Origin of the sequence: Paraburkholderia piptadeniae, from assembly GCF_900007165.1 — a bacterium.
Classification (GTDB): Bacteria; Pseudomonadota; Gammaproteobacteria; order Burkholderiales; family Burkholderiaceae; genus Paraburkholderia; species Paraburkholderia piptadeniae.
In genome coordinates, this window is the sequence record NZ_CYGY02000068.1 from 57672 (window position 1) to 173014 (window position 115343).

Sequence of the window (115343 nt, forward strand, 5' to 3'; positions counted from 1 at the left end):
TCGCGACGGACCGGTTCGTCCTCGGTCACGTCGGCTGCGGCACATAGCGCCAGTCGATCGGTTTGCGTCACCATCGTAGATCCCCTCACGTTATTGCCTGCGCCTCATTCGGGCGCCGGCAGTATCAAACTCAAACTGACTCTGGTTATTCCGGCCTGGCTGCCAGACCATGTCCGCTCAACGCCGCTCCCGCATCGCCCGCGAGACGTCGGAAAGGCATCGTTCCCAGCAGAACAACCAGCGCGGCCGCACCGAGTGCAACGCGAATCTCGAACTGGCCAGCCGCATGCGCGCCTCCTGCGGTTGAAAACAGGCGCAGCAACAAGGCACTGAAGGCGACACCTGCCCCACTGGCAAGTGGCTGCACCATGCTCGCGAAACTGGTTGCGGCGCTCGCCAGAGGCGGAGGCACGTCTGCGTACACAACCGTATTGAGAGAGGCAAATTGCAGCGAGCGCACGACTCCTCCCACTAGCAACACGGCCGCCATCACGACCCAGGGCGTCGATGCCTCAAGCAATACGCACAGGAAAATCGAAATCGCACTCAGGCATCCGTTGACAAGAAGAACATGACGGAATCCAAACCGGCGCAGGATCGGTGGTGACATTGCCTTCATCAGGAAGGCACCCATTGCAGAAAAGAACATCAGGATGCCCGCATTGAAAGCGTTCATGCCGAAGCCGATCTGCAGCAGCAACGGCAGCAGGAAGCCCATCGCCGCCGCCGACATCCGGAACGAGGCCCCGCCGGCGATCGCCGTCGCGAAGGTTGAAACGCGCAACAGTGAAAGTTCAAGCAGCGGCTCACCGCACCGGCGCAAATGACGGACTGCGAGCACTCCCGATACCAGCGCAATCGAGAAGATCGTCATACACGTGAGTGTCGAGCCACCAACTGTTACCTTGTCCAGGCCGAGCACCAGACAACCCAGCGCGATGGCAACCAGCAACGCACCCCACCAGTCGAAGCTGCGCCGACTGTCACTGCGCACGTTGTCGATGAGGATGCTCACAAGCACCACGCCGATAAGGCCGACCGGAATGTTCACGTAAAAGATCCAGCGCCACGACAGGTAGTTCGCGAGAAATCCTCCGACGGGCGGACCCAGGACCTGTCCGATGACCCCCGGGACGGTCACGATTGACATCGCCCGCACGAACTCCTTCTTGTCGACGCTGCGCAGGACAATCAGACGTCCTACGGGTACCATCATCGCGCCCCCGATGCCCTGGAGCACACGCGCTGCGACGAACGCGTCGAGACGCGTTGCCGTCGCACACCATGCCGACGCCAGCATGAATACAACGATCGCCAGACGGAAGACGGAGCGGTTGCCATAGCGATCGGCTGCCCAGCCACTCATGGGAATGCACACTGCAACTGCAAGCATGTATGCGGTAATGCCAACACTCGCATTCACGGCGGATGCATGAAGTGATACCGCCATCGCTGGCAACGCCGTGGTAATGACGGTGCCGTCGAAGTTTTCCATGAAATACGCGCACGCCACGACGAGCGGCACAATCATGCGCGTCTTGGGTGAGGTAGGCATTGACCGAATCATGGTGGCTGGGAACCGGATCGCTAGGTAAGTCGCTTACTCGATGTTGATGCGCAGTTCGGGTAGACCGTCAACGTGCCCGACCAGCTCATCGCCCTTCACTACTGCGCCAACGCCGTCCGGCGTACCCGTGAAGATCAGGTCGCCTGCGGCCAGTTCGACATAGGCCGACAGGAAAGAAATCGTCTCGGCGATGTCCCAGATTAGGTCCGAGAGATCGCCCTTCTGACGCACGTTGCCATTGACCTTCAGCCAGATCGCACCGCTGTCGAAATGGCCGGATTTCTCAGCGGGAACGATCGCGGAGATGGGCGCGGATTCATCGAACCCTTTGGAGAGATCCCACGGCCGGCCCATCTTTTTGGCCTCACTCTGCAAATCGCGGCGTGTCATATCCAGCCCGACGGCGTAGCCGAACACGCAGTCGAGCGCCCGCTCGACCGGAATGTCGGTACCGCCCGACTTCAGTGCCACGACGAGTTCGATCTCGTGGTGGTACTCCGCCGTCTTCGACGGATATTTGACAGCCGTACCTGAAGGCACAACCGCATCGCCCGGCTTCATGAAGAAGAAGGGCGGCTCGCGGGTCGGATCGTGTCCCATTTCGCGCGCGTGAGCTGCATAGTTACGTCCCACGCAATAAATGCGACGTACGGGAAACGGATCGCCGCCCTGTACTTCTACGGTCGCGACCTCCGGAACTGCAATTGCATAGCTCATGTGTTACCTCCTTGATAGTTTCTTGACCTGCTGACGTTAACCCCGGCCCTGCCGCCGCAGCCCCGGATGCGCGACTTCCTCGCGCAGGTGACCCCAGATGCGATAGACGATCTCACCGAAATCCGGGTTGTGACGCAGCTCGAGTACGTTGCGGGGGCGTGCCAGCGGAACATCAATCACCGTCTTGATGCGGCCTGGTTGCGCCGTCATCAATATGATCAGATCGCCGAGCGTCACTGCCTCGTCCACACTGTGCGTGATGAACAGTACCGTCTTGCGATGCTGCTCCCAGATCCGCAGCAGTTCTTCCTGCAGGATGGTCTTGTTCTGCTCATCGAGCGCCGAGAACGGCTCGTCCATCAGCAGGACCTCGGCGTCATTGGCGAACGCACGCGCGATCGAGACACGCTGCCGCATGCCACCCGACAGCTCGTGCGGGTAATGGTGTGCAAAGCGGGTGAGCCCCGTGCAGTCAAGAAAATGGCCGACCACTTCCTTGATCTGTGCCTGCGGCGCACCGCGCATGCGCAGTCCATACGATGCGTTGTCCCATACGGTCATCCATGGGAAGACCGAGTCACCCTGAAACACGACGGAATTCAAAGGAAGATTCGACGTGCGAACGATCTCTGCATTACCACTGGTCGGCTGGTCCAGACCGGCCAGAATGCGAAGCAGCGTGGTCTTTCCGCATCCACTAGGGCCAACCACACAGCAGAACGTCCCGTCAGCGATTTCAGCGGTGATTCCATCCAGCACGGTCAATGCCCCGTGCTGTTTGGTCAGGCGATCCACGCGGATTTTCGCTGGCGCAGGCTGGACGTTGGCGCCCCCAGCCAATTGGGTAGTGGGGATTTCATTGGCGTTTATCATTTCGTGCTCTTCCAGGGAATGATGCGACGTTCCAGTTCATCGAAAACGATCGTGATCAGGAAGCCAATCAGCGCAATGACGAACAGGCCCACATACATCTGCTCGACGTCGAAGGTCTCCCACGCGCTCCAGATCATGTAGCCGAGTCCCTTTTTCGCGCCCATCATTTCCGCGATCGCGATCAGGATGAGCGAGAGGCCTGCGCCCAGTTTTGCGCCCGTCATGATGAAGGGCAGCGCACCCGGTAACGCGATCGTGCGGAAAGTGTTCCATCGTCCGGCACCGAAGTTCTTGCCGACGTCGAAATAGATGCTGTTGATCTCCCGTACGCCAGCCGTGGTGTTGATGGCAATCGGATAGAACGCGCCGATTGCGACCATGACGATTTTTGAAGGCTCACCAAGACCGAAGATCAACAGGATCAGCGGAAGGATGGCGCTTTTGGGAATCGGATAGGTAGCCGCGATCAGCGGTTCGATCGCCAGCCTGATCGGCCGGTACACGCCCATCAGGATGCCCAGCGCAAGACCAGGCAATCCGCCCGCCACGAAGCCCAGAAGCAGCCGATGCAGCGTAGCCCACGTGTTGTTCTCGAGCTCGCCCGACTTCATCATGGTCAGCATCGAACGGCCAATGCTGCTGGGTGCCGGAAAGAATCTGGCATCGACCAATCCTGCTCGCGCCGCAATCTCCCAGAGAATCAACAGGACAACCGGCGACGCGATGCCAAGCAGGCGCTCGCGCCAAAGGTGTGCCCCGCTTCCCGGCCGTCGCACTGTCCGCCGCAGTTTGATTCCAGCCGTCGTTTCGTCGATAACGCTCATTCCGTCTCCTCCATTGGCCATTACGGGGGGCTACACCGCGACGTGCGCTTCGCCGGGTCTCACCAACGTTGCGTCGGCTGCCTTTTCGCGGAAATTACCGTTCACCTCCAACAGGAACGATGCCGAACGCTGTTGCTGATGCGCCCGATCAATGCCCGGCAGCGGCTTGTCGCCGGTGAGCCCACGCGCTGCCTTGAGCAGACGTTGACGCGCCATCAGGATTGCGTTATCCGTCGAAACGAGGTTTTCCCTGGTGCGGTCCGCGATCGGCCCCATGCTCTCCTGCAGCGACGCGTCCTGGATGGCAAGGCCCTTGATGCCGCTGTAGTAGCGCCCGGACTTCTGCCCCGCCCGATCCATCAGATAGTCATTGTCCCGGTTTGCCACCGGGCGGAAGGTGCCCGGGATCAGTTCGCAATGCACCCCGCGGCCGCTTTCCATCGCCGAAAGCTCGTCGGCTGACAACGGACGTTGCGGATGGAACGTCATGGTCCATGCGATGCAGTTGTTGTCGTCGATCGGGACCCATGCATGCCCGTTCAACGCATGACCTCCACCATACGGCGGAATGAGCGTGTACCACGGCATGATCCATTGCGTGAGCCGCCAGTAGTTCACACCGGGTTCTGCGTCCCGGCGCGCGCCGATCACGAGCCCGCCAGGCGATTCAAGGATGTCGAACACCGTGTTGGTCGAACGGGCGTATTTCGCGCCTTGCGTGTTGCGGTGAAGGGGATCCGTATCCAGCTCCCCGCGATGCAGGAACGACACGTGGCTCGAATCGATCCCGCCTTCCATCGCCTGCAGGTAATTGCACTCCTGGAAGCGCTTCGAGAGGTATCGATGTGAGTCAGGCAGTTCCACCCATTCAAATGCCGGCAGTGGCGGCTGTTTGTCCGGCGGCCCCATGTACGTCCAGATGATCCCGCCCATTTCAACGCACGGATACGACGTGAGCTTGATCTTGTCGCAGTAGCCGGTGTTCGCTTCGGACGGAACTTCAACGCACTGGCCATTCACATCGTATTTCCAGCCGTGATACGGACAGCGAATCCCGTGCTCCTCATTTCGGCCGAACCACAACGAGACGCCCCGATGCGCACAGAATTCTCCGATCAGCCCGATCTTCCCGTCGGTATCCCGAAAGGCGAGCAACTTCTCGGAGAGCAGGCCGACGCGCACAGGTGGGCAGTCCGGCTCGGGCAGTTCTGTCGCGAGCAGCGCGGGAATCCAGTAGCGGCGAAACAGGTCGCCCATTTCGGTACCGGGGCCCGTGCGAGTCAGCGTTTCATTTTGCTGAGAGTTCATTTAGCTATCCCTCTATCAAGAATGCAGATCATGACGGCGCCGCGTGCTTCAGCTCTCCGCCAGTTCTTCGCCTTGCACCGGCGTGTCGATCGGTGCATCGAAAGCGAGGAGCTCGGTCAGGCTGCGCGTGTTCGTCAGCGTATCGAGGGAGAACAGCTGATCAGTCAGACGTTCAATGCGCTCCTCGCCGCCCCACGGCGCTGCGTTCTCGCGCAGTTTCGCTTCGAGGTCGGCATCGATGAACGGATTCTTGGGATGCCCAGGGAACGGTCGGGCCTCGCCCTTGATCACGTGACCATCGTTCAGCTCGATTTCGACTCGCGACAGATAGCCTGCCTCGGCACGCTTGAGTTTGCCGCCAGCGAGACTGCCCAGTTCCGGCGCCGGTTCGACGGTGACCTTGTCGCGCAGAAATGCCTGACGCGACGGCTGAAGAACGCGTTCCGGATCGAAGCTCTCCGTGCGGATGAAACCGTCCAGCACCGCGGCCGTCACGATGTAAGGCAGCGAATGATCGGCCGTCTCGCGCGAGATGGGCTGGAAGGGGTTTTCCCGGATCTTCACGAGGTGTTCGTACGCGCCTTCCTCGGCAAACAGGCGCAGCTGTTTGATTTGCGACAGATCCTTGATCTGGGCGCGGGCCGCGAGCGATGCCTGGATCGCGCTCTGCGCGACCGAGCCAACCGGCCAGCGCTTCATGTAGGTTTCTGCCACGCGGCTCAGCGGCTTTTCGGGATTGAGCAACTGAAGCAGTTCGGGAATGGTGTCTTCCTTCAGTGCCAGCTTGCCGATGAAGCCGTACTTGCCGACAAACGGCCGCACCGCGCCTTCTACGCCAACCGACGCGAGCAGACATGCCTGGAGTGCGTTACGCACCGCGTCACTGCCGTTGAAGCGCTTCCACATCGTCAGGTCACCGCGCGCATTCAGATCGCCCGACTCAATCTCATCACTGGCGAGGTGCGGGACCACCGTCATGGCGAGCGCTTCGCGGATCTGGGGGGCGTCGAGCTTCAACACCGTGGCGATTGCGGAGGCTGCACCGATCGACGTGAGATTGGTGTAGTCCCAGCCACCGGGGTAAGTCGAAAAACTGTCGAACATGGCGGCGACGATTTCGTAGCCGACTGCGATCGCCGAAAGCAGTTCCTTGCCGCTTGCGCCAGCCCATTCGGCGGCAGCGATGACCCCACCGATCATGTCGCTCGGGTGTCCGCTGTTGCGCTTGCCCACGAAAAAGTCGTTGTAGTCGTAGCTGCGCAGCAATACACCGTTCGTCAGTGCGGCCAGCTCGGGCGTTGTGCGCTGCAGCGTGCCCCAGATAACCGAACCGCCTTCCTTCATCGGGAAGCGGTACGCATGGCGCCTGGCCCGTTGGGCCGCCGGATGGCCGAGCGCACCCAGCGAGACCGCCAGTGAATCGACCAGCACGCTCTTTGCGGCATGGGAGGTACGAGCGTCCAGTGCTTTCGGCACGCGAGCTACATAGTTGGCGATCGAGTCGGCCACCACGTCACGATATTTGTCGTTTGCCATTTCCATTATGCGTATCCCCGCTCCTTGACGTTATCTGCGCTCGCACCCTGGCGAGCAGCAGCGACTTCCCGATCCATTGCGGACGGGATCAGATTCGAATCCTTGGCGAAAGTGACGAAGCCGAAGCCGCGCTCCGCATACTTGCGTGCAGACTTGCCCGATCCGCACTGGATGCCGGCGACCACGCCGTGCCGCTGACAGGCCTTCAGAATCTTTTCAACTGCCGCGACGTGTTCCGGCTCCTCCTTGTCGAGGTTGGGCGGCAGACCGAGACCGAGGGCGAGATCTGCCGGACCGACGTAGATGCCGTCGAGGCCGGGCGTGCTGGCGATCTCGTCGATCCGTTCGACGGCTTCGCGGGTTTCGACCATCACGAAGCACAGCACGCCGTCACCCACCACCGAAATATCGCGCGTGTCCATGACCATCGATGCGCGAACCGGGCCGAACGATCGAATGCCCTTTGGTGCATAGCGGCATGCCGCCACCGCGGCCGCTGCTTCTTCGCCGTTGTTCACCATCGGAACCACGACGCCCTGCGCTCCCGCGTCAAGGGCCTTTCCAATGATCCACGGCACGTTGGCGGGCACGCGCGTGACCGGAACCACGCCACGCCCCTCGATCGCACGCAGCATCGCGACCATGTCGGCGTACTCGACCAGACCATGCTGCTGGTCGATGCAGACATAGTCCACGCCCGGGACGCACATCAACTCCGCGCCGAAGGCACAGGGCAGCGCAGCCCATCCGCCAAACACAGGCTCTCCTCTTGCCCAGTGCTCCTTTAATACGCTTGCTGAACTCATCGTGTTTTCCCTCGCATCCAGAGAGTCGGTGAGCGGTTAAGATCAACCGCACGGGGGAAACTTTGGTCTTGAAAAAATGTTTCGTCTAATACCGATTCGATGCGCTACTTATCCGAATTGCCTATAAGAATGAGGCGTCCTGGCAGCGTTTTGTCGCCTGGTGCTGTCGCACCGGCAGCGATCACCGATAAATTTTGTCGGGTGTATGCTGCACGCCAGCAGTGTGGCCACCGTCAAAGCCCCTGCCGAGGAAGCAGGCCCATCGCACGGAGCTAACATGGAGTTGCGTCACTTTCGCTATTTCGTCGCAGTCGCTGAAGAGCTGAGCTTCACCAAAGCCGCCCGTCGCCTCCACATCAGCCAGCCCCCCCTGAGTCAGCACATCCAGGATCTCGAACGCGAACTCGGCGCTGTCCTGTTTGATCGCAACCGCGGTCATGTCTCCCTGACGGAAGCGGGTTCACTGTTCCTGGCTGAAGCCAGGATCGTGCTTGGCCAGGCCGCCCACGCAGTGGACGTGGCAAAGCGTGCGGGACGAGGTGAAGTCGGTGTATTGCGCGTTGGTTTTACGGCGACGGCACCGTTCACACGCCAGTTTTCCAGGGTGGTCCAGGCCTATCGGCGCCAACTGCCCCATGTGCGCCTTGCATTGAAGTTCTCGACGACGGAACCGATTCTTGAGGCGTTGCGAATGTCCGAGCTTGATATCGGACTGATCAGACCGCCCACAGGCGCTGTGCTGCCAGACAACATCACCAGGATTCCGGTGCTGCGCGACCGCTTGATGGTTGCGCTGCATGCGAGCCATCCTCTTGCGCAATCGGGTGGACCTGTAGCTATCCTGGATCTCGCAGATGAGCCTTTCGTACTTCGTCCGGACGGTGTGGGCGCGGGCTTTTATGAGCAGGTCTACACGCTTTGCAACGACGCAGGTTTCACCCCTCATGTCGAGCAGGAGGCCAACGAAGCGGCAACCATCCTGGGGCTCATTGCGGCGGGCCTGGGTGTCACGATTCTCCCCGCGTCGCTGCAAGCGATCGCCGTCAATGATGTCGTATGGCGCGAACTTGTCACGAGTGGCGACACGATCAGCGTCCTGTATCTCGTTTTCCGATCAGACGAAGGCAACACTTTCCAGCGTTCCTGCTTTGTCGAGCTTATGCAGGAGTTCAGCGAAACATGTCAGGACGCTGCCCGCAGGCAAACGATCGAAGCAAAGGTGTGAGGCGCGCCGTCCGCACGAGGTCTGCCCAAGGCAAAGCCTCTTCCGGCGATCTGACTCGTCGCATCCGTTTGCTGTTCGTCGCGCCGACGAAAAACATCAACGTTTCGACATCCGCGATTTTGTGAACGGCAGGCACGTCTGCCTGCTCCTCAAGGTCGCGGCCCCGGCTCAGTCCATAAAGCGACCGCCGGAGAGATTGAGTGTCTCTCCCGTCACGTAACCGGCATTCGTGGAAGCGAGAAAGAGCACAGCATGCGCCGCTTCCTCCGAGCGTCCAGGGCGGCCCACTGGAATACCCTTGATTGCTTCCGCGCCGTTTCGCATCGACGCGATCTGCACATCGAACAGCGCTGTGGCAAGCACGTTCACAGTGACGCCGGTGGGGGCGAGTTCGGCAGCCAGGCTGCGTGAAAATGTGACCAGGCCGCCCTTAGCTGCCGCGAAGGGCGCAACGTGTTTATGTACGCCCGTTTTTCCCGACATCGAGATAAAGGACATGATCCGACCGAACCCTCGCGGCACCATGCGGCGTGCGGCCTCCTGCGCACAGAGGATCGGCGCTATCAGTTCCTGCTCAACAACCCGGCGATAGTCCTTCGCCGTGAAGTCGAGCGCATTGCCCGAGGTGATGGGCGGCGCTACGTTCACCAGCACGTCGACCGGGCCATTCGTAGTCTCGCATTGATCGAAAAAACGGACGATAGAAGAGGTGTCGCTCGGGTCGATGTCGAATTCCACCGCACCCGCCAGTGCCGCTGCAGCGCGGTTGTGACTCGCGATGTTGCCGACCGCCACCCTTGCGCCCTGTTCCACGAATGCTTTGACTACGGCGGGTCCCGTCCCTGCATGAGCTCCGATAACCGCAACGGATGTTCCTTCGAATTCCATAATATTCCTTCCTGGTCTTGATGATGAGTCGAGGAAAAGATACCGTTGCGCAAGCCGGAGTTCGCAACGCCGACATGCATCGTACGTGTTTTCATTCGATCACTCAAATTTTCATAACGGTGTTATGATCCGTGAAATCACGGATCATCGCCGCATCGGTTGTGGTCAGAATCACGCTGAAAGGAACTGCGTCTGCCCCGCCAGTCCGGTCGAAGACTCGAAACGGCCGGGGCGCGTATGACGCGGACACTCTCAGCAGATCGCTGCGAAGAAACCTGCGCCCGTTCGGATTACATGGGCGCCTGAACGGAAGGCGATTCGACTGACCGCCCAGAAACGGAGCCTGACGCTTCACCAACCGTCTGATCGACAGCGAGAAATGAAGGTCTCGCATTGACACAGGCCTTCGCGGTAGTTGCGATTGATTTGCAAACCAACGTCAGGAAGAAGAGCACATCGAGTGAATCGGGTGCACTCCTCTGGGACCAGTATCAGCACCACTGCCACGGATCGTCGTGGCTGTGGCCAGTGAAGGCAACAAACAGGAACTCACGATGTCGTCTACCACATCCCCGTTGAAGGTCGTGTTCCTCGATCGCGCAACGATTCCGCCATCCATCGCGCTGAAGGAACTCCCGTTCGCGCATGACTTGCAGGTGTTCGACAGAACCTCATCTGACGAGGTCGGTGAAAGAATTCGCGACGCCGACGTGGTGATCACGAACAAGGTGAAGCTGACGCAAGCTGATCTGTCCTGGGCGAACCGCCTGAAGCTTGTCGCAATCGCGGCCACCGGCACAGACAACGTCGACCTGGGGGTCTGTGGCGACCGCGACATCGCTGTCTGCAATGTGCGCAACTACGCAACCCACACCGTTCCGGAGCACACTTTTGCCCTGATCTTCGCATTGCGCCGCAGCCTGGCCGCCTATCGCGATGCTGTGCGTGCCGGGCGGTGGGCGGAGTCAGGGCAGTTCTGTTTTTTTGACTTTCCGATCCGGGACCTCGCCGGCTCGACTATCGGGATTGTGGGTGACGGCGCACTCGGCACCGCGACGGCGGACATCGCGCGGGCACTGGGGCTGCGTGTTCTTTTTTCTGCCTACAAGGGCCGCACCGACATGGGTCCGCTGTATACGCCCTTCGAGCGCATTCTGCAGGAATCGGACATCATTACATTGCACTGCCCGCTGACGGACGCGACCCGCGATCTCATTTCGGATACCGAATTCGCACAGATGAAGCGCAAGCCGATCCTGGTGAATACTGCGCGTGGCGGTCTCGTCAACGAGCAGGCGCTGGTTCGGGCCTTGATATCGAACCAGATTTCAGGTGCGGGTTTCGACGTTCTCACGCAAGAGCCGCTTCGCAACGATCATCCGTTCAATTCGGTCCTGGACCACCCCGGGTTCATTCTCACGCCCCACGTTGCGTGGGCAAGCGAAGAGGCCATCCAGACCTTATCGGATCAGCTGATCGACAACATCGCCGCCTTCATGCAAGGCACACCGCGGAATCTGGTCACACGGACTTCATGATCGCTGCTCCGATGGTTTCATGATCGTTCAGCGAGCTGTTTTCCGGGGCGTTCGAGAGCGCTTCGGACCATGTGAGGCTGACATGGTTGACCGCACCCACGGTGCGGTTTTTTTTCGTGGAAAAGGGGCAATGGGGCAATGGCGGGAAGAGCGCGGCGGCGTCAACGCGATGTCGGACGAAACGGCTGCAGGGTATCGGCTTCGTCCACATCGGCATAACGACGTAAGTGCGCTCTTGCCACCTTGCGCTCGAAGCACAGCATCCGCCAAAGCACGCTGTCGGCGACGGCCGTTTCCTGCATCTTGCGTGGGTGACTCGCGAACACGGTCCAGACAGCTGATGGAAACATACATTAAAGGACTCAACCTATGCACGCCGGTTCCGCTTACGCCACCAGAGTGAAAATTGTCCTCACACCCGACTCGTTCAAAGGGTCGCTCAGTGCCAGGGAAGTCGCCCGCGCGATGACCTCTGGAATCCGCCGCGTGTTACCCGATGCAAACATCGTAGAGCTTCCGATTGCTGATGGGGGCGAAGGCACGATCGATGCGCTGGTCGGCACGGGAGGCCGTCAGTATCCGGTACCCGTTCGATCTGCCTCGGGCACGCCGGCGATGGCTCCTGTTGCAATCCTCGAAGACGGGACGGGCGTTCTCGAGGTGGCAGCGATCGTTGGCATCACCGATCCGGCCGGTATGAGTGTGCCCCTGAAAAACCGTACGACACGAGGCGTGGGTGACGGCATTCGGGCCCTGCTCGACAGGGGTGTCAAGCGAATCTACATCGGACTGGGTGGCAGCAGCACCTCGGATGGCGGAGCGGGAATGATCGAGGCGTTGGGAGCACGCTTGGTCGATGCCAACGGTCATCCCGTCGCCCCTGAACCCGGACAACTCGATCGCGTACACGACGTGGATCTTTCGGGACTCGATGTCCGGCTTGCGCAAACCGAAATCATCCTTCTGTGCGACGTTCGCAACCCACTCGCCGGTCGAAACGGTGCCGCAGCGATCTTCGGCGCACAGAAAGGGGGAAGCCCCGACCAGCTCCGTGAAATCGATGCGGCTGTCTCCCATTACGCGAAAGCGATGGAGCAGGCCTTCAATGCAAACGCGGCCACCCTTGAAGGCGCCGGCGCTGCTGGGGGACTGGGGTTTGCACTTTTGCTCCTCGGCGCTTCCGCAAGAAACGGCGCTACCGTCGTTCTGGGCGCGCAAGACTTTGATCGTGTCATCAGCAACGCAGACTGGCATATCACCGGAGAAGGACGCTCGGATCTTCAATCGATATGCGGCAAGGCACCGTTGATCGCGGCCCTGCGCGCAAGCAAAGCCGGCGTTCCCACAACGCTCATCTCCGGAAGCGTCGATCCCGATGCTATGCATGAACTTGCACACAGGTTCGCAGGCTGCTTTTCGGTTACACCAGGTCCTGTATCACTGGATGTCGCGATAAGGAACGCCGCAGATTTCGTTGCCCATGCGACCGAGCAGTTGACCCGGTTAAGGTTCGCTCAGACGCCCAGGTCGGCTACAGCGGACAGGCAGCCCTAAACTGCCCGATGTACGCGCAACGCTTCCGCCCATCCGGACAGTGGTTCGCGGTCCCTCGCCGACAGAAATGAAACTCCTCGATGGTACCGGGCGTCATGCAAGCCGCCGTCACCATTTCGCGCCGAAAGTCGCGCGAAGTTCCTCGATCTGGGCGTCGCCAAGCGGTTCGGGACGCGGTGTCGTCATCAGACAGAGGCGTGCGGTTTCCTCAAGTTCCTCAAGCGCCCACGCCGCCTGCGAAACGCTAGCACCCCATACCATCGGCCCGAGGCGTTCCAGTAGCACACCGCGGACCTCGTTTGCCAGGGCGCGAACCCGCTCCGCAACACGCTGGTCTCCAAGTTTGCAGTATGGAATGAGCGGTATGTAGCCTACTTTCATCACGTAATACGGCGTGATCGCTGGCAAGACGTGCTGCTCACGCCACACTCCCGAAAGCGTCAGGGCAACAAGATTCGTGGAATGTGTATGGACTACGCCATGGATCGACGGATTCCCTACGCGCGCACGACGCTGATCAGACAGCCCACGCGGCACATAAAAAGATCTACGACGCGGTGGCGGCTAGAGATCCAGATCGGGCCGAACGGGCGATGCTGGAACACCTTGGGCATGTCGAGGCGTTCTATTGGCAGGAAGCGACCGGGGACGACCCGGCGCAGCCGCTATAACGGACGCCTTTTAACCGGCGCAACATGAAGCGATGACCAAACGCTGCGACAACCAGACATAGAGGGGCCTCCCCAGACCCCCATCGCCTTGCTTGCTAGCCAGCCTTCTCGAGAACTGTCTGCGCAAACTCATCGGGCGACTCCGCGGCCGCGTCGGTCACCCGTTCATCCAGGTAGCGCGTACGCTGTCCGCTTCTGACGCCCCAGTAATAGAAGACAAGGGAGAGTGCGACGACGCAGGCGAGGTCTGCCCCGTCCGGGACAATTCCCAGACCTCCAAAGTCCCGTCCGCCAAGAAGCGAGAGTCCCGCCATTGCCGGCAGATACAGGAGCATCCACCAGGCAGACCTCATTTCGGACCGGAAGCTTGCCCATCCGCTCCTGGACTGGTAATAGAAGTAGATCGGCAAAGCCGCAATGACCAGAAGGATAATCTGTCCTGTCAGCGGCCAGCAGGCCCAGTAAAGGACCAGCGAGGCGCAGACAAACGCGAACGGTGCAACCAGTGACATGCCTGGAAGCCGCAGCGGCCTCGGCAGATCGACGGCATGCTTGCGAAGTGCCATCAGACTGACGGGCCCGGTCAGGAAAGAGATGACGGTGGCGACCGAGATCACCGCCGCAAGGGTACCCCAGCCCCGGAAGAAAAACATGAAGACGAACGATATGGCCAGGTTGAACCACATGGCGGCCCGGGGCACGCCATAGATCGGGTGCACCGTGCCAAAGATACCCGGCATGGTCCCGTTGCGCTGCATCGCGTAGATCATGCGAGCCGTCGTTGCCGTGTAGATGGTCCCGGTTCCCGACGGACTAACGAATGCATCCACGTATAGCAGGACTGCGAGCCAGTTCAGGTTCAGGGCGATGGCCAGCTCGGCGAATGGTGACGAGAAATTCAACCCGTGCCATCCCGACGCGATGCGGGAGGGGCTTACGGCACCGATAAACGCAACCTGAAGCAGAACATAGATGACCAGTGCAAGCAGAATTGAACCGATCAAGGCAAATGGAATACTCTTCGACGGGTTTCGCGCCTCACCTGCCAGGCTGACGGGGCTTTGAAATCCGTTGAAGCTGAACACGATACCGCTCGTTGCAACCGCTGTCAGAATTGACGACCATCCGTACGGGGCGAACTGCCCATTGGCGCCGAACGCGAAGTTATCCTGATGAAAGCCCGACCAGATCAGGCTCGCAATCGTCGCAGCGGGAACGAGGAACTTGAATATCGTGATGGCAGTGTTCGTCTTGACGAACAGTTTCACGCCCCAGTAGTTCAACACGAAATAAACCACGACGAGCAGTGCGCTGATCAACAGTCCACTCGTTGTGAGATCCTCTCCGACCATCAACGCGCGCGTCCAGGAATAGGGCCATGAGGCCATGTACTGAACAGATGCGATGGCCTCGATCGGAATGACCGACACAATCGAGATCCAGTTCGCCCATGCAGCAATAAAGCCTACAAGCGAGCCATGCGAATAGCGGGCATAACGAACCATACCGCCCGATTCGGGAAACGTCGTGCCGAGTTCCGCATAGGTAAGCGCAATCGCCAGGACGACGACGGCTCCGATCACCCACGCGAGAATTGCGGCGGGCCCGGCGATCTTCGACGCATGCCAGGCCCCGAATAACCAGCCCGATCCAATGATGGAGCCCAGGCCTGTAAACAGCAACGCAACGGGACCGATAGTTCGGTTAACGTGTTCCTTCATTTTGTCTCCTTGTATTGTGGCGCAGGGCGATGTCTCGTCCCTGCGGCACTTTTATCTGCGACGACAATGACTGCCCCGATCGTGCTTCCGGCCACGATGGGCGCACGTCACTCACACCGTCGCCCTGGCACTCCAGGCCAGTTGACGCTCGAGAACAGATTCGGCGGTTTCGCCGACAAGCTCCCGGTAGGTCGCGGGCGCAGTCGCACCCTCCGTGTTGATGACCAGCACTCGCGAAGTGTGGTCGAGCCCGACCTTGTGAGCGAGGTTCGGGTCCTCCAGCAGGACGTTGAGGCCGGCAAGACCTGCTGCCCCAGACTCGCCAGCAATGACTGGCACATCCGTCTCGCTCCCCGATGCCAGTACACGCATTGCCTGGACGGCGTCATCATCGGTGATCGTCATGAAGTCATCCGCACCGGGCTGCAGAAACTTCCACGCGAGTGGTGACGTCTCGCCGCAAGCCAACCCCGCCATCACCGAATCGACGGATCCCGTCGCACGCGAAGGGCGGCCAGCCAATGCGCTCTGATAGAGACAGTCAGCCTGTTGCGGCTCGACCACGATGAATCGTGGGCGGTTTATGCCATGGAACTCCCAGAAATAACTGAGCAGCCCGGCAGCGAGTCCGCCGACGCCGCCCTGCAGAAACACGTGCGTGAAAGCCGGCTTCTGCGGATGGCGATCGCTCTGCTCGACGATCTCCGCTGCAATCGTGCCGTACCCTTGCATGACATCGCGCGGGATTTCTTCGTATCCGTCATAAGACGTGTCAGAGACAACATGCCATCCGTTCACGGAGGCAAGCCTCGCGGCTTCAGCGACCGACTCATCGTAATTGCCAGTGATGCGTACGATTTCGGCACCGTACTGCGCAATCGCCTCTTCGCGTTCCACGCTGACATTCGCATGCAGTACGATCACACAACGGCACCCGAGGGTTTGCGCGGCCGCGGCCAGTCCTTTACCGTGATTGCCGTCTGTCGCGCTGACGACCGTAAAATGGGTCAACAGGTCGCGGTAACGTCCTTCAAACAGGCCGCGCGCATCCAGTCCATGATCGGGCCATAACCTCAGGATCAGACGGACGAGCGCGATCGGCGCGCCCAACGCCTTGAAGCTTCCGAGGACGGACCGTGCGGACTCGTCCTTGACGCTGAGCGTGCCAATGTTCAGTTGCTTCGCCAGTCCTGGCAGGTCGCGCAGCGGAGTCGCTTCAGTTGAAATCTTGTCCCAGCGGGTAAGCCAGGCGCGGCTTTCCTCAGCCTTCTCGATACTCAGGATGTGCTGCAAGTCAGGGGAATACGGAGCGCGCGTTGCGCGCGGGTTTGCTACCAACATAGCCGTTGCACTCCAGAAAGACGATATGAATTGGCGGGAAGTGGTGTGTTCACTTCGTTGAAAGACGGTTCAGCACCACATCCAGCAGGACATTGGCGCCGTCGATGAGCTGCCCTTCGTCAGTGTGTTCGCGCGGGTTGTGGCTGATACCGCCGCGGCTTGGTACAAATATCATCGCGGCGGGCGCCATTCGCGCAATCATCTGCGCGTCATGCCCCGCCCCGGACGTCATCCGGCGATGAGTGAAGCCCAGGCGCGCCGACGATGCTTCAATGGCATCCGCGAGGCCTGCATCGAACACAACGGGCTCGAACCGGACCAGGCGCTCAGTCGTGATCTTCACGCCTTCCTTTACCGCGACCTGCTCCAGAAATTCGGCGAGGCGGCGTTCGGCATCCTGGAGGCGCTGCTCGTCCGGATCGCGCAGATCGACGGTGAACACCGCCTTGCGCGGGATCACGTTGATGACGTTCGGTTCAATGCGGAACATGCCGATCGTGGCAAGCGTCGTCCCCGTCGCGACGGCCAGCTCTCGCAGGAAGGTCGAGACGGCAGCAGCCACCCAGCCGGCGTCGTGACGCAGACGGGTCGGTGTCGTACCGGCGTGATTGGCATTTCCCTGGACGGTAACCTGCTGCCAGGAAATCCCCTGGAGATTCTCAACCACACCGATGCGGACGTTTTCCGCTTCAAGAACCGGTCCCTGCTCGATGTGCAGCTCGAGATATTCGTGCGGGACGATCGAGCCTGGCTCCAGGTCACCTGCATAGCCAATACGCTCGAGTTCGTCGCCGAGACGGGTGCCATCAATCCCTACGGTGTTCAACGCCGCGTCCACCGCCAGGCCACCAGCGTAGACGAGCGAACCCATCATGTCGGGTTGATAGCGGATACCTTCTTCATTGGTAAATGCGCCAATCGTGATCGAACGCTGCGGTTTAACGTCAGCCCGACGGAACGCGCGAACAACCGCGAGACCGGCGAGCACACCATAACAACCATCGAGCGCACCGGCGTTCTTCACCGTATCAATGTGGGAACCCATCATGAGGGGTCGCTCGGTACCATCGTCCGACTCGGAACGGAGCGTGCCAAAAATATTGCCAATACGGTCAATCCTGACGTCAAGGTGCAGTTCGCGCATCCATTTGACGACCAGGTCACGCCCCGCCCGCTCGTCATCTGTGAGTGCAATGCGGGTGCGTCCGCCCACTTCGTGATCGGTGCCGAGTTCGCCAAGCTGTTGCAGTTGCTCAATCAGTAACTTGCCGTCGAGCGTCAGGGATGGAGGTACAAAAGTGTTCATTTGCTTCTCTTTGTCACAGAGGGATAGCGGTAAATTCAGACAGGGGAACTCATGAATGTCACCAGTGTTAACTGGCAGGCAGTTCGAGCCTGGCAATCTCAGCGAAATAGCGCGCGCCCGTTGCCAATATGTCGTCGTTAAAATCGTAAGCTGCGTTGTGAAGGGGAATGCCGCCCTCTTCCGCTGATTCGCCATTGCCGATGAAGATAAAGTTGCCGGGAACAGCTTGCAGAAATGCGCCGAAATCCTCCGAGATCATCATCGGCTGGACGTTGGCGTCGACGCTCGAGGGACCCGCGACATTGCTAGCGGCGCGCACTGCAACGGCAAGGAACTGCTCGGAGTTGACGGTTGGCGCAAATTCGTGCGTGTATTCGAAGGTGCACTCTGCACCGTGCGTCCGGCAAATTCCTTCGCTCACCTCCCGCATGCGCGTCTCCAGCATCGTCTGAACCTCGCGCGAGTAACTGCGGGTGTCGCCCCTGATGGTGACGTTCGACGGGATCACGTTTCTGATCCCATCGGTGATGAATTCCGTACACGAGATCACGGCCTGCAGGCTCGGATCGAGATTGCGCGAAACGATGGTCTGAAGGGCAAGAACAATCTGTGACGCGATCACGATCGGATCGACACCCATGTGCGGACGTGCAGCGTGCGTACCGCGCGCCTTGACGTGGATAACAAAGTTGTCTTCGCTGGCCATGATGCCGCCCGCGCGCGTTGCAAACGTGCCCGCGCGCATCCCCGGCATGTTGTGCGCACCAAAGATGGCATCGACGGGAAATCGCTCGAACAGCCCATCAGCCATCATCGCCTTCGCGCCGCGGCCATGCTCCTCGGCCGGCTGGAAGATAAAGCGTACTGTGCCGTCAAAGTCGCGGCGTTCGGCAAGAAGCCTGGCTGCGCCCAGGATCATCGACATATGGCCGTCGTGCCCGCATGCATGCATCTTTCCCGCAGTGCGCGAGATGTGCGTCCGGCCCGGCGCATTCTCCGCGATATTCAGTGCGTCCATATCGGCGCGCAGCCCGATCGCCCGCTTGCCGTCACCGACACTCAGACTGGCCACAAGGCCGGTTCCGCCGATACCCCGGTGCACCTCAAGGCCCAGAGCCTGAAGTACTGTTGCGATGTAGTCGGAGGTATGGATTTCCTCGAAGCCCGTCTCGGGGTTCTGATGCAGATATCGACGCCAGCTCTTCAACTGATCTTGCAGCGTGCTTTCCATGTGGGACGTCCTTGCGTATGAAGTACAGTGCGGAGCGCTGGCGCCAACGGCCCGGAATCCGCGCGCCGTCGGCTTCGGCCCGGTAGACCCGGTTACCTATGCCCAGAGGCAACGCAGCTCGGGATTGATGAAATCATATTGTTTGAGAAGGTAGAAATAGTCTCGAAAATCGGCGGGATTATGCAAAAATATCTCCGTTTCGAACTACTGATCGCAACATCATGACAATGAGCCTGGATGACTTCGACCTCAAGCTGCTGATGGAAGTCCAGCGTGATGCGCAGACTCCGCAGAACGAACTCGGCGCACGGGTCAATCTGTCCACCGCGGCGGTCAATCGAAGGCTGCGGCGGCTTTCCGATGAAGGGGTGATTCATCATTACAGCGCGGTCGTCGCGCCCGAAAAAGTGGGCTTCGCACTTACCATCATCGCGATGGTGGAGGTCGAGAGCGAGCAGATTGACCTGCTCGACTCGACGAAGCGCACCTTCGCCCAATGTCCGCAGATTCAGCAGTGCTACTACGTAGCGGGCGAATCAGACTTTGTGCTGATCCTGACGGTGCGCAACATGGACGAATACACAGCCCTCACGCGGCAGCTGTTTTTTTCCAACAACAACGTCAAGCGTTTCAAGACGCTGGTTAGCATGAGCCGCGTGAAGGTGGGCCTGGACGTGCCGGTAGGCCCGAACGACCCGGCGACGCTACCGGACCACTGACTTGTCAGCCCAGGTGCCCGGTTCAAACTGGCGAACCGTGATTGCTCCGTTGCGGATGTCGCCCTTCTCGTCGAACTGGATGGGACCGGTTACTCCATCTACCCTTGTCGCGCGAAGCCTCGGAAGATACGCCTTCGGATCAGTCGACCCGGCAGCCTGCATCGCGCTTGCCATCGCAATGACCGCGTCGTAGGCGTACGGGGCATAAAGCTGCACCGGCACGCCAAAGCGCTGCTGATAGCGTTTGAAAAATTCCGGCCCCTCCGGCATCTTCGCCGGCGGCACGCCTGCCAGCGTGCAGTAGACATCGTTACTCATCGAGGAACCGGCCAGCTTGATGAACTGCGGCGTACAGGCCTCGTCGCCCGCAACGAGCTTCACCTTCAGTCCGAGCTTTTGCGCCTGCTGAACGAACGTCGCCGCCTGGGTGTCTCCGCCAGTAAAAGCGATGCCTTCCGGCTGACGACTCTTGATGGTCGTGAGTATGGCCATCCAGTTCGTCGTTTTGTCAGTGCCATACTCCCGTGCGACGACACTGCCTCCCGTCGCCTTGACGGCCTTCTCGACCTCGTCAGCAAGTCCCTGGCCATAGGCTGTACGGTCGTCGACAATCGCGACTTTCCGCGCGCCGAGGTCGCGCACGAGGTAGCTACCGATAACGGAGCCCTGCCTGACATCGTTTGCGACCATACGGAAAACGTTCGTGAAGCCTTGCTGCGTGAGCTTCGGGTTGGTTGCAGACTCCGTGATCATGGGTACGCCAGCGTCCGAATAGATCTTCGATGCGGGAATGGATGTGCCCGAGTTGGCGTGCCCGACGACCCCCGATACGCCATCATCGATCAGCTTCTGAGCGACGGTCACGGCAGTTTTCGGGTCAGCTGCGTCGTCCTGTGAGTCGAGGACAAAGGTAACGCGCTGACCGCCGATCTGGATCTTGCGCTGGTTCAGGTCTTCGATCGCAAGCCGTACTCCGTTTTCATCGTCCTTGCCGATGTGCGACAGCTCGCCCGTTAGCGGTGAAACCTGCCCGATTTTGACTGTGAGGTCCGCCCGGGCCATGAGCGGTTGGATGGCAAGCGCCAGTAGCGCGAGCCATTGAACTGACCGAGATAGTTGCATGATCGTCCGCACGATAGAGTGACTGGTGTCCGAATCGACGGACCCGCCGATTCGCGAGGCATTGCACAACTGCATTGCCTTCGACAAGCGTAGTCGCGAGCGGCAATAGCCAATATCGTCAACGAGCCGTGTTCTGCAAATTTCGATCGAAAAAGAGAGGCTTTGCGATAATTAGTATCGGTGTGTCGGTTCTGGCAATGGCCCGGCCAAACAGCCGCGGCAATGTCCCGTGAAAGAAGGGGCGGGTACAGTCCGAGATTGGAGAAAAGATGCAGACATGCCTGGATGATCCTGCGAAGCATGCGCCCCGGCGCAGCAGGTGTCCGCGGACACGGATCCTTCAACCGACGTGAACGCGCCAGATCGACAGCGGTAAACCTGCCGCGGCCGGCCCGCAAATGGCCGCGAACGGTCTCCCGGCATGTCGCCGCTAACAGGTGGTCGGGAACCATGGTGAAGCACTTTGCCAGGCACCGAGCAAAGCGCCTGGCGTCTGCCCCGTTATGCCAGCGAGAGCGCGTCAGGATAGCCCGTTCGGCGACCAGCTACCCGTCAGGAGCGGCTCGCGTCAGACCTCGATCAACTGCCTGGCAGCCTCCGGAAGTGCTGCGATCACGGCTTCTGTCATTGCCTTTGTACCGGCCGTTCCGCCGTATTCCATTGGCCGGATCGCTCCCCTGGCGAGAACCATTTCGAGGGCAGTCTCGATCATGCGCGCCCGACGCGCCAGATCCGGTTGATCGTGCCGGTCTGCAAGCCAGTCGAGCATCATTGCGCCCGACAGGAACATGGCGCCAGGGTTGGCCTTGTCCAAACCGGCAATGTCGGGCGCCGTTCCATGTGCTGGCTGAAACAGGCCATGCTCGTCACCGACGTCTGCGGATGGCGCCATTCCCATTCCGCCGATGAGCCCTGCTGCAAGATCGGAGAGGATGTCGCCAAACATGTTTTCGGTTACCAGAACGTCCAGCGTCCACGGCTTGTTGACCATCGTCAATGCCATCGCATCGACATACGCATGATCGGAGCGGACACCGCTGTACTGCTTAGCGACACTATCGAAGACCTCGCGAAAGAACGCCATCGACGTGAAGACGTTTGCCTTGTCAACACAGGTGACGCGTGCTTCCTTTCCACGACGCTTCTGACGGACTTGAGCAAGCTCAAACGCAAACCGGCTTACGCGTTCGGTGCCCGGTCGACTGATCTTCATCGTATCGAACGCTTCACCCGCGTCAGTCACTTCCCCGCGGCCACGCGCATAGAACAGACCCTCCGTCTGTTCGCGCACCAACACGAAGTCGATCGCTCTCGCTTTCTCATTGGAGAGTACCTGGGGAAGTCCGGCGAACCACCGGATCGGTCGAACACCCGCGTACAGGTCCAGTTCCATCCGCAGGTCGAGCTGCGGAATGGGTTCCGTGCCATCGGGGTAACGGACGTCCGGCCATCCCATCGCGCCAAACAGCACTGCATGGGCATTACGCGCCGCGTCGAGCGTTCTTGCCGGCAAAGCCTCACCCCCTTTCGCATAGTGCTGTGCCCCAGCGTCGTAAGTGGTCAGCTTGAGGACGGGCCCCCTGTCCTGCTTCTGGGCCGCGTCGAGGAGCGCGACACAGGACTGGGTTACTTCGACGCCGATGCCATCGCCGGGCAGAACGGCAATCTCGAATACCGATGGGCTCACTTCAGACATGTCTCCGATCCTTCGTTGAATAGGGTGGGTTCAATACCGACTACAGTGAACTGAGTCCCGACCGCTGCAGCAGCCCCAGGAGCTCCTCTTTCGCCCGCTCACGGTGAGCGCGTTGTATGGCACCGGCTTTGCCGACGTCGCCCTTTAGCAACGCCGAAACCAGAGCCTGATGTTCCTTTGTGGAGTGGACGGGTTTAGGGCGAATGCGCAGGGTGACCATCCTCGCCCTGTGCGCCCGGTCCCAGAAATTGAGCACCACGGCGCGAAGCATCTCGTTGCCACAGAGTTCAAGCAGATGGGTGTGGAAGCGCTCGTCTGCGATGGCCCATGCGTCGAGATCGTCGCGCTTGAGGGCCTCGTCCATCGCCTGCGTGGCGAGCATGAGCGGCTGCAGCTGCTCGCGCGTCAGGCCACGTGCGGCGACCAGCTCTGCGGCGGTCGCTTCCAGTGAAGTGAGGATCTGGTAAATCTGCTGCATGTCGTCAGGCGAGACTGGAAGCACCCGCATTCCGTGACGGGGCATGACCTTTATCAGTCCGTCCTGCTGAAGCCTCATTAAGGCCTCCCGCACGGGGGTGCGGCTCATACCCAGTTCCTCCGAGACGTCGGCCTCGGTCGCCTGGAAACCGGCAGGCCAGACGTTGTCCAGGATCCTGCGTTTCATGACCACATACGCTGTAGCGCTCATCTTCCCTGCGAGCGCGTCTGTCTCGGCCAATCTGGACATTGTGTTCGTCGGCGCCATCTGGCTTTCCTCTTGCCCGTCTAGGTGAAAATCAGTACGAATATGATATCGCATGCAACAACGTATACGCTAACATATTTTTAAGATTGCTGACCCGGGTGGACCTGTAGCCCGACAAAACAGGAGACATGGCGGCATGGATACAAGCGTAGGCAAAGCCACGCTGGGACGCGTGACGACGGTCCTCGTACCGTTTCTGATGTTTTGCTACCTGGTATCGTTTATCGATCGCGTCAACGTAGGCTTCGCCGCCTTGCAGATGAATCGGGATATCGGCATCAGTCCTTCCGTCTTCGGACTTGGCTCAGGCCTTTTCTTCCTCAGCTATTTTTTATTTGAGGTACTGGCAGCGAAAGCTGCGGATGTGGGATTGGAATTCGCGACGGGATCGTAGATTTGCTGGTACACCATTGTCTCCGTTGCCCGGACGGGCTTATATGCTTGAGACGAATGTACGCAACCACAGCTGCTCACATGAAATACTTTCTTTGACTACGGGATATTGACCATTCCTATATCGGGGGAAAAGCGCATCCTGCTCCGTCCAGCTCCTGTGCTAAACACCGTCGTTGTATGTGACGTGCCTCGCTGAACGGGAAAGGGTTGTTGACGTTCTTTCAATTATCAAAACACGCGTCAACGTTGAAGATAGCAACGCACAGGCCGGTACTGCGGCGCCCCCCAGTGTCATCCTCGCCAGCGTATATAGAAGACTGACGCCCGGGAACGAAGTGCGCGACGCGTGTGGCGGCGCACTTCGCCGCCTGCCTGGCCCCCTGGATTATGCAGTGTCCCGATACGCATGCAGTCGGTGCGAACGGGACGAACGCAGAATGATTAAGACTATGGACCTGACCCGTTGTACGCCTAGCGAAGCCCTGGAATCGGATCGACCAAGGATTGTCCTTACTCCCGATTCGTTCAAAGGATCGCTAAGCGCACCAGACGTCGCGCGCTCGATGTCGATTGGCATCCGACGCGTACTTCCGGGCGCAGACATTGTTGAACTACCCATTGCAGACGGTGGAGAAGGAACCATCGACGCCTTGCTCAGTGCCGGCGGTATCGAACACCAGGTGACCGTACGTTCAGCCCGGGGAGTTAGCAAGTCAGCGCGCATCGCTGTCCTCCCGGACGGTACGGGCGTGGTAGAGATTGCGGAAATCGTCGGAATTACAGATGGCGATGGGATGGCCGTATCGCTTGGCGAGCGTACGACGCTCGGCGTCGGCGACGCGATCCTTGCCCTTCTGGACATGGGTGTCAACCGGATCCATGTCGGCCTGGGTGGCAGCAGCACCTCAGACGCTGGCGCGGGAATGCTTGTCGCGTTGGGCGTGAGCCTCACGGATTTCCAGGGGAACGTTGTTGAGCCTTTGCCGGACCGACTCGGCCGCGTCGCCCACGTCGACGTCTCAGGACTGGACTCCCGGCTGGACGGGACCGAGATCATCCTGCTTTGTGACGTCGACAATCCTCTGACCGGCCCCAACGGGGCAGCTGCAATCTTCGGCGCCCAGAAAGGCGGAACACCGGAACAGCTCGCCACGATTGACGATGCGATATCCCGCTACGCGAATCTGCTGGAACGGTCGATCGGTATCAGCGCCGCCCAGAAACACGGCGCCGGCGCTGCCGGTGGGCTCGGCTTCGCCCTTCTTCTGTTGGGCGCGTCCGCCAAAAACGGTGCGACTGTAGTCCTTGAAGCGCAGCAGTTCGGTGAAGCATTGTGCGGCGCCGACTGGCACCTCACCGGAGAGGGCCGGTCTGATCTTCAATCGCTGCGCGGCAAGGCACCCGCCATTGCGGCGATGCTAGCCTCCGATGCCGGCGTCCCCTCCACGTTGATCTCGGGCAGCATTGACCCCGATGCATTGCCGGCGCTAGCCCAGCGGTTTGCCGGATGCTTCTCGATTGCGCCCGGGCCGGTGTCCCTCGAGTTCGCTATCGAGAATGCCGCGGTCTTTATAGCGAACACAACGGAGCAGGCTACCCGCCTGCGGTTCACCGGATGTCGCCACATGTCACGGTCATGAGACGCGACTTTCCATCCGAGACACACGTCTTGACGATCCGTCAACCAACTCTCGTTCCGGCTACGTCAAACTAGCGGGATACTTTCCATACGCAGCTCCCGCAAGGACAGCAGCAAGGGACTCACATGTCAGATTCGTCATCCCCCATCAAGATTGTCTTCCTTGACCGCGCGACGATTCCTCCGTCCACCCGGTTGAAGGAGCTTCCCTTCCCTCACGAACTGCTGGTCTTTGAAAAGACCGCCGCAAACGAAGTCGCAGATAGAATTCGCTCTGCAGACATCGTCATCACCAACAAGGTGAAACTGAGCAAGGAGGATCTCGCAGGTGCAGCGAGTCTCAAGCTCATCGCGATTGCTGCGACCGGCACGGACAATGTCGACCTGGCCGTATGCGCCGAGCGGAAAATCGCTGTCTGTAACGTCCGCAACTACGCGACCCACACTGTCCCGGAGCACACATTCGCCCTGATCTTCGCATTGCGTCGCAGTCTCGCGGCTTACCGCGATGCCGTACGTGCCGGGCGGTGGGCCGAATCCGGCCAGTTCTGCTTTTTTGACTTTCCGATTCGTGACCTCGCCGGCTCGACCATCGGGATCGTGGGCGACGGCGCGCTCGGCACTGCTACAGCAAACATCGCGCGCGCGTTAGGCCTGCGTGTTCTCTTCTCGGCCTACAAGGGCCGCACCGACATGGGCCCCCTTTACACGCCCTTCGAGGAGGTTCTGCAGGAATCCGACATCATCACGCTGCATTGTCCGCTCACCGGCTCGACTCGCAACCTCATCGCCGATGCCGAGTTCGCGCTTATGAAACGCAAGCCGATCCTGGTGAACACCGCACGCGGCGGCCTCGTCGATGAGCAGGCGCTCGTCCGGGCCTTGAAATCGAACCAGATTTCAGGGGCGGGGTTCGACGTTGTCACCGAGGAGCCGCTGCGTCGCGACCACCCGTTCGCCACGATCCTGGATCATCCAGGCTTCATCCTCACACCACATGTTGCGTGGGCAAGTGAGGAGGCCATCCAGACGCTCGCGGACCAGCTGGTGGACAACGTCGCAGCATTCGTGCAGGGCACGCCGCGGAACATTGTCGCGCGCACCGCGTAGCCCCTGACTTTTTTCCTGGTCGTCGGACTGGACATTTTTTGCCAGGGTGTGTGAGAGCGCCTGGGCCCATGTGAGGCTGACATGGTTGACCGCACCGAAGGTGCGGTTTTTTTTACCGCCCTACCGCCCCACAGGCCACGCCGGCGCATCTTCCGTCGACTGTGGCAGTGCACACCGCGCCGCCCGAAGCCGCCGGACGTGCGCTGCCCCATCCTCCGAAGCAAGGCGGGTGCACCCTTTCCACGCCGGCAAGGGTGCTTGAAAAAACTGCGATTATCAGCGGCCGTGTTCTATCTCAAGATATGCATACAGGCTTTCCGCCAGCATAAAGAGGACATGGTCAATGATGCCCTATCCCGTCCCAGGAGACTTTCGTGTTCCCTATGACGACCTTCACGTTGTCGCGCGCAATCTCGTGCGACCCGAATGCGTACTTGCATTCGACGACGGCTCCCTGATCGCCGCCCACGGTAGCGGCGGATACTCACTGGTCAGTTCGACCGGGGACGTGACGCACTACGTCGAACGTACGGGTGGCGACAGGCGCTATGTGCCTAACGGCATCGCGCTTGCCCCCGATGGGCGGGTGCTCTTCGCCGACCTCGGAAGCAGGTACGGCGGTATTTTCTCGATCGACCGCCAGGGTGGGCTGGCCACCGTAGTCGATGCGATCGACGGCGTTGCCTTGCCGCCCAGCAATTTCGTGATGGTCGACGAGCATGACCTGCTGTGGCTCACGGTCAGCACGCGAAACGTACCGCGCAGCAGGTCGTGGAATCACAAGGTGCGAGATGGTTTCATTGCCGTCATAGGTCGCAACGATTCACGGATACTTGCGGATGACCTCGGCTACACCAACGAAATCGCATTCACGGCCGACAGGCGCTGGGTCTACGTGAATGAAACGTACGCCCAGCGTATCAGCCGTTTCCCTTTGAACGGAACAGCAGACCAGCCTCAACTGGGGCCACGCGAAACCGTTGCGCAACTGTATGGCGCAGATCTGCCCGATGGACTGGCTTTTGATTCTCACGGCGGGCTCTGGGTGACTTGCATCGCAAGCAACAAGGTGCTCCTCGTGCGCCCGGACGGCGACGTGCAAACAGTGGTAGACGACGGCGACCCCGTTCACATCGAGCGAATTACCAAAGGCGTTCGCGACGGAACGCTCGAACATGCGGACATGCAAACGCCCGGCAACTCACGGCTGGGCAACGTCTCGAGCATTGCTTTCGGCGGTCCGGACATGTGCACGGCCTATCTCGGCTGCCTTCTTGACGACTGCATTCGCAGTTTCCGCTCACCCGTACCGGGGTTACCACTTCCGCACCGGAACCGCCGCATCCGATAACACATTCCCGGTGCTACGTACGCCGCGAGAACCTTCCTAACGCATCACAGGAGACGATGATGCCCGACATTGAAGCCCGAACGATGCGCAAGGTTCTGCGCAGATTCGTTCCCCTACTCACCCTGTGTTTTGTCGTCGCATTCCTTGATCGTGTCAACGTCGGATTTGCGGCATTGACCATGAATCGGGATCTCGGCATCTCTGCTTCCACTTTCGGCCTGGCGGCGGGACTCTTCTTTGTCAGTTACTTTGTATTCGAAGTCCCGTCGAACATCCTTCTGGAACGCGTTGGAGCCCGCCGATGGATCGCGCGCATCATGTTCACCTGGGGACTCTGCTCGGCAGCAACGGCATTCGTTCAGGGTGCGTCATCGTTCTACACGGTCCGCATTCTCCTGGGCGCTGCTGAAGCTGGCTTTTTTCCGGGTATCGTGTTCTTCCTGACATTGTGGGTACCGGCATCCTATCGTGCGCGAGTCATCGGTGGTTTCATGGCTGCGATGCCAGTCGCAAGCGTGATCGGTTCGCCGCTGTCCGGGTATCTGATGTCGCTGGACGGACTGTTTGGCCTCGCCGGATGGCAGGTGATGTTCCTCATCGAAGCGGTGCCGTCTCTGGTACTGGCCGTCGCCGTCTGGAAAATCCTCTGCGATTCCCCTAGACACGCCGAATGGCTCAGCAACGACGAACGCAACTGGCTGACTTCCACGCTTGAGGCTGAGAGGGCTTCCCGCGCACCGGCCGTTCAGCATAGCGTCCTGGGGCTGTTCCGAAGCCCGCTGGTGCTCTTCACCGCACTCGCCTATTTCGGTGTCACCGGCTTCAACTACGGCATGAGCTTCTTCCTGCCGCAGATTGTGAAAGGCTTCGATCTGACGATCCGCCAGGTTGGCTACGTCAGCGCCCTGCCATTTCTGGCTGGCGCCATCGGAATGATCTTCTGCAGCAAGCACTCAGACAGGACGGGGGAGCGGCGTGCGCACCTGCTTGTTCCCCTCGTCCTTGCAGTCGTGGGTCTCGCCGGATCGACCCTTGTAACAGGGTCCGGCACGAAGCTTTTCCTGCTGTGCATAGCGAGCTTCGGCGTGTTTTCAGCATTGCCCGTCTTCTGGACCATTGCGCCACGCCTGCTTGGTCCGGCAACTGCAGCGGCCGGCATCGCACTGATTAATTCTCTCGGCAACCTGTCTGGCTTCGTCGACCCGTACGCTGTCGGGGTATTGAAGGATGCGACGGGGAGCTTCGACGCTGGCATGCAACTGATTGCCGCCTTCGGTGCTCTCGCGATTGTCATTCTCTTCTTCGTGACGAGAGGCAATCGGGTCTCCGGCGATCATCCTGGCCGTGAGAATGCGCAGGCCCAGAAAAACCTGATGCGCACACAGGCGCACTGATTTCAACCTTGATCCCCTAGGCTTCTACCCGTCCGTCGGACGGCTGCCGCGCCATTTTGCCGTCATAACACAGGCAGTACACGGAGACATCAATGAACACAGCACCCAACCCGGCACCCGCCGCCGCGAGCACCCCGAGAATCAGGAAACCCTGGTATCAGCATCTCTATGTGCAGGTACTCATCGCCGTTTGCATCGGCATTGCACTGGGGCACTTCTATCCTGCGGCCGCCACGGCGATGAAGCCTCTTGGCGACAATTTCCTGAAGCTGATCAAACTGATGGTGGCACCGCTCGTCTTTTGCACGGTCGTGCATGGCATTGCCAGCATGCGGGACATCAAGGCCGTCGGCCGGGTCGGCGTGAAGTCATTGATCTACTTTGAAGCGATGACAACACTGGCGCTGGTCATCGGACTGATCTTCGTCAACCTGCTCAAACCGGGTTCAGGAATGCACATCGATCCGCACTCGATCGATGCGTCGGCGATTGCGACATACACAAAGGCTGCGCATGACCAGACTGTAGTCGGCTACCTGTCACATATCATTCCGACAACGGTTTTCGGCGCCTTCGCCGAGGGCGACATTCTGCAGGTGCTCTTCATCTCGATCATTTTTGCGTTCGCGCTGCAGATGCTCGGCGAGCGCGGCAAGCCGCTCCTTGCGGTGATCGACGTCGGATCGCGCACGTTCTTCAACATGGTGAAGATCGTCATGTACGTCTCGCCCCTTGGTGCTTTCGGCGCGATTGCCTTTACGATTGGCCGGTACGGGGTCAGCTCACTCGGCTCTTACGCACAGCTTCTCGTCACGTACTACGTAACCGGCATCGTATTCGTCGTCGTCATCCTCGGCGCCGTATGCCGTCTCGCGGGATTCAGCCTCTTTTCCTTCCTGCGCTATATTCGTGATGAGCTGCTGCTTGTGCTGGGTACCTCATCTTCCGAGTCAGCACTGCCCCGTCTGATGGACAAACTTGAGAAGCTGGGCTGTGACAGGTCAGTGGTCGGTCTTGTCGTCCCGGCAGGCTACTCTTTCAATCTGGACGGCAGCTGCATCAACATGACCGTGCTCGCAATCTTCATCGCGCAGGCGACGGATACACCACTATCCATCTGGCAACAACTGACGCTTCTGCTCGTTCTCCTGCTCACCTCCAAGGGGGCGGCGAGTGTGAGCGGCGGGGCGTTCATCGTACTCGCGGCAACGTTGGGATCAGTGCCCGGTTTTCCCGTCGCGGGACTCGTGCTTGTTCTTGGTGTCTACCGCTTCATTTCGGAAGGCGGGGCAATCATTAACGTCATTGGAAACGGCATCGCCACCATCGTGGTATCGCGATGGGAACGCGTCCTGGACGACCGGACCTTCAGGCGTCAACTCGCCCAGGGGCCTGATCTCGATTGATTGCCACCCTGCTGACCTGACGGTGAGGCGTTGCCTCGTCACCGTCAGGGCGGGGTGGCTGCGCCGTCGAGGCACTCGGGTACGATTGACAGGCTAAGACCTGTCGGTCGACAACTCAACGTCAGAACTTGCTGTAGAGACCCGAGTTTCGTCATGAACTGATTTCTTCCGGCTGACGATAGGCAACTGGCCGAATCTCCAAGCGAGGTCGTCGCGGGAACAACATTCCCGTACGGATCGATGGTTGATCCCGACGCATGCTGATAGCCGGTATATACGTACACTCCCGTGCGTTTGCTCAGCTCATACCACCCTGCCACCGCGCCACTCACGTAATGCGGCCGTGATGCCTGGTCGGCGACTGGCTGACCGACCGTATACGTGAGGCTCGCCCCTAACTCCAGCGACGGGCGGACCCTATATGGGAATAAACCATCAAAGTGCAAACGACGATTTTCGATATGCTGACCGTGCACGCGCATGTGTGCCGGGCTATCGCATCAATCGCTGGAAGAGGTGTCGTGCCACACCGCCGGGTAAGTGTTGCGCCACAATGCGCCAGGATACCCGGGGCGTCGATATTGCGTTACGTTGCACCGGGGAACACCATGTACGAGGCTGCGGAAGAACATCGCCTCTTCGCCTCTTCTGCTACCGGCTGCGGAGCATTTGACGATTACCAGCGGACCGGCGTTGTTCGGTGCGAGCCGCGCGGCCCGTCGAACCGGTCAGGCGCATTACCTGCGGCAACCCGACCATGTACAGATCGAACATAAGCTCAGGCAACGAACGGGTACATCATCACGTTACCGCGAGCCATTGAGCTTAGGTAAGCATGCTTCATTCTTCTGATGGCGTCGCGGAGCCTGCGTCGCCATCAGACTGCGACAGGAAATCAAAGAGCCTGACGGCTTCAGGAGCAAGCGAGCTACCATCGTGGGCGCCGATCCAGAGGGTGCGGTTTGCCCACTCATCCGACAATGCAACTGCTCGCAAGCCGGCGTTCAATACCTCCTTCCTCAGTGCACGGCTTGGCAGCACACCGATTCCGAGCCCCGTCTCGATCATCCGACAAATCCCGTCGAAGCTGGATACCTGGATCCGCAGTCTCAGCAGACGCTCAGCCCCAAGTGCTGCGTCCCGCATCCGCGCAAGCAGTGAACTGCCAGCGTTGAGTCCGACGTAGTCCTCATCGAGTGTGTCCGCAAACGCTATGACGTCCCGCTGTGCAAACGGATGCTCCTTTGGCACCACCAGTACCAGCTTGTCGCGCCTGTACAGGCGTCGTTCGACTCCGGGCGCGGGTACGTTGTCGGCAAAAATGCCAAGCTCAGCCTTCCCCGTCACGACCGCATCGACAATGTCGCCGCTGAGACGCTCTTCAAGACTCACTTTCACCCCGCGATTGGCATCAAGGAACCGCGCCAGATCGGCAGGCAGAAACTGCACGATCGCGGAGGTATTCGCCCAGACGCGCACATGGCCACGGACTCCTATCGCATAATCGCTCATCTCGTTGGCCATGCTGTTTACGTGGGTCAGTACGCGCAGCGCATGCTCGTGCAGGCCGCGACCGGCCGCGGTCAGTTCAACGCCTCGTGCACGACGGATGAGCAACGTGCAATCGGTGACGCTCTCGAGGTCGGCTATCCGCTTGCTGACCGCCGACAGAGTGAGGCGGCCGTGTTCAGCCGCTTTGGTGAGACTACCGTGTTCGGCAACGAGCAGAAACACCCGCAGCGACTGCAGGTCGAAATGACTGGGATTGACCATGTGGACAACGTGTACAGGTGGGGACGAAACACCGCTAGCTTACACCCTGGGACAGCTCACGCGAGTCACGACGGGACACCGTCAGGGGCCAGGGGGCTGAAGCAAAAGGGCCGCGCTTGGCGCGGCCCTTGCGGCTGGTCGTTGAGCTCCGGTTAATGGCACACGGCACGCTGCTCCGGCCTTCCGTCCTCGCCGATGCTGGGCATGGCATGCAGGTCAAGCCTGCGTCCTGCCTTGAGCAGCTGGCTGGGCACGTCATGTCCGATGAGGCCTGGCAGTCGCGCCGATGCGTCAAGGATGCCCGCCAGGTTCACACCCGTGTCGTACCTGTCCAGCTCCAGCATGTGCACCAGTTCCTCCGTGCAGGCGTTGCCCGTCGCACCGGGTGCATACGGACAGCCGCCGAGGCCGCCGAGCGAAGCGTCAAAGCGGTCGATACCGACGTCCAGCGCGGCGAGCGTATTCGCAAGTGCCATCCCGCGGGTATTGTGGAAGTGCAGTGTGAGTTCGAGCTCGGGGAACGTTGCTCGTGCCTTGCGGCAAAGCGTCCGGACCTGGGATGGGAAGGCCATCCCGGTTGTATCGCATAGCGTGATGCCCCGCACACCCAGTTCGGCAAAACAGTGCATCCAGCGGATGACCTCCTCGACGGGGACGTCGCCTTCCATCGGGCAGCCCATAGCCGTCGAGAGTGATACATTGATTGCGACATCCGTCTTCTGCACCACCGAGACGACGTCCCTCAGTTGCGCAAAGGACTGATCGCGGGACATGCGCAGGTTGGTGAGGTTGTGACTCTCACTCACCGACATCACAAGATTCACCTCGTCGACCCCGCATGACAGCGCCCGCTCGGCGCCACGCACATTCGGGACGAGAACGGTGTATTCGACGCCCGGTTGCCGCCTGATCTGGTGCATCACCGCCTCGGCATCACGCAACGCGGGAATCGCCTTCGGGGAAGTGAACGAAGTCACTTCGATTTTCGCGTACCCACACAGGCTCAACTGGTCGACCAGCGCGATTTTCTGATCGGTATCGACAAACTGTGCCTCATTCTGGAAGCCGTCACGGGTGGCGACCTCCTGAATGTACAGGCGCTTCTTCGACGCGGACATGATACGTCTCCGTTAGATAATGCTTCGTGCACGCCAATCGGTGCGGGTCGCCTCATCGAGGCCGAGTTTCTCAAGGATCGCATCGGTATGCTGACCGAGCGTCGGGGCCGGGGTTCGTACGGTCCCGGGCGTATCGGTCAGCTTCGGCACGATACCCGGCAACTGGACCGGCGTGCCGTCGTCAAGCGCAGAATCGAGGATCATCTCCCGCGCCTTGTAATGAGGATCCTGTGCAATGTCAGCGATGTCGTAGATCTTGCCGGCCGGGATGCGGGCTTCATTCAGCGCGGCGAGCACATCGTCAAGATCGCGTTGCTGCGTCCACTCCCCGATCGCCGCGTCAATCTTCTCGACGTGTCTGACGCGACCGTCGTTCTGTGCGAGAGCCGGATCGTTGCCAAGATCCGGGCGCCCGATCAGTTCCATCAGTCGACGATAGATGCTGTCGCCATTGCCGGCGACGAGCGCGTACTTGCCATCGCGGCACCGGTAGGCGTTTGTCGGCGCGATACCGGGCAAGGAACTGCCCGCTGGCTGACGGACGGTGCCGAATACCGCGTACTCCGGCAACATGCTTTCCATCATGTTGAACACGGACTCGTACAGTGCAACGTCGACCACCTGACCGACGCCACCGTTCTGCTCCCGATGCCGCAAAGCCAGCAGCACGCCGATGACGCCGTGCAATGCCGAAAGCGAATCACCGATTGAAATGCCGACACGCACGGGAGTACGACCCGGCTCGCCGCTCAGGTGACGCAAGCCGCCCATCGCTTCAGCGACCACGCCGAAGCCCGGACGGTCACGATACGGACCGCTTTGCCCATACCCGGAGACCCGCAGCATGATCAGACCGGGATTGATCTCCCGCAGGACTTCCCAGCCAAGTCCCCAACCTTCCAGCGTTCCTGGACGGAAATTTTCAATGATGACGTCGCTCTGCGCCGCCAGTCGCCGCACGATTTCCTGGCCTTCGGGCGCGCGCAGATCAAGCGTGAGCGACTGCTTGTTACGCGACTGCGCAGCCCACCACACAGACGTGTCGTCGTGTAGCAGACGCCATTTCCGGAGCGGGTCGCCTTTTTCGGGCGGCTCGATCTTGACCACTTCCGCGCCGAACTCCGCCAGCATCTTCCCTGCAAAGGGCCCAGCGATCAGCTGGCCCAACTCCAGCACGCGTACGCCAGACAGCGGACTCGTCATTTTTGCCTCCAGGTTCATCGTCTGATATGGCGATCATCCTGAAGCATTTCTGCCGCGCTGATAATCGACGATTCCTCAAGCACCCTTTCTTAGGCGGAAACGCTGGCGCACCCTCGCGGGCGGCGCTCGCCCCGTACGGGACCTCTCCGGGGCAATACCGGGATCTGCGATCGCGTTCCGCGAGGCAAACGTTACGGATGGGAACGGCAACAAGCTGACGACCGTCCAGACTCCTGCATATCGCAGCGCGAGGTAAGACGCTCGCGCCATGACCTGCCTCGATGAGACTCAGGATGGCTTCAAAACTCGATGCCTGGATGCCGATGCGCAGAATCGTTCCTTCCGCAGTCGCGAGATCCGTCAGTAACCGTAAGATCGCACTGCCGTCGTTTGTCCCGACCAGTTCCTCGTCGACGATGTCGGTGAATACCACAGCGTCTCGCGATGCGAGATCGTGCCCTCGAGGGACGACCAGCACGAGTTCGTCGTTCCGGTAAGCGGCTTTTCGCAGCCCCCTGACCGACGATCCCCTGACCGCCCGACACGCGTCCACTTTCTGTTTGCACTGTCTCAAACTGGGCGTGCGCGGAACTGACACAAGCCAGGAGAACAGCAGCAATTTTCCAGTATTCGCCATTGGGTCTCACCGATCATGGAATGAATGGACTGCGGGCCGCGATCACCATGCGCCTGTCGCAAGCGAAGATCTGCTGGACGCTTCACGGCGAGTCCGGATCACCTCAGTGCCCGATGAGACGCAGGCCTTCGGGCACTGAAGCGTGTATCCCGGCCTCGCTCAAACAGCTCTATACAGGATTGATTTCGTTCTGGCTGCGACGGGTGGTTCTTGGACCGAACAGGCGTACAACGATCGCGACAAGAGTCAGTGCAACGGAGATGATGCCGAACATCGCGCCTGCGCCATGATCGTTGAGTATGGGCAGCAGAACGAACGGCAGTGAACCGCTCACGATGCGTGACAGCGCATAGGTGCTGCCGATCGCGGTCGACCGTACCCGTGCTGGGAAAATCTCTGCCTGATACACGTGATATGCGTTGCTGAAGACGTTTGACGCGCATGTCGTCAATACACCAAAGCAGACAATCAGCACGGTATTGTCCGAGTACGCAAAGCCGAGACCAAAAACGGCGATTGACAGGATTGCGCTGATGACGAGCGTCCGACGTTCGATCCAGTTGAGCAATGGAATCGACAGCAGTGAGCCAATCGGGTACCCGAGGAACGACAGTGCCATAAACAGCGTGCTATCCGTTACATCAAAGCCTCGACTCTTCACGACTATACTTGCCAGCGTTCCGAAGCCGTAATAGCCGAATGCCTGGAACAGGTGAAATACGACCAGCATGAAGTAGCGTTTTGCGTACGGAGCGCGGCGCAACAGTGCGATCCGCTCACTTAAACCGGGCGGGTGTTGATGGCTCTTCGCCTCTTCCCTGATTGCGGGCACGGATACGCCCGCACTTAGCGCGAATCTCTGCAACGCGGCATGCGCTTCCTCTGTTCGACCGCGGGCCAGGAGCCAGCGCGGGCTTTCCGGAAGACGGCGCTGGACGAACAGAACGAACACGCCGCCAAGGCAACCGATAGCGAGAATAACGCGCCAACCCGCGATGGTGCCGAAGTGCAGCGGGTTCAACCATACGGCGAGAAACCCGACGAGTGGGACGGCCACATACGAGGTGGTGTACGCCCACGCAGCAAGCCGTCCACGGCGTTCTTTCGGAAGGATCTCCGACAGGAAGGTGTCCGCAACAGGGTAAAGCGCACCGACGCCAACGCCTGTGAGGAAGCGGCAGATGACCAGCATGCCAGCGTTCACCGAGAACGCCGCGAGAAGCGAGAACGCGCTGTACCAGATGAGGTAGCTCGTGAAGGCCTTACGTCGACCGATGCGGTCCGCGAGACTGCCGAGGAAAAACGAACCGAAAAACATGCCGATGAATGCGGACGCGAGCAGGAGCTTGAAGTCGGCACTGTGCCGGCTCAAACCATATTCATTCTGCAGCGCAGTGCCAATTGAGCTGACCAGAAAGATCTCGTACATGTCGAAGAACAGCCCGATGCCAATGACCAGGACGACGAATCGATGCAGCGCACCGACGGGCATGTCGTCCATGAAGTCACTGAGCGTTGTTGCACGAGCCTGGACGGCCGGGGCCTCTCCTGCAGGCGAAAGGTGCGATGCCTGACTCATTGCGCGGGCGGGATCCTGCCCGCCCAGGCCGAACGGGTTACTGTTCATGGCGCGTCTCCATTGTTTTGAGCAGATCGCTGCAGCCCGGGTCTTGATGCCACGGTGCGAATAAAAAGCGATTCGTTCGCTGACAGGCCCCTTTACAGGAGCTCGGAAATCTCGATCAGATTCAGGTCGGGGTCGCGCACGTACACGGAACGGATCTTTTGTGTCGCACCCGTGCGCTCGACGGGACCTTCGATGATCGGCCAGTCGACGGAGCGTAGGTGCGCGATCACCTCGTCGAGCGACACTGCTGCGATAAAACACAGGTCGAGCGCGCCCGGCACTGGCACGTGTGCCTTGGGCTCAAATTCAGAGCCGCGCACGTGGAGGTTGATCTTCTGGTTTCCGAAACGGAACGCCAGCCTGCCAGCGCCGAACGTCTCCAGTCGCATTTGCATCACCTCCGTGTAGAAGTGTTTCGTCGCATCAGGGTCGACGCAGGTCAAAACCAGGTGGTCCAAATGATCGATCAGAGGCATAGCTCGCTCCTTGCAATGTAAAGATGTCGGATAGCCGGGGGCATCATCGAAGGTCTGTCCTAGTTGGACCGGGCTTGCGGCTTCGACGCATCAATCAACCATGCGATCCGTGTCCGAAAGTGGCAACGTGCTTATGTCGCACGATGAGCCGTAGCAGGCAGATCATCCCGTACGCGGATGCGCTAGCCGCAGCCTGTGCTCATCGACTGGATCCGATGCTGTGCCTCTCTCGCGCAACACGTATGGTGAGGAAATTCGGGAATGCAGCGCCAACGGGCTGCTGCCATCGGCAACCTTTTGCGCGAAGCGCAGGTCTCGCGCGGTCCCAGCGGATTGGCACTGGCAAACCTATCCCGAACCGGCGGCACAGATCAGCCAAGACGCGGCACGGACGGACGTGCCCGAAGCGTCCTTACGTCAGTGAAAGCACAAGCGATAAGTCCGTCCGCGTCCGGGCACACGGCTGTCGGTCGTCGCTTCATCGCCGCGCCTCCTTCCTCCGAGATGATGGCGGCTATGTTGCGGGATTTTCAGAAAGGCGATAATCGACAAATGTTCAAGCACGCTTTCCCGACAGGAAAGGCGTGAACATCGCTTCTTCGTTGTCAATCGATCGTCGCGGGTCTGTCTGAGGTGCCGGGTCGGTCTATGACTGAGAAAAGATCTGAATGCGCCCTTCGAATCGTGAAAGGCAGCGCCCGCTGCCCTTGCCCCGATTCAAACGTTATGGATGCGCAGACTGCTCAGACCTCTGACACGCCGTAAACTTCCCTGGCAACCTCGCGAGATACCTTGCCTTCGCGCACATCGCGCTTCACGAGCTCCGGATCCCGATCACGGGGATCGCCGTACCCGCCTCCGCCGCTAGGTGTGAACGCCACTGTCTGGCCGGAGCTGACAACGCCTCTTCCGTTAACGAACGGTTCGACGTCGGCACTGGTTTCTCTCGCTCCAAGCGAGCCTGGCAGGCCGCCGTCAAGCCCCCACGAGGGTTCGCGAAGACAATTACCCGCAATCGCCGCTTTGGCCTCATGCCCCATTACGCGGAGTTTGCGCCGATAGGACAACCCGCCGCGCCATTTGCCTGCACCGCCAGAGTCAGTCGCCAGTTCATATGAGACGATCTGGAGCGGGTACTCAGCTTCGACAACTTCGACAGGAATGTTGTGCGAGTTGGATACGGCGGTTTGCACGGCAGTCGCACCGTCCCGGGTCATATGTGCGCCTTCACCGCCCCCCATGGATTCGTTGTACACGTAGTACCGCCCCGAGCGCGGGTCGATACCGCTGAGCGTCAGAAGCCCACGGCCAGTACTGGCCGCCAGCGAGTATTCCGGCACGGCGGGCGCCAGGGCACTGAAGATCAGATCACACAGCCGCTCCGCCGTGTCCGTGCGACTGTAGACCGCGGCGGGCGCCGACGAACATACAATCGTTCCCGGATCCGCGAGCACGGTGATCGGTCGCTGGAACCCGGCATTGGCCGGTACGTCCGGATCGACCAGCACCTTGACAGCGTAGTAGACCGTTGCGAGCAGTCCCATATAGGTCAGGTTGATCGGCCCACGAACCTGTGAAGGATTGCCTCGGAAGTCCATGATGATGTCCTCATCCCGAACTTCGATGGATACCTTCAGTTCCAGAATCGAATCATAGCGTCCGCTGTCGAGCAGTCCGGCGTATGAATAGGTTCCATTCGCGATCTTGCGAATGCCGGCCCGGGTGCGCTTCTCCGTATGGTCGAGTATGGCAACACTCGCCTCGCGCACGACGGGATAGGTGTATTTCTCGCACAACTGCACAAAGCGGTTCATTCCCGCGATGTTCGCGGCCTTTTGCGCGCGGAAATCATTGACGCGCTCGCGAGGCACCTGGCAATTCAGCAGAATCAGGTCGAGCACTTCTTTCTGCAACTCACCTTTCGCATACAGTCGCACCGGCGGAATGCGTAGTCCTTCCTGGAAGATGTGAGCGTGGCCCCGTTCGACGAAATCGGCATGATGAGCAATGTTGGTGATCCACGCACGGATCTCGCCGTCGATGAAAACCGGTTCGATGAAAACGATGTCGTTCAGATGCGTGCCGCCACCTTCGTACGCGTCGTTCCCGATGAATACGTCGCCAGGCTGGATATCTTCCCTGCTGTATGTCTCAAGAAGCCGACGCGTGATACCCAGTAACGAGCCGAGGTGTGCGGGCTGATGGGCCGCCTGCGCGATAATAAGGCCGCCGGGATCCATGATCGCCGTCGATACATCTTTTCTTTCCTTGATACTCGTCGAGTAACCGGCTTTCACCAGTACACGCGACATCTCATCAACGATGGTAGCAAGGGCGCTGCCAATCACCGAAACGGTGATCGAATCGGTTGCACTGGCAATGGAACCGGGTTCGGAAATGTGATTGTCCATTTCGCTTATCCCTTGATAATCAGGTTCAGAAAGTTGTCCACGGTCGCGGTCTGACCAGGAAGAATGAGCGTCGTGCTGTCCATCTGTTCGATCACTGCCGGGCCACTCACCGCGTGCCCGGGCGCGAGCGCCGTCCTGTCGTAGATCGGACATTGGGTCCAGCCGCCCGCCTCCTCCATGTAAATGTCACGACGTGAAACTACCGCCTGTTCAACCGGCGTGGCAGCGTCCGGACAGGAGAGGAGAGGCGCTTTCTCCACCTCAGCAATGACTTCCACGCGGAACGTCGTGATCTGGATCTCTTCTTCCGGCGCGGTGTAGCCGTACATCTGCTGATGCAGTTGCTCAAAGCCGGACCTGAGGTCAGACACAAACTGCGAGGCACTCGTCAAGCGCAGACAGGCAACGTTGAGATCGTGCCCCTGGCCAGCGTATCGCATGTCGACGGAATATTTCGTTACGCGGCGGCCCGATTCCACTTCTTCCCCTTCGAACCAAGCGCGTGCTTTCGCGTCGAGCGCCTCGAACGCGGCATCAATCGATGCCGCAGACTGTTCGGACAAGGTGCAAAGTCTCGTCACGGAAAAACTCGTTTTGAGATCACTGAGCAGCAGGCCCAATGAGCAGAGCACCCCGGGAGTCTTGGGAACCAGCACCGTACCGATGCCTAGTTCGCGAGCCAGGCGGGTCGCGTGAACAGGACCGGCTCCGCCGAAAGCAACCAGCGTGAAATCTCGCGGATCGTATCCGCGCTCGACCGAAACCATGCGGACCGCCTTCACCATATTGGCAACCGCCATGCTGATGATGCCTTGCGCGCCGGTCATCACATCCACGTTCAGACTGGCGGCGAGCCGCTCGATTGCTGTGCGCGCTGCGGCCTGCGAGATTTTCATGCGCCCGGCGAGCAGATACTCGGGATTCAGTACCTGCAACAGGACGTTCGCATCCGTCACCGTTGGTGAAGTGTTTCCCTTCTCATAACAGGCGGGACCCGGAAATGCACCAGCGCTCGCCGGTCCGACTTCCAGCAGCCCCCCGCTGTCGACGCTGGCAAGCGAGCCGCCGCCCGCACCAACGGTCTCGATATCAAGCATCGGAACACGGATCGGGTGCCCATGCACCGACGTCTCCGTTGCAAAACGGGGTTTGGCGCCCTCGATCAGCGCGACGTCCGTGGACGTTCCTCCCATGTCGAACGTGATGATCCTGTCGAAGCCCGCCTGATGCGCCACGGCGCTCGCGCCCACCACGCCCGCGGCGGGCCCGGAGAGAATCGTCCGCACCGGCTCACGTTGCGCCTGATCGAACGAGATCACGCCGCCATTACTTTGCGTGAGATGTGGACGCACCTTCACACTGGTCTCACGAAGCTTTGGCGCGAGTCGGGTGAGATAGTCGCGGATGATAGGCCCAACATACGAATTCACCAGGACAGTCGACGTCCGCTCGAACTCACGATATTCCGGCGCAATTTCAGACGAGATGCTCACGAACGCTTCCGACACCTCCTCCATGAGAATCCGTTTGACCGCGCTTTCGTGATCAGGATTGCGATAGCTGTTGATCAGGCAAACCGCGATCGACGACACGCCTGCATCCTTGAGCCGACGGGCTGCCGCCCGGACACTGCCTTCGTCCAGTTCCGTCTGAACGAGACCTTCCCACGTGATGCGCTCCTTAACCTCATGCCGGTTATCACGCGTCGCGAGCACCTCCGGCCTCGATACGTTGAGGTTGTAGAGCGACGGACGGATCTGACGACCGATCTCGATAACGTCCCGAAAGCCTTCCGTCGTAATGAGGCCGGTCACAGCACCGCGCTTCTGGATGACGGCATTCGTCGCAACCGTGGTGCCGTGTCCGAAATACACAACCTGCGCATCAGCGCTATTAGCAAACCGTTCAAGGATCTGTTTGACGCCATCGATGATCCCGCGGGAGGGATCATCCGGCGTGCTGCTTACCTTCCAGATCGAGATTTCCCCGGTCGCCTCGTTATACATCGTCACATCGGTAAATGTGCCGCCGGAATCCACGCCAATACGTAGCGACTGCGTAGTACTTCCACCAACTGCGAGATTTGTCATCAGATGCTCCTACTGTCTTAAAGCGAAGGCAGATGCCTCCGGGTTTTGGCGCGGAGTTGCACGCAACCGGAATATTTCAGAAACGATGATGCATACCCAGGGCGACAGCAGCTTGCGTGTTGGTGCTCGAAGCGCCACCTGCGACGTTGAGGTAGGCGCCGCCCAGAAAGTTATGTCCCTGGATGTGTGTGTATGCGCCCTGCAAGTAGACATCGGTTCGCTTCGAGAACGCGTACGTCAGCGTCGCCGTTGCAGTATCGAATTTCGGTGACGAATCGCCCTGTGGAAACCCCGTTTCCTTTGCATCGGTATATGTGTACTGTGCTGCGATATTGAACGCTGGAGTAAGCTGATAGCGACCGTTAACTTCGATATTGTTGAACCGCACGTAATCCCCCAACTTGAAGTACGAGGGATTGGTAACTGACACACCGGCTGACGCATTCTCGAATTTGCTCTGAGTGAACACGAGACCGAGAATCGCATTGCCCACGCTGTAGTTCACGCCACCGCCGAAAGTTTGCTGTCGTGACGCCGCAATCGGGGCCTCACTGACAGCAACAGAAAGGTCGCTACTGCTCCCGCTGGAGTTGTTGAGCTGCAGGTAACCGGCCGCCGCATAGAATCCGTTGTATTGATAGGATATGGCGCCGCTATATGCCCGATTGTTGGCGAAGCCGCCTGCCTTGTTCGAAAACCCGTACAACGCCTCGGCGTTAAATCCGCTTCCCAGCTTCACCGCGTACTTCACGGAGTTACTCACCCGGAATAGGTTGTCCAGGTTGTCGTTGTCGTAAGGATGGGCCGCGATGGTTGCGCCTACTTCGGTTCCCGTGAGCGAAAGCGGGCCAACCAGATCAACTAACGGATCGTATTGACGCCCGAGCGTCACAGTTCCCAAACGCTCGCTAGCCAGCCCAACGAAGGCGCGTCGACCAAACAGGCGGCCTTGCTGTGACGAGGTGCCCGCATTCAACGCGTAACCACTTTCCAGTGCGAAAAGCGCTGACAGACCGCCGCCCAGATCCTCGACACCCTGCATCCCCCATCGACTGCCATTCGGACTACCTTGGGCGATACGGGCCCCTGATCCCGAACTGGTCTTCACATCGTTGGTATAGAGAATTCCTGTCACGATTTTTCCGTATAGCGTCACGCTGGTTTGAGCGGCAGCTTCGCGAGCAGCGCCGAGGAACGTCACGCCAAAAAGGATGACGCCTGCAAGATTCCTAAGGTTTGTCTCCATTTCGTTGTCCTAAATGTTGATTTGAAAGGATATTTCCGTTTTTCATGGGATAACTAGGCCACATTCATCATCGGCGGATCACATGGGGAGCCCAGGACGAAGTGATTCGCCTCCACTTCCACAAGTCGATCGCTCTCTGCAGCCTCCGGAACAGGGCGGGTACTCGTTGAATATCTGGCACGCTTCAGGGCGGGGTCCGGGCGGGGAATGGCGGCCAGCAGGGTCCGCGTGTACGGGTGAAGCGGATTGGCGAAGACATCTTCGGTCAGACCCATTTCGACGATCCGCCCCTGGCGCATGACGGCCACTCGCTGACACAGGTAGCGCACCATCGTCAGATCATGTGCGATGAAGGTATACGCGAATCCAAGCTGTTCCCGCAGATCCTCGAAAAGGTTGACAATCTGTGCCTGAACCGAGACATCGAGCGCCGTTATCGCCTCGTCAGCTACGACAAACGATGGCTCGAGTGCAATGGCCCGCGCGATACAGATACGTTGCCGCTGCCCTCCCGAGAACTCGTGCGGATACCGGCGCATGAGGACGGGGTCCAGACCAACCATCTTGAAGAGTCTGGCAACGCGTTCTTCCAGTTCGCGCCGGTTTTTTGTGACGCCATGGACAATGAACGGTTCGGCGACAAAGTCGCCCACACGCATTCTCGGGCTCAGGCTCGAGTACGGATCCTGGAATACGATCTGGACCTTGCGGCGAAACGCGCGGAGCTCCCGGTTGCGTAGCTCAAAGATGCTCCTGCCTTCGAAAACGATCTCCCCGCTCGTAGGCGTGTCCAGCAGGGAGATGAGTCTGCCGACGGTACTTTTTCCGGAGCCCGACTCTCCGACAAGCCCGAAAGTCTCGGCAACGCCAACCTCAAACGATACGTCGCACACGGCTCGCACAGCGTCACCAGGCTTGCGAAACAGAAGCCGTTTGTCGCCATATACCTTGTTGAGGTTGCTCACGCGCAGCAAAGGAGCCATCATCCCGCTTCTCCAATAAAAGAATGCTTACCGGCCAATGCCGTGCGCAGGTCGTACCATGCGGCGACCAGATGACCCGCTTCGGCTCCATCGGCCTGCGCAAGCGGTGGCATATCCCTGAAGCAGCGTGGCGTGGCAAATGGATTGCGTTTGCTGAACGGATCCCCCTCCTTTTCTACAAACAGGTTCGGCGGGGAACCTTCGATTGACCGCAGCCTGGAGCCTGGCTTGCGTGTTTCGTCCGGAATCGCACGAAGCAGTGACCACGTATAAGCGTTACGCGGATCGGCGAACAGTGCCGGGACTGGCCCACGTTCCAGAATCCGTCCGGCGTACATCACCTGCATGGTTTCGGCAAATTGCGCAACGACACCCATGTCGTGGGTCACCCAGATGATCGCCATTCCCAGACGGTCACAAAGGTCTGTCATCAGATCGAGAATCTGCGCCTGAACCGTAACGTCCAGTGCGGTTGTCGGTTCGTCCGCAATCAGCAGGGCTGGCTCGCACGCAATCGCAATGGCGATCATGGCGCGCTGGCGAAGCCCGCCCGAGAGTTCAAACGGGTACTGTTTGGCACGACGCTTCGGGTCGCTGATCCCGACTGATCCAAGCACGTCGGTCGCCAGCGACATGGCCTGCCTCATTGACAGGTCGCGATGCGCCGACAGACTCTCCGCGATCTGGCGTCCGATGGTCAACGTGGGGTTAAGTGACGTCATCGGATCCTGGAAGACGAATCCAATATCGCGTCCACGAATCTTCCGCAGCTCCTTTTCCTTCAAAGCCAGCAGATCGGTTCCCTTGAACAGGACTTCCCCGGCCGTGACCCTGAGCGACGAACCGGGAAGCAGTCCCAGCATCGACAGCAGATGAAGGCTCTTTCCGCTGCCGCTCTCCCCGACGATTCCGAGCTTTTCCTTGTGGCGAAGGCTGTACGACACCCCGTTCACAAGTGTTGCCTGACCGGCAGCGGAATCGGCGGTCACAGTGAGGTTGCTCACGCTCAGTAACGGATTCACTTTCGTGTCCTCCTGGGATCAAGAAGCTCCCGGAGGCCGTCCCCAAGGAGATTGGCGCCTAGCACGGTCAGGACGAGTGCAATGCCAGGCATCGTGATGATCCACCAGGCGCTGTCGATATAGACCCGACCGTCAGCAAGCATGCGTCCCCAGCTTGCAGCCGGCGGTTGCACGCCCAGACCAAGAAAGCTCAGTCCCGCTTCGAGCACGATCGTGCGCGCCAGTTCGAGCGTTCCGACGACGAGCGCCGAGGCAAGGACGTTAGGCAAAATGTGTCGGGTGATGATTCGCAGATGCCCTGCGCCGATGGCGTGCGCCGACAGGATGAATTCCTTTTTCCGGATCGAGAGGACGCTACTTCTGATGACTCGCGTGTACCTGACCCAGCTTGTCAGGGACAGGACAAGAATCAGGTTCGTGACGCTCGGTCCACTCACCGACACGATCAGCAGGGCGAGCAGCATGAGCGGGAAGGCGAGCTGAATGTCGACCAGCCGCATCAGGAGCTTGTCAATCCAGCCACCGAAATAGCCGGAAACGAGCCCCAGCGAAATGCCAACGATGCCGCCCAGTGCCACTGCACAACCAGCGATCATCAACGTCATGCGGCTACCTGCAACGATCCGGCTCACCAGATCCCGGCCCAGCTGGTCCGTGCCGAAAGGATGAAGACCAGGTCCGTGCCACGACACTGTCGGAGCAGCAATCCGCGAAGCAAGATCTATCCTGTTCGGATTGGGGAGCCCCCATACCTGGCCAAAGCATGCGACAAGGATCAGCAACAACATCAATGAGCAGCCGAAGGCAACGAGAGCGTGCGCCCTGAGTCTGCCCGTATCCCATCTCCACATATCTATCTCCCAACACGCGGATCAATGACGACGTAAAGGCAGTCGACCAGAATATTCACTGCAATGAAGGTTGCGGCAATGATCGCAACGCCTGCCTGCACGACGGGAAAGTCCTTTGCCTGGATCGACTGCACGATCAGCCGGCCTACGCCTGGCCAGCTGAAGACGCTTTCGGTGACGGCGGCGCCTCCCAGGAGCTCGCCAGTGAGAATGCCGGCCATCGTCAACACGGGCAAAACCGAGTTTTTTCCGACATGCCAGATCAGAATGCGTCCGGGCCGAAGGCCTTTGGCTCGCGCGGTACGGACGAAGTCCTCGGTCAGGGTCTCGAGCATTGACGACCGAAGCAATCGCGCAATACTCGCACTCGTAAAGCAGGCAAGCGTGATCGCGGGCAGTATGAAACTTTGCCAGTGGCCGTAACCCCCGACGGGCAGCCACTGCAGCTTGACAGACAGGATCATGATCAGCAGCACGCCCAGCCAGAACGCCGGTGTCGCCTGCCCGAGCAGCGCCAGCATCATCAGCAGGCCACCCGCGAATGAGCCTTGATTAACCGCGGCGACTGTTCCCGCCAACATCCCGCCGAACAGGCCGATGCCAAGTGCGAGGAATGCAAGCGATAGCGTCGCAGGCAGGCGGTCGAGCACGACACTCAGCGCCGGGCGGTCGAACTGGAACGAAGAACCGAAGTCGCCCCGAATCACTGCCCTCATGAAATCGACGTATTGGCTCAGGAGTGACCCATGCAGGCCAAGCTTTTCTCTGAGCTCGGCAAGCTGGGCTGCGGTTGCCCCTGGCGGAAGCATCAGTACGGCAGGATCGCCGAGAAGCCTCGATACGATAAACACGATGGTTACCACGCCCCATATCGCAATGAGACCTTCAAGACAGCGGACAATCACTTTGTGCATGTTCAATCCATCTTCTCCATGACGTTCGATATGCCTGTTCACTCGCCGCGCGCAGGCCAGACTAGCGGGGCTCCATGTCCATCGCGCGTACCCAGTCGTCTCCGCGAGGCGACCAGCGCACGTCTGGCGTTAGCGCATACGTCGTGGGCGTAAAGAACAGGAAGACGATCGGCGAGGCATCGCACATCGCGCGGCTTATCGTGCGGTACGCTGCGGCGCGTTTGCCGTCGTCAAGGGTAGATGTCGCGAGCCGCACTGCGCGGTCATATGCGACGTCGTCCCAGAAGGCCTGAGGGTTCTTCGACTGCCACAGATCGAACATGCTGCCTCCCTCGAGGGTCGGCCATGCCACGCCAGTGTAAGACGCCACCCCGAGATTCCGGCCAATCAGGTATTTGTTGATCCACACGCCAAAGTCCATTTCGTGCATCCGGACCTTCACGTTCACCTCTTCGAACTGCGCTGCCACCGCCTGCGCGATATCGGATGACTGCATATAGCGCCCCGTCGGCACTTCCATGTCGATCGTGAGACCATCGGGATAGCCGGCTTCGTTCAGCAACTGGCGCGCTTTCGCAGGGTCGTACGGCACCGGCTTCAGGTCCGGGTTAAACCCGAAGTAGGCGTCAGACAGTATCTGGCAATCTTCGAGCTGCCCTTTTCCGTCAAGCAGCGCATCGTTGATTGCCTTTTTGTCGACCGCATAGTTAAGGGCTTTCCACAGCTTCGGATTGCCTCGAAATGGTTCTTTCAGTGCATTGAGCCGGATGAACATGGCACGCGTACTTGGCACCGCGTCGGCATGCGCCCGTCCGCTGTGATTGATGCGGCCAATCTCGGAAGTAGGAAAGCCGGAAATGAAATTGACCTCCCCGGTCAGCAGCGAAGCGATCTGGGAAGACTCCTCCGGAATAATCTTGAAGACCACCCTGTCGAACCGGGGTGCGTCGCCCCAGTAGTCCGGGCGTGCGCTCAGAACAATCTGATCACCCGGCGAAAAACTCTTCAGTTCATACGGCCCCGTCCCCATTGCGTTCATCGCAAGGTTATGAGATCTGCTCCATCGAGGAGGCAGCAGGAACAGCATGGCCATTTGCGCGGGCAACGCCGGGAACGGCCGGTCAGTCACAAAGTCAATCGTGTGCGCGTCGACTACCCGGATTTCCCTGATTGCCGAATACCAGGGCTTGTTGCGCGCCCCGGTCCTCGGATCCAGAATGCGCTTCACGTTCCAGGCGACGGCTGCAGCGTCCAGCGGTTCGCCGTCTGGAAAGGCGACACCGTCTCGCAACACAAAACGCCAGACGTTATCGCTGATTGCCTGCCAGCTGGTTGCAAGCGCCGGACGCAGTTTCAGGTCTGGTCCCCGCTCCACGAGTGGCGTATAGATATGAGAAATGACGCTCAGATCGGTGCCAACCGTAGTCGTCTTCTCGGGGTCGAGCGTATTCACGGTCGAACTCAGCGCGATCGTCAAGGTCGCGCCGGTAGCCGTCGTGCCGAGACCGAGAAGGGCCGCTGCGACGCATGTCAGCCGCAGCCAGAGTTGGCATTTAGACACGTCATCCTCCCTGTGCTAGAATTGGCGCCAATCTTGGCACCAAAGATCGGAGCCGTCAACGATGTCAAAATTATTTTTTTGCGCTGTTGATGCTGCACCCTCTGATCTGGCCAATCACATCCGTATGACCCGCAACGCGCGCCCGCCGGCGTGCGGGAAACCGACAAGAGTTAGAACATGGAAGACGTGAAGACAGTTGGAACCACCAAGCGATCGGCGATATCGGCGATCCGCGTGCAGGAGATCGCGAGGCTCATCGAAGCGGATATCGAAAGCGGTCGTTATGTGCCTGGCGCCTGGCTGAAGCAGGTCGATCTTGAGGAGGCCTACGGTTGCACCCGATTGCACGTGCGCCAGGCACTGGATCGTCTGGCCGAAAAATCTGTGGTGACGTTGATCCCCAACCGGGGGTATCGGGTAACGGAATTTGATGCCGAGCGGTACTCGCAGTTGCTGCATGTGCGGGCAATTCTCGAAGTGGCCGCCCTGCAGGAAGTTGCGCAGCACATTACTGCCGACAGCCTTGCAGAACTGAAGCGCCTTGCAGACCGGTTTGTTGCGATCGTCGAGGAGGGTTCGATCATCGAACTCGAAGAGTCAAATCGCGCGTATCACAGCGAGATGCTCAGGCATTGCCCCAACAAGGAACTCGTCAACCTGATATTCAACCTCCGCAGCAGCATTCCCGTCGCCGTGAGCCGGAGGAAAAACACGCTCGCGCTATGCAGAAAGGCAGCACAGGAACACATCGAGATGATTGAGCTACTGCGTGCCAGGGACGTTGAAGGTGCGTGTGCCCTGATGCGACATCATGTGCTCGCGGGCATCGAGTTTGTTGATTAACGTGCGTGCCTCACGGTAACGGCTATTGCAAGCGGCAATCCGCGCAATATCGGGGGCAACAGCCGTCTGCCGGGCGCGTCCCATCTATCAATAACCTGAAAGAAAAGGACACTGCCAATGAAAGTTGCAATCGTCGGTTCAGGACCGATCGGACTCGGCTGCGCGGCGCTTCTGTCCACGCGCGGCCATACGCCGTTTGTCTGGTCGCCTCGCAGCGGCGAGACATCGCTGCAGGCAGAGTTCAGGGTTTCAACCGTTGGCCTCCTCGAAACTGCCGTGACTGTGCGCCGCGCCTCAAGCGCTGTGGAACTCCGGGACGCCGATGTGGTGATCTTCTGCGTCCTCGGTAACGGCCACAAGTCGGTGATGGACGCGATCGCTCCGCATCTCGAATCGCGACAAACCATTGTCATCAGCTCCCATTGTTCGCTCGGCGCGATCTATCTCTCGCGGCTGCTCGGCCTTCGTGGTGCCAGTCCCACGATCCTCGCCCTGGCAACCACCATTACAGGCGGCCCCATGCGCGACGGCAAGGTACATGTCCGCCTGCTGCGTAATGAGATCGACGTTGCCGCGATGCCAGTGTCGGCCCTGAAGGCGGGGCTTACGCTCCTGGGCAATCTCTTTGGCGATCTGTTTGTAGAAAGTCCTGACGTCATGGCGATCTCGCTGAGTAATCTCAATCCGCAGATCCATCTCGCTAACGCCATGCTGAACTTCACGCGCATCGAGCGTGCGGAGCGATGGAATAACTTTGGTTGCATCACGGAAGGCGTAGGACGCCTGATCGAAGCACTGGATGACGAACGACTGGCGTTGGCGGCCGCTTTCGACGTAAGGGTAAGGACCGTCAGGGAGCACTATCTCAAGTCTTTTTCGGGTCTCGATGCAGGCAGAACGGTCCACGAGATGGCGCAGATTGTCGACCAGCAACGAGCTGGATCATCACCCGGTCCGACAAGCATCGAGAGCCGGTACATCACCGAAGATCTTCCGTTTGGCATCTATGCGAACGTCGCCATCGGACGCGTCGCCGGTATCCCGATGCCATTGCACGAGGCGGGACTGGAGCTTTTTTCCGCGATTTACGGGCGCGACTTCCGGACAGAGAACGACCTGCTTCCAACGCTGGGGCTGGACGCGATTACCGCCGGCGAATTGCATCATAGATGCCGCTATGGCTGGGGGACTAGCCTGCCTTGCAAGGCGAACATGTAGTCGAGGACACTTCAGCATCCGTTCTCCGACCCGCCCATAACTGGGTGACGTCTGTTCAGCGTACGAGCGGAACACCCTGAGGACCGGCGGCGACACCGACGTCTCACTGGAGTCATAGTCCGCGACGATGGCGGCCAAAGGCGACACGTATTTGCCGTTGACCGGCGTGCGCGCGAAAATGCGCCTTGCTCCACCTTCTGATATCACTGCGCCCGAATGTCGGCTGCCGTCCGCCGCGACGCGTCAACATTGAGCCATGTGGTGCGCTGACCAGATTTATGAACGATGCTCTCGCCGAAACAACCCGCTCAACGTTCGACGGCCTCGCCGGCACCATCGAAGCGCTGATCGATGCGCCAGCCTCCGGGCAGGCCGGAATCGCGCTGATTGCCCACCCTCATCCGCTGGAAGGGGGCACGGCACAGCACAAGATTCCGCTCGCCCTAGCCCGACTGTTTCAAAAACGTAATTGGCTCGCGCTACGGCCCAACTTCCGGGGCATTGGCGGCACCGCTGGCACACATGACGGGGGAGACGGCGAAACAGATGACCTGCTTTCGATTGTCGCGACGTTGCGCAGCACGCATCCGGAACTGCCCGTCGCCCTGGCCGGATTTTCCTTTGGTGCCTATGTCCAGGCGCGTGTGACGCGCGCCCTCGTTGACCGCGGTGCACCTCCTGTGTGCACCGTGCTGGCCGGGCTTCCGTACGGCACAGTCGCTGCGGGCCGTCATTACGACACGCCGGCTGTACCGTCGGATGCGCTGATCATCCATGGCGAACTCGATGCGATAGCTCCACTGTCCGCGACGCTCGACTGGGCACGTCCGCAAAAGCTGCCCGTTGTCGTGATTCCGGGCGCCAACCACTTTCTGACCGGGCATCTCGGAACGCTGGTTGGGCTCGTCGATCGGCACATAGCGACGCTGAAATGAGCGCGGGTACACGCACATCGGGGCGACTGTCGGCAGCCCGACGGCACAGCGCCTGCTGGCGCGCGATAAATCGTACGACGCTTACTTCGGCACACAGTCCGTTCTTGTCTTCCCGGTCGTGGTCGTGTCCGACTCCTGTCCCGTCGTTAGCAACAGGGACTCGGTCGAGCGCGGACCCGGTGTGATGAGCGGCATCCTTGCGCCCCCTTTCGTGTTGCAGGCCAGGCGGTTATTGACTCGCGTCAGGCTTCGCGCTGACGCCCCGTGTCACGGACGCCCTCCACTCCATTACGATCGCAGATAGCCCACTTTCTCCGGCTCCCGCATGCGAAAGGACACGACAGCTGCAATAGCGGCGAGCGCTGTCACGTACCAGTAGAACATCGATTCGGAGCCGACAGATTTGAGTGACAAAGCAACAAACTCTGCGGAGCCACCAAAGATCGCATTGGCGATCGCATACGAAAGACCGACACCGAGCGCACGCACCTCGGCAGGAAACATCTCGGCCTTGATGAGCCCGCTGATGGACGTGTAGAAACTTACAATCGCGAGCGCAGCAAGCACCAGTATGAGCGCGACGAAGGGACTGCTCGCGGTCCTGAGTGCGTGCATCAACGGAACCGTGCAGACGGAGGTCAAGACCCCGAACAGGATCATCGACGTGCGACGGCCGATCTTGTCCGACAGCGCACCGAACGCTGGCTGCATCAGCATGTAGAGAACGAGCGCTACCGTCATGACGATGCTGGCCGTTCTGGCGTTCATGCCCGCACTATTCACCAGGTACTTCTGCATGTAGGTCGTGAACGTGTAAAACGCGAGCGAGCCACCCGCTGTGAAGCCGATTACCGTGAGAAGCGCACGTTTGTGCGTCCAGAGCCCGCGCAGCGTGCCAGCGTCTTTGCGGCCTCTGCTGGCCGCCGATGATGTCTCTTCGAGCGATCGCCGCAGATAGAGTGAGATCAACCCCGCCACTGCGCCGATCGCGAATGGAATGCGCCAACCCCAAGCGCGCAATTCCTCGTTCGAGAGCATCATCTGAAGCACGACCACGACGATGAGGGCAGCAACCTGGCCACCAATGACCGTGACATATTGAAAGGACGCAAAGAACCCTCTCCTGCCGGCGACGGCGACCTCACTCATGTACGTCGCGCTGGTTCCATATTCGCCGCCCACAGACAGACCCTGAAAACAGCGGGCGGCCAGCAGCAGCGCCGGCGCAGCCGCTCCGATGGTCGCGTACGTGGGGATAACCGCGATGAGCAGCGAGCCGGAACACATCATCAGAACCGAGATGATCAGCGAATTTCGTCTTCCCAGTCGATCCGCTATCCGGCCAAACATCCATCCCCCGATTGGCCGCATCAGGAATCCCGTCGCAAACACACCGGCGGTGTTGAGCAGTTGCGTGCTTGCGTTACCTGTTGGAAAGAACGCGTGTGCAAAGTAGATCGAACAGAAGGAATAGACGAAGAAGTCGAACCATTCGACGAGATTTCCAGACGACGCACCGACGATCGCCTTGATGCAGCTTCGCGTGTCGGTCGCAGGCATGGCCGTACTTCGGCCGAAAGTATCGACAGTCATGACGTCTCCAATCAATTCTGCTGGCCGGCGATCTGTGCCGCTGCGGCCAAAGGATGAGCGCAACAGGCGAAGGACCTGCGCGCTGTTCGTCTCAACGGATCACAAAGGGATTACCCGTCTTCGCTCCCGTATTGATCCAGACACTCTTCGTCTGCAGGAAATCATTGATCGCATCGATACCGTTCTCGCGTCCGAGCCCTGAATCCTTGTATCCGCCGAAAGGCGACATGTAGCTGACGGCCCGATAGGTGTTAACCCACACGGTGCCGGACTGGATGCGTTCTGCCATACGGAAGGCGCGACCGATATCACTGGTCCAAACGCCCGCACCCAGACCGAACCGGACGTCATTGGCGATGGCAACGGCGTGTTCCTCATCGTCGAAAGGAATCACGGAAAGCACGGGGCCAAATACCTCTTCCTGCGCAATCCGCATCTCGTTCCTGACGTCCGTGAAAATCGTCGGCTCGATGAACCATCCGTTTCCGCACTCGGCCCGCGTCGCTTTCTGGCCGCCCAGCGCGAGACTCGCGCCTTCGTCCTGTGCGATGCCGATATACGAGAGCACCTTCTCGTATTGAGGACGGGTCGTGATGGGACCGACCTGCGTATCCGGACTCATTGGGTCGCCCATGCGCGCGGTTCTGGCGAGCGTCACGACACGATCGACCACTTCGTCGTGAACCGACTTCTGCACGAGCAGGCGCGATCCTGCGATGCACGTCTGGCCCGTCGCTGCAAAGATGCCTGACACCGCACCATTGACAGCGTCTTCAAGGTTCGCGTCAGCGAAGACGATGTTCGGAGACTTGCCGCCCAATTCGAGCCCCACATGCTTCAGGTCTCTGGCAGCCTGCTCGTTAATGCGCCTGCCGGTCGAGTCCGCGCCAGTGAACGTGATCTTGCGCACCAGTGGATGTGAGACGAGAGCAGCGCCCACTTCATTGCCAAAACCAGTGACTACATTGACAACGCCACGCGGAAAACCAACCTCCTCGAACAGCCGGGCGAATTCGAGCGTCGAGGCCGACGTGAATTCGGAGGGCTTGATGACCACCGTGCAGCCCGCCGCGAGCGCGGGCGCGAGTTTCCAGGTCAGCAGCAGGAGCGGCGAATTCCACGGTGTAATGATCGTCACGACGCCAAGCGGTTCGTGCCGTGTGTAGTTAAAGTAGCCTTTCTTGTCGAGCGGAATGACGCTGCCCTGTACCTTGTCGGCAAGACCGCCATAGTAGCGGAACCACTGCGGCACATAGCTCAGTTGCGCGTGCATCTCCGAGTACAGCTTGCCGTTGTCCCGTACCTCGATTTCGGCAAGCTTCGCGGCATCGCGAGCGATCAGATCCGCAACGCGATGCAGCAGGAGGCCGCGTGCGCTGGCGCTCAGGGAAGGCCATTCGCCCGAAGCGAACGCACGGTGCGCGGCCTCGACTGCGCGGTGGGCGTCCACGGCATTGCCGCGGGCGATTTGCGCCCAGGGCTCGCCGGTGAATGGACTTTCGCTCGCAAACCATTCGCCCGATGCAGGATTGAGCTCGGCACCGTCGACGTAGTGAAGATAGTGTTCCATCAAAATCTCTTCGAAAAGTAAAGCGCGTCAGCGCATAAGCCGATGCAGCGCCCATATCCAACCTGGGCAGTAGCTGGAAACGACCTTAGAACGGTGCGTGACCCAGCGCCGCGCGGAAGCGGTTCTTGACGAACACACCGTCGCGCGGAGGCAATGCCCGCGGAGGCTCGTTCGCGACGATCAGCACCTGCGCGAGCAGCGGCCCCGTCTTCGCACGAATCCGCTCGACGAGCTCGGGCAGCTCATCGATGTTTTGCAGGCGTTGTGCGTCGGACACGTTGCAGCCTTTAGCCACGGCGACGAGATCCGTACCGAGGCTCGTATGACTGCGTTGCATGCCCGTTTCGCCGAAATGGCCGTTGTCGAGCACAATGATCGACAGATTCCGGGGCTGCTTCGCACCCACCGTCGCAAGACTTCCGATGCCCATCAGTTGCTCGCCATCGCCCGTCACGACGATGACGGGCTTGTCCGGCTGCGCGAGCGCAAGACCGAGGCCGAGCGAGGCCGCACCGCCCATTGCACCCCAGAGATAGAAGTTACGGTCGCGATCGCCAGCAGCGAACACGTCATAAGACGCCGACCCCAGGCCGGTGACGATCAGCGCATCGGGCACCGACTCAACGAGGCTTGCAACAAAGGCGCGGCGATCAATGGCATTGGTACCGTTCGACATCACTTTCTCTCCCATTTCTTGCGCCCGATCAGGCTTTGCGACAACAGCACGGCGACCTGCTCGCCAGCTTCAAACGCGGCGTCAAACCCCGCGCTGACAATCTCGCCCACTTCGTCCGGATCGTCAGCACGCAAGACCGTGATGCCCATCAATTCCAGCGCGGCTTGCGTCTTTTTTCCCATCGGTCCCTGCCACGGATTGAACTCCGCGTATTCGCCTCTCATCGTGACGAGCGTGAAGAACGGAAACCGGCAGCTCGACAACAGGGAAAACATGTTGACGCAGTTGCCAACGCCGCTGCTCTGCATGAGCAGGACTGAACGCTGTCCACCAAGCCACGCGCCGCTCGTCACGGCAACACCTTCCTCCTCGGTCGTGAGAACCACGTCCTCGATCTCCGGGTCAGCAATGACGCTGCGAATCACGTGCGAATGTCCTGCATCGGGCACGTACGCGACCTGCCTGACGCCCCCTTCCTTCAGAACCCTGAAAATCGCCTGCTGCCAAGCAGGCGCCTGCATCTGCGTCGAACTCATCACTCCTCCACGAAAGTCGGTACTCGTGGGCGGATCATAGTTCGCTATTCGAGAGCATCTGAAATAGAATTTCGTGATTCCTGCATTCTATTTCGGCATTGGAAGGCGCCCGCTGGGCAGCGGGCTTGTCTGCGGCGTCGATGGCCCGTGGTTGATAGCGGCGACTTTCATGCCGCGAGCTTCTGGAAGGTACCGCGGCCGGCGCCACGTGACGCGAGCTGCCACAGCGAGAAGACGCCGCGCGTGTCACTGTCCGCTCCCGGCAAACAGGGACGCCCCTCTGATTCCGGGAGGCCATGCCCGCGATCATCGTTGGACTTCTGCCAGGCACGGCTTGAAGTGGGAGAAACCTCGCAGGCGGGATGACGGCGCCTCTTCAGACAATCAGTTCAGAGCCCTCAGGCTATGCGAGTACCAAGCAAGGCAAGGCGTTAGCTCATCGGACTACCGTTCCCGATGTCACCGTCGAGTCCAGAGCACTTGCGCGAAGCACATCTGACGATGTTTCCTTCAACGCATCCCCCGGCATTCCCAACGCGGGTCGAGTAAACGCTGACATTGAACAGGCTGTTGTTGCCGAAACCAGTTCGGGTAAGTGCCGCGGCCCAGACCTTCAATGGGACTACCGCCCGCGGTCGCACAAAGCCAGCAATAGGATTGCCCTATGACCGGCACATGAAACTCGTATTTCCGCCCGCCGGGCCGTTCTTCTAGAGTTTTGTCTACCGACAACCTATAGCTGGCGCGTCCGCACGGAAGACCAGCATCGGAGACAAGCATGAACAGCCGGTCCGACGCCGTTCAGGAACGTACCGAAACCGCCACGGATTTCGTCGCGTTCACCCACGCAGCCGGTCTCAGCGCGACGCTGGATTACGCTACCCCGCCGCGCGACGGCGACACCCTTCCGCCCCTGTGGCACTGGATCTTCTTTCGCCCGCTCACCGCGCAGTCCCTGATCGCCGAAGACGGCCATCCGCGCAAGGGCGACTTCCTTCCTGAGCTCGGCCTGCCGCGCCGTATGTGGGCGGGCGGGCGGCTTCGATTCATTTCCCCGATCGTAGTAGGCAAACCGGTTTCACGCGAGTCGCGCATTCTCGATGTGACCGAGAAGCAGGGAAGAACGGGCAGGCTCGGTTTCGTGACCGTCCGTCATCACATCTCGTGCGACGGTGTGCCCGCTATCGAGGAAGAGCACGACATCGTCTATCGCGAGCCGGCCACGCCTGGTGCCCCCGCACCCGCGCCCACAGCCGCGCCCGAAGAAGCCGAATGGCAAAGAACCGTTGTGCCCGATGAAGTGCTGCTGTTCCGCTACTCAGCCCTGACGTTCAACGGTCATCGCATTCATTACGACAAACCGTACGTCACCGGGGTCGAAGGTTATCCTGGTCTCGTCGTGCATGGCCCGCTGATCGCCACGCTCCTTCTCGATCTCGTACGCAGGCAACGTCCCGACGGCCGCATCGCCGAATTCGCCTTCAAGGCCATGCGTCCCTGCTTTGCTGGAAACTCCCTTCATCTTTGTGGCAAGCCGTCGGCCGATGGCAAGACGGTCGAGCTGTGGTCGAAGGACCACGAAGGCTGGATCGGCATGACCGCCCGCGCCACGCTCGCCTGACCCGCTCTGGAAAACTTCATCATGTTCAATACCACCGCCGATCGTTATCAGGATATTCGCGACGCTGTGCGCGACCTCTGTCAGCAGTTCCCGTCCGAATACTTCCGCAAGGTCGATGAAGAGCGCGCCTATCCGGAAGCGTTCGTTGATGCGCTCACCAAGGCCGGCTGGCTCGCCGCGCTGATTCCACAGGAATATGGCGGCTCGGGACTCGGCCTGACGGAAGCGTCCGTCATCATGGAAGAAATCAATCGCTCGGGTGGCAATTCCGGCGCATGTCACGGCCAGATGTACAACATGGGCACGTTGCTGCGGCATGGTTCGACAGCGCAGAAGGAACGCTATCTGCCGAAGATCGCTTCAGGCGAACTGCGCCTGCAGTCGATGGGCGTGACGGAACCGACGACAGGCACAGACACGACGAAGATCAAGACGACCGCGCAACGCAAGGGCGATCGCTACGTCATCAATGGCCAGAAGGTCTGGATTTCGCGTATCCAGCACTCCGACCTGATGATCCTTCTCGCGCGCACCACACCGCTCGCCGACGTCAGGAAAAAGAGCGAAGGCATGTCGATCTTCCTCGTCGACCTTCGCGAAGCAATCGGCCACGGGTTGACGGTTCGCCCGATTCCGAACATGGTCAATCACGAGACCAACGAGCTCTTCTTCGACAACCTGGAAATTCCCGCCGAGAACCTCATCGGCGAGGAAGGCATGGGCTTCAAGTACATTCTCGACGGCCTGAACGCGGAGCGCACGCTGATTGCGGCGGAATGCATCGGCGATGGCTACTGGTTCATCGACAAGGTGTCCCAGTACGTCAAGGAGCGCGTCGTTTTCGGGCGCCCGATCGGCCAGAACCAGGGCGTGCAGTTTCCCATCGCGCGAGCGCTGGTCAATGTCGAAGCGGCCAATCTCATGCGCTACAAGGCGTGTGAGCTGTTCGACGCGCACCAGCACTGCGGCGCGCAAGCCAACATGGCGAAGCTGCTTGCCGCCGACGCTTCATGGGAAGCCGCGAACGCGTGCCTGCAGTTTCACGGCGGCTTCGGTTTTGCGGCCGAATACGACGTCGAGCGCAAATTCCGCGAAACGCGTCTGTATCAGGTGGCGCCGATTTCGACGAACCTCATCCTGTCTTACGTTGCCGAGCACATCCTCGGTCTGCCGCGTTCGTTCTGAGGGGCATCGACATGCGTCCACTCCAAGGCATCAAGGTCGTGACTTTCGAGCATGCGATCGCCGCGCCGTTCTGCACGCGTCAGCTCGCGGATCTGGGTGCTCGCGTGATCAAGATTGAGCGGCCTGGCACCGGCGACTTCGCACGCAACTACGACGAACGCGTGTCCGGACTCGCTTCCCACTTCGTCTGGGCGAACCGCTCGAAAGAAAGCGTAACGCTGGACGTCAAGCAGGCGTCCGCGATGGAAGTCGTTCATGCACTGCTCGCAGACGCCGACGTGTTCGTCCAGAACCTCGCGCCGGGCGCGACGCAACGTCTCGGGCTCGACTTTGAGACATTAAGCGAGCGGTATCCGCGGCTGATCGTCTGCGACATTTCGGGCTACGGCCTCGACGGTCCATACCGGGACAAGAAGGCGTATGACCTGCTGATCCAGAGCGAATCGGGGTTTCTGAGCATCACTGGTTCGAAGGGCCAGCCCGCGAAAGCAGGATGCTCGATCGCGGACATCGCCGCTGGCATGTACGGCTACACCAACATTCTCGCTGCGCTGATCGAACGCGGTCGCACGGGGCGAGGTAAGCACATCGACGTATCGATGCTCGAAAGCATGGTCGAGTGGATGAGCTACCCCCTTTACTATTCGATCGACGGCCAGCCCGCGCCAGAACTGGCCGGCGCTTCTCACGCGACGATCTTTCCCTACGGCCCCTTCCCTGCCGGCGACGGCAAGACGGTGATGCTCGGACTTCAGAACGAGCGCGAATGGAAGAGCTTTTGCAACGTCGTCATCGGACGTCCCGAGCTTGCGGACGACGAGCGCTTCTCGTCGAACAGCCGACGCACGAAAAACCGCAATGCGCTCACGCAGATCATCGTCGACGCGTTCTCGGGCTGGTCGGCAGAGGATGTCATCGGGCGGCTCGAAGAAGCGAGCATCGCCAACGCACACATGAACGACATGCACGCTGTGTGGAAGCATCCGCAACTCGATGCCCGCAGCCGCTGGACACGCGTGAAAACGGCCGCAGGCGAAGTGCCCGCGCTGTATCCACCCGGTATTTCCGCGAAGGATGAACCGCGCATGGACGCAGTGCCCGGCCTCGGTGAGCACACGACGTCGATCCTGCATGAGCTCGGCTTCGATGAGCGCTCGATCGAACAGATGCGCAGCGCCGGCGCGATCTGAACGCCGCGAACGCAGATCATCCGGGCCGCCAGATCTGTAAAGCCATTCGGGCCGGCCCGGCACGGGCACCCGGTCGAATACATAATCAGGAGACAAACAATGTCAGTCACGGTCAACGCCGCCGGTCGGCTCGATCGCCTACCCGTTTGCAGTTTTCACTGGAAGATTCTCGGCCTCATTGCAGGCGGTGCGTTCCTCGACGCATTCGATATCTACCTCGCCAATGGCGCGGTCGCAGCGATGGTAAAGGAAGGCTTCACCGACTTGCGCCACGGCGCCATGTTCGTGTCGTCGACATTCATCGGCATGATGCTGGGCGCCTATGCTGCGGGCTGGGTGGGCGATCGCTTCGGGCGGCGTTACTCGTACCAGTTGAACCTGGGTGTTTTCGGCATCGCGTCGATTGCGGCGTGCTTCGCGCCCAATATCGAATGGCTGATCGTGCTGCGCTTCATCATGGGCATTGGTTTAGGCGCCGAACTCGTCGTGGCGGCAGGAACGCTGGCCGAATTCGTGCCGCCTGCGACGCGCGGGAAGTGGGTTTCGTTGCTGGCCATCATCATCAACAGCGGCCTGTTCGTGGCGCTCGCGGTCGGTTACTGGATCATTCCGCATCTGGGCTGGCGCTACATGTTCGCGGTTGCGGGTATCGGTGCGCTCGTCGTATGGTTCTTGCGTCATCGCATGCCGGAGTCACCGCGCTGGCTCGAATCGACGGGAAAACTGGACGAAGCCGAAGCCACGCTTGCTGCGATCGAACGTGAAGTCGAGGCACGCACGGGTCCGTTGCCTGCGGTTCAGCGGGTTGTCAATCTGAACGTGGGCGCCGTCCCGCTTCGCGCTCTTTTTGAACCTGGACGGCGCGGACGCACCATTGTCGCCTCGCTCACGGCCATCGCCGTCAACATCGGCCTGTACGGTTTCATCGCATGGCTGCCGACCTTCTTCGTGAGCGAAGGCCTGTCTGTCGTCAAGTCGCTCGGATTCGTGATGTTGATGTCGATCGGCTCACCCGTTGGCGGACTCGTCGGCTATCTGATCGCGGACCGCGTCGGCCGCGCGAAAGGGATCATGTTCGCGGCAGTCGTGAGCATCGCGCTCGGGTGGCTTTATGTGACGCTTCGCGATCCGGCACAGATCATCGTCGTTGGATTCTGTCTGGTGACGTCGATCTACACCATCACGACGCTTGGCCTGTTCGGCTACATCCCCGAACTTTTTCCTACCGAGGTACGTCTGCGCGGCACGGGCGTGGCGGGAACCTGCGGACGCGCCGCCTCGATTGCGACACCGTATCTTGCGCTCACGCTCTACCAGCACGTTGGGGTGTCGGGTGTGATTGCGATGGTCAGCCTGATCCTTGCCGTTCTGTGCGTTGCGATCCTGGTGATCCGGGTAGAGACAAGCCGGCATGCGCTCGAAGACGTAGCGCCGGCCACATCCGACAGCTCCAACACCTCCAACACCTCTGACACCGGCGAGCGGGAGGTCCATTCACCCTCTACGCATCAGGCGTAACGCGGCATCGGCATGAGAAATCAGGTGGCGGCGGCAATCCGACGCTGCTCGCCACCGGCCTGAACGCGCTTGCCGCATGCGAGGGTTCGAGATGGTGCGCCACCATCGTTCCATCACCAATGGCGTATCGGCTCAAAAGCGATAGCACCGTACCATCCTGAAGCCGCAGGCAGGACCCTGATGATTGACGTCGTGCGCCGGACTCACCGCTGATCGTCGGTCTGGGCGCGCAGCGACACGCCTTTCCATGACTCCCGGGCGACGAGCTCGGCGATCAGTTCGACCATCGTCTGCCGGACAGCCACAGTGGCAGCGTGCATCGGCATACTGTTTGGCCAGCAGATACTGGCGGGACGCCGGATCACCGGGCCGACGATCTTGCGCATCCTCGGCAGGCGCGATGCATCAAGCTGTGCGACGGCAGAAGCCGGCAAGATCGTGCATGCCCTGCCCGAGTGAGCGATCAGCAGCAACGAGAACAACGAGTCGATGTCGGCGATGATGTTCAGCTCGACGTTTTCGCTGGAGAAGGTCCGTTCGATCAACAGGCGCAGTCCATTCGCCACGCCGGGGGCGACCAGCTTCACCCCCGCAAGCATGGAGAGCGGACATGTTGTGGAGCGTGCGGAAATGCCGTTGCCTGGCTCGCCCAGCAGATACAACGTCTCGTCGAGAACGGGCAGCGCACCGATTCCCGGCGTGTCAGACTCCCGGAAAAGTATGCCAAGGTCGAGTCTGCCGTTTGCGAGCAACTCATTCAGATAGCCGCTCATGCTTTCGAAGAACTGCAGGCGGATGCCCGGATACCTGTCCTGAACACGCTCAAAAAGCGGCACCGCGAGTACGGACGCCATTGTCGTGGGCAGCCCGAGCGCGACAGTGCCCGATTCCGCCCCACCGCCCTTGCTGACTTCCTGTTTAAGCTGCTCCATCTGGCGCAGCACGAGTCTCGCGTGCCGATAGAGCGCAGTGCCTTCTGCCGTTGGCGTGACGCCGTGATTGCTGCGCAGAAGGAGGGGAACGCCGAGCTCTTCTTCGAGCCGCGCCATCTGCTGGCTCAGCGAGGGCTGCGCGACATAGAGCTTCTCTGCTGCCCTGCCAAGGCTGCCGTAATCGACGATGTTGACGAAGTAGCGCAGCTGGCGGACGTCCATGAGCGTGGAAGGCTGACTGGTCAGCAACTCGAGCATTGAAGTGAAGGGCATTGTACGCTCCGGACGCTACCGGCCGAATCTCATAAACCCTCGGGGACGTCACTACATGTTCGGATAGTTTGGTCCACCGCCGCCTTCGGGCGTGACCCACACGATGTTCTGTGTCGGATCCTTGATGTCGCACGTCTTGCAGTGGACGCAGTTCTGCGCGTTGATCACGAGCCGCTCGCTGCCGCCGTCGTTCTTCACGAACTCGTAGACGGCGGCGGGGCAATAGCGGCTTTCCGGGCCTGCGTAGGTCTGCAGGTTCACTTTCACAGGCACGCTCGCGTCCTTGAGCGTCAGGTGCGCAGGCTGGTTCTCTTCGTGATTCGTGTTCGAGATGAACACCGACGAGAGCCGGTCGAACGTCAGCTTGCCGTCGGGCTTCGGATACGCGATCGGCTTGCATTGCGACGCGGGCTTCAGCATCTCGTGATCCCAATGCTGGTGATGCAGCGTCCACGGCACGTTGCCACCCAGCAGCTTCTGCTCGATGCCGACCATCAGCGTGCCCAGATACAGGCCCTTGCTCATCCACTGCTTGAAGTTACGCGCGCGGTAAAGCTCGGTGTGCAGCCACGAGGTCTTGAACGACTCCGGATAGGCTGCGAGTTCGTCACTCTGGCGTCCTGCCTGCACCGCATCGAACGCAGCGTCGGCGGCGAGCATGCCCGTCTTGATCGCAGCGTGCGAGCCCTTGATCCGCGATGCGTTCAGGAATCCCGCGTCATCGCCGACGAGCGCACCGCCCGGAAACACGAGCTTCGGCAGCGACATCAGCCCGCCTGCCGTGATCGCGCGTGCGCCATACGACACACGCTTGCCGCCTTCGAGAAACTTGCGGATTTCCGGATGCGTCTTGTAGCGCTGAAACTCTTCGAACGGCGACAGATACGGATTCGAGTAGCCGAGGCCGACGACGAAGCCCACCATCACCTGGTTGTTGTCGATGTGATAGAGGAACGAGCCGCCGTAGGTTTGCGAATCGAGCGGCCAGCCGGCCGTGTGGATCACGAGGCCCGGCTTGTGCTTCGCCGGATCGATTTCCCACAGTTCCTTGACGCCGATGCCGTACACCTGCGGATCGGCGCCATCGCGCAGCTTGAACTTGTCCGACAGCTGGCGTCCCAGATGCCCGCGCGCGCCTTCGCAGAACAGCGTGTATTTCGCGTGCAGTTCCATGCCGAGCTGGAAGTTCTCGGTCGGCTCGCCGTCCTTGCCGATGCCGAGATTGCCCGTCGCGACGCCCTTCACGGAGCCGTCGTCGTTGTACAGCACTTCAGCCGCCGCAAAGCCCGGGAAAATCTCGACGCCGAGCGCTTCGGCCTGCTGACCCAGCCAGCGCGTAACGTTCGCGAGGCTGATCACGTAGTTGCCGTGATTCTTGAAGTTGTCGGGCAGCGCCCAGTTCGGCACCGATTTCGCGCCCGTTTCGTTCAGGAACAGGAAGCGGTCTTCCGTCACCTCGACGTCCAGCGGCGCGCCTTTTTCCTTCCAGTCCGGGATCAGTTCGTTCAGCGCGCGCGGGTCCATCACCGCGCCCGAGAGGATATGCGCCCCGATTTCCGAGCCTTTTTCGAGCACGCAGACGCCAATTTCGACGGCTTTTTCGGCGGCACGCTGCTTCAGACGGATGGCCGCCGACAGGCCGGCCGGGCCGCCGCCGACGATGACGACGTCGTATTCCATCGATTCGCGAGGACCATATTGCTCGAAAAGAGAACTGCTACTCATGCTTTGAAAGTTAGTGTTGGCAGTGGGTGTACGGATAGGAGCGCGTTCGCCAGTCTTTATCGGACCGCACTCAGGATCGATTCGGCTCGCTGGACAACGGGCCTGTCGACCATCTTCCCGTCGACGGCAACCGCGGCGCCGTCAGCAATCCTGAACGCCTCAATGATGCGACTCGCCCATGCCAGTTCGGCCTGACTGGGCGCGAAACCCTCGTTCACCGCCGCAACCTGGCGTGGATGGATGCAGAGCTTTCCGGCGAATCCCCATCGTTTCGCGTTGAGCGTGTCAGCACACAACAGATCATCGTCGCCAATGGACGGCGTCACGCCGTCGATCGGTGGAGCAATCCCGGCAATACGCGACGTGACGACAAGATCGGCGCGGAAGTGATCGAGTTCACGGCCATCCGACGCCAGCCCGAGATCTGCGCAGAAGTCCAGTGTGCCGAACATCAACTGGCGGACAAACGGCGCACGGGCAACGTCCATTGCATTGAACATTCCCTTCGCGGTCTCGATAAGCGCGTAGACGGGCATCTTGCTCTTCGTTTGCGAAACGAGTGCGACGACGTCGGAAGCGCTCTCAGCCTTGGGTAGGACAATCCCCGCGACACCTCGCAACCGCCCAAGCCGTGCATCGTGCTCAAACCAGGATGTCCCCGGCGCATTGACGCGGATCAGCACGCGGCGGGCAGGCGTCAGCCACGCCTCGATTGCCCGTCTTGCTTCGTCCTTGTTCTCCGGTGCGACGGCATCCTCCAGATCCAGGATGACCGCGTCCGCGCCGCTTTGCAGCGCCTTGTCAAAACGCTCCGGGCGATCGCCTGGCACAAACAGGAACGAACGGGGTGGCGGCAGTCCTTTCATGGCAGTGTTGTCGCTCATAATGTTGATGTGAGTTCGGGCACGACCGTGAACAGGTCGCCAACCAGACCGTAATCAGCGACGCTGAAGATCGGCGCTTCTTCGTCCTTGTTGATCGCGACGATGACCTTCGAGTCCTTCATGCCCGCCAGATGTTGAATCGCACCGGAAATGCCGACCGCGATGTACAGCTGCGGCGCGACGATCTTGCCCGTCTGACCGACCTGGTAGTCGTTCGGCACGTAGCCCGCATCGACGGCTGCGCGCGATGCGCCCATTGCCGCGCCGAGCCTGTCGGCGAGCGGTTCGAGAACCTTGTTGTAGTTCTCGCCGCTGCCGAGACCCCGGCCACCCGACACGATGAGGTTCGCCGACGTCAGTTCCGGACGGTCGAGCTTCGTGACTTCACGGCTCACAAACTGCGAGATGCCCGCATCGGCTGCCGCTTCGATCTTCTCGATCGATGCGCTGCCGCCTTCCGCCGCCACCGGGTCGAAGCCCGTCGCGCGCACCGTGATGACCTTGATCGGGTCAGCCGATTGCACGATCGCAATCGCATTGCCTGCGTAGATCGGACGTTCGAACGTATCGGTCGAATCGACAGCCGTCATGTCGCTGATCTGCGCGACGTCGAGTTTCGCGGCGATGCGCGGCGCGATGTTCTTGCCGTAGGCCGTCGCGGGCGCGAGGATGTGCGAATAATCCTTTGCGATGTTCAGCACCGTTGCCTCGACATTCTCGGCAAGACCTTCGGCCAGTGGCGGCGCGTCGGCCAGCAGCACCTTCGCAACGCCCGCCACCTTCGCAGCAGCCTCAGCCGCACCTTGCGCATTGTGGCCAGCGATCAGCACGTGCACGTCGCCACCGACGAACTTGCCAACCTCGTGCGCGGCAGCCACCGTATTCAGCGTCGCTGCCTTGAGCGCCGCGTTGTCGTGTTCAGCAATTACCAGAATCGTCATTTCATTCGTCTCCGTGTGCCCGTAAAAATCAAAGCACCTTGGCTTCCGTCTTGAGCTTCTCGACCAGCGTCTTCACGTCGGCCACCTTCGCGCCAGCGGAGCGCTTCGGCGGCTCGCTGACCTTCAGCGTCTTCAGACGCGGCGTGACATCGACGCCCAGGTCTTCCGGCTTCACGGTTTCGAGCGGCTTCTTCTTCGCCTTCATGATGTTCGGCAGCGTCACGTAGCGCGGCTCGTTCAGGCGCAGGTCGGTCGTCACGACTGCGGGCAGCTTCAGCGACAGCGTTTCAGCACCGCCGTCCACTTCACGCGACACGGTCGCCTTGCCGTCAGCGACGACAACCTTCGACGCAAACGTCGCTTGGGGCAGATTGGCCAGCGCAGCCAGCATCTGGCCCGTCTGGTTGGAGTCGTCGTCGATGGCCTGCTTGCCGAGAATCACCAGTTGCGGCTGTTCCTTGTCGACCAGCGCCTTCAGCAGCTTCGCGACAGCCAGCGGCTGCAGGTCTTCATTCGATTCGATCAGGATCGCGCGGTCCGCGCCGATCGCCAGCGCCGTGCGCAGCGTTTCCTGACATTGCGTCACGCCTGCCGACACGGCGATCACTTCTGTCGCCACGCCCGCTTCCTTCAGCCGAACGGCTTCTTCGACGGCGATTTCGTCGAACGGATTCATCGACATCTTTATGTTCGCGAGATCCACGCCTGTCCCATCCGACTTCACGCGGACCTTCACGTTGTAGTCAACTACTCTTTTGACCGAAACAAGTACTTTCAATGCTGTCTCCTAAAACTGGCCGGGCGATGATGCGCCTCGCCCCTCTATTTGACGTTCCGCCGGGCAACAGCGCAAATACCAAATACGTCTGCCGGGCATAGGTTTTACCTAGGATCAGTTCGTGCCCGATGCGTGCACGCCGCCGGCCGCGTACGAGCAACCATCTCCATCTGCCGGTCACCCGGCCGTTTCAGGCTCTAGAACCTCGTCCTCATGGCGACCATCGCCCCTGTGCTGTTGTTCTTTCCCGCGAAAGATCCGATCGGGCTGTTCGGGTCTGTGACGGATGCACCGCCGAGCATGCTGTGATCAACTTCGACGTAGACGTCTGTCCGCTTTGAAAGGAAGTAGTCGACGATGCCATACACGGACGCGATATGCCCTGTCTTTCCTGGAGCAGCGTTCGTCACATGGTCATAGAGTCCGGCGAACGTCAGCTTCAGGAACGGCGTGGCCGCGTAGCTGACACCGAGCTGGCCGACGTTGTCGATTCTCGCTTTCGTTTGAGGTCCTGCGGCAGTGGTGACGTTCGCAGTCAGGCTGGTATTTGCCAATGCGCCGCCACTGTTGCTGGCTGCTGGCGCGAATCCGGCGTCGCGGCGCGAGTACAGGTAATAGGAGTACAGCATGGCGGCGCCGAATTCATATCGGCCACCCAGACTGGCCGCATACATGTTCCTGTTTCCTGCGTCCTTGGATTGCTGTCCGTACACACCAATCTTCAATGCCTGGTTCGTGAAGATCAGATCGAAAGCCGTCGTGCTTCCCTTGGCGAGGCTACCCGCCTGTCCACCGACCGAGCGCTCCAGCTCCAGCGCGACTGGACCCCACGTGTTCGTGTATTGAACCGTGTTGTCGTATCGGACTCCGGTGAGGAAGATCTCCCATTCGTTCGGATTCTGGTTGCCGACCGCAATCGAGTCGAAAACCACCAGGTAGTTGAAGGCCGTACCGTATTGCCGACCGAGCTTCAGCGTTCCATACGTACTGTTGCTCAGCCCGACGTATGCCTGACGGCCAAAGAGTTGACCTTGTTGACCCGACACCCCATTGGCAGGATTAAAGCCGCTTTCGAGAACGAAAACCGCAGACGTCCCACCCCCGAGATCCTCCGTCCCCTTGATGCCCCAGCGGTTTCCGGTCACTGCGCCATCCGACATGTAAAGCCTGTTTGCGGGCCCATTCGAGGAAGGCTGGTTGGACGTAAACCGGATCCCCTCGTCGATCAGGCCATAAAGCGTTACGTTGGACTCGGCATATGCCGTTTCGCTCGCCAGCAACACCGCTATTGCCAGAGAGAACACTGTTCTTTTCATTAACTAATCTCCACAACGTGGTTTTATGGAACATCTGTATTTATTGAACATCTGCACTACTTATTTATCGGATCGCTGTTGCGTAAGACCTTTTGCGTAGCATGTGTCCTGCGACCCACTCCGCTCTGACTGCGACACATGAATAAGGGAAAACGAAGGATTGCCTGAACCGGCGCAGGCACACGCCAGACGGGCAAGCCGTTTATAGAATCACAGGTCGGTCCAACTACCATGAAGACGTCGGGGAGAGCTTCTCGGGGTCGTCGGGGAACTTCGCGCGCTGCCGCTGGTGGTCGGGCGCACACCTGCTATTACGCTGCACTACGTGCGTGAACTGCTGCTTCCACGAAAGTTTGAGCTATCTTAGAATGCAATAGTACGGGATAAGAAATAGAGTTTTGTGATTCAGAAATCACAGTTCGGCATGTTGCGATCTACGGAGCCCAGATGGACATCAAGCAATTGCGCGCGTTGCTCGCCGTGGCGGAAACGGGGAGCGTCACACGTGCCGCCGAGGCTCTGCACATCGTCCAGCCCGCCGTGTCGCGTCAGTTGAAGCTGCTGGAAGAGGACGTCGGCATCGCGCTTTTCGAACGCGGACGATACGGGATGGAGCTGACCGAATCGGGGGAAATCCTGGCGCAGCACGCGCGCCGCGCGTTGCTCGAACTGGACCGCGCCCGCTCCGAAATCCAGCCCTCAAACGCACAGATCTCGGGAATCGTCACAGTAGGTCTGCTTCCCAGCACGTCCGATCTTCTGGCAGGTCCGCTCCTCGACGAAGTGAAGAACCAGCATCCCGCGGTGAACCTTCGGATTTCGGTGGGATACGCAGGATACCTGCGTGACTGGCTTGAGTCGGGAGAAGTTGACGCGGCATTGCTTTACAACCCGAAGGCCACGCCGACCATACAGGTTCAACCGTTGCTGGAAGAAAGCCTGTGTGTCGTCGGCCCCTGGTCCGCACAGTTGTCCTCGGATCGATCCATTGCGCTTGCAGATCTGGCAGCATGGCCGTTGATACTGCCAAGCGCCGGCCACGGGATCCGCAATCTGCTGGAGCAGGCCTGCCCCGGCACGGGCATGAAGCTCAACGTCGTCGCCGAGACAAACTCAATGAATGTGCAAAAGAACCTCGTTGTGCGTGGCCACGGCTATACGATTTTGCCCAGTATCGCCGTGACAGAAGATGTCGCTCGCAAACAGCTTGGTGCCTCCCCGCTGAGCGATCAGGAGCTGCAACGCACCATTGTCCTTGCTCTGCCCAACACACGACGGATCCCGATGGCCGTCAGGGCAGTAGCATCGTTGCTGGAACGCGAGATGAAACTGGCGGTCGAGCGTGGAGACTGGCCCACAGCGCGCTGGATTTCGGATTGACCCGGCGCGCCCGGGTCATCAACCGGCTCGCCGGGTTTTGCGCGCCCGGCAGGGTTCAACTGCCTCGTATCCCTGCCCCTACGAACCCCGATTCCGATCGGGGTTAACGCTATACCCGCAAGTGTCGTGGCTTGCGGACAACCAGACGCCGCCTGGTGCCTTCATTTCCAGGATCCGCCACAGGACTGGGTTTGCGGCTCGTCGATCAGCGACCTCGGTGCCAGAAATTCCAGAAATCACAATTTTCTATATCTGGCAGAAAAAAATAGCATTTCATGAGGTTTTTTGACGCCGCTACGCTGTATTCAGACATCGGGATCTCTCGTCATCCCTGACCGATCAGGGCGCGTCAGATTCTGGGTCGAACAGGTTGATAGATCGTCGAACCACAGCACCACCCCTATTCAGGTCTCGCACTGCAGCGCCATTTGACTGACGGGTGTGCGATCTCCATCGGAAACTATCATGACTGACACGTCCCGCCGCACGCTCCTCGCAGCCGGTCTCGGCAGCCTCGCTGGCGCAGCCGGCATGGCCATGCTCTCCTCCCAGCCCGGGGGCCAAACCCCTTCCCTGATACCGAGTGCCCACGCCCAGGCGACCGGCAATTCAACGTGGGAGCGAATCCAGAAATTGAAGGTTCTGCGCGCCGGCGCGGCTATCCAGGAACCGTGGTATTTCAAGGATCCTGCTAACGGCTCGGGTCCCGGAACCGTGAAGTCCGGCCAGGACACCTGGCGCGGCGTGGGACCGGTGATCGCAGCAGAAATCGCCCGGTCAATGGGCGTTCAGCTCCAGATTGTCGAGACAACGTGGGGCAACGCTTCGGCCGGCATCCAGTCAGGGCAGTTCGATTTCATGCTGTGCCTTGACGGCAATCCGACGCGGGCGTTAGCGCTCGACTTCGTGCCCACGCCACTGCTCTGGTATCCGCTCGCTGTGCTGCTCAAAGGCGGCCTTACCATTACGACCTGGGCGCAAGCAAATGATCCCAAGTATCGCTGGGGCGTCATCCTCGGGAGTTCCTCCGATACGAATCTGACGCGCGCAGCGCCGAAGTCCCAGATAACCCGCTTTCAGAACGCCAGCGAGATGAATGCGGCGTTTCAGTCTGGCCGTATCGACGGCATCTTTTCCCTGGGCCCGACACTTGAGCTGACACAGGCCAAGCTCAACGTCGGCACCGTTCAGGTCCTGACGCCGCGCGGCGCACTTCCGGCGGGCGTTGCCATCCGGCAGGAGGTCGATCAACGGTGGAAGAGCTACCTCACCACCGCCGTCAGCTTTTTCTATAACACGGGCTTTACGCAATCTGCGTATGAACAGTTCCTCGCCTATCGCGGCGTGCCGGAAAACAAGGTTCTGCCCATCATGCGAGAGCGCTGGAGTTGACGGGCCCGGTGAAGACGAAGCCGTGCGCGGTACGCGTCTTCACCGGAACAGAAAAGGAGACGAGGTCGGCGAATCATGAATTACACTTGGGATTTTTCTTCCGTATTTAGCCACTCTGACATCCTGATTGAAGGTGCAATCGGCACGTTCAAGCTGGCTATCACTGCACTGGCGCTCGCGATACCGATCGGACTCGTGCTGGCCATCATGCGAATGAGCCCTTCGCGATTTCTCAACGGGATCGCGTCGGCGTACATCAACTTTTTCCGGTCGTCCGCGGCACTCGTTCTGATCTTCTGGTTCTACTTCGCCTTTCCGATCCTCATGTCAGTGGACATGGGGGCATATTCCGCGGCAACGCTTGCCATCACGCTTCAGAGCGCTGCGTACTTTGCGGAGGTGTTCCGTGGCGGCATCAGTTCGATCCAGCGCGGCCAGTGGGAAGCCGCCAAAGCCATCGGCATGAACTACGCGGCCGCCATGCGCTTCGTGATCTTGCCGCAGGCGGTCAAGCGCATGTTGCCCATCTTCTTTACGCGAGTGATTGAACTGATCAAGACGACCGCCCTCGCTGCAGCAATTGCGTACGGCGATCTTCTTTACAGCGCGTCACGCATCGTCTCCATCACATTCAGGCCGATCGAGACATACACGGTGGTCGCGCTTTCGTTCTTTGTCGTCATCTTCGTGATGAGCAAAGCCGTACGGCTCCTCGAGCGCCGACTCGCAATCAGCGACTGACAAATCATGAACTATCACTGGAACCTATCGTATCTGTCCACCCAGCTGCCTGTCATTCTCGAAGGTTTGCTGGGTACGCTCAGACTCTCAGTCGTATGTCTGCTCGGCGGGCTGATCATCGGCACGCTCGTCGGTGCGGCGCGTTCGCAAGGCGGGCCTGTATTGCGTGCCGTCGGAACGGCCTATGTTGAGTTCTTCCGCAACATACCTGCGCTCGTACAGGTATTCTGGTGCTTCTACGCATTGCCAGTACTGCTGGGCACCGAAAGCGACCGTTTCCTGTCAGCGACGCTGGCGATCTCCCTGTACTCGGGCGCCTATTTCGCCGAAATCGTGCGAAGCGGCATCCAGTCGATCGAGAAAGGGCAATGGGAAGCAGGCCGGGCGATTGGCATGAGCTACCTCAGGATACTTCGCTTCATCGTTTTTCCTCAGGTTTTCAAACGTATTCTTCCCGCTCTGACCAACCAGGGAATCGACGTTATCAAGCTCACGACGCTTGCATCCACCATCGCATATGCAGAGCTTCTTTATCAGGCCAAGCTGATCAGCGACGTGGAATTTCGTCCAATCGAAACCTACACCACCATCGGCGGCATATTTATCGCCGTCCTGATAATTTTCAGCCTGCTGTCTGCGCGTCTGGAGCGCAGGATGGCGCGCTCGGAATAGCGATGTTCGGAGATTAACAGTGGAAGCGACTATTTTGGCGGTAAGCGGACTACGCAAGTCATTCGGGAATCTCGAAGTCCTGAAAGGCATTGACTTCAGCGTGCAGCGTGGAGAGACAGTGGTGATTCTCGGCTCAAGCGGTTCCGGGAAGAGCACCATGCTGCGATGCCTCAACTTTCTGGAATCTCCGACGCAGGGGCGCATTGAAGTCCATGGGAAACTGGTCGGCACGCCTCTGGACGGTGGCCGTTTCAGGTACACGCAACAGGAACTGTGCGACCTTCGCACGCGCGTCGGGATGGTGTTCCAGCAATTCAACCTGTTCCCGCACCTGACCGTCGCGGAAAATGTGATGCTCGGCCCGGTCCGCGTACGCGGTACGAGCCGCGAGAAGGCAAAGCAGCTTGCCGATACGAACCTGGCCAAGGTTGGACTGTCGCACAAGGCGGATGCCTACCCTTCCAGGCTGTCGGGCGGCCAGCAGCAACGCGTTGCAATCGCCCGCGCGCTGGCCATGGAGCCCGATGTGATCCTGTTCGACGAGCCCACGTCGGCGCTCGACCCCGAGCTTGTTGGCGAAGTCCTCAATACGATCCGGCAACTGAGCGAAGAAGGTACGACCATGCTGATCGTCACCCACGAGCTGGGGTTTGCGTACAACGTCGCGGATCGTGTGCTGTTCCTGCATCAGGGGCAGATTCATGAGCAGGGCTCGCCGCAGGACGTTCTCGTGCATCCCAAACAGCCGCGCACGCAGGAATTCCTGCGAGGCCACACGCTCTTCCGGATGCCTGAACCCGAAGTCACGGGAGGAGCATAACGGCATGCTTGCACACGACCTCGCTGCCCTAGCATTGCGACTCAGACCGCAGGTGTACGAACCGGCCAACCGTGCCCTCATCAGGCAGTGCCTCATCGATGCGGCGGCCGCCGCTCTGGCTGGCTACGATTCGCCGGTCGCCAGCATCGCAGTGAAATTTGCTGTAAGCGGCCTCGGACCGGGCGTGATACGGCCATGGCTTCTGGATGACGCCAACCTGACGCCGATGGGCGCCGCTTTTGTCAATTCGTCGGTGATGTCGGCTCTCGATATTGATGATGGCAATCGCGCTGCGCGCGGTCATCTCGGCGCAGCCGTTGTACCAGCCGCATCCGTCTTCGGCGCACTGCGCGACGCGTCGGCCGAAACGTTCGCTCACGCCATCCTTGCCGGGTGTGAAATCGGTGCACGTCTGGGCGCGGCAGAGGCCCCACCCTACTTCGCTTCCGGCCGCTGGGCGGGAGTGGGCGCGGCGATCGCGACGGGCATCTGTCGAGGTCTCAATGAAGGCCTGCTGACAAATGCCATTGCGCTTTCCGTTCACACGGCGCCACTTGTGGGTGCAGCCGGGTCTCGCGCCCAGATGACAGGGCATATCAAGGAAGCCGTACCATTCGGCGTACTTTCGGGTATCACCTCGGCACTCCTTGCCGAGCAGGGGTATCGCGGGGATCCCGACGCCGTCGAGAGCGCCGGCATCTATGATTGCGGGCATCTGACAGGTCACACTCAACCGGTGTCGGCGTTCAGCAGGACGTACTTCAAACGCTACACGTGCTGCCGTCTGGCGCATGCGCCTATCGACGCTGCCGTCGCGATCATGGCGCGCGAGCGGCTCCACGTCAGCGACGTCGCGGGCATGACGGTGCGGACGTTTCGCGCGGCGATAGAACTGCCCAACGAGGCGCGACCGAGCTCGTTTGAATCTGCCCAGTACAGTTTGCCGTTCTGTATCGCCGTCGCGCTCGTTGATGGAATCGAGGCGTTGCTGCCCCTGTCGCCCGGTGCCCTCGAACGCGAAGATATCGTTGCTCTCGCAGAGAAAATCACCCTGGAACACGATGCCCGGCTGGACGCACTCTACCCAGCGGGCACGCCGACTCTGGTGACGATTGGCACGCACGGGGACGCCAAGTTCGAAGAGCAGCGGGAGACGGCAGATGGGGATCCCGGACGGCCATTTGCGGACGCGCAGCTACTGGACAAGTTGAGCCTCCTGGGGCGGGATAAAGTGTCGAGCACTCGCCTGACAGCAATCCGCGATTGCCTTCAAAGCGGCATTCCGGGCCCGGGCGGATTTGAGATTGCGTTGCGCGAGCGCGCATACCAGAGCGCGGTCACCATCTGAGCCATGAACGTTGGAATAATCGGCGCAGGTCGCCTTGGACAGAGCCTCGCGCGTTCCCTGATTGCTGCGGGTCACCGTGTGGCTTTCATCCTGTCTCGCGATGGGTCCCGTGCCATCGCCCTTCCCGCCGTGTGCCATCTCACGTGCCTCGAGGAAGCCGATATCAAGGGTGTCGATCTGGTTGTCGAGGCTGCGTCTCCCGAAGCCGTCAGGCAGCACGGTGCCACCATCCTTCAGTTCTGTGACCTTGCGGTACTGTCCACGACAGCGCTCGCCGATGCGCCTACTGAACGCGCGCTCGCAGAAAGCGCAGGTCAGCACCGGACCCGCCTCACCCTGCTGAGTGGCGGCATCGTCGGTCTGGACGGGCTGCATGCCGTCGGACTTGAACTGCTTCACGTCGAGATCGTCACCACCAAAACGCCGTCAGCGTGGGGCATTCCCAACCATGAAGGGCCGATTGTCATTTTCGACGGCAGCACGCGCGAAGCTTGCGAACGGTTTCCCCGGAATGTCAACGTTCACGCGAGCGTCGCGCACGCGTCCATCGGCTTCGACCGCTGCAAAAGCGTGCTGATGTCCGACCCCGATGCGTCCGCCCTGACACAATGCGTGACCGTAAAAGGGGAGGACTTCGGCTGGACGATCTCGCTTCATTCTCAGTCCATTGGTGGCGTCACCGGCTCGCTTACACCCAGGTCGTTGCTTGGCAACGTGCACCGTTTGCTTGATGAAAAGCAGAAGGCCCAGCGATGAACACGACGAAAGATCTCCCAATCTGGCAAGTCGATGCCTTCTCATCGATGGTCTTCGGTGGCAACCCGGCCGCCGTCGTGGCCATTCCCGGTGCCTGGCCTCCGGATCACGTCCTGCAGGCGATCGCTGCGGAAAATAACGTGTCCGAGACGGCATTTTTCCGGCTGGACGCATCTCCCGTCCCCTTGCGATGGTTCACACCGATCCTGGAAGTGCCGCTGTGCGGGCATGCAACACTAGCGGCGGCAGCTGTGATGCATGAGGCTCTTGGACTCGTCCACGCTGGCTCTGTCGTGGAGTTCGCAACTGCATCGGGGCCGCTCTACGTCCGTATCGGATCGCGGCACTATGTCCTCGATTTTCCTGCGCGATCAACGTCACCGACGACCATGAAAAAAGAGGCACTCGAACGTATTCTCGGTGCCGCCGTCAAGGAGGTATGGGAAAGCATGGATCGCTACGTGTGCGTTCTCGCCGACGAAGCGGCTGTCCAGGCTGTCGAGCCGGATCTTGCTGCTGCGTCGGCGCTCCCGCTGCCAGGCCTTCTCGTGACCGCGCCTGGCGACCGATGCGACTTTGTATCAAGGTACTTCGCGCCGGCGAAAGGCGTGCCTGAGGATCCCGTCACCGGGACGTCCCATTGCACGCTTACGCCCTTTTGGGGTCAACGCCTCGGAAAGACAAGTCTGGGCGCCCGGCAACTTTCCCGACGCGGAGGGCAGATCGAATGTTCGATCCACGGAGATCGCGTCCATCTGACGGGCGCCTGCCGGTTTTATCTTCGAGGGTCCATTACGGTGCCGGCAGTCGCGTGAACTTACCCGCGAACACAGCCAGCGGCGCCACCTGAAGCGAGAACGTATGTCACCGGAACTGAGAATTGTCGCCCTTGGGCTGACCTTGCCTCCAGCGCTGCCACCCAGAGCGAACTACGTCCCGTACAGACGGGTTAATGACCTGCTGTTCCTGTCTGGACATGGACCAAGACTGCCGGATAACACCTATCGGCTGGGAACCATCACCGGACAGGCGCAGATCGCCGATGCCTATGCGGATGCGCAGCTCACCGGGCTCAACATGCTCGCGACACTCAAGGAGGCCGTCGGCGAACTGAACCGCATCACCGCGGTAATCAAACTGCTTGGCATGGTTAACGCCGCGCCATCATTTACGGCGCACTCGAAAGTCATCGATGGCTGCTCGGACCTCTTTGTCAACGTGCTCGGCGATGCGGGCAGGCACGCCCGTTCGGCAGTGGGAATGTCGTCACTGCCCAACGGCATGACCGTCGAGATCGAGGCCATCGTGCAGATTGCACCATGAGAATTCCAGCGGCCTGGAGACGGAAGAACCGGCCACCGGATCTCGCGAAATGACGTCCCGAAGCTCGCTTTGCAGGTAACGGCGTAGCCAACGGCACGGGTGGTCGGGGCCGTTGACGGTAATTTAGTTATCCTGACTTGCTTCAGGCACAGGTGAAGAGGCGTTGCCCGCCAGAAAGTGTCTCAATCGCCGCTCAGCTTCCATCACCTTGTGAAGTGGCGCAACGGCGAGTTGCGAATCATGCAGTGCAAGCAATTTCTCGAAAACGGGCACCACGTCTTCCGCAAGTATCCACTCGCCCGATTCGTGAGCGAGCGTCAGGGCAGCCTCAACCGCACGCTCTGCCGTCTTGTACTGCCCGATCGGTTCAGCACCGAAACCGGGCTGCTGCAGAAACCACGCAACGTACATCGCGCGCGCGAGTTCGTTGAACAGATACCTGTTCCCATGACCATCACGGCAAGCCACGAGCGCAAGATGATAGGTCAGCGACTGCTCACGCACGGACGCATGATCCATCGGCAAAAGCATCGCCTTCGTGAGCGTACGCCGGGGCGGGCCCGGCCCTCCCCTTCTTTTTGAAGCCATTGGGTGATCAGCGGTCTCCAGACAGGACCGACGCATTGTAGCGAAATGCATTGCAAGGCAGCGCAATCCCGGCGGTGTCTGGCAAAACCGCCGGTGTTGCATGGCCTGGACTGGATTGCTGGCGAACCTGATCCGTCTGTATCAGAAGGCGTTCACCGCATCCTTGAATGCCTTGCCCGCTGTGAATTTTACGGTTCTGGCTGCGGGAATCGCGATGGTTTCGCCCGTCGACGGATTGCGTCCACTTCGTGCTGCGCGCGAACCGCTGAGCCCGATGGTCTGGATTACCCAGCCAGGGTTTATGCGCTCGCGACCATTTTTATCAGTATCACGCTGGCGCTGGTCGACAGTGCCGTCGCCAACGTCGCACTTCCCCTGATCGCCGCCGACCTGAAAACCGAAGCGGCCGTATCGCTCTGGGTTGTCAACGGGTACCAGTTTGCATTCGCGATCTGCCTGATACCCTTCGCCGATCTCGGGGAAATTCATGGATATCGCGTCGTCTACCGCCGTGGCCTGATCGTTTTTACGGTTGCGTCGGTTGCCTGTGCGGTCGTCCCTTCCATGCTGGCCCTGACGCTCGCCCGCATCGTGCAGGGTGTCGGCGCCGCAGGCATCCTCAGCGTGAATACGGCGCTGTTGCGACACATCGTGCCAGGGCGCAGTCTCGGTCGGGCGATCGGATGGAATTCGCTCGTTGCCGCGACGGCAGCGACCATCGGGCCTTCACTCGCGGGTGCCATCCTGTCCATCACCTCATGGCCCATGCTGTTTGCCATCAACCTTTCCCTGGGGCTGCTTGCTATTGCCCTGGCGTCGAAGAACCTCCCTGCGAACGAACTCTCCAGCCGGTCGTTTGATTTCGTCAGCGCCGCACTCAGCGCAATGCTCATCGGCTCGCTGAGCGGTAGCATCGAGCTCTTCGGTCATGGCATGCACTGGCAGCTCACGTTGACGGGTGGCGTGCTGCGCGCTATCGCAGCAGGGCTGCTCGCGCGTCGCGAGTTGCGCGCAAGTCATCCCCTCGTTCCTTTCGATCTTCTCCGGATACCCGTATTCTCCCTTTCGGTGGTAACGTCGATCTGCACGTTCGCTGCGCAGATGATGGGGTTGGTGTCACTGCCTTTTCTTTTTCACGAAACGTACGCGTTTGCACCGGGAAAGGTCGGGCTGCTGATGACGCCCTGGCCTCTTACCGTCGCCCTGACCTCGCCAGTTGCCGGTCACCTTACCGACCGGATTGCGCCGGGCCCGCTTGGCGCCGCCGGGCTGTTGATTTTCGCGCTCGGCCTGGTGAGTCTTGCCGCACTGCCCCACGCACCCAGGGAGTTGAACATCGTGTGGCGCATGGCATTGTGCGGGCTTGGATTCGCACTTTTCCAGTCACCGAACAATCGCACGCTGCTGGAATCCGCACCGCGATCCCGAAGTGGCGCGGCCAGTGGCATGCTCGGCACTGCCCGGCTGATCGGCCAGTCGACGGGCACGGCCATCGTGGCGCTGTTCCTCGTGCGCAAAGGCGTAAACGGTGTCGCGACGGCCCTATTGACAGCAGCCGCGTTCGCTGTTTTTGCGAGCGTAGTCAGTGCATTTCGTATCAGGACCCCGCCTTCGCGCACGGCGGGTCGCCACCTTCGGGCGGCGCCTTGCCGTGGGTCGAACACCGGCAGTCGATGACCTGTCTTCAGGCGGAACAGCCGGACATCCGAAGCGTCCTACCCGTCAACGACGAGCGTGGCGCCCAGTTGCCGGCTCGACGACATGGCTGCCTCGAACAGCAGGGACTTGAAGCGGGTACTTCTCACGTCGAAATGTCCGTTGACACCGGCGAGTGTCAATGTCCCCAGAAAGATATCCCCAGGGCCGAACAACGGCGTCGACATCGATGCAAGCAGCGGGTCGCCCTTTCCCCTCGTGCAGATGATGTCTTTCTCCGACAGCGGCGCGACGTCGCCGTAGCGCTTTCCTTCGTATCGCAGCAGCACGAGGCTGGACGCTGCCTCATCGACCGGCAACCGGCTGCCCGCACGCGTGGAAACACGAACCGCGCGATCGGGATCCGAGCGAAGCAGACAAAGCTGGAAATCGCCATCGCGGATATAGACGGACGCGCTTTCGTTGGTCGCACGCGTGAGCGCGTCCAGCACCGGCTGCATGACGCGAGAAAGATCGAATGTGGCTTCAAAAGCCTTGCCCAACTGGAACGCTTTCGGGCCCAGACGGTACAGACCGTCCTCGTCCTTCCGGATAAAACCTCGCCCCTCAAAAGAGATCATGTAGCGCAGAATCACACTCTTGAACAGGCCCGTTCTTTGTTCGAGTTCAATCAGGGAACGCGGGCCCGGGCGATCCAGAAATGCCTCCAGGATCATCAACGATCTGTCAGCAGCGGCAACGGCCCGGTTGACAGCGCCCTTGTCTTCGTCGTCTTCAGTCATCTTTTCGTTCGGTTCATCAAATTGACGGTGGCGAGGTAGACGCTACCTGTCGCGCATCGCCGTGCCTTTATCGCATCAAACACGACGGCTCTCGCCCGCAGAGATTCGTCGCGCGGATGCGTGATGTGCAGCACGATTGTCGCACGTCATAACGCCATTACGCTCTAGCCGGGGGCCTGCCGCTACTCGCGTCGCTGCTCGCCGGATCGCGTGGCACACCCGATCGTCGTACGCGCTAAACTCGCGCTTTTTTCCTGCACCGTTCACGCGCGAAAGAGGAACGAGATGGCACTTGAATCAATAGCCGAAGCCAGCCTGGCTGTCGCCAGCGACCGTCACGAGAAGGCGGTTGCCACGCTCGGACCGGCAGTCAGGCCGATCTACCGCGCCACCAACCTGGGCAATCCGGACCATGAAGGGTCGTGTGTTCTGGTCGAACTGAACAGATCAAGGTACATGGTCACTGCGTCCCACGTGATCGAGGCAGGCAGAATCGAGTACTCGGAACTGTATGTCGGTGGCGAAAAAATCTTTGTCAGGATCTCTGGGGAAACCTGGCGCACGCAGGCGCCAGATGGTGTCAGGAAGGATCCTTATGATTTTGCCATCTGGAAGCTGTCCGATGATGTCGTACAAAACCTCGGAGACGTTGTCTACATCGGCTCCGAAAACATGTCGTTCGGGCAGACGTCGTCAAGCGGCCATGTCTATTCGATCATCGGCTTCCCAAATACCAGAAACGAGTCCATCGACAGAGAACAGTGGATTGCCTCGTCGAAACCATGGAGCTATTTCTCTGTCGCCCGGGATGGAACTGACGCCGCCCGGACGATGGGTGTTGACGGGGAAAATCACATATTCATCGGCTTTGACAAGTATTCGAGGGACTCGCAAGGGCGGAAAGTCAAGTCGATCAGCCCGCGAGGCGTCAGTGGCGGTGCTGTCATTGACCTGGGCAATCTGGGTGATCCACACTCACTGGCACCCGATGCCCGGTTCACGCCTCGCCTGGTCGCGATTTTCATCGAGTACAGGAAAACGTACAAGGTGACGGTAGCGACGAAGCTTGGCCTGATTCTCAAGGCAGTCGAGGCCGGACAGCATCGCTAGCGTCCGGCAGGCCCCGTCGGTATCCGCCAACACCCGTCCAGTCAGAACCTGAAGAATGCTCGCCGCATCCATGTCCTCTGCCCGCCCCCCTGTCCCGAGTCTTGTGCACCAGCTCTTCGAACTTCTGGCCGGGCACTGCACCGCGGCGGACGGAGGACGGGACACCTTTATCGCAAAAGTAAACGCCATACTCGAGGCGTCGACGCTGGACTCCAGTAAAGGAATCGACGCCTTGTGGCAGCAGTCGTGGGACAAGCCACTCTACGCGGATCAATACGCGTATATCGCAAGCAAGCTGATCGACAGGCTGCGAGCCATGACGCCATGTCCGCTGGACGATTTCCGCGGCTTGCCTGCGCAGGCAGGCATCCTGTCGGGCCTCAAGCGCTATACGCTGAAGCACGAACGGCTGCTCGCGCTCGGCGCGGCCTGGGAGCGCATTGCCGCCACTCACATTGCCACCGCCCTGCAGATCGAGCACAACCTGAAGACCCTTCTACCCGCAGAGGCGATCCAGTTCGCGCGGCAGGCCATCGGTGCGCCGGGTCATAACAATACGGCCGATGAGCGCTCCCTGTTCGATGAAGTGACGGCGATCCGAGGCTTCGGTGCCGCGCGTCAAACAAGATGAGAGCAGCGCGTCAATCAGGATGAGAGTACTGGCGTTGCGGCAGCGGTGGAGGGCGTAGCCCGGAACCGCTGCCGCAACGCCGCGCCGAGGAGCTCCCCCGTCGTCGGGGTGCCTTGTCGGTGGTCGCGGTAAATCGGGTATGAACAGCTCTTCCTTGTAGCGAAGGGAGGCTGAGTTGCCCGGCCGACACATCAACGACCATCAGATGAGGCTATACATGAAGTACAGACTCAAGGAGGGGCCGCCCCAAGCGGCTGCGCGCGCTGGGTTCAGCGCCGCCACGGGGCTATCGCATCGAACAGGACCGGCGACTGCCATCGCAGAAGAAGACACCACGTGGGCGTCGCCGTCCCGATCCTCTTGCGGCAATCTTTGACACCGAGATCGTGCCGCTGCTCCAGTCCGCTTCCGGCATCCGGCCGATCGCCGTACTGGACGAGATGCTTCGGCGCCATCCCGACCTGCCGGGCAACGTGCGCCGCACACTGGAGCGGCGGATTCGCGACTGGCGCGCACTCCATGGCGAGGAACGTGACGTCATGTTCCGTCAGGTACACGAACCCGGTCGTCTCGGTTTGTCCGACTTCACCGAGATGGACAGCCTGGGCGTCACCGTGGCGGGTCTCACGCTTGACCACCGCCTCTATCACTTCCGGCTGGCCTGCTCGGGCTTTGAGCACGCTCACGTCATTCTCGGCGGCGAGAGCTATGTCGCGCTGGCTGAAGGGTTGCAGAACGCCATCTGGGCACTCGGAGGCGTGCCGCGCGAACACCGCAGCGACAGCCTGTCGGCGGCGTTCCGCAATCTCGAAGCCCAGGCGCGCGAGGATCTGACCACGCGTTACGAAGCGCTGTGCGCCCACTACGGCATGCAGCCCACGCGCAACAACCGTGGCATCGCCCATGAGAACGGCTCCATCGAGAGCCCTCACGGCCACCTTAAGAACGCAGTGCGCGATGCGTTGCTTCTGCGCGGCACTAACGACTTCGACGATCTCGATTCCTATCGCCGCTTCATCGATGAGATCGTCGGTCGAATCAACGCGCGTAATGGCAAACGCATTGAGGCCGAGCGGGCACTGCTTCAGCCGCTTCCGGCCCAGCGTACGTGCGACTACGAGGAAACGCGCGTGTACGTCACGACCAGTTGTGGCTTCGTTCTGCGCAAGGTGTTCTATACCGTTCCGTCACGGCTGATCGGCCATCACCTGCGCGTACGCTTGTACGACGACCGGCTGGAGCTGTTTCTGGGCAGTACGGCCCTGATGACACTGCAGCGCGGCCGTCCCGGTCCCAACGGCAAGCACGGCCACGTCATCAACTACCGGCACGTCATCCACGCGCTGCGCCGCAAGCCCATGGCCCTGCTCAACCTGGTCTACCGCGATCAGATCTTTCCGCGTGAGGCCTATCGCCTGAGCTTCGAGCGCCTGCTCGAGCAACTCCCGGAGCGCCAGGCATGCAGGACCATGGTTGAATTGCTCAGCCTGGCCCACGAGCACAACTGCGAAGCGCAACTGGCCCAGGCGCTGCAGCGGTGCCTGGACGATGGACAGTTACCCGATCTGGACGCACTGTGTTCGCGTTTCGAAGCGAAGCCCGCGAGCGCCATGCCTGAGGTGAGCGTCCAGCTCGCACCGCTGAGCGACTATGAAGCTCTGCTTGACATGGCAACGGAGGTGGCAGCATGAGTCACGACATCGACGCCACCCGCCTGTCGCTGCTGCTCAACGATCTGCGGCTGCCGGCCATCAAGCAGATCTGGTCCAGCTTTGCCGAGCGCTCCGACACGGAAGGCTGGCCGGCAGCGCGCCTGCTGATGGCGCTGGCCGAACACGAGATCGCCGAGCGTGATCGACGCCGGATCGAGCGTCACCTCAAGGACGCCAAGCTATTGCCGGGCAAGACGCTGGAGAACTTTGATTTCGATGCAGTGCCGATGGTGTCCAGGGCGCACGTCTCGGCGCTTTGCGCTGGCGACGGCTGGTTGCGTAACGGCACCAACCTGATTCTTCTGGGGCCCAGCGGACTCGAGACATAATGCTCACCTCTCTATGTTATTGAAGATCAATGGATAACTGATCCGGATTGGCTGACTGCGGACCAGTAAAAGCCTCGCGCCTCGCGATCAATGCGTCCACATCTATTCGCTTCACGATCCACGGTGCGCCTGCACAGGCCTGTGTCGCGGGAAGCTCCTTGATTCGGATCAGACGAAGGACTGTTGCTCCGCTCACGCCAAGGACGGCGGCGACCTCCGCAGCATTCAGTTCGTTGCGCTCCTGCCGCTCTCCCTCCCGATAGGCAGCAATTGAATGGTCACGACGCAAAATACACACGCGTGCGGCCGTCCATGAGAGACCTTTGGCGGTGCGCTTCCCCAACCGGTTGATGACTGAAGCAATTGCCATATCGGGAAGCGATCTGGCCAGCGCGCGAACAATATCGACCGTTTCAGCGGCAGTCGACCAACGATGCTGTCCGGTCCGATTCGACTCAAACACAAGCTCGGTGTGATCCCCGCCCTGCCAGTGCAGGAGCGTCCGGATAGTGCTGCCCTGTTTCGTAACGACGATTTCCTTGAGTACGGTACGCAGGATACGTTTCTTGATTTCGATGGGGCTGGCAGGATGATTCCACAGGCTCTCCAGATCCGCTCCGAGCCGCATGATCTCTTCGCGGGCGGCATCGCTTAGCGCGTCTTCGGGATGCTCACGCAGTTCATCAAGCTCTGCTTGCCGCTGTGCCTGTATCGTTAATGCCTCATTCCACCGACGCTCCAGTTCCGAAGCAACCAGCCTATTCTCCGGATCAATCGCATCATATTGCCGCCGTGCGCGAGAAGCTTCGTAGCGGGCCTGTTCGAGTGCCAGCTCCTTGTGGCGGATTCGCTCATCCTCGCTGATTCGTTTGTGCTCAAGCGCTTCCAGCGATGCACGAATCCCCAGCGGTTCAAGTCGGCGGAGAATTTCTTCGGATACCAGACGATCAATGCGAAACGCACCGAACGAAATGCATTTCGGTCCGCCATGATTGATCATGCTGCCACGACAGTCGTATCGACCGACCTTGCCATCGATTCCTGAATAGGCAACGTGCAGCTTACGGCCACAGTGGCCGCAACGCAGCAGCCCTGCCAATAGTGTACTTCCGCGTTTAACAGCGCCTCGGACCATGGTGCCTTTCATGTTGGCATTGTCAGTGATCAGTTTGCGATTACTTTCGTATTCGTCCCAGCTGATGTAAGTCGCATGATGATCGACAATCAGCACCTGCCAGTCTTCGCGGTTTACCTGCTTGCCACCATGAAGCCGCTTCCGGCCATTCTCGATACGCACGATCGTCTTCGTCTTGCCAAACGCATAGGCGCCGGCGTATGTCGGATTCGTCAGAATGTGTAGCAACGTATTGTAGACCGGCAGTTTCCAGACGATATGGCGACCCTCTGCCCCATAGTTCGCTGCGGGCAATTCGATGTGCTCCTGGCGGATCCATAGCAGAACCTGCCTGACACTACCCATCTCACGGAACTTCCGAAACACGAGATCGAGTGCCTCGCGAATACGTTGATCGGGATCCTTCTCGATGCGATCGTTGGGTGCGCGCACATAACCAATAGGCACGCTCATAAACAGCTCTCCACGTTTTGCCTTCTGATCGAGTGCGGCCTGGGAACGCTGACGAAACGTCGAGAGTTCCATCTCCGATAACGTGCCCTTCATGCCGAGTAACAGTCGATCGTTCGGTTCCCGCGGGTCGTAGATGCCATCCTCGTCCACCAGGATCGTTCCCACGAGCCGGCAGAACTCAAGCAGCGTGTGCCAGTCCCGTCCGTTGCGCGCGAGCCGCGACGCCTCGATACAGAATACTGCGCCGATCTCACCACTGCATAGTGCCGCGAGCAGCCGCTCGAAGCCGGGTCGATGTATACCTGAGCCCGATCGCCCCAGATCGTCATCAATGACCGACACGTCGGGCCAGCCTAGGCTTCGCGCACGGTCTGCAAGGCTGTACTGACGTAGCCGGCTCTCCCGGTTGTTCTGTACCTGGTCGAATGTCGACTGCCGGATGTAAACGCACGCCTTGCGTGCAAGATGTTCAGCGCGGATCTTGTTCATCACGCACCTCTCTTTGTTCGGCGTCGATCACCGACTGGATCAGCAGCGCCAACTGCGCCACCACTTCCGCCTGCAGGTCCTCCGACATTTGTTCGTTGTTTCCGGCTTCCCTGAACAGTTCCTGTTGTTTCATCATCGTCTTTCGCATCGCCCGTTACCTTGTGAGTGGACAACACATCACAAGATAGCGCGGCGTTCACGAGACGCTGCAGTTCGTACAGCACTTCAAGCGGTAGTGATGGCTGGGCAACGACGCGCATATGAGCGGCACCCTCCGAGGTCATCCACGGCGGAAGATGGGTGCGGGTGCCATCCGGTTGCATGATGATCAGATACGACTCACCGCGAAAGCGATTGACCCCGATCACGTTGATCCTTTCGCCTGCGCGTGGATGATATGGATACCGAACGACTACCTCATCTGCATGATCATGGGCAGTGTGTCGCTGGTTCGAGTGGGGGTGGCAAATCGCACTTGTCGTCGGCCATTGGACTGAGCCTGCTGGAGAAGGGCTGGAAGGTCCTCTTCGCTCGCACTACGGACCTCGTGCAGCGGTTGCAGGTCGCGCGCCGCGAGCTCGCTCTGGAGTCTGCCATCAACCGGCTGGATCGATTCGATCTCCTTGTTTTGGATGATTTCGCATACGTCAGCAAGGATCAGGCCGAGACGTCGGTGCTGTTCGAGCTCATCAGCGCCAGGTATGAGCACCGTTCTCTTTGCATAACGGCCAACCAGCCGTTCGGCGAATGGGAGAAGGTCTTCCCCGACCGGGCCATGACGGTGGCCGCCGTCGACCGGCTGGTCCATCACTCGACCATCTTCGAGCTGAACGTCGAAAGCTACCGTCGCCGTACCGCCCTGGAGCGCAAGCAGCAGGGTCCGGGACGCCCGGCCAGTCGAGCGACACCAAAGAACGTCGGCGTGCCGCCAAAACAGGAGGATCAACAATGACGGGAAATTCGCAGCTCACGGGTGTAACGCGTGACGACGCATCCGGCAGTTCGATGCCGACGCCCCGCGCGCTCACTGGAGCGCAACGGCAACGTGCGTATCGCTTGCGGCGCAAACGGGCCGTGATAGACGCCATTGGTGAGGAAGCCCTGGCGTCACGCGTTACGTTGCTGGCCCTGCTCGGCGACGCACTGGCTGCAATGGAAGCCAGCTGCACTTCGACGATGCTCATCGAGATCAAACGCGAGAGCGTAAAGCGCGTGCTCAAAGCCATCGTCACGCGTTACGGCATCGACCTCACCGACTGACGCGCTGTTCTCATCCAGATTGACGCGCGGCTGGCAGGCCAAGCTCGCCGGCGTCAATCAACACCGGCGTCATTACCCTCGCCACCACATTCTTATCCTGATTGTCGCGCGACCAGAATACCTGCAGCGTCACGTGTTACACAGTAATCCTCAACGACTGAAGTCCTCATCTTGATTGTCGCGCGACCCCCGCTCGCCAGCGTCAATCAAAACCGCGCGTCAATCAATAAACGCTTGTCAGCGTCAATCAACATCGGCATCATCATTCCTGCCGCGACATTCTCAAGCTGATTGTCGCGCGTCTCTCATCCAGATTGTCGCGCCACAGCTTCGGCCAGATCACCGCCCTGCACATCAGCACGGACCTGGGTTACCCCGTTTACAAACCGGATCGCTGGCTGTTGCGCTTCGCAGCGACGGATCCGTCAGTAAGATCGGCGATTGAATCCAGACTTCCGGCCGGCATGACACTCGATCGCGTCACCCAGGGCTATCTGGAACGCCACCTTGAGCTTGTGATGTTCGCGATCGATCAGCTCACGGAAGATTTCCAACGGACACCTCAGCCCGCGGAGATCGTCGACCTGAATATCGGCTTCAGGCGTCACCGCTTTGTGGACCTCATGGTGGTGAAGTTCGGGATGACACCTGAAGCACAATTCGGAATCAGCATCTCAGGCAAGCGCCGGCTTTTAACCGACGACGGACTCGCGCAACGCTATCCGCACCTGTATGCGATTGCCAAAGAGATGGCCCAGGCGATCGAGGACGGGCAGAAAGCGCGTGCTGCCAGACGGCGGGCAAGGGCCGCCGCCAGTAGCAATCCAGCACGCTGATCCCGCGAGCCGTCTGTCGATGCGCGGGTCGTTTCCTCTCCATGCTGCTCCATGCCGCTTCAGGCACGAGCCAACCGGTCAATAAACGTCCGTATTGCGCTCCAGTTCCCCCAGCCACGAATAGATTCCGCCCAGCATCATGAACACGCTGTCCGTAACCTCGCCAAGGTGTCTTACGTTGATATGCCTGAGCTCAGGCAGTGACACCTCACCTTTTTTGCTGGTCGGATATCTGAACGAGAAGGACAATGGATCGACGGCGTCCAGGTGCCAGATCACCTCTTCAATGGCGAGCACTTCCTTGCCGTCCTGCCGCGGATCCAGCTGCCCGAGCAAAGCGCGCAGTTCCGCCCACAGTGGCATGAGCCGGTGGTCGTGGTCGGCAGCCGGTAGTTTTCCTGCCAGGCGCCGTGCATAGGGCAGGATGAGTTGTTCATCGCAACAGGACATAAAGCGTGTGTGGATACGCACTCGACGTAGACATCTGCAAACAGATCGCGAAGGATCTGGGCTTCGCGGCGGAAATTCGTCCGGTCGCGGTTGACGCGCGCATCGCCGCACTCCAGACCGGCCGGGTGGACGTTGTGCTCGGCAAGGGATCCAGATAGCAGACATCCGGACAGCAGCGCGCATCACTCCACGAGTCTGAACCGGGTCCGAACGCCTTATGAGAGGCTGGTCCGACTCCGTCCATGAGCTGCGCAGGCCGGCGGACTTCGCCGGCCAGAACATACACAGACGATTGACGTGGCGTGCGGGACGAGTCTCCATGCAGGTCCATGTGATGGCCAGCCGAACTCAAGATGTCCAGGACACGATGGATCGTGCGGTGTCCCGAGAAATTGTGCGTATCAGCCGATCATGGACGGAAAGGGAATAACATTCTCAAACCGAGAGCCACTCCCGTGACCATAACGCAGTTTGAACAGTGGATGGGGAATTTCACGGTCCTGCCAAGGGAAAGTATCCGCATTAAACTGGGCGTGCGCGTCGAACATCGAACCGCCGACTGATCGACGGTGGCTGCAACGTGCGTTTGCGTGGTCCAGCAGCGATCGCGCATCAGGTAGCAAGACGGAAAAGCCACGCCCCGGTGCGGACGAGCGCTGATCTGCGCGTGTACTCGTAATAGCAGAGGGCAGTTGAAGTTCGCCGGACGTCAGTGGGTTGATCACCACCTTGACGTTCTCCTCAATGTGACCGACCTCCAGTTCCATCCACAGCCTGAGGAACTCGGCATACAGGAGGCGAGGAACGAGATCAGGCGGCGGAATCATCCCGCGTAGAGACAATGGTCTCAATGTCCAGCGTTCAACTGAACCATCGCGGTGCGCGTCTCCCGAGGCAGGCCAGTGGTCGGAAAACGATCGCGGAGGATCGATCAGGCGAGCTTCGCTCACTGCAGTACGCGGATAATCCGAGTCGATCAACCGCAACAACTTTAGTTCCCGCTCGATCTCCGCGCCATCCTGCTCGACCGCACGCCTCCAGGTAATGTAAGCGATGCAAACGGCACACGCATACTCCCGATCAAGACAACTGAAATCGGACCTCTCCGCCGAAGCAAGAATCGACAGACAACGCCGATGCCGACGGATAAAGCGCCGAAATATCTTGCGTCGCACGCTGCGATAGTGCCGGATAGCGAGTTTCTCCCAAGTCTCGTCGTCCAGCACACAGGCATCCGTTGGAGTCGGCCATCTGACAATCATTGCGGGTGTCGTCTCAACGGGAGACGATTGCCAACACCTCGGCAACGATACAAGCGCCTGCACGCTGCCCCATTTCAGCCTGACGTGACGATCTCGCGCGACAGCACTCAATGCGTCCCCGAGCAGATCGTTTGCGCACGGCTCCCTTTCGCGCACGGCGCGCCACCAGGCGACGATCTGCTTGCACGATTCTTCCGCTTCACGGCAAAGTTCGGGATCCACGCGACTGGTGACACGACGAGTTGCATCAATGATTCGCGTACCGCACACCGGACAAACAACACCTTCGGACGCGTTACGCGGATCCATGTTTCGTACCGCCATGGCGCATCGCGTGCACCCTCGGGTCAGGGCAACGCGATGCCATGGGCAGTGCGTCAGTGCCCCAATCGCAAAGAGACTGCAGTGATACCCAGCACGCATGCACTCCGGACAATGCCGGATGCCCATGGTGTTCTTACCAGAAGACGGAAACCCCAGCGCGTCCAGAAAACCCCTTTGAAGGACAAATCGCGGCTCACCCAGGAGTGAGGAATAGACGTGGAACGAAACCCAGTATCCACAAAGCAGATCGTCTGCGGACCTTGCCCTTCCAACTTCCGACAATGAAAGCAAGCGTCGAAGCTCTTCCCACGCGAGGCAGTTGATTGCCATCACGCGCGCAAAGACCAGCCAGCCTGACTCGAATGGCGCGATACTGCCGGCCAGCCAGGTCAGCCGAGCGTTGGGAAAATCACGATCGGTCGCATTCAGGATCCGTCTCATGCGACTCTTCTCCGTCAGCTTCCCCAGCTGAGGTCCGAAACATCGATGGCATTCTGGATATCTTTCGCCTCCAGCACGAACTGCTCATTGTCAAACCGATGAAGCGACAGAAAGAGCCAGTCAATGGTCATGGTGATCGCCTCCATGTTCAATCCGTCCTCGGCGTCAGGCATCGCTGCCGACATTTCCTGCCAGATCAGTTCCGCGCAGCGATGGAACCGGAATCCCCGTTGATACGCCTGTGGAAAGAAAAATTCGGTGTAGCTCCAGCCCGACCCTTCTGGCCATTCGCTCCCGGTGTCCAGATAAGTGAGCACGTCTCTGAGCATATCGACCCCCGTACAGCCTACAAAAGACTTCGGACGCCGAAAGAATCTCGCTATCAGCTGCTGCTTGTTCTGCTGCTGCAAAGAGGTTATCCGTTGCGCGACCCCCGGTTGTCCGAATGAAATCACCGTCATGGTGATGCCGCGAAGCTCAAGCAGGTTACCGAGTTCCAGAAGGCTGACGATATCTTCGTCCCCGAACAGATTGACTTCATCGAGAATCATGACAAAGTGATCTCCGCCTTTTGCGGCAAGTGCTGTCTCCACATCCGCCACCACATTGCGCAATAACAGGGTCGCGTCGGCTCTCGCCGCGCATACGTGTTTTACACTTTCGAGTATCACACGGTAGGCGTGCCCAGCGACCGGCCGCAGCGTCGAGCGCGCTGCCACGACGATCACGTGGATGTGCGGAAACTCCTCGAGCAGATACTGGCGGATCGCCTTCGCGCAAGTCGTCTTGCCGTATCGTGTCTTTCCGATGAAGATCAGGCCAGTGTGTCGGGCGTATACACGTTCGCGACTCGCCCGGTAGGCGTGCTGGATCACCGTCGTGGGGATGGTGTAGCGTCGCTTCGTCAGGGGATGGTGGGGGAGCAAAGCCGCGCGATGTTCTGGCAACCAGCCGCCAGCGGGCATTTCCGGAGCTGCGTCACCGTCCTCGTGACTGATCCTTTTACGCCCGTGAGCAGTTGGCTCATCAAGTGCGACGCCCATACGCACCTCCTATCTGTTGTTGAGCCGCTTCTTCGTCGTAAAAAAGTCATCTGGCAGCGGAGGCATCACCGTCAGCTTCAGCGATTCGACAATCGGCTCAATACGCAAGTCCGGCTTGCGCTTTGTGCTGCCGTCCCCAAGCCGCGGATTGACGCCTGCGTCGCGTGCCACTCGCGCGGCTTCGGTCGCTTCTTTCGGTGCTGGAGCCTGCCGCTTAGTGTTCGCTTTGGCTTTGACGGCGAGCCAGTCGAGGTATGTCTGCACGGGATCATCGGTCTGGCACAATTGAAGGATGCGCCTGTGGGCAAGACTGAAAATTGCGCGGCGGGTAGTGAGATCGTGCTTCGTCACGCCCCATTTCCCCCGTGCCACAAGCACGCCGTACTCCTCGCCGCTGGTCAGAAACGCACGAACCTGCCTCAAATCTTCATCGTCGATATGAATCACGATCTGCTTGCCCAGCAGCCACGCGGAATCGGCAAGAAGTGGATTCGTATAGCGCACGTTTTCGAGCTGGATGTACGGCCTGCGCCCCGATCGGATTGCGCCGCGCACCGTGACCACTTCGGTTCGAAGCGCAAGTCGCGGCAGGCCGCCGATGTTGGGCGGTAGCGTTCTCACCATGCATCGGGGAGAATCTCCACAGAGAAACTGGCGCATCGCTTCAAGCGGCGTGTTGTAGTAGTTTCGTTCACCCGCCACAGCGTTATGCTCGGCAAAGTGGACGTCAACCAGTTGCTCAGCCTCATCCGCGCGGATCTTGAATCGCCCCGCTGCGACTTCCGCATCCGGCGCGCGTCCGTCTCCATGACCGGATCCCGTCGTCGACGGGAAGCGCTGGAAGACGTTCATCGCAATTTTTGCGAACGTCCTTTCCACGTTCGGGCGACGCTCAAAATGGCCCGGCGGTCCCCAGTTAATGACGAATCCCGTGCTCCTGCGCACGAAGTCGTGAATCCGGCACGCGAGGTTGGCGAGCGCACCGTCGAGCATTGTGACGCTCCAGACGGCATGGGCTGCTTCGGGTATAACGCCGCTTGGCAATCCGCTGCCAGGCGGATATGCAAGCAGTGGCACGGTGAGGTTCTTCGGATGCCATACCTCGACAATGGCCTTGCGGATCAATGCCGCGACATCCGTCGCACGGACCTCACTGGCGTATACCACGCTGTATGCTAGCACCGCGGTTGTCATGCGCTCGACGGCTGCAAGCAGCCACAGTCGGCGAAGCGTCACTTCCGTCAGTGTTGCCGCAGGTGTCTGAAAAGCAATCGAGAAAAACGCGTCGATTTTGTATGCGTCGATTTCGACGGCGTCAAACGGTTCGGCGTAAGGGATGATCGAAGCCGGCCCCCTTCCTGTAGCAGCGTGCGCCTTGGCCTCGGGCCCTCCCTCATGTCCAACGGCACAGCTAAAGGATTGGCGAAACAACGATCGCATGTAAGGCACGATAGTGTGTCGTCCTTGGTGCTTCGTACGAAATGGCCATTCCTCGTCCGTCACCTTCTCCCGCCGCAATGCTCCGTGGAATATGCGCACCAGATTCGTTCCGGTCGGATGATATTGAGCGGGCTTATTGCGCCTGTCTCTTTTGAGTTGATCGACGAGCTTGCCTTCCATATCAGGAAACCGAGCCAGAATTGCGGCGAGCGCGCACGACATACCCCCCTGCTGCTCCGGCCGCTTCTCCCGCACTGTGTTGCGCCGGGCATTCGATCGTAGGTGCACGTATGGCAGAAGGGCTCTGTATCCCTGAATGCGTCCATCGCCGGCAATCTCGAGGCATCGCTTGAACAGAATGCGCACCATCGCACGGTTCTGGCCAGTCACCGCCTGGATATCGCGATAGGTCTTGCCTTGCGAAAACATCTGGATGGCCTTGATCCGGTTCGCGAGCATCTGATTCCGCGATTTCGTCTTGTCATCAGGACTCGCTCCCAGTTCGAAATCGACTGATGGCCAGGCGTCGAGTGGTTCTGCACTCGCCAACGCTTCTTTACGCGACCAGCTTTGTGCACGTTTTGCGGGAATCATGCTTCGCCCTCCCACCGCCACGGCGTGTCGAGCGTATAGCCAGTCCGGGACAGGTCTAGCCGTAGCCACGCGGCAATCGCCAAACGCGCGACCAAGCCCTTCACGAACGCGTCGTCGACGTCAGGTACGGCGTCGACGATCTGGCGCACGGTTCCCGTTTCTAGCTCGCGTGCGGTGCGAGACACCAATACCGTCTCAGATACGAGCCGTTGATCCCGCAACACAGCAGCGAAACCAATGACCTTGGCCCACCGCATCGCGACAGTGGCGCCTGAGCGCAGATCCGCCTCTCGGATCAGTTGCACTTCATTCGCCGAGTCGAAGCTGGTAGGCCGAGCCGCTTCTTGATCGGCGATACAGCCGTCTGGCACTATCCTGTGCCCCACAATCCGACTGTCGCGTGTTGTCACTAGCGCATGAACGTTGGGCCGCTCCCCTGCAGTGTCGGGATCGACTATATCGTCCGACAATTCGAAGGAGACGACCTCGGGATTCGTCTCCAGGTACGTGATCCAGTGCAGGAATCGGTAGTCGGAAGAGACAATCCAGTCCCGGTTTGTTTTGACGCTGTAGACAAGGTAAAGCTGCCGGTTTCGGTGGCCACGATACCGGTAAGCGCGCATGACGTTTGCGCGCTGCTGCGACGAGAGAGTTGAATGGGGCGCCATGACGCCTCCATACGCGGTGAACCAACAACCGTCAAGATTGGGTAAACTTTAGTTCAAACGGCAGTTTTGTATAAACTTTAGTTCCACAATCCTGGAAGAAAATGTTATCCCATTACAACCGTCCAGCGCTCGCAACCCACTGCCAGAACCGGTCACTCCCGGCATTCGGTGGATAACATTTAGTTCCAAAGACTGTCTCGGCCTGAATCAGTCGAGCGTAAGCGAACATATCCGGCGCCTCGAAGAGAGCGTCGGCAGGCGGCTCTTCATACGCGATACTCATTCGCTCGCGATGACGGCCGATGGCGAAGCGCTGCTCGTGCATGCGAACGTGATCCTGCAGGCCATCAATCGCGCGGAGTCGCAGTTTCGCAAGCCACGGCTGAAGGGGCGCGTGCGTCTCGGCACATCGGACGATATCGCGCTCGGCGCGCTGCCCAACGTGCTGGCCGCGTTTCGCCAGGCGCATCCCGATGTGGAACTGGAACTCACGATCGGCATGACGAGCCGCCTGTATGAACTGCTCGATGCGGGGTCGATCGATTTGCTGGTCGGCAAGCGGCGCCTCGGCGAGCGACGCGGCACGCCGCTGCTGCGCTCGCGCCTCGAATGGATCGCGCGGCCCGGCACGGTGATCGATGTCGGGCAGCCGTTGCCGCTGGTGCTGGTCGCGGAGCCGAGCGTCACGCGCGCCGTCGTGCTGAATGCGCTCGCGGAGAAAGGCATCGGCTGGGAAGTGGTGTGCACGAGCAGCAGTCACGCCGGCTGCATCGCCGCTGCACGCGGCGGCCTCGGGCTGACGGCGAAGTCGCAGTACGTGTCCGCGCGCGGGCTCGCGCCGCCCATCAACAGCGCGAGCCTGCCCGCGCTGCCCGACGTCGAATTCATCGCGCTAGCCGCGAAGCGGCTCAGTCATCCCGCCGGCACGTTGCTCGAGCTGTTGCAGGGTAGCGATCTGAGCGGCGGGTGGATCAGCGAATGACTGCGCGGCGCGGTTCACGTGCTTGACGCGCTTGACACTCGTGTCGTCTGCGTCGCGCTTTGTCAGCTCTATTTGCGTCCCTTCGCCGTCAATCCGTCGAAGTCGATCGACGTCAGTTCGCCGATCCGTTCGATCGTGATGTCGGGATCGGGATACTTCGCGATCTCCGCTTCGTCGAGCGCATAGTGACCTTGCCGCGGAAAGATCGTGGTCAGCCGGTCGCCCCATTGCTCCTTCATCGCCGTGAGGATGCGCAGCTTGTCGTCGACCATCACGTAGTGCCGCGCGGGATAGTGCGCGATCACGTCGTCGAGCATCTGTTCCTTGTGGATGTAGATCAGCACCCGCCCTTCGACTTCGTCCCACAGCCCCGCGCGCGACACCTTGCGCGGCTGGAACACGACATCGCCGTCCGAGAGAATCGCCGTCTTGCCGAACTGGCTCGCGTAGCGAAGCGCATCGAGCGCGCCCGGAAAAATGCGGTTGGCGAACGGATAGTCGATCAGGTAGCAGGACATCAGCAATAGCTGCGTGTCGTCCTGACGCTCATGCCGATAGCGCTGCAATGCGCCGAGATAGTCCGCGTATCCGAGTTCGCCGCGCAGGTCTTCGAAGATCCGCCAGTAGCGCGAGCTGTTTGCGTCGCCGAACTGGCGCATCATGTGCATCCGCAGATCCTGCAGGACGTGATCGTTGTCGAGCAGTGTGTTGTCGACATCGAACAGAAAGACAACGTCGTCGCTTGATGGTGTGTTCATGCACGTTACCTCGCATCGGTCGTCTGTATCGATTGGGCAGGTCGGCAGGCGGTTTTGTGCGCTGATGCGCTGATGCGCTGATGCGCTGATGCGCTGATGCGCTGATGCGCTCTTGCGCTCTTGCGCTCTTGCGCTGGTGCGCGAAAGCCCGATGCAAGTACGGCTCGCGAGTGCCGCCTGCCGCGTACCGTTGCGCCGGGAGTTTCCATGAAGCGACAAAGTTCACTGTCCCGGCCAAAGCGCGATCAGCGGAAAGACTAGCACTGTCGTCGAATATGCGTCGGTGAGGGTGACAGGAGAGGTTGGCGCGTTTTTCTTTCATGCGCTGGCGGGTCGGCTCTTGTGCGGCCCGTGCATAGCGTGTATCGGCCTCACGGCGTGTAGGCGGGTATGGCTGCGTAGCAGCCTTGGGAGGCGGGTCGCGGGGCAGACAGTTAGTTGCGCTTGTGCGGGTGCCCAGAAAGTAGTCCACGATCGCGAATCGCGAAGTGGCATGACTTGACCGGACATCAGCTCATAACGTATCGTTTTGCGACGTTATGAACTTATGTGGCAGATCGGCTCCCCATGCATTCCCGCTTCGACCGCTTCAGAACGACTCCGCTCGGACAGCAGCTTGAAAGACTGCTCGTCGCGCCGGATCGCTACATCGAGTTCGCCGCCCTCTCGCGCGCGGGCGTTGCGGCTATCGCCGCCGTCACCGACGAGATCAGAGAGAAATTCCCCGAAGTCGAACAGGACACGACGGCGCGTCAGTTCTGCGGCGCGATGATCGCGGAAGTCATGCGGGAGCATGGCCATGAAGTCACGCAGGCGCGCGGACGTGTCGGCGGTGCGCTGTTCAGCTATGGCGCGGTATTCAGCCCGCAGCCAATCTTGCTGCCATTCGCAGGCGTTATCGAAGCGCTCTCGCAGATGCCCGCCGCCGTCTCCGGTTTCGCCTCGCGCGTTTCCAGTGCTCAGTGGTCACGGCGGCCAAAGGGCACGGGCTTTGCGCCTGTCGAGCACGCCTGTCATTTGCGCGACCTCGACGCTATCTTTGCAGACCGGATCGCAGCAGTGAGGAACCGGCATCTGCCCGTAATCGATTCCGTCGACGGAACGGAACTTGCGAAAGAACGCGACTATCTGCATCAGGACATGACGGCAGCCGTCAGCGCGTTCGCGCAATCGCGCAAGCATCTATGCACGATGCTCAAGAAGCTGAAGCCCGAGCAACTCGCGCGTTGCGGCCTGCGCGACGGCACGAGGCGCATGACGCTCGAAGAACTTGTGCGCGAGCTTCTCGATCACGACCGCACGCACCGTCTGGAAATGGACGAACTCGAAGCGGAACTGAAGCAGACGCAGGATCGACGCAAAGGCCAGAAAAGAGTATGAGCACTCGTCCTCCCGTCGTTTTCATTCATGGCTTTTTCGGTCCGCTGAGCGTGACGGAATTCGCGGACGATCACGCCGTTCAGCGTTCGTCACGCCGCGTGCTCGCACCGGACCTGCTGGGTTATGGCGAATACCAGCAGATGACATTCGATGCCATTACTCTTCGCGCGCAGGCAGAGCACATCCGCCGTTCAATACAGCAACAGTTTGGCGACGAAACGGTCGACGTGGTTGGGCATTCCGTCGGCGGAGCAATCGCGATGCTGCTCGCCCACGCGCATCCTGGGCGTGTGAGAAGGATCGTCAATATCGAAGGCAATTTCACGCTGGATGACGCGTTCTGGTCGGCGTCGGTCGGCCGCATGAGCGACGCCGATGCAAACGTTCTGCTCGAACGCTTGCGCAGCGATCCACTCGAATGGTTGCGCGGCGCCGGTGTCAACGCAACACCCGACATGCGCGAAGCGGCCGCGCACAGCCTCGCGCGTCAACCTGCGTCGACGCTGAGGGCGATGGGGCAATCCGTCGTCGCGACGACGGGAGACAAGCTGTATCTTTCGACCGTGCGCGCGGTCTTCGGGACGCATCGCGTTCACCTGATCGCCGGCGAGCTTTCGCGCGGCGGCTGGCATATGCCGGACTGGGTGTCGAACGAATGCGCGAGCTTCCAGACCATCGAAGGAGCCGGGCACATGATGATGCTGGAACGGCCACACGCCTTCGCAGCCGCGCTACGACACTGTCTCGACTGATACGACGCGCCACTTCCATCAATGATAAAGGCCGTGTCCGCATGCGGCGCGCCGCGCTCGCGCCTATGACGCGCATGCAGCTTCGTTGCCATCCCACTGCGCATCCAGCGTGCTATCGTCTTAACAAAGGACCATCGACTCGCCCGCCTGCCTCTCAACGCCTCGATGACAGCCATCCAGCCCGCCCGCTTCCCCGATGATCTCGACGCCGTGCGCGCCACCTTCCGCGAGTACGCGGACAGCCTCGGCGTCGATCTGTCGTTTCAGGCGTTCGATGCGGAACTGGCCTCGCTGCCCGGCAAATACGCGCCTCCGGCCGGCGCGATTCTGCTCGCATGGCGCGATGGCCGCGTGATCGGCTGCGTCGCGCTGCGACCGTTCGAATATGACATCTGCGAGATGAAGCGCCTCTACGTGCGCGAGGAAGGCCGTGGCCAGCAACTCGGCAGGCGTCTTGCGCAAGCCGTCGTGCACGCGGCCAGAGAAGCGGGCTACAGGAAGATGCGGCTCGATACGCTGCCGACCATGCAGGCGGCCCAGCAGCTTTACGCGTCGCTCGGATTCAGGCCCATTTCGGCGTATGTGTTCAATCCCGTCGAGGGCACGCGTTTTCTGGAGCTGGATTTGTGAAGCGGTCCGCTGCGCTTCGATGCGTCAGCGGCACTTGAAGCAGCGGCGCGAGCGAAACGCGCCGCGCCGCCATGGCTCAGCCCGCGATCAGACTCCACCGCCAACGGTCTTGATGCTCTTCCACTGCCCCTGCTCGACCTGGAACAACGTATAGGGCGGCTTGATCAGATCGCCGTAAGGATCGAACGTGATCTTGCCCGTCACGCCCGTCAGCGAAACCTTGGCGAGGCTCTCGACGATCTTCTGCCTGTCGAGCGAATTCGCGTCATGGATCGCCTTCAGCATCGCGAGCGCGGCGTCATACGCAAACGGCGCGTACAGTTCGACGTCCTGGTTGAAGCGCGCCTTGTAGCGCTTGCCGAAGTCCTGCGCGGCGGGCAGCTTGTCGAGCGCGGGACCGGGTTCGAGATCCTGCGTGCGTTCGCCGGAAGCGCCGGCGATCTGCAGGAACGCGTTGCTCTTCAGCGCGCCCGCGCCGAACAGTTGCGTCGCCATGCCGAGCGAGCGCATCTGCTTGACCAGCATCGCGCCCTGTTCGTCCAGTCCGCCGAAGAAGATCAGATCGACATTCTTGCTCTTCAGCGAAGTCAGAATCGCGCGGAAGTCGACAGCCTTGTCGTTCGTGAATTCGCGGTCGACGATATTGCCGTTCGCTTCCTTCGCGCCTTTTTCGAACGCATCGGCAAGACCTTGGCCAAAGGCCGTGCGGTCGTCGATGATGCCGATCCGCTTGGCCTTCATCTGCTCGACCACGAAGTGCCCCGCCACCACGCCGCCCACGCCGTCATGCCCCATCGTGCGGAACACGTTCTTGAAGCCCTGCTTCGTGAGTTGCGGATTGGTCGAGCCCGGCGTGATCATCGCGACGTTGGCGTTGTGATACACCGCGGACGCGGGAATGCTGCACCCCGAGTTGTAGTGGCCGATCACGCCGACCACGCCGTCGTCGACCAGCTTTTGCGCGACCTGGATCGCGACGCGCGGATCGGCCTGATCGTCCTGTACGTCGAGCACGAACTTGACGGGCTTGCCGGCCACGGTCGGATGCTTCGCGTTTTCTTCGTCGATGGCGAGTTGCGCGCCGTATTGCAGGTCCTTGCCGACACGCGCGACGGGCCCCGTCAGCGGGCCGACAAAGCCGATCTTGACCACTTCCGGATCGGCGGCCGATGCAACTGAAGCGGCGAACGAAGCATGCGCTGCAAGAGCGCACACCGCCAGCCTGATAATCCATGTACGTCGATTCATGATGCGCTCCTGTCGATAGAAAATGCCGCGCGCTTTGCCTGTTGACTGACCCGATGCGCGACGCGTCGAAGTCGTCCTTGTGTGTCTGTTCAGAACCGGGTTGCCGCGTAGCGGGTCAGGTCGAGCGGCGGCGCGCGCCGCGCGACGAGATCCGCGACGATGCGCCCGCTCACGCCCGCCAGCGTCAGCCCGAGATGCTGATGACCGAATGCGTAGATCACGCGCTCACTTGCGCTTGCGCGGCCGAGCACGGGCACGCCGTCAGGCAGCGTGGGCCGGAAGCCGAGCCACGTGCTGTCGGGCTGCTGCAATGCGGGCAACGCGCGCTTCGACGAAAACGTCAGCAGATCGAGCAGCGAACGGTTGCGCACATCGCTGAAGCCGCCCAGCTCGACCGTGCCGGCCACGCGAATGCCTTCGTCCATCGGCGTCATGTAGAAGCCGCGTTCGGCCCAGCCGACCGGCCGCGAAATCAGTTGCGATGCGCCGCGATAGCGCACGTGATAGCCGCGCTCGGTGTCGAGCGGCACGCGGTTGCCGCATTGCGCCGCGAACTTCGCCGAGCGCGCGCCCGTCGCGACGACAACATGATCGAAGCGGCGCGGCGCGCCGTCGTCCGTCGTCAACGTGACGCCTTCCGATGCGGGCGCCAGCGCGCTCACGCTCTTGCGTTCCAGCTCGAGGCCGCGCGCGGCGAGCACGTCGTAGAGCGACAGCAGAAAGGCCTGCGGATCGGAGAAATGCCAGCTGTCGCGAAAGAGCACGCCGCGCTCGAAGATCGGCGCAAGCGAAGGCTCCAGGCCGCACACTTCTTCAGCCGACAACACGTCGAACGACACACCCAGCTGCTCGCGCAGATTCAGCGAAGCGCGCGACGCATCGAACGACGCGCCACTCGAATACAGATACAGGCACTCGCGCGGTCGCACGAACTTCGCCAGATCGCGCTCTTCGAGCAACGGCGCATAGCCCGCCTGCGCCTGCGCAAGCAGCGCGGCAAGCGCGCTCGCGCTTGCTTCATAGCGGCGCCGCGTCGAGTTGATCATGAAGCGCACGAGCCATGGCAGCACGTGCGGCAGATAACTCCAGCGCAAGCGGAACGGGCTTTCGCTGGACAGCAGAAAGCGCGGCAGATCGCGGAATACCGACGGGTTGTTCACGGGAATGCAGCCATATGGCGCGAACGTGCCCGCGTTGCCGAACGACGCGCCCTGCGCGACGCCGGACGGATCGAACAGCGTCACGCGGTGCCCGTCGCGCATCAGCCAGCCGGCGCTCGCAAGCCCGATGAAACCCGCGCCGACAATGCCCACTTCCGCCATCAACGCTCTCCTTGCATCGCGCATGCGTCGGCAGCAGCCAGATAGCCCGTGCGCGTGGCTTCATCCGCAGTGCGCCGTTTCGTGCCCCGCGATGCGCGCCCGTTTGTCCTGCTCTCCGCCATGCGTAATCTCCTTCCAGCCCGATCCAGCGATTCAAAAACCACACAAAATCTGCTTAACCTGACTCAAAGAATCACACAATATTTTTTTGTGTGCAATTAAAATGCTCATTGTGTGGTCCAGGATTTTCCCTGGCCGGGTTGGGCGCGTTCCTTGCCACATCTGAAAATCAAGGCAAGGACGCACATCTGGTATAAAATCCGGCCAACTGGCACAAGCAGGCAGACAAAACCTGTTTTGTATGGAGACAGGGCAAGACAATGGCTTCCAGCAAACCCAAGGCAGCGAACGGCAACGGTGCGACGGTCGAAGTCGACCAGACAAACGGCGACCAGGTCCAGACAAAACGCGCGACCTATATCGAGGTGTCGGCGTCGATCGAAGATGAGATTCGCGGCGGCGTCTATCCGCCGGGTAGCCGTCTGCCGCCGCAACGTCAGCTGGCGACGGAGCTTGGCATCAACGTGTCGACGGTTTCGCGCGCGTACAAGGAATTGCAGCTGCGCGGGCTCGTGATCGGCAGCAAGCGGCGCGGCTCGCTCGTGACGGGCGGCGCGATGCCGCGCGTCGAAACGGCTATTGCGCCCAACGCCGCGCCGGGCGGCGCAATCGACCTGACCGTCAACCGGCCCGCGACGGGTGAATTCCTGGCGTGCCTCGCTGCCACGCTCGCCGAGCTGCCGCGCGACCCGCGCTATGCCTCGCTACAGGAATACCAGCCGCCGCAGGGGCCCGCATGGGCGCGCGCCGCTGGCGCGCAGTGGACGGCCGCGCCCGGATTCACGCCGTCGCCGGAGCATCTCGTCGTGACGAGCGGCGCGCAGCACGGCCTGTATGCCGTGCTCAACAGCCTGATCGGCACGGACGGCGTGATCATCGCGGACCGCCTCACGTACTACGGCCTGAAAGCGCTCGCGCCCGTGTTCCAGTTCGAAATCGTCAGCGTGCCGAGCGACCGCGACGGGCTCATCACCGATGAAGTGGAGCGCATCTGCAGCCGCGTGCCCGTCAAGGCGATCTTCACCGTGCCGAATCTGCAGAACCCGACCGTGACGACGATGAGCCTCGAACGGCGCGTGGCGCTCGTCGACATCGCGCGCCGCTATGGCGTCGCGATCATCGAGGACGACGTCTACGGTCCGCTCGTTTCGCAGCGCCTGCCGACGCTCGCGAGCCTGTGCCCGGAGCTGACGTTCCATATCGCCGCGACCTCGAAAATTCTCGCGCCGGGGCTGCGGCTCGGTTATCTGCTGAGCCCGCCCGAACGTTCTGCGCTCGCCGCCGAAGCCGTGCGCACGACTGCGTGGATGCCCGCGCCGATGTCGATGCTGATCGCGACGATATGGATCGAAGACGGCACCGCGCGCCGCATCATGGACGCGCAACTCGCCGAGATTCGCGTGAGGCACGATCTGGCGCGCCAGATTCTGCCGCAGGAATGGCTCGACTCCGATCCCGCGTGCATGTTCGTGTGGCTCAGGCTGCCGCCGCCTTGGCGCGCGGACGACTTCGCCGCCAACGCGAAAGCGCGCGGCGTGGTCGTGATGCCTTCGTCGGCGTTCGCTGTGGACCGGGCCGAAGTCGAGCACGGCGTGCGTATCAACCTGGCGTGCGCGTCGTCGCGCGAACAGCTGGTGAGCGCGCTGCAAACGCTCGCGCAAGCGCTGCGCGATCGTCCTCGCGCGTTGTTCGGCACGATCTGAACTGGCGCCGCAAGCTGCGCGGCTAGCGCTTCGCGGAAATGAGGACGCGCCGCTCGGAACACAGAAGCCGGTCGGCCAGTTCCATCAGATTGGCGGCGAACATCGAAGGACTCCATTTGTCCACGGTCTGTCTTGCCCGCTTCGACAACGCATCCCGTAGCGCATCGTTCAGCGCCAGCGTCTGCATTTTTTCTGCGAGCGCATCGGCGTTGCCTGGCTCGACGACGAATCCGTTCACGCTGTCTTTCACGAGTTCGTCCGCTGCTCCGCATGTCTGCGTGACGATCGCCGTCTTCGACGCGGCGAATGCCTCGTTGACGCACAGCCCCCACTGATCGAACTCGCTGCCGAGCACCATGAAGTCGCACAACGCATACACGGCGGGCATCTGCGCATTCGGAATGGGATCGAGAAAGCGCACGTTCCCGTCGAGCCGCATGCTCGACACGCGTCCTTCGATCGCGCGCATATCGGGCCCATGTCCGACCAGCACCAGCGAGATGCCTTTATCCGCGAGTCCCGTGCGAGCGTACGCATCGACCACGACGTCGACGTTCTTGCGCGGCACGAAGCGGCTCACGCACAGTACGTAGCGCCTCGGCAGTGCGTAACGCCGCCGCGTTTCGAATTCGGAAGCGCGCGCGTTGTCCGCAAGCCGCGCAAAGCGCTCGACGTCGATCACGTCGAAGCCCACGCGCGAGCGTTCGAGCGGAATGCCGAGCGTCTGCGCATAAGCGCGATGCCGTTCCCCCGCGACGAGCGCGCCGTCGAAGCGGCACACGAGCGCCCGCTTGAGGCGCTCCTTGAAGCGGTGCCTCACGCCGTCATCGAGCTTCGAATCGGACATGTAGATGATGCGGAACGTGCCCGCCGTCCGTCGGATCAGATAGAGCCACAGCGAGTAAGGCGTGTGATAGCCGAGCGTGACGACCACATCGGGCCGCAGCGTTCGCGCGATGCCGGCGAGCTTGTACGCGACGCTGGGCCAGCGTCCGCCCGCATCGGTGATGTCGGGTTCGAGGGTGACGGCGCGCGCGGGCGCTTTGCCGAAGAAAGCGTCGCGGGTCAATTGAGGGAAAGCGTAGACGCCCGAGCGTCCAAAGATCTCGACGAGGAAAATTTCGTCGCCTCGCCGCTCGACGAGTTTCTTCAGCGCTTCGTATCGCGGCACATGGTAGTCACCCAGATGCCCGATTACAAACATCATACGCATGCACACCCTCCAGACCGATGTTGACGATGAACGCCAGACGATTGCTCGAACGGATGCTTTCGGCAGACCTTAACTCAACAGGCGGGGCGTGCATGTGTCCAATCTGACACCGCGTCCGAAAACAGCGATGAATTGGCAAAAGGAACATAGATATGACGGGGCGGCACGTGGCGGCACCTAACGGGCCGACACGGTCGTCATACGACTGCCGGACAGAGCGGATTCGACCGGGAGGTAGGTGACAAATACAAGAAATTGAATTCGGCGCGTGCTACACGCTGCCGTTCTCGACAACGCGCCCTTCGGCGCGCCAGCGCAGCATTCCGCCCGCGAGATTGGCAACGTCTTCGAATCCGGCCTGACGCAGAATCACCGTCGCCTGAGCTGAACGTCCACCCGCGCGGCAGACGGTAACGATGGGGCGCTCGTTGCCGATTTCCTTCGCGCGCCCGGCCAGTTCGCCGAGCGAGATCAGCTTCGCTTCGGGAATGCGGCCGAGTGGTCCGTCGTATTCATCGCGCTCGCGCACGTCGATGATCTGCACCGACTGCAGATGTTCCTCGAGCCATTGCGGATGGATTTCCCAGATGCCGGCGAACGTGTACGTCAAAGGCGCCCAATCGGGCTCGGGCTTTTTCGACGGATCGCTTGCCGCGACACCGCACTTCATGTTCGCGGGCACGGCGACATCGATCTGCCGTGGATGCGCAAGCCCGAGATTCGTCATATAGCCCGCGAAATCGTCCTCGCACAATTCGCCGCCCAAACGCGGATTGAAGCGCCGCTCTTCGGCGACGCTCGTCACCGTGAGGCCGCGATAGTCGTGCGCCGGATAGAGCAGACACGTCTCGGGCAACGAGAAAATCTGCTCGTGCACTGCGCGAAAGAGCGCATGCGGATTGCCCTGCTGGAAGTCGGTTCGCCCGGTGCCGCGAATCAGCAGGCAGTCGCCCGTGAATGCCATCGACTGGTCGTCGAGCACGACGCTGATGCAGCCATTCGTATGGCCGGGCGTGGCGCGCACTTCGAGATGGCGCGCGCCGAATGCGATCGTATCGCCGTGCTTCAGATAACGGTCCGCGCCTTGCGCATCGCTTGCCGCCGATATCGCGATCTGGCTGCCCGTGCGCTGCTTCAGCATCCATGCGCCCGTCACGTGATCGGCGTGAACGTGCGTGTCGATCGTATAGAGCAGACGCAGTCCGAGTTCGTCGAGCAGCGCTGCATCGCGCCGCGCCTGTTCGAAGACGGGATCGACGAGCACGGCCTCGCGCGTGCCGCCATCGGCGAGCAGATAGGTGTAGGTCGACGATTGCTGGTCGAATAGCTGTCTGAAGATCAACACGCTTATGTTCTCTCAACTTGTATTCAGGAAGCGCTGGGCGTCGGCTTCATCGCCTCGCGCCGTTCATGCAGCCATTGCCGTCATCGTCTCGTCAAGCGGGTATCGCGCCGATACGCGCACGCTTCGAACGCGCGCGCATCGGCGTATCGATCAACGCCTCACTTCGGCTGCTGCACGTAGCGCAGATAAGGCTTCAGCGTCTTGAAGCCCTGCGGATACTTCTGCTTCGCGGCGTCGTCGGAAACGGAGGTCGGGATGATGACATCGTCGCCCGGCTTCCAGTTCACAGGCGTTGCGACGGTATGTTTCGCCGAGAGTTGCAGCGAATCGAGCAGACGCAGCACTTCGTCAAAATTGCGGCCTGAGCTCATCGGATAGACGAACATCGCCTTGACCTTCTTGTCCGGTCCGATCAGAAACACCGCACGTACCGTTGCGTTGTCGACGGCCGTGCGCGGACCGCCGCTCGCGTTCGGGTGGATCATGTCGTACAGCTTCGCGACGTGCAGATCCTCGTCGCCGATCATCGGATAGTTGATCGCATGGCCCTGCGTCTCTTCGATGTCCTTGACCCACTTCGTGTGATCGCTGACGGGATCGACGCTGAGTCCGATGATCTTCGTGTTGCGCTTTTCGAATTCAGGTTTGAGTCCCGCCATATAGCCCAGCTCCGTCGTGCAGACAGGCGTGAAGTCCTTCGGATGCGAGAACAGGATCGCCCAGCTGTCACCGATCCATTCATGAAAACGGATCGTGCCTTCGGTGGTTTCCGCGGTGAAATCGGGAGCTTCTTCTCCTAGTCGAATCGCCATCTTCATCCTCCATAAGAAAGGTGCGAGCAGTTGCTTCAATGAACCGCCGCTACTGTCCCCCGAACGGCGGCAATACATACGGATTGAAACGTTCAGCGCATAGCTTATATAGCGTAGAACAATTTACAGCTTTCGCGAACCGGATGTGAACGAGCGCTTTTTTGCGGCGTGGACGGTGAGGCGCGGTCAAGAATGGCAAGCGGTGATTCGCTGCATCACATCGCGCCGCCCGTGCCGGATGAAGGCGACGATGTCGCCGTGAAGGGACGCGCCTGGCCCGCCGTCGACATCAACGAGACGGCGGCAGGATCGGGCATGCCGTTCGCGTCGATCGCACCCGCTTTCGCGAGCGCTTCGAGATCGCTGTCGACGCCCGCTTGTCCGACGACAAACGGCGTCGTGAGAAATGCGGGCACCGCCAGCGTGACGGCATAGTGCTGCTGCAGATTCGTCACGACAGCCGATTGCGCGGCCAGCACATCGTCCTGGTTCGACAGCACATTCAGGAATTGCGCATTGCCTGGGAAGCCCGCGATCAGATTGGCCTCGCTCGTACCCAGTTGCGCGGCAAGATAGACGAGCATCAGCTCGGTCTCGGGCGTCGTATTGAAGGTGCCGCTGGCGAATGCCGGCGCATGCAGCGTCGTATTGCCGGAGGTCACGGTAACGATGCACGGAGGCGTCGCATTGAACGTGAAGCTGTAGTGTCCGCCACCGTCCGACAGTGTTGAGCCCGAACCCTGCGCGCAACTGGCGCCGACCGTCGCGCTGGCCAGCGCCCTGCCCGTCGCGGCCGTACCGGACAACGTGACGCTTTGCGTGCTCGAAGCCGTGCAGCTGTCGAACCCGATGCAAAAGCTGCCGCCGCCGCACGCGCCGAGCGCCGCGAGCGAAGCCGCGCAAAATGCAGCCAACGTCGGGCGAACGAAACGCGCAGCGCGAATGATCATGTGCCGTCTGCCGTCGATGGAAGCGATCACGAGAGTCCCGCGCAAAGAAACGAACAAAACAGGCGGGCACTGCTCGTGATTCTAGGCCCGATCCGCGAAGCCGTTCGCGCAAGGGCGTCGATCGGCCCGTCGGTTCGGTCGCTTCAGCAAGGCACGCAGTCGCTACGCCGCGAACGGTTCGCGGCCATCGACGTCGCCGGCACTACTGAATCCGCCCCGTCAGCCGACCGACGAACTTCCAGCCGCGCTCCTGGCTCCACATGTATGTGAAGCCGGTCGGCCCGTCGATGAACACCGTCAGCGGCTTACTGGGCGATTGCTCGAAGCCGGGGTCTTCGGTGGAATGCGATACGTCGACGTGCCCGACACGCTCGGAGACCTCTTCCGCAGTGGTCGCATCTGGGTTTACGCTCCATCCGTCATTGGCCGCATACGTCAGCCGCACGGCGCGGCCTGTCGGCGACTGGACCAGCAACGTCAGTTGCCCGTTGCCCGCCGACGCTGCATTGACACAAGGCGCGGCAAGGTTGGGAGCAACAGGTTCCGTCGCGATGTTCGACACGGCCCCTTCGCTTGCGGCCGCCAAAGCCATTGAACTCATCGCGCCAAAAGTCGCGGCCAGTAATCCGCGGAGTACGAATGCGGCAGCATATGTATCGGAACGTTCCATGCTGTCCTCCCGCTGAGTGATTCGACGAAAAAGCCGGCGAGGGACTTCAGGCATCGAGTGCGGCCGCGCATTCGACTGCGAACGTCGACGCGGAGCGACGAATGCGCGACACGTGTGGCTCAGTGCAGTGTCCGGCGCCATCGACTCCTAGACGATCCGCGCGCGAGCGAATGAAACGGGAATAAAGCGCAATGGGGTATACCCGTTCACACGAATAGGCTCGCCGATAATCGGGCATCGAGCGTGAGGCTTTTGATCGCCTCTTGGCCGCGCACGACAACTCGATTACTCTGTTGAAAGCAATCGCACGGGCAGTCCCGCACGCAATCCATTCAGCGCGCACAGCCCGCTGCCCGAGACAGGCAAGCGAAAAACTTTCGCAGCCATTCCACTTTTGTTCGACGTTGCGGAGCCCCCGGCTGCCTGGCGGCGCCCGTCAGCCGCTGGAGGAGAACCCGCGATGAGCAAGGAACCAACGCCCGAAAACGAAGCGCCCGATCATCGGCATGCAACGGACGTGAGCAGCGCCATCGACGACGGCACGCTCGCCGAAGACCCGAGCGTGCGCGACCATCCGCGTTACCAGCAGATGTTTCCCGTCCTCCCGGATGCGGAGATCGACCGCGTGCGCCGCTTCGGCAATCTGTGCCGTTACGTGAAAGGCGAGTTGCTCTATCGCGCGGGACATCTCTGTCCAGGCGTGTTCGTCGTGTTGTCGGGCAAGGTCCGCATCGTCGGCCGCGATGGCCTCGGTCACGAGCGGATCATCCACACGTACACGAAGCGCGGCGAGTTCACGTCGGACGTCACGCAGCTCTCCAACAAGCCAGCCGTCGTCGACGCGCATGTGGTCGAAGATGTCGAAGCGATCTTGCTTCGACCCGACGAACTCAGCGCGATGATGATCAGCGAAGCCGATCTCGGCGAGAAGATCATGCGCGCGCTGATTCTGCGGCGCGTGCTCGTGATCGAACGCGGACACGGCGTCGTGCTCGTCGGCCCTTCCGGTAATGCACGGCTGCTCGCATTGCAGAACTTCCTGCGGCGCAACGCGTTTCCGAGTCTGACGCTCGATGCGCGGCAGGACGCCGAAGCCATCGCGTTGCTCGAAAAGCTGACGCCGCAGCCCGACGACTTTCCTCTCGTCGTGTGTCCGAACGGCACGGTGCTGCGCAACCCGGACGAAGGGCAGCTCGCGTCGTGCCTCGGGCTGATACCCGAGTTCGATCCGACGCATGTCTACGATGTGGCCATCGTCGGCGCGGGACCGGCGGGCCTCGCGACAGCCGTTTATGCCGCATCCGAAGGGCTGTCGGTTGCTGCGCTCGATTGCCGCGCCCCTGGCGGTCAGGCGGGCACGAGCTCGCGCATCGAGAACTATCTGGGCTTTTCGACGGGCATCACGGGCCAGGCCCTCGCGGGACGTGCGTTCGTTCAGGCGCAAAAATTCGGCGCGCACATCGGCATTCCGTGCGAAGTCAAAGCGCTGTATTGCGACAGGCAGCCGCCTTCGATCGAGCTTGCCCATGAGCGCCGCATCACCGCGCGCACGGTCGTCATCGCGAGCGGCGCCGAGTACCGGCGTCCCGATGTCGAAGGCCTTGCACGCTTCGAAGGCTGCGGCGTCTATTACTGGGCGACGCCCATCGAGGCGAGGCTGTGCCGCAAGGAGCCTGTGCTGCTGGTCGGCGGCGGCAATTCCGCTGGGCAGGCGGCCGTGTTTCTCGCATCGCACGCCGAGCATGTGCATATGTTCATTCGCGGCGCGAGTCTCGAGCACAGCATGTCGCACTATCTGGTCGAGCGGATCACGTCGCTGCCGAACGTCACATTGCACACGCGGATCGAACTGACGGCGCTCGAAGGCGATGCGCGGCTTGAACGCATCCACTATCGCGGCGCGGGCGGCATCGAAGGCAGCATGACCGCGCATCATCTGTTCGTCTTTATCGGCGCCGAGCCGAATACCGGCTGGCTCAAGACCTGCGGCGTATCGCTCGACAGCAAAGGCTTCGTGCTGACAGGCCCCGACATTCCCGGCTCCGGCCTGCAATCGCAATCGTTGCAGACGAGCGTCGACGGCGTCTTTGCGATCGGCGACGTTCGCTCGGGGTCGACGAAGCGTGTCGCGTCGGCCGTGGGCGAAGGCGCCGCCGTCGTCGCGCAGATTCACCGCTTTCTCGCCGATACAAGGCAAACGCATTAGGCGACTTCGCGTCGCATCTACGCTGCGACGTGCGCTTCCCGCTCTTCCGTCCGCGCGAGATCGAAATATCAGGCAGCCACGGGATCTGCTGTGCAACCGTTTCGCGTCGTGCATGATCCCGCCATCTGCATCGGGCAGTCCAGGTTCAACCGATAAAACGCCTAACAGGGGGAATCATGTCGGCTGTGTCGGCATTCAAGCTGGTGCTGCTTTCGATGATGGCGATCGTCGCGCTGGAACTGGTCGCGAAGCGCCTGCGCCTGCCGCCCGCGGCAGCGTTGCTGGTAGGTGGCGCCGCCATGGCATTCGCGCCGGGCCTGCCTCGAAGCCCGCAATGCGCACTATGACGTCGTGCTGGCGGCCATCGCATGCGGACGCGCGGAGCTGTTGCGCATGCATCGGACGGGCCAGATCCACGACCAGCTGCTGCACATCCTCCAACACGATCTGGATTTGCAGGAGATGTCCTCCCGGCACGCGCGCGGATAGAACCCGGCGCGCACCGGCAGCGCTACGCCCGCACGCGCGCCTCCACCCGCTCCGTCTCGCGGGCCATCGCAACGAATGCCGTCAGATAGTCGATCGCGTCATCGGATTCGCGCGTGCCGAGAAAGATCTGCTTGGCGATGCCCTTCTTGCCGAGCCGCAGCGGCGTGATCGGCATCCAGTCCGCGTACTCTTCCGCGAGCCAGCGCGGCAGCGCCGCGACGCCCCGGCCGCTCGCGACCATCTGCAGCATGATGTCCGTCGTTTCGATCACCTTGTGACGCTTCGGCACGACGTTGGCGGGCGTCAGAAATTGCGTGTAGATGTCGAGCCGGTCCGTTTCGACGGGATAGGTGATCAGCACTTCCGAAGCCAGATGCTCCGGCGCGACATACGGCTCTTTCGCTAGCGCATGCCCGTCGGCGACGACGAGCACCTGCTCGTAATCGAACACTGGCTGGAACCGCAGCCCCGGCTTCTTCAGCGGATCGGGCGTGACGAGCACATCGATGTCATAGCCGAACAACGCACCGATGCCGCCGAACTGAAAACGCTGCTTCACGTCGACATCGACATCCGGCCAGCGCGCGAGATACGGCGACACGACCTTGAGCAGCCATTGATAGCACGGATGGCATTCCATGCCGATGCGCAGCGTGCCGCGCTCGCCCTGCGCGTACTGCTTCATGCGCGCTTCCGCATGCTCGAACTGTGGGAGCATGCGGTTCGCGAGTCCAAGAAGGTACTGGCCCGCCTGCGTGAGGCGCATCGCGCGTCCCTCGCGCGTCCAGACGGGCGTGCCCAGTTGCTGCTCCAGCTTCTTCACAGTGTGACTCAACGCCGACTGTGTGAGATTCAGCACATCGGCAGCAGCCGTGAGCGATCCCTGGCGCTCCACCTCTCTGATCACCATCAGATGACTGCGTTCGAGCATCCCGCCTCCATGAACAAAACTAATGCACACATGAAATAAATCAATTTTTATTCATACATCGAAAATTCTATCATCGCTTTCAGGCTCTTTTCTCTGGACGGCATAAGAACGATGGTCACGACGCACAATCTTGGTTTCCCGCGCATCGGCGCAAACCGCGAATTGAAATTCGCACTCGAGAGCTACTGGAAAGCCGAGTCATCGCGCGACGAGCTGAAGGCCGTCGGCGCGCAGCTTCGCGCGCGTCACTGGAAGGATCAGGCGCGCCTCGGCTTCGTACCCGTCGGCGACTTCGCCTTCTATGACCAGGTGCTCGACATGAGCTTCACGCTCGGCAATCTGCCCGAGCGCGTGCGCGGCTTTCATGGCGACGCGCTCGACAACGCTTTCCGCGTCGCGCGCGGCCGCTCGGCTCAAGGCGCGGAAGACCATCACGCATGCTGCGGCGGCGTGGCCGCCGGCGAAATGACCAAGTGGTTCGACACGAACTATCACTACATCGTCCCCGAGTTCGACGCGCACACGCAGTTCTCGCTCGATCCTTCGCGTCTCATCGAACAGCTTGCGCAAGCGCGCGCAGTCGGCGTGAACGCGAAGCCCGTGATCATCGGGCCGGTCACGTATCTATGGCTCGGCAAATCGAAGGACGGCTCCGACAAGCTCGCGCTGTTGCCGCGCCTGCTACCCGTGTACGCGGCGCTGCTCGATTACTTCACGGCGCAGGGCGTCGAGTGGGTGCAGATCGACGAACCGGCGCTCGTGACGGAACTCGATGCGAAATGGCGCGAAGCGTTCGTCACCGCATACGACGCGCTGTCGGCACGGCGCGTGCGGCTGCTGCTTGCGACTTACTTCGGGCCGTTGCAGGACAATCTCGAACTTGCGTGCAAGCTGCCCGTCGACGGCCTGCATATCGACGCGATCAATTCACGCGATGAAGTCGCGCAGGTCGCGGCGCAACTGCCGGATTCGGCGGTGCTGTCGGTGGGCGCGATCAACGGCCGCAATATCTGGAAGACCGATCTGAACGCGGCGCTGCAATGGCTCGAACCGCTGCATCGCACGCTCGGCGACCGGTTGTGGATCGCGCCGTCGTGCTCGCTGCTGCATGTACCCGTCGATCTCGACAGCGAGCAGAAGCTCGACGCCGAAATCAGATCGTGGCTCGCGTTCGCGCTGCAAAAGCTCGACGAACTGACGGTGCTGGCCGGCGCGCTGAACAACGGCCGTACTTCCGTCGCGGCTGCGCTCGACGCGAACGCAAAGGCCATTGAAAGCCGCCGCGTCTCGCCGCGCGTGCACAACCCGGCTGTGAAGGCGGCCATCGCGCGCATCGATGCCGCGCTCGGCCAACGTGCGAGCACGTATGCGCAGCGCGCCGAAAAGCAGGCGGCGCTGCTCGATCTGCCTGCGTATCCGACGACCACGATCGGCTCGTTCCCGCAAACGAACGAAATCCGTCACGCGCGCAGCGAGTTCAGGCGCGGCGCACTCGATCAGGCGGGCTACAAGGCGGCGATGGAACGCGAGATCACACGCGCCGTGAAGGAACAGGAAGCGCTCGGCCTCGATGTGCTCGTGCATGGCGAAGCCGAACGCAACGACATGGTCGAATACTTCGGCGAGCAGCTCGACGGCTATGTATTCAGCCAGTTCGGCTGGGTGCAGTCGTATGGCTCGCGTTGCGTGAAGCCGCCGATCCTGTTCGGCGACATCAGCCGCCCGAAGGCGATGACAGTCGAATGGACGCGATACGCGCAATCGCAAACGAGCAAGCCGATGAAAGGCATGCTGACCGGGCCCGTCACGATCCTGAACTGGTCGTTCGTGCGCGACGATCAGCCTCGTTCGGTGTCGTGCCATCAACTGGCGCTCGCGATTCGCGACGAAGTGCTCGACCTGGAAAGCGCAGGCGTGCGCATCATCCAGATCGACGAGGCCGCGCTGCGCGAAGGGCTGCCGCTGCGCCGCTCGCAGTGGAACGCGTATCTGCAATGGGCGGTGGAATCGTTCCGCATCGCCGCGAACGGTGTGAAGGACGAAACGCAGATCCATACGCACATGTGCTATTCGGAGTTCAACGACATCATCGCGTCGATTGCCGATATGGACGCCGATGTGATCACGATCGAAACGTCGCGCTCCGACATGGAGCTGCTCGATGCTTTCGACGACTTCAACTATCCGAACCAGATCGGGCCCGGCGTCTACGACATTCATTCGCCGAACATTCCGAGCGAGGACCACATCGTGAACCTGATGCAGAAGGCGGCGGCGCGGATTCCTGCGGAGCGTTTATGGGTGAACCCGGATTGCGGCCTGAAAACGCGCGCGTGGGAAGAAGTGACCCCCGCGCTGACGAACATGGTCGCGGCCGCGCGCACGCTGCGGCAATTGCCCGCTACGCACGACTAGCAATGCGCGCTAAAGCGATGCCTGAGCCAGCGCATCCCTGATCAGGCTGACTACTGCCGCCTGCTCCGTGGCGGGTGAAAACAACGGCGCCCGCCGTGCGCATTGCTGCTGGAGCGCTGTCAGAAACGCGCGGTCCCGGCTCGCGCGATCGAGCAGCGCCGCCAGCGCCTCGTCGTCGCCGGTCGGGAAATAGCCGTCGTAGTCACGGCCCAGCATGCCGATGTTGCCCGCAATGCGGCTGGCCAATACGGGAACGCCCGCATTCACCGCTTCGATGATCACGTTCGCGCCGCCTTCCATCACGCTCGAAATGACCATCGCGTCGGCGCTGGCGATGCGCCGCAGCGTGGCGCCGTGTGGCAGTCCCTCGTACCAGACGTAGCGCTGCACCGTGGGCCACGCCCTCGCTTGCAATGCCCGCGCCGCCAGCCGATACTCGTCTTCCAGTGCGCGGCCGATGTGGATCAGCCGGACTCGCGAATCGTCGGGCAGACGCTCCAGCGCGCGCATCGGCGTGCGCGGGTCTTTCTCCGCGCGCATGTGACCGACGAACACGACGTCGAACGTACGGCGTCGGCGCGTCGACGGAACCTCGGTTTTGCGCGGAGGCGCGGACTGGTAGATGACACGGCATTTCGCGCGATGCGCAGCCGTCATTTCCGCCAGCCCCTCTTCCTGCAGCACGACCAGATGTGTAGCAAGATCGAGAGAGCGGCGCGCGGATTCATCGACGCGAATGTCCCGGTAGAGATCGGTGCCCGTCAGCACGACGACGCGGGGACGATCCGGGCAAGCCTCGGCAAACCTGGCGATACTCGGAGCCGAACGCCGCGCGTGCAAGGCAATCAGACAGGCAGGCGGCTCGTGTCGCTGATCGGCGGGAGGCCATTCGGCGTCGAGCGAAACCTGGTAGTCTGTTCGCAGGAACCTGAGCCAGCGATTGGCCGTCTGCCAGTTTCCGTTGTTGGCGCTGCGCAGTGCGGGACTCGCGATGAATATTCTGGCCATTGGAGGACGCATGGTGGTACGGATTGGCAGAGTGACAACACGCAAACTGGACAAAGCCCGACTGGATGCGGCATTCGTCGATGCTCATCGGCAGACATGGGCGATCCTCGCAGATCTGACGCCCGCGCAGATGCAGGTGCCTTGCGACCCCGGCATCAATCCGCCGCTGTGGGAATACGCGCATATTGCCTGGTTCACGGAACATTGGATACTGCGCGATCCGCAACGAAACGCGCAAGGCCGGTTCGCCCCCACGCGCCCGTCGCTGCTCGCAAGCGCTGACCGATGGTTCGACTCGGGACGCGTTGCACACGACGATCGCTGGCATCTGGACCTGCCTCCGCTTGCAGAGATTATCGACTACGCGGACGCCGTGCTGGAACAGGTGCGCGCAAAGCTCGCCGCATCGACGGAATCGGACGAGGACCTCTATTACTTCCGTCT

At 60.6% G+C, this 115343-nt stretch carries 99 protein-coding genes and 9 pseudogenes (2 of these 108 cut by a window edge); 46 read left to right on the forward strand and 62 right to left on the reverse strand.

Features of this window, described 5'->3' with window-relative positions; genetic code table 11:
* From BN2476_RS32855 to BN2476_RS32890, 8 genes are all read right to left on the reverse strand, one after another.
* Positions 1 to 74, reverse strand: the beginning of a protein-coding gene (locus BN2476_RS32855) for a non-heme iron oxygenase ferredoxin subunit (RefSeq protein WP_087738364.1). 268 nt of this gene lie to the left of the window's left edge; 74 of the gene's 342 nt are visible here — the first part of the coding sequence; it begins with the start codon at positions 72 to 74; its stop codon lies off the left edge, out of view.
* Positions 75 to 145: 71 nt separating this feature from the next.
* Complete coding sequence (locus BN2476_RS32860; protein WP_087738365.1) at positions 146 to 1567, reverse strand: MFS transporter; 1422 nt, start codon at positions 1565 to 1567, stop codon at positions 146 to 148.
* 33 nt (positions 1568 to 1600) lie between these two features.
* Positions 1601 to 2284 carry a fumarylacetoacetate hydrolase family protein gene (locus tag BN2476_RS32865; RefSeq protein ID WP_087738366.1) on the reverse strand — a complete coding sequence of 228 codons (684 nt, stop codon included), beginning with the start codon at positions 2282 to 2284 and terminating at the stop codon, positions 1601 to 1603.
* A gap of 36 nt (positions 2285 to 2320) precedes the next feature.
* Complete coding sequence (locus tag BN2476_RS32870) at positions 2321 to 3157, reverse strand: ABC transporter ATP-binding protein (RefSeq protein ID WP_087738367.1); 837 nt, start codon at positions 3155 to 3157, stop codon at positions 2321 to 2323.
* Positions 3154 to 3981, reverse strand: coding sequence for an ABC transporter permease (locus BN2476_RS32875; protein WP_087738368.1), 828 nt, complete (start codon positions 3979 to 3981; stop codon positions 3154 to 3156). The genes BN2476_RS32870 and BN2476_RS32875 overlap by 4 nt, the downstream gene beginning before the upstream one ends.
* Before the next feature lie 30 nt (positions 3982 to 4011).
* Positions 4012 to 5289: an aromatic ring-hydroxylating dioxygenase subunit alpha gene (locus BN2476_RS32880; protein ID WP_087738369.1), complete on the reverse strand. Its 1278-nt coding sequence runs from the start codon at positions 5287 to 5289 to the stop codon at positions 4012 to 4014.
* 48 nt (positions 5290 to 5337) lie between these two features.
* Positions 5338 to 6825, reverse strand: coding sequence for an MmgE/PrpD family protein (locus tag BN2476_RS32885; RefSeq protein ID WP_218274565.1), 1488 nt, complete (start codon positions 6823 to 6825; stop codon positions 5338 to 5340).
* A gap of 5 nt (positions 6826 to 6830) precedes the next feature.
* Complete coding sequence (locus tag BN2476_RS32890; protein ID WP_087738371.1) at positions 6831 to 7631, reverse strand: HpcH/HpaI aldolase family protein; 801 nt, start codon at positions 7629 to 7631, stop codon at positions 6831 to 6833.
* Positions 7632 to 7908: 277 nt separating this feature from the next.
* On the opposite strand from BN2476_RS32890, the gene BN2476_RS32895 reads away from it, so the two are divergent.
* Positions 7909 to 8856: a LysR substrate-binding domain-containing protein gene (locus BN2476_RS32895; RefSeq protein ID WP_087738484.1), complete on the forward strand. Its 948-nt coding sequence runs from the start codon at positions 7909 to 7911 to the stop codon at positions 8854 to 8856.
* 168 nt (positions 8857 to 9024) lie between these two features.
* Here the strand turns inward: BN2476_RS32895 and BN2476_RS32900 are convergent, their stop codons facing one another.
* Complete coding sequence (locus tag BN2476_RS32900; protein ID WP_087738372.1) at positions 9025 to 9744, reverse strand: SDR family NAD(P)-dependent oxidoreductase; 720 nt, start codon at positions 9742 to 9744, stop codon at positions 9025 to 9027.
* Between the two features lie 554 nt (positions 9745 to 10298).
* Here BN2476_RS32900 and BN2476_RS32910 point away from each other — a divergent pair.
* The gene (locus BN2476_RS32910) at positions 10299 to 11282 is read left to right on the forward strand and encodes a D-2-hydroxyacid dehydrogenase (RefSeq protein ID WP_087738485.1); all 984 of its coding nucleotides are present in this window, start codon (positions 10299 to 10301) and stop codon (positions 11280 to 11282) included.
* A gap of 369 nt (positions 11283 to 11651) precedes the next feature.
* Positions 11652 to 12836, forward strand: a complete 1185-nt coding sequence (locus BN2476_RS32915; RefSeq protein ID WP_087738374.1) for a glycerate kinase — start codon at positions 11652 to 11654, stop codon at positions 12834 to 12836.
* A 108-nt stretch (positions 12837 to 12944) separates the two neighbouring features.
* Here the strand turns inward: BN2476_RS32915 and BN2476_RS32920 are convergent.
* Positions 12945 to 13322: pseudogene (locus BN2476_RS32920) on the reverse strand (class II aldolase/adducin family protein); the annotation flags it as partial.
* On the opposite strand from BN2476_RS32920, the gene BN2476_RS49780 reads away from it, so the two are divergent.
* A complete protein-coding gene (locus tag BN2476_RS49780; RefSeq protein WP_087738375.1) occupies positions 13301 to 13507 on the forward strand; it encodes an FCD domain-containing protein in 207 nt (68 codons plus the stop codon). The pseudogene BN2476_RS32920 and the gene BN2476_RS49780 sit on opposite strands and share 22 nt — an antisense overlap.
* A 95-nt stretch (positions 13508 to 13602) precedes the next feature.
* Here the strand turns inward: BN2476_RS49780 and BN2476_RS32930 are convergent, their stop codons facing one another.
* The 4 genes from BN2476_RS32930 to BN2476_RS32945 form a co-directional block, all read right to left on the reverse strand.
* Positions 13603 to 15228 carry an APC family permease gene (locus BN2476_RS32930; RefSeq protein ID WP_087738376.1) on the reverse strand — a complete coding sequence of 542 codons (1626 nt, stop codon included), beginning with the start codon at positions 15226 to 15228 and terminating at the stop codon, positions 13603 to 13605.
* A 111-nt stretch (positions 15229 to 15339) separates the two neighbouring features.
* Positions 15340 to 16569, reverse strand: a complete 1230-nt coding sequence (locus BN2476_RS32935) for a diaminopropionate ammonia-lyase (protein ID WP_087738377.1) — start codon at positions 16567 to 16569, stop codon at positions 15340 to 15342.
* 49 nt (positions 16570 to 16618) lie between these two features.
* Entirely contained in the window at positions 16619 to 17875 is a 1257-nt protein-coding gene (locus BN2476_RS32940) for a Zn-dependent hydrolase (RefSeq protein WP_087738378.1), read from the reverse strand.
* A gap of 67 nt (positions 17876 to 17942) precedes the next feature.
* Positions 17943 to 19106 (reverse strand): M20 aminoacylase family protein, encoded by a 1164-nt coding sequence (locus BN2476_RS32945; protein WP_087738379.1) that lies wholly within the window; start codon positions 19104 to 19106, stop codon positions 17943 to 17945.
* Between the two features lie 221 nt (positions 19107 to 19327).
* Here BN2476_RS32945 and BN2476_RS32950 point away from each other — a divergent pair, with 221 nt between their 5' ends.
* Positions 19328 to 19825, forward strand: a complete 498-nt coding sequence (locus BN2476_RS32950) for an Lrp/AsnC family transcriptional regulator (protein ID WP_087738380.1) — start codon at positions 19328 to 19330, stop codon at positions 19823 to 19825.
* Here the strand turns inward: BN2476_RS32950 and BN2476_RS32955 are convergent.
* The 3 genes from BN2476_RS32955 to BN2476_RS32965 form a co-directional block, all read right to left on the reverse strand.
* Positions 19811 to 20947 carry a branched-chain amino acid ABC transporter substrate-binding protein gene (locus BN2476_RS32955; protein ID WP_087738487.1) on the reverse strand — a complete coding sequence of 379 codons (1137 nt, stop codon included), beginning with the start codon at positions 20945 to 20947 and terminating at the stop codon, positions 19811 to 19813. The genes BN2476_RS32950 and BN2476_RS32955 overlap by 15 nt on opposite strands.
* 568 nt (positions 20948 to 21515) lie before the next feature.
* Positions 21516 to 22643, reverse strand: a complete 1128-nt coding sequence (locus BN2476_RS32960) for an isocitrate/isopropylmalate dehydrogenase family protein (protein ID WP_087738381.1) — start codon at positions 22641 to 22643, stop codon at positions 21516 to 21518.
* Between the two features lie 40 nt (positions 22644 to 22683).
* On the reverse strand, positions 22684 to 23388 hold the full coding sequence (locus BN2476_RS32965) for a GntR family transcriptional regulator (RefSeq protein ID WP_235851067.1): 705 nt from the start codon (positions 23386 to 23388) through the stop codon (positions 22684 to 22686).
* Positions 23389 to 23524: 136 nt separating this feature from the next.
* Between BN2476_RS32965 and BN2476_RS32970 the strand changes: the two genes are divergently transcribed.
* From BN2476_RS32970 to BN2476_RS32995, 6 genes are all read left to right on the forward strand, one after another.
* A complete protein-coding gene (locus BN2476_RS32970; RefSeq protein WP_087738382.1) occupies positions 23525 to 23782 on the forward strand; it encodes a permease in 258 nt (85 codons plus the stop codon).
* Positions 23783 to 24233: 451 nt separating this feature from the next.
* Entirely contained in the window at positions 24234 to 25424 is a 1191-nt protein-coding gene (locus BN2476_RS32975) for a glycerate kinase (RefSeq protein ID WP_087738489.1), read from the forward strand.
* A 125-nt stretch (positions 25425 to 25549) separates the two neighbouring features.
* A complete protein-coding gene (locus BN2476_RS32980) occupies positions 25550 to 26533 on the forward strand; it encodes a D-2-hydroxyacid dehydrogenase (protein ID WP_087738383.1) in 984 nt (327 codons plus the stop codon).
* A gap of 343 nt (positions 26534 to 26876) precedes the next feature.
* The gene (locus tag BN2476_RS32985) at positions 26877 to 27884 is read left to right on the forward strand and encodes an SMP-30/gluconolactonase/LRE family protein (RefSeq protein WP_087738384.1); all 1008 of its coding nucleotides are present in this window, start codon (positions 26877 to 26879) and stop codon (positions 27882 to 27884) included.
* A 59-nt stretch (positions 27885 to 27943) separates the two neighbouring features.
* A complete protein-coding gene (locus BN2476_RS32990; RefSeq protein WP_087738490.1) occupies positions 27944 to 29278 on the forward strand; it encodes an MFS transporter in 1335 nt (444 codons plus the stop codon).
* Positions 29279 to 29370: 92 nt separating this feature from the next.
* A complete protein-coding gene (locus BN2476_RS32995) occupies positions 29371 to 30684 on the forward strand; it encodes a dicarboxylate/amino acid:cation symporter (RefSeq protein WP_087738385.1) in 1314 nt (437 codons plus the stop codon).
* 840 nt (positions 30685 to 31524) lie between these two features.
* Here the strand turns inward: BN2476_RS32995 and BN2476_RS33000 are convergent.
* The 14 genes and pseudogenes from BN2476_RS33000 to BN2476_RS33065 form a co-directional block, all read right to left on the reverse strand.
* Positions 31525 to 32457 (reverse strand): LysR family transcriptional regulator, encoded by a 933-nt coding sequence (locus tag BN2476_RS33000; protein ID WP_087738386.1) that lies wholly within the window; start codon positions 32455 to 32457, stop codon positions 31525 to 31527.
* Positions 32458 to 32609: 152 nt separating this feature from the next.
* Positions 32610 to 33575 (reverse strand): hydroxymethylglutaryl-CoA lyase, encoded by a 966-nt coding sequence (locus tag BN2476_RS33005; protein WP_087738387.1) that lies wholly within the window; start codon positions 33573 to 33575, stop codon positions 32610 to 32612.
* 12 nt (positions 33576 to 33587) lie between these two features.
* Positions 33588 to 34778, reverse strand: a complete 1191-nt coding sequence (locus BN2476_RS33010) for a CaiB/BaiF CoA transferase family protein (RefSeq protein ID WP_087738388.1) — start codon at positions 34776 to 34778, stop codon at positions 33588 to 33590.
* 199 nt (positions 34779 to 34977) lie between these two features.
* A pseudogene (locus BN2476_RS49785) lies at positions 34978 to 35415 on the reverse strand (LysR substrate-binding domain-containing protein); the annotation flags it as partial.
* Between the two features lie 169 nt (positions 35416 to 35584).
* The gene (locus tag BN2476_RS33020; protein WP_438942919.1) at positions 35585 to 36994 is read right to left on the reverse strand and encodes an MFS transporter; all 1410 of its coding nucleotides are present in this window, start codon (positions 36992 to 36994) and stop codon (positions 35585 to 35587) included.
* Positions 36995 to 37134: 140 nt separating this feature from the next.
* Positions 37135 to 37518 (reverse strand): VOC family protein, encoded by a 384-nt coding sequence (locus BN2476_RS33025; protein ID WP_087738391.1) that lies wholly within the window; start codon positions 37516 to 37518, stop codon positions 37135 to 37137.
* 743 nt (positions 37519 to 38261) lie between these two features.
* Positions 38262 to 39929, reverse strand: a complete 1668-nt coding sequence (locus BN2476_RS33030) for a hydantoinase B/oxoprolinase family protein (protein WP_087738392.1) — start codon at positions 39927 to 39929, stop codon at positions 38262 to 38264.
* A 5-nt stretch (positions 39930 to 39934) separates the two neighbouring features.
* Complete coding sequence (locus BN2476_RS33035) at positions 39935 to 42019, reverse strand: hydantoinase/oxoprolinase family protein (RefSeq protein ID WP_087738393.1); 2085 nt, start codon at positions 42017 to 42019, stop codon at positions 39935 to 39937.
* Between the two features lie 76 nt (positions 42020 to 42095).
* On the reverse strand, positions 42096 to 43265 hold the full coding sequence (locus BN2476_RS33040; RefSeq protein WP_087738394.1) for a porin: 1170 nt from the start codon (positions 43263 to 43265) through the stop codon (positions 42096 to 42098).
* Positions 43266 to 43318: 53 nt separating this feature from the next.
* Positions 43319 to 44251, reverse strand: coding sequence for an ABC transporter ATP-binding protein (locus BN2476_RS33045; RefSeq protein WP_087738395.1), 933 nt, complete (start codon positions 44249 to 44251; stop codon positions 43319 to 43321).
* Positions 44248 to 45270, reverse strand: a complete 1023-nt coding sequence (locus BN2476_RS33050; protein ID WP_087738396.1) for an ABC transporter ATP-binding protein — start codon at positions 45268 to 45270, stop codon at positions 44248 to 44250. Before BN2476_RS33050 ends, BN2476_RS33045 begins: the two co-directional genes overlap by 4 nt.
* The gene (locus tag BN2476_RS33055; RefSeq protein WP_218274566.1) at positions 45267 to 45875 is read right to left on the reverse strand and encodes an ABC transporter permease; all 609 of its coding nucleotides are present in this window, start codon (positions 45873 to 45875) and stop codon (positions 45267 to 45269) included. Before BN2476_RS33055 ends, BN2476_RS33050 begins: the two co-directional genes overlap by 4 nt.
* Positions 45876 to 46123: 248 nt before the next feature.
* Positions 46124 to 47035 carry an ABC transporter permease gene (locus tag BN2476_RS33060; protein ID WP_087738398.1) on the reverse strand — a complete coding sequence of 304 codons (912 nt, stop codon included), beginning with the start codon at positions 47033 to 47035 and terminating at the stop codon, positions 46124 to 46126.
* A 61-nt stretch (positions 47036 to 47096) separates the two neighbouring features.
* Complete coding sequence (locus BN2476_RS33065) at positions 47097 to 48596, reverse strand: ABC transporter substrate-binding protein (protein WP_087738399.1); 1500 nt, start codon at positions 48594 to 48596, stop codon at positions 47097 to 47099.
* A gap of 177 nt (positions 48597 to 48773) precedes the next feature.
* Between BN2476_RS33065 and BN2476_RS33070 the strand changes: the two genes are divergently transcribed.
* The 3 genes from BN2476_RS33070 (at position 48774) to BN2476_RS33080 (ending at position 51592) form a co-directional block, all read left to right on the forward strand.
* On the forward strand, positions 48774 to 49439 hold the full coding sequence (locus BN2476_RS33070; protein ID WP_087738400.1) for a GntR family transcriptional regulator: 666 nt from the start codon (positions 48774 to 48776) through the stop codon (positions 49437 to 49439).
* Between the two features lie 117 nt (positions 49440 to 49556).
* Positions 49557 to 50657, forward strand: a complete 1101-nt coding sequence (locus BN2476_RS33075; RefSeq protein WP_087738401.1) for an NAD/NADP octopine/nopaline dehydrogenase family protein — start codon at positions 49557 to 49559, stop codon at positions 50655 to 50657.
* Between the two features lie 278 nt (positions 50658 to 50935).
* Entirely contained in the window at positions 50936 to 51592 is a 657-nt protein-coding gene (locus tag BN2476_RS33080; protein ID WP_087738402.1) for an alpha/beta hydrolase, read from the forward strand.
* A 288-nt stretch (positions 51593 to 51880) separates the two neighbouring features.
* On the opposite strand, the gene BN2476_RS33085 is transcribed toward BN2476_RS33080, so the two are convergent.
* From BN2476_RS33085 to BN2476_RS33100, 4 genes are all read right to left on the reverse strand, one after another.
* Positions 51881 to 53185 (reverse strand): MFS family transporter, encoded by a 1305-nt coding sequence (locus BN2476_RS33085; RefSeq protein ID WP_162497898.1) that lies wholly within the window; start codon positions 53183 to 53185, stop codon positions 51881 to 51883.
* A 91-nt stretch (positions 53186 to 53276) separates the two neighbouring features.
* Positions 53277 to 54755, reverse strand: a complete 1479-nt coding sequence (locus BN2476_RS33090; protein ID WP_087738404.1) for an aldehyde dehydrogenase — start codon at positions 54753 to 54755, stop codon at positions 53277 to 53279.
* A gap of 85 nt (positions 54756 to 54840) precedes the next feature.
* Positions 54841 to 55431: a thiamine pyrophosphate-dependent enzyme gene (locus tag BN2476_RS33095; RefSeq protein ID WP_087738405.1), complete on the reverse strand. Its 591-nt coding sequence runs from the start codon at positions 55429 to 55431 to the stop codon at positions 54841 to 54843.
* A complete protein-coding gene (locus BN2476_RS33100) occupies positions 55431 to 55967 on the reverse strand; it encodes a thiamine pyrophosphate-binding protein (protein ID WP_087738406.1) in 537 nt (178 codons plus the stop codon). Before BN2476_RS33100 ends, BN2476_RS33095 begins: the two co-directional genes overlap by 1 nt.
* Positions 55968 to 56745: 778 nt before the next feature.
* Between BN2476_RS33100 and BN2476_RS33105 the strand changes: the two genes are divergently transcribed.
* From BN2476_RS33105 to BN2476_RS33120, 4 genes are all read left to right on the forward strand, one after another.
* Positions 56746 to 57588: an HTD2 family dehydratase gene (locus BN2476_RS33105; RefSeq protein ID WP_087738407.1), complete on the forward strand. Its 843-nt coding sequence runs from the start codon at positions 56746 to 56748 to the stop codon at positions 57586 to 57588.
* A 21-nt stretch (positions 57589 to 57609) separates the two neighbouring features.
* The gene (locus BN2476_RS33110; RefSeq protein ID WP_087738408.1) at positions 57610 to 58773 is read left to right on the forward strand and encodes an acyl-CoA dehydrogenase family protein; all 1164 of its coding nucleotides are present in this window, start codon (positions 57610 to 57612) and stop codon (positions 58771 to 58773) included.
* Positions 58774 to 58784: 11 nt separating this feature from the next.
* Positions 58785 to 59963: a CaiB/BaiF CoA transferase family protein gene (locus BN2476_RS33115; RefSeq protein ID WP_087738409.1), complete on the forward strand. Its 1179-nt coding sequence runs from the start codon at positions 58785 to 58787 to the stop codon at positions 59961 to 59963.
* A gap of 99 nt (positions 59964 to 60062) precedes the next feature.
* Positions 60063 to 61481, forward strand: coding sequence for an MFS transporter (locus tag BN2476_RS33120; protein WP_087738410.1), 1419 nt, complete (start codon positions 60063 to 60065; stop codon positions 61479 to 61481).
* 203 nt (positions 61482 to 61684) lie between these two features.
* Here BN2476_RS33120 and BN2476_RS33125 read toward each other — a convergent pair whose 3' ends face one another.
* From BN2476_RS33125 to BN2476_RS33150, 6 genes are all read right to left on the reverse strand, one after another.
* A complete protein-coding gene (locus BN2476_RS33125; RefSeq protein WP_087738491.1) occupies positions 61685 to 62635 on the reverse strand; it encodes a LysR substrate-binding domain-containing protein in 951 nt (316 codons plus the stop codon).
* 102 nt (positions 62636 to 62737) lie between these two features.
* Positions 62738 to 64411 (reverse strand): electron transfer flavoprotein-ubiquinone oxidoreductase, encoded by a 1674-nt coding sequence (locus tag BN2476_RS33130; protein ID WP_087738411.1) that lies wholly within the window; start codon positions 64409 to 64411, stop codon positions 62738 to 62740.
* A gap of 56 nt (positions 64412 to 64467) precedes the next feature.
* Positions 64468 to 65277, reverse strand: a complete 810-nt coding sequence (locus BN2476_RS33135; protein WP_235851068.1) for an HpcH/HpaI aldolase/citrate lyase family protein — start codon at positions 65275 to 65277, stop codon at positions 64468 to 64470.
* A 14-nt stretch (positions 65278 to 65291) separates the two neighbouring features.
* On the reverse strand, positions 65292 to 66236 hold the full coding sequence (locus BN2476_RS33140; RefSeq protein ID WP_087738413.1) for an electron transfer flavoprotein subunit alpha/FixB family protein: 945 nt from the start codon (positions 66234 to 66236) through the stop codon (positions 65292 to 65294).
* Positions 66237 to 66264: 28 nt separating this feature from the next.
* The gene (locus BN2476_RS33145) at positions 66265 to 67014 is read right to left on the reverse strand and encodes an electron transfer flavoprotein subunit beta/FixA family protein (protein ID WP_087738414.1); all 750 of its coding nucleotides are present in this window, start codon (positions 67012 to 67014) and stop codon (positions 66265 to 66267) included.
* A 197-nt stretch (positions 67015 to 67211) separates the two neighbouring features.
* The gene (locus tag BN2476_RS33150; RefSeq protein WP_087738415.1) at positions 67212 to 68330 is read right to left on the reverse strand and encodes a porin; all 1119 of its coding nucleotides are present in this window, start codon (positions 68328 to 68330) and stop codon (positions 67212 to 67214) included.
* Positions 68331 to 68777: 447 nt separating this feature from the next.
* Here BN2476_RS33150 and BN2476_RS33155 point away from each other — a divergent pair, with 447 nt between their 5' ends.
* The 9 genes from BN2476_RS33155 (at position 68778) to BN2476_RS33195 (ending at position 76762) form a co-directional block, all read left to right on the forward strand.
* Positions 68778 to 69710 carry a LysR family transcriptional regulator gene (locus tag BN2476_RS33155; protein WP_087738416.1) on the forward strand — a complete coding sequence of 311 codons (933 nt, stop codon included), beginning with the start codon at positions 68778 to 68780 and terminating at the stop codon, positions 69708 to 69710.
* 465 nt (positions 69711 to 70175) lie between these two features.
* Positions 70176 to 71102, forward strand: coding sequence for a transporter substrate-binding domain-containing protein (locus tag BN2476_RS33160; RefSeq protein WP_087738417.1), 927 nt, complete (start codon positions 70176 to 70178; stop codon positions 71100 to 71102).
* Positions 71103 to 71177: 75 nt separating this feature from the next.
* A complete protein-coding gene (locus BN2476_RS33165; RefSeq protein ID WP_087738418.1) occupies positions 71178 to 71843 on the forward strand; it encodes an amino acid ABC transporter permease in 666 nt (221 codons plus the stop codon).
* Positions 71844 to 71849: 6 nt separating this feature from the next.
* Entirely contained in the window at positions 71850 to 72515 is a 666-nt protein-coding gene (locus tag BN2476_RS33170) for an amino acid ABC transporter permease (RefSeq protein WP_087738419.1), read from the forward strand.
* Positions 72516 to 72534: 19 nt separating this feature from the next.
* Positions 72535 to 73335 (forward strand): amino acid ABC transporter ATP-binding protein, encoded by an 801-nt coding sequence (locus BN2476_RS33175; protein ID WP_087738420.1) that lies wholly within the window; start codon positions 72535 to 72537, stop codon positions 73333 to 73335.
* A gap of 4 nt (positions 73336 to 73339) precedes the next feature.
* Complete coding sequence (locus BN2476_RS33180) at positions 73340 to 74683, forward strand: MmgE/PrpD family protein (RefSeq protein ID WP_160111801.1); 1344 nt, start codon at positions 73340 to 73342, stop codon at positions 74681 to 74683.
* A gap of 3 nt (positions 74684 to 74686) precedes the next feature.
* Entirely contained in the window at positions 74687 to 75439 is a 753-nt protein-coding gene (locus BN2476_RS33185) for an aspartate dehydrogenase domain-containing protein (RefSeq protein WP_087738422.1), read from the forward strand.
* Positions 75436 to 76254, forward strand: a complete 819-nt coding sequence (locus BN2476_RS33190) for a PhzF family phenazine biosynthesis protein (protein ID WP_087738423.1) — start codon at positions 75436 to 75438, stop codon at positions 76252 to 76254. The genes BN2476_RS33185 and BN2476_RS33190 overlap by 4 nt, the downstream gene beginning before the upstream one ends.
* A 46-nt stretch (positions 76255 to 76300) precedes the next feature.
* Positions 76301 to 76762 (forward strand): RidA family protein, encoded by a 462-nt coding sequence (locus BN2476_RS33195; RefSeq protein WP_087738424.1) that lies wholly within the window; start codon positions 76301 to 76303, stop codon positions 76760 to 76762.
* Between the two features lie 123 nt (positions 76763 to 76885).
* On the opposite strand, the gene BN2476_RS33200 is transcribed toward BN2476_RS33195, so the two are convergent.
* Positions 76886 to 77266, reverse strand: coding sequence for a hypothetical protein (locus BN2476_RS33200; protein ID WP_235851069.1), 381 nt, complete (start codon positions 77264 to 77266; stop codon positions 76886 to 76888).
* Positions 77267 to 77491: 225 nt separating this feature from the next.
* Positions 77492 to 77620, reverse strand: a pseudogene (locus BN2476_RS48690) (HU family DNA-binding protein); the annotation flags it as partial.
* On the opposite strand from BN2476_RS48690, the gene BN2476_RS33210 reads away from it, so the two are divergent.
* Positions 77585 to 79027: an MFS transporter gene (locus BN2476_RS33210; RefSeq protein ID WP_087738493.1), complete on the forward strand. Its 1443-nt coding sequence runs from the start codon at positions 77585 to 77587 to the stop codon at positions 79025 to 79027. The pseudogene BN2476_RS48690 and the gene BN2476_RS33210 sit on opposite strands and share 36 nt — an antisense overlap.
* Positions 79028 to 79065: 38 nt before the next feature.
* On the opposite strand, the gene BN2476_RS33215 is transcribed toward BN2476_RS33210, so the two are convergent.
* Positions 79066 to 79788: an IclR family transcriptional regulator gene (locus BN2476_RS33215; RefSeq protein ID WP_087738426.1), complete on the reverse strand. Its 723-nt coding sequence runs from the start codon at positions 79786 to 79788 to the stop codon at positions 79066 to 79068.
* Positions 79789 to 80073: 285 nt separating this feature from the next.
* Here BN2476_RS33215 and BN2476_RS33220 point away from each other — a divergent pair, with 285 nt between their 5' ends.
* From BN2476_RS33220 to BN2476_RS33235, 4 genes and pseudogenes are all read left to right on the forward strand, one after another.
* Positions 80074 to 80898: a hypothetical protein gene (locus BN2476_RS33220; protein WP_087738427.1), complete on the forward strand. Its 825-nt coding sequence runs from the start codon at positions 80074 to 80076 to the stop codon at positions 80896 to 80898.
* 103 nt (positions 80899 to 81001) lie between these two features.
* Positions 81002 to 81529, forward strand: a complete 528-nt coding sequence (locus tag BN2476_RS33225; RefSeq protein WP_143811100.1) for a hypothetical protein — start codon at positions 81002 to 81004, stop codon at positions 81527 to 81529.
* 175 nt (positions 81530 to 81704) lie between these two features.
* Positions 81705 to 83220: pseudogene (gene istA / locus BN2476_RS33230) on the forward strand (IS21 family transposase).
* Positions 83217 to 83558: pseudogene (locus tag BN2476_RS33235) on the forward strand (ATP-binding protein); the annotation flags it as partial. The pseudogenes istA and BN2476_RS33235, both read left to right, overlap by 4 nt.
* 28 nt (positions 83559 to 83586) lie before the next feature.
* Here the strand turns inward: BN2476_RS33235 and BN2476_RS33240 are convergent.
* The 3 genes and pseudogenes from BN2476_RS33240 to BN2476_RS50105 form a co-directional block, all read right to left on the reverse strand.
* The gene (locus tag BN2476_RS33240; protein WP_087738429.1) at positions 83587 to 85647 is read right to left on the reverse strand and encodes a recombinase family protein; all 2061 of its coding nucleotides are present in this window, start codon (positions 85645 to 85647) and stop codon (positions 83587 to 83589) included.
* Complete coding sequence (locus tag BN2476_RS46725; RefSeq protein WP_160111802.1) at positions 85628 to 85783, reverse strand: hypothetical protein; 156 nt, start codon at positions 85781 to 85783, stop codon at positions 85628 to 85630. Before BN2476_RS46725 ends, BN2476_RS33240 begins: the two co-directional genes overlap by 20 nt.
* Before the next feature lie 70 nt (positions 85784 to 85853).
* Positions 85854 to 86117: pseudogene (locus BN2476_RS50105) on the reverse strand (DUF5372 family protein); the annotation flags it as partial.
* On the opposite strand from BN2476_RS50105, the pseudogene BN2476_RS33245 reads away from it, so the two are divergent.
* From BN2476_RS33245 to BN2476_RS33255, 3 genes and pseudogenes are all read left to right on the forward strand, one after another.
* A pseudogene (locus BN2476_RS33245) lies at positions 86096 to 86599 on the forward strand (ATP-binding protein); the annotation flags it as partial. The pseudogenes BN2476_RS50105 and BN2476_RS33245 overlap by 22 nt on opposite strands.
* Complete coding sequence (locus BN2476_RS33250) at positions 86596 to 86907, forward strand: hypothetical protein (protein ID WP_087738430.1); 312 nt, start codon at positions 86596 to 86598, stop codon at positions 86905 to 86907. The pseudogene BN2476_RS33245 and the gene BN2476_RS33250, both read left to right, overlap by 4 nt.
* A 314-nt stretch (positions 86908 to 87221) precedes the next feature.
* Positions 87222 to 87743 carry a hypothetical protein gene (locus tag BN2476_RS33255; protein ID WP_087738431.1) on the forward strand — a complete coding sequence of 174 codons (522 nt, stop codon included), beginning with the start codon at positions 87222 to 87224 and terminating at the stop codon, positions 87741 to 87743.
* A 78-nt stretch (positions 87744 to 87821) separates the two neighbouring features.
* Here the strand turns inward: BN2476_RS33255 and BN2476_RS33260 are convergent, their stop codons facing one another.
* Positions 87822 to 88214 (reverse strand): hypothetical protein, encoded by a 393-nt coding sequence (locus BN2476_RS33260; protein WP_162497896.1) that lies wholly within the window; start codon positions 88212 to 88214, stop codon positions 87822 to 87824.
* Between BN2476_RS33260 and BN2476_RS49790 the strand changes: the two genes are divergently transcribed.
* A complete protein-coding gene (locus tag BN2476_RS49790; protein WP_087738433.1) occupies positions 88199 to 88351 on the forward strand; it encodes a transporter substrate-binding domain-containing protein in 153 nt (50 codons plus the stop codon). The genes BN2476_RS33260 and BN2476_RS49790 overlap by 16 nt on opposite strands.
* A gap of 243 nt (positions 88352 to 88594) precedes the next feature.
* On the opposite strand, the gene BN2476_RS45870 is transcribed toward BN2476_RS49790, so the two are convergent.
* The 4 genes from BN2476_RS45870 to BN2476_RS33285 are packed head-to-tail and all read right to left on the reverse strand — an operon-like array spanning position 88595 to position 93965.
* Positions 88595 to 90220, reverse strand: a complete 1626-nt coding sequence (locus tag BN2476_RS45870; protein ID WP_143811102.1) for a hypothetical protein — start codon at positions 90218 to 90220, stop codon at positions 88595 to 88597.
* A 14-nt stretch (positions 90221 to 90234) separates the two neighbouring features.
* Positions 90235 to 91263: an AAA family ATPase gene (locus tag BN2476_RS33275; RefSeq protein WP_087738435.1), complete on the reverse strand. Its 1029-nt coding sequence runs from the start codon at positions 91261 to 91263 to the stop codon at positions 90235 to 90237.
* 9 nt (positions 91264 to 91272) lie between these two features.
* Positions 91273 to 93297 (reverse strand): hypothetical protein, encoded by a 2025-nt coding sequence (locus BN2476_RS33280; RefSeq protein WP_087738436.1) that lies wholly within the window; start codon positions 93295 to 93297, stop codon positions 91273 to 91275.
* Positions 93294 to 93965 carry a hypothetical protein gene (locus BN2476_RS33285; protein ID WP_143811103.1) on the reverse strand — a complete coding sequence of 224 codons (672 nt, stop codon included), beginning with the start codon at positions 93963 to 93965 and terminating at the stop codon, positions 93294 to 93296. Before BN2476_RS33285 ends, BN2476_RS33280 begins: the two co-directional genes overlap by 4 nt.
* 196 nt (positions 93966 to 94161) lie before the next feature.
* Here BN2476_RS33285 and BN2476_RS33290 point away from each other — a divergent pair.
* A pseudogene (locus BN2476_RS33290) lies at positions 94162 to 94947 on the forward strand (LysR family transcriptional regulator); the annotation flags it as partial.
* A 68-nt stretch (positions 94948 to 95015) separates the two neighbouring features.
* Here BN2476_RS33290 and BN2476_RS33295 read toward each other — a convergent pair.
* The gene (locus BN2476_RS33295; RefSeq protein WP_087738438.1) at positions 95016 to 95705 is read right to left on the reverse strand and encodes an HAD family hydrolase; all 690 of its coding nucleotides are present in this window, start codon (positions 95703 to 95705) and stop codon (positions 95016 to 95018) included.
* A 567-nt stretch (positions 95706 to 96272) separates the two neighbouring features.
* Between BN2476_RS33295 and BN2476_RS33300 the strand changes: the two genes are divergently transcribed.
* From BN2476_RS33300 to BN2476_RS33310, 3 genes are all read left to right on the forward strand, one after another.
* Positions 96273 to 97085, forward strand: coding sequence for a DinB family protein (locus BN2476_RS33300; protein ID WP_087738439.1), 813 nt, complete (start codon positions 96273 to 96275; stop codon positions 97083 to 97085).
* Positions 97082 to 97837, forward strand: a complete 756-nt coding sequence (locus BN2476_RS33305) for an alpha/beta fold hydrolase (protein ID WP_087738440.1) — start codon at positions 97082 to 97084, stop codon at positions 97835 to 97837. Before BN2476_RS33300 ends, BN2476_RS33305 begins: the two co-directional genes overlap by 4 nt.
* 165 nt (positions 97838 to 98002) lie before the next feature.
* A complete protein-coding gene (locus tag BN2476_RS33310) occupies positions 98003 to 98467 on the forward strand; it encodes a GNAT family N-acetyltransferase (protein ID WP_087738441.1) in 465 nt (154 codons plus the stop codon).
* 87 nt (positions 98468 to 98554) lie between these two features.
* Here BN2476_RS33310 and BN2476_RS33315 read toward each other — a convergent pair whose 3' ends face one another.
* Together BN2476_RS33315 and BN2476_RS33320 are read right to left on the reverse strand one after the other, a co-directional pair.
* A complete protein-coding gene (locus tag BN2476_RS33315) occupies positions 98555 to 99715 on the reverse strand; it encodes a branched-chain amino acid ABC transporter substrate-binding protein (protein WP_087738442.1) in 1161 nt (386 codons plus the stop codon).
* Positions 99716 to 99804: 89 nt separating this feature from the next.
* On the reverse strand, positions 99805 to 101037 hold the full coding sequence (locus BN2476_RS33320) for an NAD(P)/FAD-dependent oxidoreductase (RefSeq protein WP_087738443.1): 1233 nt from the start codon (positions 101035 to 101037) through the stop codon (positions 99805 to 99807).
* Between the two features lie 380 nt (positions 101038 to 101417).
* Here BN2476_RS33320 and BN2476_RS33325 point away from each other — a divergent pair, with 380 nt between their 5' ends.
* Positions 101418 to 102860, forward strand: a complete 1443-nt coding sequence (locus BN2476_RS33325) for an aminotransferase-like domain-containing protein (RefSeq protein WP_087738444.1) — start codon at positions 101418 to 101420, stop codon at positions 102858 to 102860.
* A 22-nt stretch (positions 102861 to 102882) separates the two neighbouring features.
* Here BN2476_RS33325 and BN2476_RS33330 read toward each other — a convergent pair whose 3' ends face one another.
* The 5 genes from BN2476_RS33330 to BN2476_RS33350 all read right to left on the reverse strand — a co-directional run bounded on the left by BN2476_RS33330 (position 102883) and on the right by BN2476_RS33350 (position 107850).
* Positions 102883 to 104073 (reverse strand): glycosyltransferase family 4 protein, encoded by a 1191-nt coding sequence (locus tag BN2476_RS33330; protein WP_087738445.1) that lies wholly within the window; start codon positions 104071 to 104073, stop codon positions 102883 to 102885.
* Between the two features lie 271 nt (positions 104074 to 104344).
* On the reverse strand, positions 104345 to 105415 hold the full coding sequence (locus BN2476_RS33335; protein WP_162849281.1) for an MBL fold metallo-hydrolase: 1071 nt from the start codon (positions 105413 to 105415) through the stop codon (positions 104345 to 104347).
* A 161-nt stretch (positions 105416 to 105576) separates the two neighbouring features.
* Positions 105577 to 106230, reverse strand: coding sequence for a peroxiredoxin (locus BN2476_RS33340; protein WP_087738494.1), 654 nt, complete (start codon positions 106228 to 106230; stop codon positions 105577 to 105579).
* 215 nt (positions 106231 to 106445) lie between these two features.
* Positions 106446 to 107180, reverse strand: coding sequence for a hypothetical protein (locus BN2476_RS33345; RefSeq protein WP_087738447.1), 735 nt, complete (start codon positions 107178 to 107180; stop codon positions 106446 to 106448).
* 202 nt (positions 107181 to 107382) lie between these two features.
* The gene (locus BN2476_RS33350; protein WP_087738448.1) at positions 107383 to 107850 is read right to left on the reverse strand and encodes a hypothetical protein; all 468 of its coding nucleotides are present in this window, start codon (positions 107848 to 107850) and stop codon (positions 107383 to 107385) included.
* A gap of 460 nt (positions 107851 to 108310) precedes the next feature.
* Between BN2476_RS33350 and BN2476_RS33355 the strand changes: the two genes are divergently transcribed.
* The 3 genes and pseudogenes from BN2476_RS33355 to BN2476_RS47495 all read left to right on the forward strand — a co-directional run.
* Positions 108311 to 110056 carry an FAD-dependent oxidoreductase gene (locus BN2476_RS33355; protein WP_087738449.1) on the forward strand — a complete coding sequence of 582 codons (1746 nt, stop codon included), beginning with the start codon at positions 108311 to 108313 and terminating at the stop codon, positions 110054 to 110056.
* Positions 110057 to 110232: 176 nt separating this feature from the next.
* Positions 110233 to 110403, forward strand: a complete 171-nt coding sequence (locus tag BN2476_RS46730) for a hypothetical protein (RefSeq protein WP_160111803.1) — start codon at positions 110233 to 110235, stop codon at positions 110401 to 110403.
* Positions 110387 to 110545 (forward strand): annotated as a pseudogene (locus BN2476_RS47495) (Na+/H+ antiporter); the annotation flags it as partial. The gene BN2476_RS46730 and the pseudogene BN2476_RS47495, both read left to right, overlap by 17 nt.
* A gap of 22 nt (positions 110546 to 110567) precedes the next feature.
* Here the strand turns inward: BN2476_RS47495 and BN2476_RS33365 are convergent.
* Positions 110568 to 111476, reverse strand: a complete 909-nt coding sequence (locus BN2476_RS33365) for a LysR family transcriptional regulator (RefSeq protein WP_087738451.1) — start codon at positions 111474 to 111476, stop codon at positions 110568 to 110570.
* 111 nt (positions 111477 to 111587) lie between these two features.
* Between BN2476_RS33365 and metE the strand changes: the two genes are divergently transcribed.
* On the forward strand, positions 111588 to 113891 hold the full coding sequence (gene metE / locus BN2476_RS33370) for a 5-methyltetrahydropteroyltriglutamate--homocysteine S-methyltransferase (protein ID WP_087738452.1): 2304 nt from the start codon (positions 111588 to 111590) through the stop codon (positions 113889 to 113891).
* A 9-nt stretch (positions 113892 to 113900) separates the two neighbouring features.
* Here metE and senB read toward each other — a convergent pair whose 3' ends face one another.
* Positions 113901 to 114911: a selenoneine biosynthesis selenosugar synthase SenB gene (gene senB, locus BN2476_RS33375; RefSeq protein ID WP_087738453.1), complete on the reverse strand. Its 1011-nt coding sequence runs from the start codon at positions 114909 to 114911 to the stop codon at positions 113901 to 113903.
* 19 nt (positions 114912 to 114930) lie between these two features.
* On the opposite strand from senB, the gene senA reads away from it, so the two are divergent.
* Positions 114931 to 115343, forward strand: partial view of a selenoneine synthase SenA gene (gene senA / locus BN2476_RS33380; RefSeq protein WP_235851070.1) — the beginning only. 778 nt of this gene lie beyond the right edge of the window; the window shows 413 of its 1191 coding nt (coding positions 1-413); its start codon is at positions 114931 to 114933; its stop codon lies beyond the right edge, outside the window.

Bases quoted from the DNA above. Each gene is read 5' to 3' on its own strand.
- BN2476_RS33355 (WP_087738449.1), top strand. From the start codon at position 108,311: ATGAGCAAGGAACCAACGCCCGAAAACGAAGCGCCCGATCATCGGCAT.
- BN2476_RS32995 (WP_087738385.1), top strand. From the start codon at position 29,371: ATGAACACAGCACCCAACCCGGCACCCGCCGCCGCGAGCACCCCGAGA.
- BN2476_RS32960 (WP_087738381.1), bottom strand. From the start codon at position 22,643: ATGTCTGAAGTGAGCCCATCGGTATTCGAGATTGCCGTTCTGCCCGGC.
- BN2476_RS33240 (WP_087738429.1), bottom strand. From the start codon at position 85,647: ATGAACAAGATCCGCGCTGAACATCTTGCACGCAAGGCGTGCGTTTAC.
- BN2476_RS32980 (WP_087738383.1), top strand. From the start codon at position 25,550: ATGTCAGATTCGTCATCCCCCATCAAGATTGTCTTCCTTGACCGCGCG.
- BN2476_RS33105 (WP_087738407.1), top strand. From the start codon at position 56,746: ATGAACAGCCGGTCCGACGCCGTTCAGGAACGTACCGAAACCGCCACG.
- BN2476_RS33120 (WP_087738410.1), top strand. From the start codon at position 60,063: ATGTCAGTCACGGTCAACGCCGCCGGTCGGCTCGATCGCCTACCCGTT.
- BN2476_RS33180 (WP_160111801.1), top strand. From the start codon at position 73,340: ATGCTTGCACACGACCTCGCTGCCCTAGCATTGCGACTCAGACCGCAG.
- BN2476_RS33045 (WP_087738395.1), bottom strand. From the start codon at position 44,251: ATGATGGCTCCTTTGCTGCGCGTGAGCAACCTCAACAAGGTATATGGC.
- BN2476_RS32940 (WP_087738378.1), bottom strand. From the start codon at position 17,875: ATGAACACTTTTGTACCTCCATCCCTGACGCTCGACGGCAAGTTACTG.
- BN2476_RS33275 (WP_087738435.1), bottom strand. From the start codon at position 91,263: ATGGGCGTCGCACTTGATGAGCCAACTGCTCACGGGCGTAAAAGGATC.
- BN2476_RS33185 (WP_087738422.1), top strand. From the start codon at position 74,687: ATGAACGTTGGAATAATCGGCGCAGGTCGCCTTGGACAGAGCCTCGCG.
- BN2476_RS32985 (WP_087738384.1), top strand. From the start codon at position 26,877: ATGATGCCCTATCCCGTCCCAGGAGACTTTCGTGTTCCCTATGACGAC.
- BN2476_RS33280 (WP_087738436.1), bottom strand. From the start codon at position 93,297: ATGATTCCCGCAAAACGTGCACAAAGCTGGTCGCGTAAAGAAGCGTTG.
- BN2476_RS33190 (WP_087738423.1), top strand. From the start codon at position 75,436: ATGAACACGACGAAAGATCTCCCAATCTGGCAAGTCGATGCCTTCTCA.
- BN2476_RS32915 (WP_087738374.1), top strand. From the start codon at position 11,652: ATGCACGCCGGTTCCGCTTACGCCACCAGAGTGAAAATTGTCCTCACA.
- BN2476_RS32890 (WP_087738371.1), bottom strand. From the start codon at position 7,631: ATGAGTTCAGCAAGCGTATTAAAGGAGCACTGGGCAAGAGGAGAGCCT.
- BN2476_RS32950 (WP_087738380.1), top strand. From the start codon at position 19,328: ATGACAATGAGCCTGGATGACTTCGACCTCAAGCTGCTGATGGAAGTC.
- BN2476_RS33150 (WP_087738415.1), bottom strand. From the start codon at position 68,330: ATGAAAAGAACAGTGTTCTCTCTGGCAATAGCGGTGTTGCTGGCGAGC.
- BN2476_RS33330 (WP_087738445.1), bottom strand. From the start codon at position 104,073: ATGCGTATGATGTTTGTAATCGGGCATCTGGGTGACTACCATGTGCCG.
- BN2476_RS32875 (WP_087738368.1), bottom strand. From the start codon at position 3,981: ATGAGCGTTATCGACGAAACGACGGCTGGAATCAAACTGCGGCGGACA.
- BN2476_RS33095 (WP_087738405.1), bottom strand. From the start codon at position 55,431: ATGTCGAACGGTACCAATGCCATTGATCGCCGCGCCTTTGTTGCAAGC.
- BN2476_RS33325 (WP_087738444.1), top strand. From the start codon at position 101,418: ATGGCTTCCAGCAAACCCAAGGCAGCGAACGGCAACGGTGCGACGGTC.
- BN2476_RS33305 (WP_087738440.1), top strand. From the start codon at position 97,082: ATGAGCACTCGTCCTCCCGTCGTTTTCATTCATGGCTTTTTCGGTCCG.
- BN2476_RS32900 (WP_087738372.1), bottom strand. From the start codon at position 9,744: ATGGAATTCGAAGGAACATCCGTTGCGGTTATCGGAGCTCATGCAGGG.
- BN2476_RS33055 (WP_218274566.1), bottom strand. From the start codon at position 45,875: ATGACGTTGATGATCGCTGGTTGTGCAGTGGCACTGGGCGGCATCGTT.
- BN2476_RS33025 (WP_087738391.1), bottom strand. From the start codon at position 37,518: ATGCCTCTGATCGATCATTTGGACCACCTGGTTTTGACCTGCGTCGAC.
- BN2476_RS32930 (WP_087738376.1), bottom strand. From the start codon at position 15,228: ATGAAGGAACACGTTAACCGAACTATCGGTCCCGTTGCGTTGCTGTTT.
- BN2476_RS32910 (WP_087738485.1), top strand. From the start codon at position 10,299: ATGTCGTCTACCACATCCCCGTTGAAGGTCGTGTTCCTCGATCGCGCA.
- BN2476_RS33310 (WP_087738441.1), top strand. From the start codon at position 98,003: ATGACAGCCATCCAGCCCGCCCGCTTCCCCGATGATCTCGACGCCGTG.
- BN2476_RS33320 (WP_087738443.1), bottom strand. From the start codon at position 101,037: ATGGCGGAAGTGGGCATTGTCGGCGCGGGTTTCATCGGGCTTGCGAGC.
- BN2476_RS33100 (WP_087738406.1), bottom strand. From the start codon at position 55,967: ATGAGTTCGACGCAGATGCAGGCGCCTGCTTGGCAGCAGGCGATTTTC.
- BN2476_RS33035 (WP_087738393.1), bottom strand. From the start codon at position 42,019: ATGACAAATCTCGCAGTTGGTGGAAGTACTACGCAGTCGCTACGTATT.
- BN2476_RS46725 (WP_160111802.1), bottom strand. From the start codon at position 85,783: ATGATGAAACAACAGGAACTGTTCAGGGAAGCCGGAAACAACGAACAA.
- BN2476_RS33010 (WP_087738388.1), bottom strand. From the start codon at position 34,778: ATGACGAGTCCGCTGTCTGGCGTACGCGTGCTGGAGTTGGGCCAGCTG.
- BN2476_RS33140 (WP_087738413.1), bottom strand. From the start codon at position 66,236: ATGACGATTCTGGTAATTGCTGAACACGACAACGCGGCGCTCAAGGCA.
- BN2476_RS33085 (WP_162497898.1), bottom strand. From the start codon at position 53,185: ATGACTGTCGATACTTTCGGCCGAAGTACGGCCATGCCTGCGACCGAC.
- BN2476_RS33300 (WP_087738439.1), top strand. From the start codon at position 96,273: ATGCATTCCCGCTTCGACCGCTTCAGAACGACTCCGCTCGGACAGCAG.
- BN2476_RS32880 (WP_087738369.1), bottom strand. From the start codon at position 5,289: ATGAACTCTCAGCAAAATGAAACGCTGACTCGCACGGGCCCCGGTACC.
- BN2476_RS33170 (WP_087738419.1), top strand. From the start codon at position 71,850: ATGAACTATCACTGGAACCTATCGTATCTGTCCACCCAGCTGCCTGTC.
- BN2476_RS33070 (WP_087738400.1), top strand. From the start codon at position 48,774: ATGGAAGACGTGAAGACAGTTGGAACCACCAAGCGATCGGCGATATCG.
- BN2476_RS33130 (WP_087738411.1), bottom strand. From the start codon at position 64,411: ATGAGTAGCAGTTCTCTTTTCGAGCAATATGGTCCTCGCGAATCGATG.
- BN2476_RS33315 (WP_087738442.1), bottom strand. From the start codon at position 99,715: ATGAATCGACGTACATGGATTATCAGGCTGGCGGTGTGCGCTCTTGCA.
- BN2476_RS32970 (WP_087738382.1), top strand. From the start codon at position 23,525: ATGGATACAAGCGTAGGCAAAGCCACGCTGGGACGCGTGACGACGGTC.
- BN2476_RS33285 (WP_143811103.1), bottom strand. From the start codon at position 93,965: ATGGCGCCCCATTCAACTCTCTCGTCGCAGCAGCGCGCAAACGTCATG.
- BN2476_RS33165 (WP_087738418.1), top strand. From the start codon at position 71,178: ATGAATTACACTTGGGATTTTTCTTCCGTATTTAGCCACTCTGACATC.
- BN2476_RS32860 (WP_087738365.1), bottom strand. From the start codon at position 1,567: ATGATTCGGTCAATGCCTACCTCACCCAAGACGCGCATGATTGTGCCG.
- BN2476_RS33005 (WP_087738387.1), bottom strand. From the start codon at position 33,575: ATGTCCGCGTCGAAGAAGCGCCTGTACATTCAGGAGGTCGCCACCCGT.
- BN2476_RS33215 (WP_087738426.1), bottom strand. From the start codon at position 79,788: ATGACTGAAGACGACGAAGACAAGGGCGCTGTCAACCGGGCCGTTGCC.
- BN2476_RS33080 (WP_087738402.1), top strand. From the start codon at position 50,936: ATGAACGATGCTCTCGCCGAAACAACCCGCTCAACGTTCGACGGCCTC.
- senB (WP_087738453.1), bottom strand. From the start codon at position 114,911: ATGCGTCCTCCAATGGCCAGAATATTCATCGCGAGTCCCGCACTGCGC.
- BN2476_RS33155 (WP_087738416.1), top strand. From the start codon at position 68,778: ATGGACATCAAGCAATTGCGCGCGTTGCTCGCCGTGGCGGAAACGGGG.
- BN2476_RS32945 (WP_087738379.1), bottom strand. From the start codon at position 19,106: ATGGAAAGCACGCTGCAAGATCAGTTGAAGAGCTGGCGTCGATATCTG.
- BN2476_RS33115 (WP_087738409.1), top strand. From the start codon at position 58,785: ATGCGTCCACTCCAAGGCATCAAGGTCGTGACTTTCGAGCATGCGATC.
- BN2476_RS45870 (WP_143811102.1), bottom strand. From the start codon at position 90,220: ATGAGACGGATCCTGAATGCGACCGATCGTGATTTTCCCAACGCTCGG.
- BN2476_RS33160 (WP_087738417.1), top strand. From the start codon at position 70,176: ATGACTGACACGTCCCGCCGCACGCTCCTCGCAGCCGGTCTCGGCAGC.
- BN2476_RS33000 (WP_087738386.1), bottom strand. From the start codon at position 32,457: ATGGTCAATCCCAGTCATTTCGACCTGCAGTCGCTGCGGGTGTTTCTG.
- BN2476_RS33110 (WP_087738408.1), top strand. From the start codon at position 57,610: ATGTTCAATACCACCGCCGATCGTTATCAGGATATTCGCGACGCTGTG.
- BN2476_RS32885 (WP_218274565.1), bottom strand. From the start codon at position 6,825: ATGGCAAACGACAAATATCGTGACGTGGTGGCCGACTCGATCGCCAAC.
- BN2476_RS33340 (WP_087738494.1), bottom strand. From the start codon at position 106,230: ATGGCGATTCGACTAGGAGAAGAAGCTCCCGATTTCACCGCGGAAACC.
- BN2476_RS33040 (WP_087738394.1), bottom strand. From the start codon at position 43,265: ATGGAGACAAACCTTAGGAATCTTGCAGGCGTCATCCTTTTTGGCGTG.
- BN2476_RS33250 (WP_087738430.1), top strand. From the start codon at position 86,596: ATGACGGGAAATTCGCAGCTCACGGGTGTAACGCGTGACGACGCATCC.
- BN2476_RS33020 (WP_438942919.1), bottom strand. From the start codon at position 36,994: ATGAGTCAGGCATCGCACCTTTCGCCTGCAGGAGAGGCCCCGGCCGTC.
- BN2476_RS33125 (WP_087738491.1), bottom strand. From the start codon at position 62,635: ATGGACGTCCGCCAGCTGCGCTACTTCGTCAACATCGTCGATTACGGC.
- BN2476_RS32870 (WP_087738367.1), bottom strand. From the start codon at position 3,157: ATGATAAACGCCAATGAAATCCCCACTACCCAATTGGCTGGGGGCGCC.
- BN2476_RS33075 (WP_087738401.1), top strand. From the start codon at position 49,557: ATGAAAGTTGCAATCGTCGGTTCAGGACCGATCGGACTCGGCTGCGCG.
- BN2476_RS32965 (WP_235851067.1), bottom strand. From the start codon at position 23,388: ATGGCGCCGACGAACACAATGTCCAGATTGGCCGAGACAGACGCGCTC.
- BN2476_RS32990 (WP_087738490.1), top strand. From the start codon at position 27,944: ATGCCCGACATTGAAGCCCGAACGATGCGCAAGGTTCTGCGCAGATTC.
- BN2476_RS33220 (WP_087738427.1), top strand. From the start codon at position 80,074: ATGGCACTTGAATCAATAGCCGAAGCCAGCCTGGCTGTCGCCAGCGAC.
- BN2476_RS33060 (WP_087738398.1), bottom strand. From the start codon at position 47,035: ATGCACAAAGTGATTGTCCGCTGTCTTGAAGGTCTCATTGCGATATGG.
- BN2476_RS32955 (WP_087738487.1), bottom strand. From the start codon at position 20,947: ATGCAACTATCTCGGTCAGTTCAATGGCTCGCGCTACTGGCGCTTGCC.
- BN2476_RS32865 (WP_087738366.1), bottom strand. From the start codon at position 2,284: ATGAGCTATGCAATTGCAGTTCCGGAGGTCGCGACCGTAGAAGTACAG.
- BN2476_RS33030 (WP_087738392.1), bottom strand. From the start codon at position 39,929: ATGGACAATCACATTTCCGAACCCGGTTCCATTGCCAGTGCAACCGAT.
- BN2476_RS32975 (WP_087738489.1), top strand. From the start codon at position 24,234: ATGGACCTGACCCGTTGTACGCCTAGCGAAGCCCTGGAATCGGATCGA.
- metE (WP_087738452.1), top strand. From the start codon at position 111,588: ATGGTCACGACGCACAATCTTGGTTTCCCGCGCATCGGCGCAAACCGC.
- BN2476_RS33350 (WP_087738448.1), bottom strand. From the start codon at position 107,850: ATGGAACGTTCCGATACATATGCTGCCGCATTCGTACTCCGCGGATTA.
- BN2476_RS33195 (WP_087738424.1), top strand. From the start codon at position 76,301: ATGTCACCGGAACTGAGAATTGTCGCCCTTGGGCTGACCTTGCCTCCA.
- BN2476_RS33135 (WP_235851068.1), bottom strand. From the start codon at position 65,277: ATGAAAGGACTGCCGCCACCCCGTTCGTTCCTGTTTGTGCCAGGCGAT.
- BN2476_RS32895 (WP_087738484.1), top strand. From the start codon at position 7,909: ATGGAGTTGCGTCACTTTCGCTATTTCGTCGCAGTCGCTGAAGAGCTG.
- BN2476_RS33345 (WP_087738447.1), bottom strand. From the start codon at position 107,180: ATGATCATTCGCGCTGCGCGTTTCGTTCGCCCGACGTTGGCTGCATTT.
- BN2476_RS33295 (WP_087738438.1), bottom strand. From the start codon at position 95,705: ATGAACACACCATCAAGCGACGACGTTGTCTTTCTGTTCGATGTCGAC.
- BN2476_RS33090 (WP_087738404.1), bottom strand. From the start codon at position 54,755: ATGGAACACTATCTTCACTACGTCGACGGTGCCGAGCTCAATCCTGCA.
- BN2476_RS46730 (WP_160111803.1), top strand. From the start codon at position 110,233: ATGTCGGCTGTGTCGGCATTCAAGCTGGTGCTGCTTTCGATGATGGCG.
- BN2476_RS33365 (WP_087738451.1), bottom strand. From the start codon at position 111,476: ATGCTCGAACGCAGTCATCTGATGGTGATCAGAGAGGTGGAGCGCCAG.
- BN2476_RS32935 (WP_087738377.1), bottom strand. From the start codon at position 16,569: ATGTTGGTAGCAAACCCGCGCGCAACGCGCGCTCCGTATTCCCCTGAC.